A 115,343-nucleotide genomic window follows, 5' to 3' on the forward strand; every position below is an offset into this window, starting at 1 on the left:
GGGTGACTTATTTTAGGAACAGCACGGGTCTGAGTCGTATAATTACATCCCAGTTTGTCTTCACAAAAGTTTCATCTCCATTTACAAAATCATAACAGTATGAAAGGAAAAAATATGGTAAAATAAAGGAAATATAAAGATGATGGAGAGTTGTTGAGCCATGCAAAGAAACGGATATTATTGGAGAAATCGTGAGATTAGACAACATGTACGGATTATTGATGGAAATGCTGCACCTACTCTAGTACTAAAAAATGGTACGTATTTAAACACGTATACCAAACAATGGCTGCAAGCAAACATTTGGATAGACGAGGATCGTATCGTATATGTTGGTGATAACATGCCATTGAATATGAGTGGCACGGAAGTAATTGATTATCAAGGGAAATATGCAGTACCTGGCTATATTGAACCGCATGCCCATCCTTTTCAATTATATAATCCGGAACAATTAGCAAACCATGCTGCAAAAACGGGAACAACAACATTAATAAATGATAACTTGCCTTGGTTATTTTTGTTGCGCAAAAAGAAAGCGTTTTCTATATTGGATGATTTTAGCAAGCATCCTGTGTCCATGTATTGGTGGGCAAGGTTTGATGGACAAACAGAATTACAAGAAGGGGATCAACTATTTCATACAGAAGATGTATTGGCATGGATTAAGCACCCAGCAGTAGTTCAAGGTGGTGAATTAACTGCTTGGCCCGAATTATTAGCTGGAGACGATCGTTTGCTTTATTGGATTCAAGAAACGAAGCGAAAGGGTAAACCGGTAGAAGGTCATTTCCCAGGTGCTTCAGAACGAACATTAACTAAGATGAAACTGCTTGGGGTAAATGCGGACCATGAATCGATAACGGGAGAAGAAGTTATTCGACGTCTGAGGTTGGGATTTCAAGTGGGTCTGCGGCATTCATCGATTCGACCAGACTTACCAAAGCTACTGGATGATATTATTGCTGCCGATCTTAAAACATATGAGAATATAACGTTGACTACCGACGGGGCTACTCCTGGATTTTATAAGGATGGGTTAATCAATATATGTATTGATATTGCAATAAAAAGGGGAATACCGCTTGAAGAAGCTTATTTGATGGGTAGCTACAATGCAGCGAAGCATTTCCGAATGGAGGAACAGCTTGGTAGTATTGCGCCAGGAAGGTTTGCTCATATAAATATATTAGATGAAAAAGATAACCCACATCCCAGCAGTGTACTTGCTAAGGGAAAGTGGATTGTAAAAAATGGAATAGAACAACCAATAGAACAAACTATTAATTGGAAGGAATATGGGCTTGAACCATTGGATTTAGATTGGGAAATTGGAAGTAGAGAATTACAATTCTCCGTTCCAATTGGGCTTGAAATGGTAAGTGATGTCATTATGAAGCCATATCCAATTGAGATTGATATTACTGTTGAAAAGCTGCCGGATAATACAAGCGATGCTTTTTTATTAATGATTGATCGTAATGGCAAATGGCGAGTCAATACTACAGTTCGTGGGTTTACAAAAGATCTTGGGGCAGTAGCAAGCTCTTATTCAACAACCGGAGACCTTGTGTTTATCGGAAAAGATAAACGCGATATTAAATTAGCAGGGAAACGTCTAAGAGAATTAGGTGGAGGAATCGTCTTAGCTCACAATGGGGAAATTATTTTTGAACTGCCGCTCGCTTTAAGCGGAATGATGTTTCATGGCGAAATGAAAGAGCTCATTCGTAAAGAAACTGAGTTGAAAGAGCAGTTAACGAAATTTGGCTATCCCTTTAGCGATCCAGTCTATTCCATATTTTTCTTGTCTTCCACCCACTTACCTTATGTACGAATTACGCCACAGGGTATTATTGATGTAAAGAAAAAAGAGGTACTATTTCCAGCAACAATGTGTTAGCGTATAATATAACAGAAAACTTTATCTCAAAAGGTGCTGGTGAAATATGAAAAACGTATTTATTGTACTGTCGCAAATGACAAGTCGTATGGTAAATAGTATAAGCAAGAGGAAGGATTCCGCCATTAAGAACAAGGCGACAAGCCAACTATTTTTAATAATGCTTGTATTATTACTTCTTCTTTCAGCCTGTAGCGATGAAAAGCAAGCCCGAGATAATGAATCGAAGGATAACCAGCTTGAAGATAAGTCCGATTCTTCAGCTGTAGCTGAAGATATTTATCCTTTGACTGGAATAGAATCCAATGATGCTGTTGATAACAGAATCATTGGCGTGATGATCAATAATCATTCAAAGGCAAGACCGCAGACGGGATTATCCCAGGCGGATATTGTCTTTGAGATTCTTGCTGAAGGAAGAATAACCCGATTCCTAGCCCTTTATCAGAGTGAAATGCCAGAGGTAGCCGGTCCGGTCAGGAGTGCGAGGGAATACTATTTCGAGTTAGCTAATGCTTATAATGCGCTGTACCTATATCATGGTGCTGCTACTTTTGTTGATCAAATGATACAAGATAGAGAAATTGACCATCTCAATGGTTCACTTTATGATAATGATGGGGTATTATTTAATAGAGAATCTTTTAGAGATGCTCCTCATAATTCATATTTACAGCTGGGAGCGGTTTATGATAAAGCGAAAGAAAAGGGTTATGATGTCACTGCGGATTATGAGGCCTTACCTTTTCTATCAGAAGACGAAGATGTAACAGGCGATACAGCCGAACATGTAGAAATTGTCTATTCCAACAACAGTCCAATGGAAATCGTTGAATATAAATATGATAAGCGTTCCGAAACCTATACGAGATATAATGATCGGAAAAAGACCGTGGAATTAGAGTCTGACAAACCGATTCAACCCAGTAATGTATTTATTATAGAAACTCCACATCAAGTTATTGACGATGCTGGTCGTCGTGCGGTAGATATGGAATCAGGAGGCAATGCATACTTAATTCAAAAAGGTGTAGTCCAAAAGCTGCAATGGAAAAACAAAGATGGAAGAATTGTTCCAGTTAAAGATGGAAAAACAGTAGCATTTGCTCCAGGTAAAACATGGATAAATGTAATTCCAGCTACCCCGGGACTTGAGGAGTCTGTCACGATATCAAACGAGTAATGGAAGCAGGAGGGCTTTGCTGTGCAAATAGATAAACTACGTGGAGAACAATTAGATCAACTATTTGATGCGATTCTGTCTTTAAAGGATAGAGAAGAGTGCTATCGTTTTTTTGATGATATTGCTACTATGTCAGAGGTCCATTCGATATCCCAACGGTTACAAGTGGCTAAAATGCTTATGGATGGAAGTACGTATAATGCAATTGAGGAAGAAACAAATGCCTCGACAGCTACTATTTCCAGAGTTCGAAGATGTATTAACTATGGAAGTGAAGGGTATCAATTAGTTTTGGATCGAATTTTAGATAATAAAAAGGAATAATGATTTATTCGTCATCTATGGATGACGAATTTTTGTTTGTTAACCTCTCTTTTTTTCACCAGTTAATGAGGCAGTAATAAGAAAATGCTTATAAGTAAGCATAGGTGGCCTTGTTTACATCCATACAGTACTAACAATCAGTGAGAAGGAAATCTCCATACTACTGGAGGATTTACTTTACCAAAATAAAGTTAGTTTAATCAACTCAAAAAGAATACCCTTATCTCTAAATTCCCAACATGATTTTTGGTATAATAAATGAATGGATTATGATAATGGGGGATTATAATTTTGGATAACAAGATGAAGGACTGGAAACATATTTTTAAACTGGACCCTGCTAAGGAAATATCGGATGACCATTTGGAGATGATATGTGAATCAGATACAGATGCAATTATTGTTGGCGGGACAGATAACATAACGTTAGATGGCGTGTTGGATTTGCTTTCTCGCATTCGCAGGTATACGGTGCCTTGTATTTTAGAAATATCATCCATGGAAGCTATTACTCCTGGCTTTGATTATTATTATATTCCAATGGTTCTTAATTCGAAGGAGAAAAAATGGATGATGGATATCCAGCATCAAGCAATTAAAGAGTTTGTTGATATGCTTGAGTATAGTGAAATATTATTTGAAGGATATTGTATTTTAAATAAAGACGCAAAAGCTTTCGTACATACGAACAGTTATTTACCGGATGAAGAAGATGTTATTGCCTATGCGTATATGGCAGATAAAGTATTTCATTTACCAGTTTTTTATATGGAATACAGTGGGATGTATGGCGATCCAGCTCTAGTTGAAAAAGTAAAAACACAATTGGATCATTCGCTGTTATTTTATGGTGGTGGAATTGAAACAGCTGGACAAGCCCGTGAGATGAAACAGCATGCCGATGTAGTGATTGTCGGTAATTCCATCTATACAGATATAAAACAGGCATTAAAAACGGTGAAAGCAGTAAAAGATAGTTATTAATGAGGCGGTGAAAAAATGAGTAAGACGAAAGATGACTTAATCAAAGGCTTGAATAAACAGCAGAAAGAGGCTGTTACTCATACCGATGGTCCTTTGCTTATTATGGCGGGTGCTGGGAGTGGCAAGACGCGCGTGTTAACCCATCGGATTGCTTACTTATTAGAGGAGAAAGATGTTGCAGCTCGTAATATTCTAGCGATTACATTTACAAATAAGGCTGCCCGTGAGATGAAAGAACGTGTTCGCAGATTAGTTGGATCAGAGAGTGATCAAATGTGGGTTTCTACTTTTCACTCTATGTGTGTACGGATTTTACGTAGGGATATTGACAGAATAGGTTATAGCGGTAATTTTACAATTTTGGATAGTGGTGACCAGTTGTCTGCTATCAAGCAGATCCTAAAAGATTTAAATATTGATCCGAAGAAATTTGAACCAAGAGCAATGCTTGGGCAAATTAGTGCGGCAAAAAATGAACTGATAACAGCAGAAGAATACAACAAAAATGTAGGTAACTTCTATGAACGTCAAGTTGGTCAAATATATGAAAAGTATCAAAAGGTACTCCAGAAAAATCAATCATTAGATTTTGATGATTTAATTATGCAGACCATTCATCTATTTAAACGTGTACCTGAGGTGTTGGAATATTATCAGCGAAGATTTCAATATATTCATGTTGATGAATACCAGGATACAAACCATGCACAATACCAATTAGTGAAGCAACTTGCTAGTCGGTATCAGAATTTATGCGTTGTAGGTGATTCAGATCAGTCTATTTATCGTTGGCGAGGTGCGGATATTACCAATATCCTCACTTTTGAAAAGGATTATCCGGCATCGCGTACGATTTTACTTGAGCAGAATTATCGTTCTACGAAGTCCATTCTTACTGCTGCTAATAAAGTAATTGAACATAATAGTGGTAGAAAACCAAAGAATCTTTGGACGGAAAATCCAGATGGAAAACATATTCATTACTTCCAAGGATCTACCGAACAAGAAGAGGCTTTATTTGTTACAGATAAAATACAAGAGCTTACTCACAGTAGTGGATATTCACCAAATGATGTGGCGATACTGTACAGAACAAATGCTCAATCACGGGCCATTGAGGATACTTTGGTAAAGTCTAATATCGCTTATCAAATGGTTGGTGGAACAAAATTCTATGAGCGTAAAGAGATCAAAGACATGGTGGCTTATTTGCGACTGATAATGAATCCGGATGACGATTTAAGTTTTGAACGCGTCGTAAATGTTCCAAAAAGAGGGGTAGGCAAGACATCCATTGAACGTTTACGAGAATATGCTGCACTTCATGATATTTCCTTTAATGAAGCCGTTAAAGAAGTTGATTTTACCGGAGTATCCAAAAAGGCTGCAAATGCTTTAGCTGAATTTGGCAAGCTGATTCAATCGTTATCCCAACAACAAGAATTTTTAACAGCAACGGATATGGTAGAAGCTGTATTAGAGCGAACAGGCTATGAAACCATGTTGAAAAATGAACGGACCTTAGAAGCACAAAGTCGGCTAGAGAACTTGGAAGAATTTATGACAGTTACAAAAGATTTTGAAAAAGTCAGTGAAGATAAAACGCTTGTTGCCTTTCTAACAGATCTTGCTTTAATTGCAGATATTGATCAAGTTGACGAAGAGGAGGCGGAAGGAGAAGAAAAAATCACATTAATGACGCTGCATGCTGCCAAAGGGCTGGAATTCCCGATCGTTTTCTTAATAGGGTTGGAGGAGAATGTTTTTCCACATAGTCGATCGATGTTTGATGAGGAAGAAATGGAAGAAGAACGTCGTCTTGCTTATGTAGGTATTACTCGGGCAGAAAAAGAGCTCTATATAACACATGCGAAAATGAGAACATTATTTGGTCGAACCAATATGAATCCAATTAGCCGTTTTGTCAATGAAATTCCTGAAGAATTAATGGAGGGAATACAAGATGCGAAAACAACTATGTTTGGCGGTGGTTTTGGACAGCCGGCCAAGTCAACAACTAAACCAACTCCTGCACCGATGAAACGAAAAGCAGAACGAATGCAAAAAACAACTGGTGCGGAGAATCAAACATGGGGACCTGGGGACAAAGCCAGTCATAAAAAATGGGGCATTGGAACGGTCGTAAAAGTTCAAGGAGAAGGAGAGGCAATGGAATTGGATATTGCCTTTCCAGCACCAATTGGTATAAAACGAGTGTTGGCTAAATTTGCGCCAATTACGAAGGAATAAGGGAGGTGCTTGCATGGATCGCCAACAAGCACAAGAAGATATAAAACAATTAACCGAAGTTTTAAATCAATATAATTATGAGTACCATGTTTTGGATAAACCTTCTGTTCCTGATGCGATATATGATCAAAAAATGCAGGAGCTTAGAAAGCTAGAAGAGGCGTATCCTGAATTGATAAGTCCAGACTCACCTACCCAACGGGTAGGAGGCGAGCCATTAGATGCATTCCAAAAAGTCCAACATAATGTACCTATGCTTAGTCTGGGAAACGCATTTAATGAACAGGACTTACGAGATTTTGCTCGTCGCGCTAGTCAAGGAACAGATGAATCCATAGCGTTTGTTTGTGAGCTCAAAATTGATGGCTTAGCTGTATCGCTGACTTATGAAAATGGAAAATTCGTTCGTGGTGCTACTCGTGGTGATGGTACGACTGGAGAGGATATAACTAGTAATCTGCGTACGATTCGGAGCATCCCTTTGTCGATTACAGAAAAAGAAACCTTAGAAATCCGTGGAGAGGCATTTATGCCACATCGATCGTTCCTTGCCTTAAACGAAGCAAAAGAGGCTAACGACGAAGAACCGTTTGCTAACCCACGTAATGCTGCTGCAGGATCGCTACGTCAATTGGACCCTAAGATTGCAGCAAAACGAAATCTAGATATTTTTCTTTATGGTGTTGGCGAATGGAATAATAGCAATTTAACAAAACATAGTGAACGGTTGGAGCGTTTAAAGGAATTAGGGTTGAAGACCAACCCAGAGTGGAAAAAATGTAAATCAATTGAAGAAGTATTGGAATATGTAGATTATTGGACAACCGAACGTCCCAATTTAAACTATGAGATTGACGGCATCGTTATTAAAGTAGATGATTTAGCACAACAAGAGGAACTTGGTTTTACTGCAAAGAGTCCACGTTGGGCAATTGCTTATAAATTTCCGGCAGAAGAAGCAGTGACGAAACTCACTGACATTGAACTAAATGTAGGAAGAACTGGCGTTGTGACCCCTACTGCTATTTTGAACCCTGTGAAAGTTGCTGGTACGACTGTACAACGTGCATCCTTGCATAATGAGGATCTAATTCGTGAACAGGATATTCGTATTGGAGATACAGTGGTTATCAAGAAAGCTGGTGACATCATTCCAAAGGTTGTTCGAGCAATGACGGAAGAACGAACAGGGAATGAAAAAGAATTTCATATGCCGGAGGAATGTCCAGCTTGTCATAGCGAATTAGTACGATTAGAAGAAGAAGTGGCCCTGCGTTGCATTAACCCCAATTGTCCAGCTCAGTTAAAAGAAGGGCTTATCCACTTCGTATCTCGGAATGCCATGAATATTGACGGACTTGGTGAGAAAGTAATTATTCAGTTATTCCAAGCAAACTTGGTAAAAACTATTGCAGATATTTATCGCTTGGATAGAGAGGAATTATTAAAATTAGAACGGATGGGTGAGAAATCCGTAGATAATTTACTTCATGCAATTGAAGTTTCCAAAGATAATTCATTAGAGCGTTTATTATTTGGGTTAGGAATTCGATTTGTTGGCTCCAAAGCGGCTAAGACATTAGCGATGGAATTTGAAACAATGGAGAAACTTCAACAAGCAACCTATGAAGACTTACTTGAAATTAATGAAATCGGTGATAAAATGGCAGATTCCATTGCTCAATATTTTCAAGAACAACAAGTAGTTGATCTTTTAAATGAATTAAGAGAACTTGGAATTAACATGACTTACTTGGGCATTAAACCAACGGCTCAGTCGGAAGAAAGTATGTTTAACGATAAGACAATCGTGTTAACTGGAAAGATGGAAATATATACACGATCAGAAGCCAAGGAATTAATTGAGGGGTTAGGTGGAACTGTCACTGGAAGTGTAAGTAAGAAGACCGATATTTTAATTGCTGGGGAAGATGCAGGTTCAAAGCTAGCAAAAGCTGAAAAACTAGACGTAGAAGTTTGGAACGAGCGGCAATTCCAGCAAGCCATTGAAAACGGGAGCGTGTAATCGTGAAAAAAACAACAATATGGCTCATCGGCACACTATTATTGCTTACGAGTTGTGCACCTGACGTAAATGAAGAAGAAGTTGTTCAGAATGATGAAGAGTCATCTAATTCAAAGGAAGAGAAAGCGATTGTACCTAGCTACCAGCTCTCAGATGAAAATTATAAAATGATTCTGCCATTTGAACCAGGTAAAGCAAGAGGTGTTATCGTTGGCCAAGTAGCTAACCGATTAGATATTGATGAGATGGAAGAAGGTCTTCGCCGTCATTCCAAGGAAGTATATGATCCAGAGAAGTATTTATTTCAAGAGGGGCAATATATAACGGAGGAGACTGTCCTGCAATGGATTGATGAATTAAACCCACCTAAGAAAGAGGGAGCAGAGAAAGAATACTATGAGGAAAACCCACGTTATCTTTCTCATGTCTTAGAACAAAATTATCTCGTTAAACAGGAAGATAATTCGGTTAAATTAGCTGGTATTTCCATAGGAATTGCTATGAAATCAGTATATCGTTACCAAACAGAAGTTGGCGGACCATATTATTACCGTTCTATATCGAAATCTGAAATGATGGAGCAAGCAAATAAAATCGCACAGAAAATCGTTAAAAGTGCTCGAGAAATTGAAGGATTGGAAGATGTACCAATTATGTTGGGAGTCTACCGTGAGGAAGATCAATCGTCACCAATCCCAGGCAATTTTGTAGCAAAAACAAATGTTGCTGGAGACAGTGCTTCTATCGGAGAATGGGATTCAATAGATGAGGAATTTATATTGTTTCCGTCTGATGAAGGAAAAGAAAAATACTACGAGGATCAGGAGATCGTCAATAGTTTTGGGAAAGAAATTGCAAACTATTTCCCTAATTACGTTGGTGTAATTGGAGAAGGCTTCTATGTAAATGAAGAGCTCCAAAAAATGACCATAGAAATTCCAATTGAATTCTATGGGAAAGGTGAAGTGGTAGGGTTCACTCAATATGCCTATGGGTTGGTTCAAGATATGTTCGCTGATTATTATGATCTAGAAATAAAGATCACCTCTAGCGATAAATTGGAAAGCATTATCTATCGTGAAGCTGGTTCAGATAAACCAACCGTTCATGTTTTTCATTAGAGGGTTAAAGGATAAAAAAGGATGGAACAGAATGGTCCATCCTTTTTTCATGGATCTTTTTTGCAGTTCAGAATACCTAATCTATTATCTTCAAGTCAAGTTAATTACCGTAAAAGTTGTAATTTTATAAAACCTTAGTCACATGTAAAAACGGTGCTTTTTTCACTGATTTTCAAGGTTGAAATGAAAATTTTCCTGTCTGAGGAAAATTAGGAACTTTTTTAACCGTTTTTCATAAAAAAATTGCCTGAATGAGTGATAATTTTCCCAATATGAATTATCTGAATTTATGTTATAATAGCACTATACAAGAAATAAAATCTAAATATAGTAGATGGTGGGTGGGAAGTTTGATAGAAATTGGCCCGTTTATCAAATTACAACGAACGAAGCAAGAAATGACACAAGGAGACCTAGCAGAAGGCATCGTTTCACTATCCTATTTATCTAAGATTGAAAATAAGAAAACCGAGGCTAGTCCAGAAATCATTCAATTGTTATGCAATCGTTTAGGAATTGAACTGAGTGACGGTGTAGATAGTAATCTTGAAGAAAAATGTAAGCAATGGTATGAAATGCTTTATGATGTCTATGATAAAACTAAAATAATAGCTACATACAAAGAACTACAAGGCATGATGGATAAAAGTCTAAATGATAGCCTATTAATGTTTGAAATTCACAAAATTAGATATTATTTAGTACTACGTCAAATAGATAAAGCTCTATCAAAGATAAATGAATTAAATGAAATGGCTAGTTCATTTAATATAACTCAGCACTATTATTGGTGTAAGTTTAAAGGGAATTATTATTCTCATACAGGTGAGTTTAACCAGGCAATGCACTTATATAAAATCGCTGAGGACAAAATCAACCAAATTGATATTGATGAAACAGAGATAGCCGATTTGCACTACACCATTTCCGTTACGAATAGTAAATTAAGAAACACTTTAGAAGTAATTGATTATGCGAATAAAGCAATGGATATTTTTCAGAAGAACTATAATTTTATTCGTTGCGCTCAATGTCATATACTACTTGGAATTTCGTATCATCGGATTAAAATGTATGATAAAGCGATTAAGAATTATAATTTAGCAAAACATCTTGGCGAACTAGAAAAAAATAATCAAGTTATACAATTAACCAATCACAATCTAGGTTATTTGTATTCAACAGTTGGAAATGCAAAAGAGGCCATTAAATATTATTTATTTGTAGTTGAGGATGAGGAAGAATCTATAAATATAAATGGTAGGCTTACAGCAATTACTTCATTAATACAGGAGTATTATAATCTTAAAAATTATGAACGTGCGAGTGAAATGGCAGAAAAGGCAAAGATCATATTAAATAAAGCATATGATAAAGATAATCACTATTATCAACTTTATTCATACTTAATACAAACATATACGTATGCATTAAATAATGAAGAAGAGAAATTTAAATCGTTTGTAACAGATGAATTTATACCTTACCTAAAACATCATGAAGATTATGGAAATCTAGTACTTTATGCTAAGATGCTGGGCAACTATTTTGAGGAAAACGGTAAGTATAAAGAATCTGTTAAATATTATAAACTTGCAAACTCCACTTATAACGAGTTAATTAACCTGTAAAGGGGGGATAAACATGAAAAAATTATTTGCTACTTTATCTTTTAGTGCAGTACTAGTTGCAGGTTTTGTGTTTGTAAGTGACCAATCAACTGATTCAGCAATGAACATGGAACCAGAAGTTTATTCTGTTGAGCTTCCAACTAGTCAGCTTTAATTAATTTCTTTAAACTGGTTTTAATTTTTTACCCTATTACTATATGATGGAATTTCCTGGAATGGCGTGGAACCTGTTCCAGGTTTTTTTTGCTTAAAAGCATTTTTTAGAAAAAATTTTTTGCATTTATAAATTTGGAGTTTAAGCGAGGTATTCAGAAGGAATAGGACAATATTGTCTTAAATGTGAGACAAATCTGTTTCATGTATGAAAATCATAATTCATCATAACATATGACTATATATGATTGATTTTTGAAGCGAAATGTTGATGCACCGCTGTTTTGAGCTGTCTCCTGAGCTTGAAAAAAAGACGAATATATGATTTCATAGTCGATGTGCTTCTTTTAATTGTTAGAATTTCTAACAAAAACGGACCTTATCAGAGAGGGGTTATTTAACTTTATGGATTATGCGATTCAAGGTGCCACCTGGTTTTGGCTATTTGTGCCAATGCCAATTGTACTTTTATTATCGTTTATTACTTTATTTACCGAGAGGAGAAAATAGTACGTGGATCTTACGACATTAATAACTTTTATAGTATATCTACTAGGGATGTTGGCGATTGGCCTCATCATGTATTATCGAACCAATAATTTATCAGATTATGTTCTTGGTGGACGTGATCTTGGTCCAGGCGTAGCTGCATTGAGTGCTGGTGCATCGGATATGAGTGGTTGGCTGTTATTAGGTTTGCCTGGAGCGATTTATGCATCTGGTATGTCTGAAGCTTGGATGGGGATCGGGTTAGCTGTAGGTGCTTATTTAAATTGGCAATTTGTAGCTAAGCGATTACGCGTTTATACCGAGGTATCAAATAATTCCATTACGATCCCAGATTATTTTGAAAATCGGTTTAAAGATAACTCACATATTCTTCGTGTTATATCTGCTATCGTAATTTTGTTATTCTTCACTTTTTATACATCTTCAGGAATGGTTGCAGGAGCAAAATTATTTGAGGCTTCATTCGGTCTCCAATACGAAACTGCTCTGTGGATTGGTGCGGTTGTAGTTGTATCTTATACGTTACTTGGAGGATTTCTAGCGGTTGCATGGACAGACTTTATTCAAGGTATTCTTATGTTCCTTGCACTAATTGTTGTTCCAATCGTCGCATTAGATCAAATGGGTGGCTGGAATCAAGCGGTACAAGCTGTTGGTGAAATTAATCCTTCCCACCTCAATATGGTTGAAGGTGTTGGAATAATGGCAATTATTTCATCACTTGCTTGGGGCTTAGGTTATTTTGGACAGCCACATATTATTGTTCGTTTTATGGCATTACGTTCGGCGAAAGATGTTCCGAAAGCGAAATTTATTGGAACAGCTTGGATGATTTTAGGACTTTATGGAGCAATCTTTACTGGTTTTGTAGGACTAGCATTTATCAGTACACAAGAAGTACCGATTCTGTCTGAATTCGGGATTCAAGTAGTTAATGAGAATGGTTTACAAATGTTAGCCGATCCTGAAAAGATATTTATTGCTTTCTCCCAAATACTATTCCATCCAGTAGTTGCCGGTATCTTACTAGCGGCAATCTTGTCTGCAATTATGAGTACCGTTGATTCACAGTTACTTGTATCATCTTCAGCGGTTGCAGAAGATTTCTATAAAGCTATTTTCCGTAAAAAAGCTACTGGTAAAGAGCTTGTTTGGGTTGGACGTATTGCTACAGTGATAATTGCGATTGTTGCTTTAATTATTGCAATGAACCCAGATAGCTCTGTATTGGATCTAGTTAGTTATGCATGGGCTGGATTTGGTGCAGCATTTGGACCAATTATCATCTTGTCATTATTCTGGAAGAGAATCACAAGAAATGGTGCACTAGCGGGTATCATTGTAGGTGCCATTACGGTAATTGTATGGGGAGACTTTCTATCTGGAGGTATCTTTGACCTCTACGAAATTGTTCCAGGCTTTATCTTAAATATGATTGTCACCGTTATTGTGAGTCTTATCGATAAACCGAATCCAGATTTAGAAGCTGACTTTGATGAAACCGTAGAAAAAATGAAAGAATAAAAGCTACAATAGCCATGACCCACCTCGTAAACGGGGTGGGTTTTATAATGAGATGGATAAATAATACGAAGCTGCTTGTGGAGAGTTACTCTCGCTTTTCTTTCTTAGTTGATTATTGTTGGGTTAGTCTGCTATTATCAATAGTGTTACCAAAGTTTATGGACAGGCGATAAATGTATATAATATAGATGAAATACGTTTGGAGGGAAAGATAGTGGCCGATATTTCAAAAGATCAAGTAAAGCACGTTGCTCATTTGGCTCGCTTAGATATAACAGAAGAAGAAGCGGAAATGTTCACGGATCAATTAAGCTCTATCATTACATATGCGGAACAGCTTAATGAATTAGATACGACGGATGTAGAACCAACAACGCATGTATTGGATATTAAAAATGTGCTACGTAAAGATGAGCCAAAAAAATGGATTACACAAGAGGAAGCAATGAAAAATGCTCCTGATCAAAAAGATGGGCAGTACCGTGTGCCATCTATATTGGAGTAGGAGGGAAAAGTATGTCGTTATTTGATTATACGATTAAAGAATTAGAAGCGAAACTACATATTAATGAAATAACCGTTCAAGAATTAGTAGAAACTTCATATCAACGAATTAAAGAAGTCGATGGAGATGTTCATGCATTTCTTACATTAAATGAAGAACAAGCTATCGCATATGCAAAACAATTAGACGAGTCATCGGAACGAAATAAATCCTTGTTCGGAATGCCTGCAGGGGTCAAAGATAATATTGTTACGAAGGCACTACGTACTACATGTGCTAGCCAATTCCTCGATAATTTTAATGATCCATTGTATAACGCAACCGTCGTGGAAAAATTAAACAACGAGCAAGTCGTTACCATCGGAAAATTGAATATGGATGAATTCGCTATGGGTTCTTCGAATGAAAACTCAAGCTATGAACCAACTCGAAATCCATGGAATACCGATTATGTACCTGGTGGGTCTAGTGGTGGTTCAGCTGCTTCGGTAGCTGCTGGGGAAGTATTATTTTCATTAGGTTCTGATACTGGTGGTTCGATCCGTCAGCCAGCTGCATTTTGTGGTGTTGTAGGATTAAAACCAACATATGGCCGAGTATCACGATTTGGTCTAGTTGCCTTTGCGTCATCCTTAGATCAAATTGGCCCAATTACCCGTAATGTTGAAGATAATGCACGTGTATTAGAAGTAATTGCTGGCCACGATCCAATGGATTCAACCAGTGCGGATGTTGAAGTTCCAGCCTATACGGAAGCTCTAACAGGTGACGTAAGAGGACTTAAAATTGCCGTACCAAAAGAATATTTGGCTGAAGGTGTAGACCCTGAAGTTAAACAATCCGTGTTAGAAGCGTTAAAAGTTTATGAATCGTTAGGCGCGACATGGGAAGAAGTTTCCTTACCACATTCAAAATATGCTGTTGCTGCTTATTACCTACTATCTTCATCTGAAGCTTCAGCAAACCTTGCCCGATTTGACGGTGTTCGTTATGGTGTTCGTTCCGAGAATGCAGATAATATGATCGATATGTTTAAGAAATCACGAAGCGAAGGATTTGGCGAAGAGGTAAAGCGTCGTATTATGCTAGGAACATTCGCGCTTAGCTCTGGTTACTATGATGCATATTATAAAAAAGCTCAAAAAGTACGGACGCTAATTAAAAATGACTTTGATAGCATTTTTGAAACATATGATGTTGTTATTGGACCAACCACACCAACACCAGCGTTTAAAATAGGGGAAAAAGTAGATGATCCATTAACCATGTATGCGAACGATATTATCACCATCCCAGTTAACTTGGCGGGCGTGCCAGGTATTTCTGTTCCTTGTGGTTTTTCTGAAAAAGGACTGCCAATCGGCTTACAAATTATTGGGAAGCATTTTGATGAGAATACGGTTTTTCGTGCAGCACATGCTTATGAACAAGCAACAGATCATCATAAACAACGCCCTCAATTAGGAGGTGCCAACGCATGAATTTTGAAACAATCATTGGTTTAGAGGTACACGTTGAATTAAAAACAAACTCGAAGATTTTTAGCCCGAGTACAAATGCATTTGGTACAGAGCCGAATACGAATGTAAATCCAATTGATCTAGGATATCCTGGTGTATTACCTGTATTAAATGAAGAAGCAGTTAATTTTGCAATGAAGGCTGCAATGGCCTTAAATTGTGATATTGCTACAAATACCAAATTTGATCGTAAGAACTATTTCTATCCAGATAATCCAAAGGCTTACCAAATTTCGCAATTTGATCAACCAATTGGAGAGAATGGCTGGATTGAAATTGAGGTAAATGGTGAAAAGAAACGAATTGGCATCACTCGTCTACACTTAGAAGAAGATGCTGGGAAGTTAACACACGGAGATGACGGTTATTCTTATGTTGACTTTAACCGTCAAGGTACACCATTAATTGAAATTGTATCTGAGCCAGATATGCGTTCTCCAGAAGAAGCATATGCGTATTTAGAGAAACTAAAAAATATTATTCAATATACTGGTGTTTCGGATGTGAAAATGGAAGAAGGTTCGCTTCGCTGTGATGCGAATATTTCCCTTCGTCCAATTGGGCAAGAAGCATTCGGAACAAAAACGGAATTGAAAAATCTAAATTCGTTTAGTTTTGTTCAAAAAGGGTTAGAATTTGAAGAGAAACGTCAAGAAAAAGAATTGCTAGCAGGTGGAGAGATTCTGCAAGAAACCCGTCGCTATGATGAAAAAACAAAAGAAACCATTTTAATGCGTGTCAAAGAAGGTTCGGACGATTATCGTTATTTCCCTGAACCAGATTTAGTTCCGCTTTATATTGACGAAGCATGGAAGGAACGGATTCGTCAAGATATTCCTGAACTTCCTGATGCCCGTAAAGAACGGTATATTGAAGAATTAGGTTTACCAGAATACGATGCTTCTGTTTTAACCAATTCCAAGCAAATGGCAGATTTCTTTGAAGATGCTATTGCTAAGGAAGCAGACATTAAACAAGTATCTAACTGGTTAATGGGTGAAATTTCAGCATATATGAATAAGCATTATAAAGAATTAAATGAGTTAGCTATTACTCCAGAAGGTTTAGCAAAGATGATTAAGCTAATTGATGATGGGACCATTTCTTCAAAGATTGCTAAAAAAGTCTTTGCTGAGTTAGTGGAAAAAGGCGGAGATCCAGAGCAGATCGTTAAAGATAAAGGACTTGTTCAAATCTCTGATGAAGGTCAGTTAAGAGAGATTATCACAGGTGTACTAGATCAAAATGAACAATCGATTATCGACTATAAAAATGGGAAGAATAAAGCAGTTGGCTTCCTAGTCGGTCAAGTGATGAAAGCCACGAAAGGTCAGGCAAATCCGCCGATGGTAAATAAAATCCTGTTAGAAGAAATAGACAAGCGATAAGTAAACTGAAACCAAAGGCTACCAATCTTATGCGGATTTGGTAGTCTACGTTTTGAAAAAAGCGATGTGTTTTTCGATGCATACCTCTTTTCAAAATGATCAAAAAGGTCTATGATAGATGTTGGACTGACTTCAATAAACGACCTAGTAACATTAATTATATGGTAATACCCTGCATAATTGATGCAATGCGGAGGGAATAAAATGAACAAAGCACGTATTATCTATAACCCTACATCTGGCAGAGAAGCATTTAAAAAAGAGCTACCAACTGTCTTAGAACGATTAGAAATAGCCGGTTATGAAACATCTACCCATGCAACGACTTGTGAAGGAGATGCAATAACGGCCGCAAGAGCTGCTGTTGATCGAGGATATGATCTAGTTATTGCAGCTGGTGGTGATGGCACAATTAATGAAGTTATTAATGGAGTTGCTGAACAAGAACATCGCCCCAAGCTAGGAATAATTCCAGTGGGTACAACAAATGATTTCGCTAGAGCCTTGCATATTCCACGAGATATAAACAGAGCGCTCGATGTTATCATTGATGGTCGATCGATCTCTTTAGATATTGGAAAAGTAAACGATCATTACTTTATTAATATTGCAGGTGGAGGGAAATTAACAGAGCTAACCTATGAGGTGCCTAGTAAGCTAAAGACAATGCTGGGACAATTAGCATATTATATAAAGGGCATTGAAATGCTGCCATCTTTAAAACCAACTAGAGCAAAGATTGAGTATGATGATCATGTGATCGATGAGGATATCATGTTATTCCTTATTTCAAATACAAACTCAGTTGCTGGATTTGAAAAATTAGCCCCAGAAGCCAATTTGCAGGACGGTTATTTTGATCTGTTAATTTTGAAGAAAACAAACTTAGCTGAATTCATACGAATTGCCACGCTTGCATTGCGGGGAGCACATTTAGAAGATAAACATGTGATTTACCACAAAGCGAAACATATTAAAATAACAACAGATGAAAAAATGCAATTAAATATAGACGGGGAATTTGGCGGTCTACTGCCAGGAGAATTCCGAAACCTGCAGCAGCATATCGAATTTTTTGTGCCAAATGAATTTCCTGATAAGGGTGGAGAAGATTACTGAGTACAGTAGTCTTCTTTTTGTAATGTATCGATTATAAGCAAGGTAGTTAGGGAAAGAATAGAAGATAATACGTCATATCTTAATTATTTTTAAGCGAGGAAATATAACAATGAAAATACTAGTTACAGGAGCCACTGGAAATGTCGGCAAGTTTGTGGTGAAGGAACTCTTACATATGGGAGAGGATGTTGTAGCGGCCGGAACAAATAAGAGCAAATTACAAGCGATGTTTGGAAATACGATAGATAAGGTAATTCTCGATTTAACGGATAACCAGACGTTTTCCAAAGCATTAGAAAATATAGACAGAGTCTTTCTTATGCGACCTCCTCATCTCGGTAAGCCAGATGATTTATACCCATTTATTCAAGCTATGAAGGATAAGGATATTCGACTTGTCTCTTTTCTTTCATTAATGGGAGTGGAGAAGAATCCATTTCCACCTCACCATAAGATTGAAAAACAAATAGAAGAAGCAGGAATCCCTTATGCGCATGTTCGCCCAGGTTTCTTCATGCAAAATATATCTGGGATTCATTCAGTAGAAATAAGAGATAGAGATGAGATTTTTATTCCTGCAGGAAAAAGTAAGACAAGCTTTATCGATACAGCAGATATCGGTTTGGCAGCTGCGACATTACTTCATAACCCAATTAAATTTAAACATACTGCACATACAATTACAGGTAAAGAAGCCTTGAATTATTCCCAAATCGCAGCAATATTATCTGAAGTGACAGGGAGAACCATAACCTATGTATCACCAAGTCTTTTTCATTACCGTCACTATTATATAAAGCGTCGAGGATTACCTAAAGATTATGTAAATGTGACAGTAGCACTTTATCTGATGAATAGACTAGGGACAGCAAAGGCAGTAACAAATGATTTCTATCATTTAACCAAGAAATATCCACGTACGTTTAAGGAATTCGCAATAGAAAATATCAACTGTTTTAGGTAACTGTATCATGCTGCTTATTCTTTATAAGATATGTTAAGATTAAAGCAGAAACTAGCACGTAAAGGAAGATAGACATGGCTAAACAAGCAGCACCAGTAAAAAAGAATCAGACGATCACACTCACTTTCGAAGATCTTACCCATGAAGGAAATGGGGTTGGGAAAGTAAATGGCTATCCTCTTTTTGTACCACATGGTTTACCAGGTGAAGAGGCGGTTGTAAAAGTTGTCAAAGTAAACAAGAATTTTGGTTTTGGCAAATTATTAGAGGTAAATCAGGCGAGTGATGATCGCGTAGAACCACCATGTGATGTTTATTATAAATGTGGTGGATGTCAGCTTCAGCACATGAGTTATGATATGCAATTAGAAATGAAACGAAATCAAGTGAAAAATGTGATGCGAAAAATTGCTCATATGGAAGAAGTTCCTGTACATTCTACGTTAGGAATGAATGATCCTTGGAGATATCGAAATAAGATCCAAATTCCCGTCGGTAAAAAGAATGGTGAATTAATTACTGGATTTTACCAAAAACGAAGTCACCATATTATAGACGATATGGATACGTGTGTAATACAAGATGACAGCAATGATCGACTTGTAGAAGCGGTTCGCCGAATTGCAGATCGATTAGATATCGAAGCATATGATGAGCAGCATAATCGAGGGGTATTGCGCCATATCATGGTTCGTACTGGAAGAGAAACCAATGACGCGATGATTGTTATTGTTACCCGTACACAAAAAATACCGTATCAAGACAAATTAATAAATGAATTAACGGAAACGTATCCGCATGTGAAATCAATTATTCATAATGTCAACAACGAACGTACCAATGTCATAATGGGTAAGAAAACAAAGGTTATTTGGGGAGACGAGTACATATACGATACAATTGGCGAGGTACGTTTCGCTATTTCGGCCAAATCCTTTTATCAAGTAAATCCACCTCAAACAAAGGTTCTATATGACAAAGCATTAGAATATGCAAACATCGGAGCGAATGATATTGTTGTTGATGCCTATTGTGGAATTGGAACCATTTCATTATTCTTAGCACAACAAGCGAAAAAGGTTTACGGTATCGAAGTTGTTCCAGAGGCCATTAGCGACGCCAAGAAGAATGCTAAATTAAATGGAATAACGAATGCAGAATTCGTTGTGGGTGAAGCAGAAAAAGTCATGCCATGGTGGAAAGCCCAGGGCCTGCGTCCAGATGTAATTGTTGTTGATCCACCTCGAAAAGGCTGTGAGGTAGATTTCTTAAACGCCATGATTGAAATGGAACCAAAGCGAATTGTATATGTTTCCTGTAACCCGTCAACCCTAGCACGTGATTTGAAAATATTAGATGAAGGTGGCTATGAAACGAAAGAAGTCCAACCTGTTGATATGTTCCCACAGACAAACCACGTCGAGTGCGTAGCGTGGTTGGAAAGGAATTTGTCTAATTAAAATATAAATCACCGAACCAAAATAAACATTTCCGATTAAGACCTCGATTTCGTGAAAATAAACATTTCCGATTTCAGGGTCTTTTTCATGCCCATCCCTTGTCTTGTCTCGGTTTTCTCGTGTGTTTCCATTACGCAACATTCACGGAAAATTTCTTTGTTAACTCAGAAAAGGCGAAAAAAAGCGGAATAACGGCATGTTTTTATCTGGACATGATAGAGTAGGGGGGTTCATTGCAAAGGGTTTATTTTAACTTGAACGGAAGAAGATGAGGTTGCATTTTCAACCCCTGCCGAAAAGTCAGCAACTCCTTCATTAACATTGCCATCAACGGTTAATCCTCCCATTGGACTTTGATAGATATCATCGATCTTAACGGATTCGATCCCCTCAAAATTATTTTTTAAATACTACTTGACGTCTTCTGTAGCTTTTTCTTTTGTTGCATCATCATAGGTTCCGTTATTTGAACTCACATTACATCCAGTAAGCACTATGGTGATAACGATAAAAACTATAAGATATTTCCACATACTGAATACCGTCCTATTTAATAATCACAAACCTCTTCTTTGCATTCTTCTTTTACTTTAGGAAATCCTTCTTTTTCCCCCATGCTATTTACTTTAAATTCTCTTGGGTCAATACTAGCAGAGAAATCAGCTTTACCATTGATTGTACCACGAATCATCAAACCACTCATAGGGTCACTCATATTATCATTAAACTCCACTGTATTTATATCCTCATAGTTAAGACGTAAATAGCTTTCTACTTTTTCCTTAGCTTTACTGATCGTCTTGTCATCATAATTATTATTGGATGAGTTCACATTACATCCAACAAGCATTATGCTGATAACTATAAAAAACATAAGATGTTTCCACATGGCGAATACCGTCCTATTTAGTCGCACGCTTTCTCTTTACACTCTTCTTTCATTTTAGGGAATCCTTCATCTACACTAATGCCATCTACCGAATAATTTTCATTTATGGTTATTGTAAATTCAAACTCTCGATTTACTTTTCCTTTTGACTTCATAGCCCCCATTGGACTACGATATGGCTCTTCCACCTCGATAGACTTAACGCCTTCAAAATTATTCTTAATAAAATTCTGAGTCGCTTCCTTGGCTTTAGCGATTGTTTGATCATCATAAATATGCTCTTCTTGGTTCACATTGCAACCCCCTAATAGTATAATAATAGCAGTAATAAAACATAGTAATATTTTAATATTTTTCAATAAAATCACCTCTTCTATCAATTACAGAAAGGAATACCTGTCATGAGTTCTACCTCAAAAATTACAGACTTTGAAGCTAGTTTTATATCAGATGAAACGTATGAAGACATTCAAAATAAAATATACATAAAAACCAAAAATGAGTTTATAACATGGGAAAAGATCGAAACCATCAAAGATAAAGATACCGGCCTTCATGGCTATGTTCTACAGAACCCCAATACAGAGGAAGTTGTTATCAGTTTTCGTGGGACGGAAACCCCAAAAACGTCGACGAAACAAGTAGAACAAAAGTATGTTGGTTCACCCTCCCAAGATGCTCGCTTAGCCGGAGCTGGAGGAGGAGCAATACTAAAAGATGGTAATCTGATTTATGAAACGAAAGACACGGACTTTTCCGAATTCGTAAAAGATGTTCAGGAAGATGTAGAGGGAATCGTCCTTGGTGATTCCAATTATAGCAAAAAAGAATATGGAAAAACAGATTATTTGGCCACTCCATCTCAAGATGCAGCTCTCGCTACTGGTAAGGCTAAGTTAAACCCCAACGATCAAACCATCACGTATACCAATAAAAATCAATTTACCGAAGCGGATCATGTTGTAAATAAATATGTGCAGAAATATGGAGCCAATAATATTACCTTTGTTGGTCACTCATTAGGCGGTGGCCTTGCTCAATATTATGCAGTTGAGTATGATTCGAATGCCGTTACCTTTGCTGCAGCGGATGTCTTTGATTTATTATCTGAAGAAAATCAAAAGCGAGCATTAAGTGGTGAGTTTAAGGATAATGTCATTTCTTACACCTATCCGGATGATGCTGTAGGAACTTTCTATAAAGATTCGATTGGTTCTGTTTACTATATGGGTAATCCGGCAGAAGGAGGCTGGGGATTAAGTAGCCACGGCATTAAGAATTATATGGCTAATAGCATGTATGGTGAGGAAGGCTATTTCTTGCCGGGGCTATTATACGATGAAAAGATACAAGATCAATTAACGATGTCTCCTCTAGTTTTGAAAAATAGTGGTGTTTCTGACTTTCATATTCGTATCCAGTCCAGTTTAATGGATGGTTACGTTACCGAGATGAAGGAAAGTGAGGAACAAATTGCAGCCACAAGAAAGGCATTGACGCATTTTCTCGATGACTACATAACCACGATGACCGAATTGAAAAATAAATACATGAGTGCTGTCGGTGTTGGCAAGTATGATAAGTTACATGCTTCTCATGTAGAGGAAATTTTCCATGATCTAACAGATATTGGGCCAGAAGGGTTGCCCATGCTATTGGATATCGGTGAATTGGAAGACCTATTGGCCAAACTCCAAAAATCTCATTTAGATACAGGAGACATTGCTTACAATATGGATAAGATGAGCAAGGACTTTGCCCATATGGATCAATTACTTGCTCAATGGTTACAACTTAAATAATGCAGTTTTGAAGTAGAAAAGTGGTGGGTTGAATGGAGGATAAGGATATTACTGACTGGTGGCAAAACTATTTAGAAACGAATAGGCAAGAAAAAGAGTTGAAAAAACAAATAAGAACTGATTTAGAATCAAATGTGGAATACTTCAAGCAATACCTTACCCATTGTTATGCGGTTCAACCGCTTTCGGAAAAGCATCGAGATATCATAAATAAATTAGAACATAACTTTGATGGGAAGGCAAACCAAGCACTATTACAACGATTCGAAAAGAACCAGTTTAACCTTATGGAAATTAATCTCATGTACAGAGATATCTATGAAAATATAAAGCTGAAATCTTGGTTTGGGTAGTGTGGACCAAGGAGTGTAATATTAACTGTATAAGTAAGCATACTTACTTTTGGGGCAACATTCATTAGATTCATGCTATTTTATTTATGGACGACATTGTAAAAGTTGACGGGATAGTTCTTTTTAAAATTAAAATGATTATTAACATGACTGTATTATAAATGTAAAGAATAGAAATTAGTTATTAGTAGGTAATAAAAATTAGTATTGACAGGAAGTTAAAAGATGGAGGGATAAATATCATATACCAAGCCATTAATCTAAGGGAAAAATTATCAAAATTCAGTGATCACTGGTCTCCCAAAATTATTAGTGAAATAAATGACTATCAATTTAAGTTAGTCAAAATACAAGGTGATTTTGTGTGGCATGATCACAAGCATACGGATGAAGTATTTATTGTGTTACAAGGTGAAATGTCGATCCTATTTCGAGATGGGAAAGTTAAACTCTCTCAAGGAGAGATGTTTGTGGTACCAAAAGGGATAGAGCATAAGACTTTTTCCGAAACGGAATGTCATGCCATGATAGTTGAACCTAAAGGTGTAGTCAACACTGGTGAGGTTGAATCTGGATTAACTGCCGAAAATGATGTTTGGATTTAAGGAATATTATTCTATTACTTATATTGAATAGAAAAACGATAGGTATATATTTTTCATTGGTACATTTGAAAAAGACAAGTTTTAAACGCATCAGCTTAATATTACTAATTTAACTAGTGATAGATTAGAGGCAAATGATTCAACAAGATTTCCGAGGTCGAAATGAACTATCGAACGCTTTTCTGGTCCAAGAAAAGCGTTCGATCATGGAATCATTCACACGCTTAACGAGCCACGGAATCCTCTGGCACCATAGTAAGAGGATGCGCCGTTGTGATAGACGAAGACATGCCCGAAGCGGTAATCGCAAAAAAGGGCACCGCCGAGTTCTCTGATATCAGAGGGGGTTTGTACCCAACTTGATGTTTTTAAATCGAAATCTTCAAGTTGCTGCAATGCTCGATATTGTTCTTCCGTTAAAATTTCAATGCCCATGTCAGTTGCCATATCAAAAGCATTATTTTCCGGTTTGTGTTTTTTCCTTGACTCCAGCGCTTCTCGGTCATAACAAACACTTCTACGACCTTTTGGGCTTTCTTTTGAACAATCATAAAAAATAAATTCGTTCTTCTTTTTATCATAAATAACGACATCTGGTTCGCCGCCAGTTCGTTCCATTTCGTTGAGTGACCATAGTTTTTCAGTGTTATTAGCCAACTTTGCTTGAACGTTATCCCATTCCAGTCCTTTATGGCGGTGCATGTTTTTTTCAAAACGATCTCTCAATGCATGTAATAACGCTTCACGCTGTTCCTTTGATAATTCCTGTTTATTCGTCACGATCGTTTCCTCCTTATTGTTTTTATTCCGTAATAGTTTAAGTATATATAAATGTAGCTTGATAATAAAATCGTTTCAATAAGTGGTTGAATTCAGTTTACAATAAATCTTAGGATAAAGTAAATGCCTTCTTCACCCTTATCAACCATTCAACCCATTCATAATAAGTAATAGAGTAGAAGAATGAAGAAGTAAAACGGAGGTATGTAGTGAGGTTCGTTTTGGAATTACATGTTGTCAGTATGCTATATGCTGTCATTCTATTTATTCCTATTGAACGGATGTTAAATAGCCGCAATTTTCATTCGAAATCGCGGCTTATGTACAGTTTTTTCTGAATGAATGCTACCAGTCACATCGTTCCTCATGTGTTAAGATTCGGATACACGTTGCCTGGTTAATACCCATTTCGATAATTGAATACTAATCTCGTATAGCAGGATGAGAGGTAATGCTACAATTAATGGCATGACAAGATCCGGTGGAGTTAACATGGTACATATAATAATTAATACAAAATAGGCATACTTCCTGATTTTCTTCATAAAATCTGGAGTTAGAATTCCAAGTGTTGTTAGGAACATGACAATGATTGGAAGTTCAAATAAAAAGGCAAATGGTATCGTCATTCCAAATAAAAATTTAAAGTAGCGGTCCACGGTTAACATAACTTCAAACATACCTTCAGATAAGGAAAGAATAAAAGGGAATATCAGCTTTACAAAAACTGCATAACCAAATACAAGACCACCAATAAATAATAAAAATAAGAAAGGGATGTATGATAAAGAAACCTTTCTTTCTTTTGCAGTTAACCCTGGCTTCACAAACGCCCAAATCTCATATGCGATGACAGGAATGATGCCCGTCAGTCCCACTAATCCGGCCATGCGGAAGTAAATCCAGATGATTTCCGAAGGGCTGATTACCATTAAATCGATATCAATATCATTGATAAAAAATGTGTAAATATAATCCACAAAAAGAAAACCTGTTAAAAAAAATAAAACAAACCAGCCAACGGTTACAAAGATTCGATTTCTTAATTCCGACAGATGACCAACGATATCCATTTCATTTTTGACCTTCCATTGGATTTCATTCTCCAAATTGGTAACTCCTTTCTTATAACATACAGGAAGATGCAGGGGTTCCCACATCTTCACCTGTCCAATAATTATTCAACATTTTTATTAACACTGGTTTTTTCTTCATTATCTGTGTCTCTTGTTAAATCATTCGTAGCTTTCTTAAATTCTTTCAACGTTTGCCCAGTTGCTTTTCCGATTTCTGGTAGCTTTTTTGGTCCAAAAATTACCAAAGCAATGATTAAGATCAAGATTAACCCTGGTATACCGATTGAGGATAACATTGATACACCTTCCTTCATCCATTTATACAAGTTGTATGTCTAAAGACCCCTATCCACTCCTACTGATACGTTAGCAAAAAGGTCCTCATCTAAGGGACCTTTTCACAAATCAATTTCCCGTTCCATTGCCTTGTTTCTGTACTTGTTTGTCATGTGCTTTATCTTGCGCTTTAATGCGGTCTTCTTCCACCTCACTCGATTGCTTCTTATGTGTAGACAATGGCTTGTCCTGTTTGGAAACTAAACCAGGCTGGTCGTGTTTTATCTCAAACGATGCCCTTGTATGGATTGGTGCGCCAGGTTGGCTTACATAGGATACGACACGGTAATCTGCCGTCCATTTCTCAGGTGTTACCTGACACCGCACATATCCTCGGAAGTCATTGAAAAATTTGATATGTGGATTTTCTTCTAAAATCGCATCGGTATCCTGACGCTTTTCACTTCCATCCCCACCTGAAGTGATTGAAGTTCCGACAAATTCTGACCCAAGCGTTGCTGAATCCGGGTCGTCAAAGTCGGTCTTAATATCTCCAGCCCAGTTTGCATGGACATCTCCTGTCAAAACAACTAAGTTCTTGACATCATTTTCTTGTACGTATTCGAGTATACGATCACGATTGGCAGAATAACCATCCCAAGCATCCATATTGTAAAGAACTTCACCATCAATATCATTATTAAGTTGATTAAAGAAGATTTGTTGAGCTAACACATTCCAACGGGCATTCGAGCGTCCAAGACCTTCTAACAACCAGTTCTCCTGTTCATTTCCAAGTAAGGTACGATTCGGGTCAGTAGATTCCTCGTTTGGAGGTTTGATGCCATCTCCGTTTGCTTGATTATCGCGGTATTGACGGGTATCTAGAACATTAAATTCAATTAAATCCCCATAAGTAAAACGGCGATATAAATTCATATCTGCTCCTTGCGGAAGGCTGGACTCTCGTAAAGGCATGTGTTCGTAGTAAGCTTGATAGGCGTGGATTCGTCTTCGGATGAATTCTTCAACAGATTGATCTCTTTCCGGAATATCATCGGCATAATTATTTTCTACTTCATGGTCATCCCAGGTAACGATCCATGGAAATGCTGCATGAGCTGACTGAAGGTATTTGTCTGTTTTATATTGCGCATGTCTGTTTCGATAATCGTCTAATGACATAATTTCCGGGCTGCTATGTGTGCGAACGTTCCCTGTAGTTGCAACATATTCGTTTGGCCCATATTCATAAATATAGTCTCCAAGATGTATGACGAAATCTAGCTTTTCTTCGGCCATATGCTTATAAGCAGTATAGAATCCATGTTCGAATTGTTGGCAAGAGGCAAAAGCAAAGCTTAATTTTCCTAGGTTTTTACCAGGTGCAGGCAATGTTTTTGTTTTTCCAATTGGGCTTACTTCATACCCTGCTTTGAAACGGTAATAATAATCACGGTTCGGCTCAAGGTCAAAAACTTCCACATGTACGGAGTGAGCCAGTTCGGGACGGGCAAGTTCTGTACCATGATTAATGATATGTTTAAAATGCTTGTCTTCCGAAATTTCCCATTCCACAGGGACATTATAGCTTGGCATTCCTCCATTGTTTAAAGGCTCAGGAGCCAGTCTTGTCCACAGTACAACACTATCAGATAGCGGATCTCCGGAAGCAACACCTAATTTAAATGGATAGCCAGTAAATTGTGGAGAAGCCTCTACTTTTAATCCATTAAATTGACTTGCTAAAGTCATTCCTAGAGCAATACCAGCTACCTTTGTAGTCTGGGATAAAAAATTCCTCCGATCCATCGAATGATTGAGCAGACGTTCGGACTCCGATTTGAGCATTTTCTCCAAATTTCGTTCTTTACTCATTTCAATTTCTCCTTTCTTACATGATTTGCATGAAAAATATAAAATATTTGAAATCACCTTCAGTATAAAAAAGGAATATAAACTGTATTTAAATGGAAATAAAAGATTCTGTAAAAGAAATTAGGAATATATAAGCATGAGCAAGGTGCTGGTTCCATGTGCCCTCCTAGTCGAAATCTAGTTGTGTGCTTAAGATGTTCTTGCAATGGAAGCTATATTTCATTCTTTTTCTAGGTAACAATATCTAACAAAATCTACCTAAAAATTTGATAGTTATTCATAATCTAATTTTTGATTAATGTTAATTATTCATATTATCTACATCATTTCTTAATATTAGTGTTCCAACTATAAAAAATATTGAAGCTTGCCTAATCATCAAAAAAACATGGGAGGCTTTGAATATAATTAAAACGTTGTTCTTTTTCATTACAATTAACAAAATATTCTTGCTTAAATAATTATTTTATTCTATACTGTATCAAACTGGACCACCCAATTTACCAGTATGTGAAAAGAGGAATGGTGATATGGATTTTTCGCCGGTAAAGAAGCAGCGGGTCTATCGGGAGATTGTTCGCCAGCTAAGAAAAAAGATAGAGGAGGGAGAGATTGCTTTAGGAGAACAATTACCATCCGAACGTAATCTAGCAGAAAGTCTTTCGGTGTCGAGAAGTTCTGTTAAGGAAGCCTTTAGCGTATTGGAATCTGTAGGTGTAGTGGAGATTAAACAAGGCAGTGGAGTTTACCTGCGTAATAACAACCATAACGATGTGATTGCAAAAATCAATGCGATTATTCATGGGGTTTCTGTTGATATTGTAGAGTTAATGGAGTTTAGACTAGCTTTAGAGCGAGATACTGCGTATTATGCGGCAATTCGTGGGAACAGGGAAGAAATCAGCAATATTGCAAGCGCATATCGTAATTTAGAAATGGCCGCAGAACAGAATGAGAATGGAGCGGAAGAAGATTTAGCCTTCCATATGGCAATAGCAAGAGCCGCGGGCAATTCAATTGTTGAGAGAGTCATGTATATGTTATCTAGTGAAGTTCGAGAAGGATTGAAGGAAAGCAGGGAAAGCACATTACATGTACCAGCAAGATCCAGTATGGTGCTTAAGGAACATAAAGCAATATATGATGCGATCAAAAATGGAAGCGCTAACATAGCGAGGGAAGCAATGGCTGTTCATCTAGAAGGCGTTCGAAAACGTTATTTATAGCAAAGGGGGAAAATAAATGCGTGCTGAAACAGTGGAAGAAAGAGCGGTAGATTATACGGATGAATCATTAGCACCGCCGACAACATGGAAAGGCAAGCTGAAGATGGTAGGGCCTGGTTTTGTTACAGCGGCAACCGGTGTTGGAACTGGCGACTTGATTGCTGCGTTAGTTGCAGGTGCAGGGTTTGGCATGACGTTGATATGGGCAATTGTAGTTGGAGCTATTTTTAAGTATTTTTTCACAGAAGGAATGGGGCGATGGCATTTAGCAACAGGTAGAACAATTCTTGAGGGATTCCACTCGCTGGGGAAATGGGCCACCGGTTATTTCGGCGTCTATGCTATACTGTGGGGTTTAAGCTATGGAGCAGCTGCTATGTCTACGAGTGCAATAATGATGGTAACGATGTTTCCGATTATGCCGTTATGGGCTTGGGCGATCATACATGGACTTGCTGGTATGGCCCTTGTATTAACAGGAAAATATAAGCTGTTCGAACGTATTATGACAGTCATGATAGGTATTATGTTCATCACTGTTGTTGGTTCAGCAGTTATTCTTTTACCCAATATTGGCGATATTCTAAGTGGGTTTGTACCTCGCACTGGAGACGGATCATTGTTACTGGTTATGGGTCTCCTTGGAGGTGTTGGTGGTACTATTACAATGGCTTCATATGGTTACTGGATTCGAGAAAACAAATGGCAAGGTAGTAAGTGGATTCCAATGATGAAACTTGATTCAGCGATTGGTTACGTGATCACAGGGATTTTTACCGTGTCATTGCTCGTAATAGGGGCAGAGTTTTTATATGGAAGTGGAATTGAAATTAACGGGGAAGAGGGTCTTGTCACACTTTCTTCCATGTTCAGTAATGAGTTTGGTGAAGTGGCGCGTTGGATGTTCTTAATTGGTGCTTGGAGTGCGGCATTTTCTTCCTTACTGGGTGTTTGGAATGGTGTACCTTATTTGTTTGCAGATTTTGTAAGGATGCTGCGCGGAAAAGCGGAAAAAACAGTAAAACCAATATCTGAAAAAGATCCAGCATACCGAGCTTATCTACTTTGGTTGACTTTTCCTCCAATGCTGCTGCTGTTCTTTGACAAGCCAGTATTTCTTGTTATTTTATACGGTGCCCTTGGCGCATTATTCATGCCATTTTTGGCAATTACGCTTTTGTGGTTATTAAATTCTAATCGAGTAGAAAGCGCCTATAAGAATGGATGGCTCGCAAACATTGTATTGATATGCTGTGTTTTAATGTTTGGATATCTTAGTATCGTTGAACTAATCAACATGTTTTAAAGGGAGTGGACAACATGGTTTATGACTATGCAATAATTGGTGGCGGAATAATTGGTCTTTCTGTAGGAATGGAACTTTGTAAAAAACATCCGGATGCGTCCATTATTATTTTGGAGAAGGAAGAAGCATTGTCCCAGCATCAAACTGGTAATAATAGTGGTGTCATTCATTCTGGGATTTATTATCCACCAGGCAGTTTGAAGTCCAAACTTGCACGGCAAGGAAATAGACAGATGACAGCATTTTGCAAAAAGCATGGGATCACATTTGAACAATGCGGGAAAGTGATTGTAGCAACAAAGGAATCAGAATTGCCACTGTTGGAAGATCTTTATCATCGAGGGCTTCAAAATCAACTGAAGGTTGAGAAAATATCATTGGAAGAGCTCTATGAAGTGGAGCCGCATGTGAATGCAATTGCTGCGATTCGCGTTCCTAGTACTGGCATTGTCGATTTCAGTGAAGTATCGGCAGTATTTGCAGATTATATTGTACAAGGAAATGGTAATATAGCGCTGGGAACAGAAGTGATGGATATTGATGATCAAGAGGATTATGTGAACTTGGTGACCAATAAGGGGAAGGTTCGTAGTCGTTTCTTAATTAACTGTTCTGGGCTATTTTCAGACAAAGTTACGGAACTGGCTGGCATTAAAACAGATATGAAGATAATTCCATTCCGAGGAGAATATTATGAGTTGAATCCGGATAAACGACACTTAGTCCATAACCTCATTTACCCAGTCCCAAATCCAGACTTCCCGTTTCTTGGCGTTCATTTTACAAGAATGGCCGATGGAAGGGTATTGATCGGGCCAAATGCTGTCTATAGTTTTAAGCGAGAAGGCTATCGAAAATGGGATTTTAATTGGCGTGATTTTATAGAGGGAGCAACCTATCCAGGCTTTTTAAAACTAGCTAGAAGCAATATGAAAGAAGGATTAAAAGAAATGTACCGTTCGTACAGTAAGAGAGCGTTTATCAAAGAAGTTCAGCGGTTTATTCCTGAAATTAACGAAGATGATATTACATCAGCTACATCTGGAGTCCGTGCACAGGCACTAGACAGTGAAGGCAAATTGCTTGATGACTTTGTTATTATTCGTCAAGAAAAGGCTGTGCATGTCTGTAATGCACCTTCGCCGGCTGCAACAGCCTCAATTGAGATCGGTAAAGAAATAGTGGGAGCGCTGTAAGGGACGTACTTTATGGTGAAATCATGGCAGCGCAGGAAAGGTGGCAGAACGATCTCATACGGAGGAAAATTGTTTTGTATTGTAGAGAATGGGAGATTTCCCATTCTCTTTACTGATGGTAGTTTTGACCTTATTTATATATCGTTTGCATTTTGTCCTATTTTAAATAAAGGATTTGTATATTCGTTTATAATTTAAGAAAAATCTTACTTACTTTCTACCTTTTTAAAGGATAATCCATTCTCTTCTAATGATTGTTTCAATTTAGGTATGGAGGATGGTCCTATTCCATGAAACTGTAAGATTTCAGCTTCACTATACTGAGATAACTGTTGCAAAGAAGTAATATTATTGTTTTCCAACGCACGTCTGGCTGGTGCGGATAATAGGGAAAGGAATCCGTTTTTAGGTTTGTGTTCTTGCTCACAAATCGGACAAACTGGACAGTCGCTGCTTTTATAGTAGCTATGTCCTTGCTCACATGTTCTAAGTGTCTTCCTTGAATTGATCATTAGCAAGGCCTCCTTTATTCTGACAAGATTAGTGTAAATACCCGCGAAATAGCATATACCTACAATACCAATATAATCCGAAAGTTAACAGTAAAATAGACAGATCAAAGAGAGATTGTGTAAAACCAAAAATCGTTAAACGGTTCATAAAAATGAAGGTAATGGCATTCAATAAGAAAAGTGCTACGGTAGATAGGAGGGCTAATATAATCGATCGTTTCATACGTAATAAGAGGAAAATGGGAGCAATCATTCCACTGATAAGATTTAGTGTCCAGCATATAAGTAATTAGAAAAGTAATGATATTGATCATTTCCATCATCCTGTGAATCAAAATAGGCTGTGTTTAAACTAAGCGACATGATGTAATCATATATTCCAATCATGTAAAGAAAGATAAAAAATAGTGCAATTACCCATAGATGTAATGGCATCTTCTTCGTTTTTGACAGAACCATTTATCCAACGCTTTTCTTTCGTATAAGTAATGAGAAATGTTTATGTACGGAAAGCATCACTTACTTTATGATTAGGGTAACACATTATTGTTCATTTTATAAAAGATGCTAAAAGAAAAGCTTCTTTTATTTGGGAGGAATTTGGTTGTTATGATGAACGATGGCTTAGGGGCTATATTTTTGGGAAAACTAATTTTAATTATCGTTATTTTCCTTTTAAGTTTATTTCTTTTCAATTATGGAATTCGTAAATGGCTTAAAGTAAAGAGGAAGAAATTCTTTTCTTATAGTCATGTTAATGAGAAGCATGAACGAATAGATTGGATCATAAGGATTTCATTTATTTTCATCTTTTTGTTTCTTCCTATCATTAATCTAAGTTTGCCAGATAGTCAATGGTATCTTGAGCCAAGCTTTTTAATGATTATTTTTATTAATACCGTTGAAATAACCCGGTCGATAATGGAATGGAGATATGATTCGGACGAAAATTCCTATCTTTTTACCATTAGTCAGTTGCTATTCATCAATTTTTTCATTTTTTTCTTGTTTATTACTAATTTTTTCGATTGGTTTATATAAGTCTAATTCTATTAAAAGATGAAGAGCTAGGTAAGTAGAGTAAATTAATCTACGTAACAGTTATTAATTCCATTTAAAGCAATACGGTTAATAATTTGAGCAATTTGATGTGGAGTTTTATCCATATTACGAGCAAGCCAAAGTTTAATAACATGAATGCTGCCACTTATAATAAATGTACTGAGGTATTCAGAGTTAGCTTGATCTATTTCATCATCATTCATCCAGTTATTAATTAGGAAGTTGCTAGCTACCTCCATTACTCTTCGCTCAAAAGATGTATCCTCATTTTCATTTAAAAGTGTGTAAAATATATCGTACTTTGAAACGATATATTCTAATAACCTCTCTGTTGTTTGTAAAGCCTGTTCTTTTTCTTCAAAGTTATGCTGATTTAAATACGTATTCATGTCCGCGATAATTTCTTCTTCTATTTGTCTAAGTAAATCAAATTGATCTTTGTAATGCGTATAAAAAGTGGATCGATTAATGTCAGCATGTTCACAGAGTTCTTTGACAGTAATTCCAGATAGGGCTTTTGATTTTAATAATGTCATTAAACTATCCTTTAATACCATTCGCGTATATCTTTTTCGTCGATCTAATTTTTCGTTCATAAAAAATTCACACTTTCTTCCTAGTATTATCCGACACGATTGTTAAATATGTTGGATTTTGTACGTGACTTAACAAACTGTTTGTTGTTAATCCAACACTGTGTATATTATAATAATAAATGATTTCAATTAAGGGTGCAAGAGAGGATGAGCTCCGATTGGTTGGACAACAAAGATTTTAAAACATAAAAAGTCAGTCGTAATTACATTTATCACACTGGCAATTATTAGTGTTTTTGCTCAATTTGCCGTATCTATTAATTATAATATGGTAGATTATCTTCCAGAAGATTCACCATCGACAACGGCGATGGATACAATGAATGAGGAATTTGATGGTGCCATTGCTAATACGCGCGTGATGATGAGAGATATTAGCATTCAAGAGGCATTAGCCTTTAAAAAAGAATTAGAAGCTACCGACGGCGTTTCAGAAGTGACCTGGCTTGATGATGCAATTGATATGAAAACACCAATCGAAATGGCCGATACGGATACCGTGGAATCTTATTATAAAGATGGGAATGCATTATTCTCCTTCCACATTGAAGAAGGAAAAGAAGTTGAAACGACAGAGGCGATTTATCAATTAATTGGTGAAGACAATGCGATGTCTGGAGAAGCACTTGATACAGCAACATCTCAAAAAATGACAGGGACAGAAACAATGTATGCTGCTGCCCTGCTGATACCAATTATTATTCTAATTTTGATTTTATCTACTCGATCTTGGGCCGAACCGGTATTTTTCCTTACGGCAATTGGTGTTTCTGTACTTATCAACTTGGGCACGAATATTTTTATCGGAGAAATATCATTTATAACGCAATCCGTTGCTCCGATATTGCAACTTGCGGTCTCGCTTGATTATGCCATCTTCTTATTGCATAGCTTTTCGGATTATCGTAAGCAAACAGAGACGCCAGAAGAAGCGATGAAAATGGCGATGAAGCGATCATTTCCAGCAATTGCTGCTAGTGCGTCAACGACTTTCTTCGGTTTTATCGCATTGACATTTATGGATTTCGAAATTGGTGCAGATTTAGGACTTAATCTGGTTAAAGGGATCGTACTTAGCTTTATAAGTGTTATGGTATTTCTTCCAGCGTTAACATTAATGTTCTATCATTGGATTGATAAGACACAACATAAACAATTATTACCAAGTATACGCAATGTCGGCAAAACATTGTTGAAATTCCGGATACCAGCGCTAATTATTCTGTTCATCTTGATTGTACCTGCATTCTTGGGTCAAAGTCAGACTAACTTTATGTATGGGATTGGCGATCAACCAGATGACACAAGAGCGGGTAGTGATGCAACAGCCATTGAAGACGTATTTGAAAAGCATACGCCAATGGTATTATTAGTTCCAAAAGGAGATATCGCGAAAGAAGAGAACTTAGTTCAAGAATTAAAAGGGATATCTCAAGTGAAAAGTACCGTTTCTTACGTTGATGCAGTTAGTCCTGCTATACCACCTGAATACCTGGAAGAATCGGCAACAGAACAATTTTTCTCAGAGAATTATAGTCGAATTATCGTAAATTCAACTGTAGATAAAGAAGGAGAAGCAACGTTTGCGTTCATTGATCAACTAAGGTCACTAACGGCTGATTACTATGGTGATAACTATCATTTATTAGGGGAAAGTGTCACCTTATATGATATGAAGAATGTAGTGGAGAAAGATAACACGGTTGTTAATCTGTTAACGGTGATTACTATTGCCATCGTACTACTCGTTACGTTCCGTTCCATTTCCTTCCCAGTCGTATTATTAATTACTATCCAATCTGCCGTTTGGATTAATTTATCCATTCCATATTTCACGAATACGACATTGGTATATGTAGGTTATTTAATTATTAGTACGGTACAGTTAGCAGCAACGGTTGATTACGCAATTTTATTAACCGAAGCGTATAAAGAAAATCGTAAAGAAATGCCTGCCTTAAAGGCAGTTAAGAAAACAATCGATGAAAAAATCTTTTCCATTGGTGTCTCTGCATCTATCTTATCAAGTGTCGGGTTTATCTTATGGATGACATCTTCCAATCAGGTAGTTTCATCTATTGGATTGCTCTTAGGTAGAGGGGCATTATTAGCATTCATTATGGTAGTGTTGGTGCTGCCTGCCCTTCTGATTGTACTAGATCGAATAATTAAGAAAACCACGTGGAAACCAAATTTTTATAAGGGGAAGTGATGAGTTGCGAACCAAAAAAATAGGCCTGTTGATATTGAGTACTATGTTGGTGTTTTCGTCCTTTCCTTCTATTACCTTAGCTAATGAAGATAAGGAAGCCAAAAGCTCTGAAAATCAAGAAAAGACAGGAGACTATACCACGAAAGATGAGGTTGTATATGGGAATTTGGATGCAGCTGGAAAAATAGAAGATATGTATGTAGTCAATACTTTCCGTATGACAGAACCTGGAAAAGTTGTGGATTATGGTAATTATGCTTCTGTACGAAATCTTACTAATCTAGCAAACTTGGAAAATAAGGAAGGCAAAGTCCAATTCCAAGCTGAAGAAGAAGCGTTTTATTACCAGGGAAATATGAAGAATAAATCCTTACCCTGGGATGTTTCCATTACGTATTTACTAGATGGTAAGGAGATGGAGCCGCAAGAATTAGCTGGTAAGAGTGGATCTTTAGAAATACAAATATCTACAGCCGCGAATGATGAGGTTGATCCAGAATTCTTTGAGAATTTCTTGTTACAGATTGCCGTTACATTGGATCCAACGAAGTTTGATAATATTCAGGCACCTGAAGGGACAAAAGCAAACGCAGGTCAAAATAAACAAATAAACTTCTCGGTTATGCCTGAACAGGAAGAAGAATATATTATCTCGGCAGACGTTTCTAACTTTGAAATGGATCCGATTGAAATAAGTGCAGCACCTTATTCAATGTCGATTGAAAGTCCTGATACCAGTGGAGTAACTGGGGAAATGCAGGAACTTTCAAATGCAATTAGTGACGTTCATTCTGGTGTTGGAGAATTAAACGATGGAGTTAGTGAACTGAACCAAGGTGCGCAAGAGTTAAGTGATGGTTCGACTGATTATCGAAATGGAATGAATGAATTAAATCAATCTTCTAGTGAATTAATTAATGGTTCTGCATCCATACGAGATGCATTAACAACGATTAATCAAACCGTTCAGGAGAGCACTGGAAATGTAGATTTGAATAAGTTAAAGGAATTTCCAAATCGCCTGCGTGAAGTGGCAAGTGGTTTAGAAGATTCCGCGCAGGCAATTGATGGTATGAAGCAGGAATACAACACCGCTAACCAACAATTGAATGAAACAATAAATGGTATTCCGTCTCATCAAATAAGTGAAGCACAATTCAATGAATTGAAGGAAAGTAATGCAGACCAACAGGTTATTGACCAATTGATTGAAACGTACCAAGCGGCAACTACAGCTAAAGAAACGTATAATGCTGTCAAAGGAGCATTTGACAGTGTGACAGGGGCATTGGATCAATCTTCCAGTGTAACTCGAGAGATGGCATCTAATCTAAATGAAATGGCTACTGAAATAGAGAAGACAATGAGAACAATGGAAGAAGTGGATGTGATTTCACAAATACAGGAAGGACTTTCTTCCTTCTCTTCGAACTATCAATCGTTCCATAATGGTTTAGTAAGTTACACGGATGGTGTCGATGAGTTAGCTTCATCGTATCAAGAATTGGATGCTGGGATACAAGAGTTGGCTAAAGGAACTGCTTCTACCAGTGACGGAGTGAATGAATTATATTCAGGTACAGAAGAATTGCAAGAAGCAACTAGCAACTTACCGGGTCAAGTCCAACAGCAAACCGATGAAATGATGGAGGAATACGATAACTCTGACTACAAACCTAGTTCCTTTGTGTCCGATCAAAATAAACATGTGGAAGTTGTACAGTTTGTTTTGCAAACAGAAAGTATTGAAATTCCCGAACCAGAATCATCCGAAAAAACAGAAGAAGAAGAAAAAGGTATTTGGGAACGATTCTTAGATCTCTTTCGGTAAGTGATCTTAGAAGCTGGGAAAAAATCAGCCCAATTAGCTAAAGCGGGTTCAATCATCGGTTTTGATGGTCGAACCCGTTTTTGTTTGGGTTTCTTAAGACATGCAATAAGTCATCTGACTGAAACGAAAGGTGACTGACTCCAGCGGGAAAAGCAAGCGTCTGAAGACCCCGTAGGAATGTGCTCTGATGAGGGAGGGCCAATTATCAGATGGTCTGCCTGACTTCTACCAGGGTTTTTTCTCTCCTCTATTTGCTATTTTTTTATAGTAAATATTGACAGGAATACTTGATAATAGTTAACTATTAGGAGAAAAGATTTACATGTTATTCACGTTTATATGAAGAGAAGTAATTTGATTCGTTTGAAGGAGGGGAAGAAAGGTGGAGAGAAGAACGTTCGGTCTTATTTCAACTGGATTATTTTTGGTTGGCTTAATAACGTATTTCGTTTTTTTGTTAGGAAATGATCGTTTTTATGTTGCTGGAGGAATAATTACGTTCGTAGGATTTATCTTGGCATTTATATCCGATAAGGGAAGACATAAATGGATTGGTGTGATCGGGAACGGAATTATGGTGTTTATGATTTTTATTTTTCCTTTTCTTGTAACCACTTTCTTTTGGAATACACCTTAACCTGCCTAAAATCAAAAGGGGGAGGAAATGGAAGCGTGTAGTTATCTATCTCTTTCATTGTATTATGTTGAGTGTCATTATTGGGTGCGGATAACCAAGAAGATTTACCTACCATCGCAGCTGCAGAAGGTTTAAACTATGAAACTACATTTGAAGACCTGAACTTAGGACACCTATTTCACTTTGATTTTACACTTCCGCAAGCAGATCAGCGAGAGGTTTCCCTTTGAGTAGAGAAATATGTTAATGGCGAGAAGGCAGCACTTCCGATCAAGCAATTAACCTATGCAAATAGCCCCAATGAAAAGAATGAAGGAGAATTGGGTTTTGGTATCATCAATAATCAACAAGGCGTATCAATCTTTTTATATTCTCCCTATAGTTATCAAACACCGACGAATGTAGACTTAGCAACGGATCAATACTCAATAAATTGGGCTGATTATATTATTGATCAAAGAGAAAAATTATCTCTACAACTTGGAGAAGTCAAAACATTAGCTGCTTCTATTAAATCAAACGAAGATAGTATTCGAACAATCGATACAAGTTCGATTCAACAACTAATTCACTCCCATGACATGGTACTGTTATTAAAAATCAAAGTAGTACAGAGAAAAAAGACGAATGAGTTAGGGGGATTTTGTGGAAGTAAAAACGATCGCAGAAAGAAAATTAACTACTTCTTTCGTTACATCCGTATTTATTTCTAGTTTGTTTGCTAGTACCTTTATTTTGAATTCTAGTGAAGACGCCCATTTCTTAGAAGTTTTTTTTGGGATGTTTATCTTATATGGCATATATATTGGAGCAATTGTTTTTATTTATGGAAATCTAGTATCGGTAGGACTTGAGTACCTGAAAAAAAGAGGATTTATCAAATTTACATGGCTATACATACTTCTCCATGGCCTATTTGGGTTAGCAAATGGATTATTATTTCAACTTTGGATCCTTGGTTTACTTGGTATGATCGTTGCTATTCTTTATGGCAGTATCGATAGATGGCTTCATGCAAGGACACGGAAGCGAAAAAAGATTTGGATGTTCAATGTAGTTTCGGTTGCACTTGTACTATTGCTCTCCACTCATTCACAGCTTCAAAGACAACCTTCAGAAACATTCGCGCCTTTTACGGAGAAAGACGCTGTCGCAACTGTTACCAAAAACTTTACTGTCCAAAACAATGTTTTTCCCACTGAAGTTGGCGTATGGGAAGGTGACATTCGAGATTATCATGTAGAGCGTGAAACCGCCGTAGAGCCGTTAGGAAATGAGAAGTACATTGTCTCTTTTACAGAACGATGGAAAAAGGCTGATGAAGCAGGCTCTTTTGCACGTTATTATGAAGTAGATCGGAATGGGCAAAAATCTAAAGGCTTTGAAGGAGAAGATCCGCCTTATTATAAATAGGATTACATCGATAAATTTTAATGCTGCATGAGGATAGGTTTGACTCGATCTAACATTTTATATAGCAAGACAACGTAAAAGAGTATTTTATATAGTTATTATTGTAATCAGGAGGTAAAAATGGCATACCAACTTAGACCATATCGTTTCCATTTTTTCAGTTTAGTTTTGACAATTATATGCTACAACTATATAACCGATCATTATGGATGGTTAATCAGCATTCCTATCTCTTTTATTTTAATTTTGATACTAACTTCTATAAAGATTACATTAACGATTAACGAAGCTTCTATAAGTTATGAGATGTCATTTCTCCATTTGTCTATATATCGAAAAGAATTATCTCCTGTTGAAATCAGTCAGATTAAATTTTTCCGGATTCGTTGGAAAACGAAAGCAGCGGAGATAAAAAGAGTGAAAGGATGGAATTGGAGAGTTGCTGATTTTGGCAAAGAAGAGGTGGAGGAGAAGGGGAATGGTTAAATCGATAAAAGGACAGTTTATTTTATCCATGTTTGTGGCTATCGCTTTTATTTATAACACATCTAATTTTACTGATTTCATAAAAGAAGATGCGTTCCATCTTCCTTATGTGATGTTTTATGTTGCCATGATAGCATCCGTTTTTAATGCAGGTATCTGTACACAAAAGTATGTGGAATTTAGAAAGAATGCAAAAGGTAAAAATTAAGGAAAACGACATCGTTATACAGTAAAGCGCAAATTGTCGAACTTATGCTGGTATCAACTGAAGTAATTTTTGCTATTTTCGTAACCAGAAGCTGGTAGTGCTAGTCTGGATGATTATAATGATGAAGGTTCTTTAACAACCCAATAAACAGTAAATATAGAAAGTAAGCTCCTAAATAAAGGCCGCTGATTTGAAAAAAAGGATTTAATAAGATGGCATGAATATCTGTCATTAACACGGTATTGTTTTTAATGACCTGATAAATGGATGTAGCAACGATATTACCGAAAACAAGTGCTGCAAATAGTGCAGCAAAGGTAAACATAATATGTGTTTTTCTATAACGCCGTTGAATATAATACATCCATGCAGGAATGAAGATACTTCCTAGGATCAATAGGAGTTTCATACACATCACCTCAGAGCAGTTGGTCTCATTAGTTATGTGTAATTGATGGGAAAACCATTCCTTAAATATTTACCTTTGGATCTTAGGAAGAATTGTCCCTAAGAACGCCTGTCTATCAATATTCATAAGTAACATACTGTTCTGCTGAACCAATAAATTCCCTAACAGCAAATGATAAGTATTTATTTCTTTTCCATATCATGCCTAACTCTAAATGTACGGTTGGATTTGTAAATGGAACTGTTTTAATTGCCTTCGTATGAATCTGTTTACAGATTTTACTCGGCAATAAAGCTATTCCTAATTTTGCCTCTACCATTTCAATCATGAAGTCTTTTTGTGAGCTTTCACAGACGATCGTTGGTTGGAAACCGTGCAGTTGACATGCTTCCATAATGCGGTCATGAAGGGAAAAGTCATGTCGATATAAGATGAACGATTCCTGCCTTATATCGAAAAAATCGATTGATTCTCTTTTCGCTAATGGATGATTGGCATGTACAATTAACATAAGGGGATCTTTAAGTAATTTAATGATTTCGAAGCTTTCGTTCTTAATTGGTATATTACATATCAATCCAATATCAAGCTCTCCCTCATTAACACCTTGTTTAATTTTATTACTCCCCACCTCATGTAGTGTCATATCAAAGGAGGGGTGGGCTTCCTTATAATTACTAATGAGTTTAGAAAAAAAGGCGGCACCAATAATCGGTGGAATTCCGATTTTAATTTCTCCTTTTTTGAGATGGATGACATCGTTTAATTCCGAGGTTAAATTATTAAAAGCATCAAGCACATTCATAGCATTGATTAGAAAAGCTTGACCAGCATCCGTGAGCTCCAGCTGCTTTGAACCACGAAAGAATAGAGTTGCCCCGAGTTCGTTTTCCAAGTTTTTAATCGTTTTACTTAAGGAAGGCTGAGATATATGAAGAACGGAAGCGGCTTTGGTAAAGTTTCTTTGCTTCGCAACTTCTGCAAAATATTCTACTTGCCTAATATCCATCATATCCCTCTTTTATAAAACAGAATGTGTAATTGTACCTTATTATACTGCAAGGTATAGCTAAAAGGAATAGTGTCCATGCAAAACATATATTTTAGTTTCTATTCTCTACAGATTAAAATAAGAATTAGATAGCTGAAAAAGGAGGAATAGCATGACGGAATATGTAACAGTAGGGAATTTACAAGTTGCCAACGAACTTTATCAATTTGTTCATGCAGAAGCATTACCGGAAACTGGCCTAAATGAATCAAAGTTTTGGGCAGATGTTGAAGGGCTCATTTCTGATTTAACTCCAAAAAATCATGCTTTGATAGAAGAGCGTAAGATGTTCCAAAAAAAGGTCGATGCGTGGCATAAGGATCATGATGGATATGATTTTCAAGCATATCAATTATTTTTAGAAGAAATCGGATATATCGAGCCTAAAGTTGAAGATTTTGCCATTATGACAGAGAATGTCGATGATGTGATAACTATGCAATCAGGGCCACAATTGGTTGTACCGATTGATAATGCTCGCTATGCAATTAATGCAGCAAATGCTCGCTGGGGTTCACTTTATGATGCATTATATGGAACCGATGTCATTACTGAAGCAGAGGGAGCAGAAAAGACAGCAGCTTATAATCCAATACGAGGAGAGAAGGTAATTTCATTTGCCAAAGCGTTTTTAGATCAACACATACCTCTGTCGGCTTCTTTCCACAAATCAGTTACGAAATACGTTGTCATAAACGGGAAGTTGGAAGTATCACTTGAGAATGGTGAGACTGCTAGACTGCTGGATGAATCCAAGTTTATTGGTTATCGAGGAGTACCTGGAAACCTGGAAGCAGTATTATTCAAGAACAATGGTCTCCATATAGAAATTCAAATTGATGAAAATGACTCCATTGGTCAATCAGATAAGGCAGGAGTTAAAGACGTACTTATCGAATCTGCAACGTCATGTATTATGGATTGTGAAGATTCGGTGGCAGCCGTTGATGCAGAGGACAAAACACGTGTATATAGAAATTGGTTGGGTTTAAACCGTGGTAATTTAACTTCGGCTTTCACCAAAAATGGGAAGGAAATCAATCGAACTTTAAATCCCGATCGAAGTTACACTGGAACAAATGGAGAGAACATAACACTACCTGGTCGCGTACTTATGTTTATCCGTAACGTTGGCCATTTAATGACAACCAATGCTATTCTCAATCAGCATGGTGAAGAAATTCCTGAAGGGATAATGGATGGTGTGTTTACGAGCTTGATGGCCAAACATGATGTATTAGGGAATAGCCCATTTCAAAATTCACAAAAAGCATCCATTTATATTGTGAAACCGAAAATGCATGGGTCGAAGGAAGTAGCTTTTGCGAATGAATTATTTAATCGGGTTGAAGATATACTGGAACTGCCTCGTCACACGATTAAAATTGGTGTCATGGATGAAGAACGCCGGACAACGTTAAACTTGAAAAATTGCATTCATGAAGTAAAAGATCGAATTGTATTTATTAACACTGGCTTTTTAGATCGTACTGGTGATGAAATCCATACGTCGATGGAAGCAGGTCCGATGATTCGTAAAGGTGAGATGAAATCATCTAAATGGCTGAATGGGTATGAAAAAAACAATGTACTAACTGGATTAGGAACGGGAATGAAAGGAAAAGCACAAATTGGTAAAGGAATGTGGGCGATGCCAGACTTAATGTCAGAGATGCTAGCCCAAAAAGGTGGTCATCTACAGGCTGGTGGAAATACGGCTTGGGTGCCTTCACCGACAGCTGCTACGCTCCATGCCCTTCATTATCATGAAATAGACGTAAAGAAAGTGCAATCGGAGTTAGAGAAAGAGACAGTGAATTACCAAACGGATATATTACAATTGCCTGTAGCCCACAATAGAAATTGGTCAACTGAAGAAATACAAGAGGAGCTGGATAATAGCGCACAAACATTACTAGGTTACGTTGTTCGTTGGGTAGATCAAGGGGTTGGCTGTTCGAAGGTTCCTGATATCAAAGATGTAGCATTAATGGAGGATCGTGCAACATTACGTATTTCCAGTCAAATGTTAGCGAATTGGCTTCATCATGGAATTTGTACCAAGCAACAAATCATGGATACATTGAAGCGGATGGCGAAAATCGTAGATAAGCAAAATGAAAAAGACTCAGCATATCGTGCGATGGTACCAAACTATCATGAATCGATTGCTTTTCAAGCTGCTTGCGATCTTGTGTTGAAAGGTAAAGAACAACCAAGTGGTTATACAGAACCAATTCTTCATAAACGTCGGTTGGAAGCAAAAGAAAAACACCAAGTAAAGAGCTAAATAGATAATATATATTGGAAGAGGGGGAATAGCGGTCCCCCTTTTCCTTACTGAATTTTCTATATTATAAAGTCTAAATAGAACCTAAAAATTTTCATTATTTTGAATTTATAATTGACTTTAATATCTACCAGTGGTTTACTTAGTAACAAATCATTCATCAGATATCTGATGATAATGGAACAGTTATCTTTGAAAGCGGTTACTTATAAACAGGCGAATGGCTGCTCTCAAGTATGATTTCCAGTAAAGGAGGAAGATTCATGGTTTCTTCTCATCAGGATACTGACTTGTGCACGGAACCTGAAGTGCTTAGAACAAATAATGAACTAGGACATCCGCTTGGTAATGGCGGTGAGGAATTCGTTGACTGTTACAGTGAAGCTGATATTTCAAAAACCTTAGCATATGCCTATGAAACTAATCGAACGGTAAACATTATTTCAGGTGGAACAAAACGGGGATATGGAGGACAAATTGAACAAGCAGATATCTTATTATCACTAAAACATTACAAGGGGATTGTCGAACATTCCGTTGGAGATTTAACGATGACAGTTCGACCTGGTACCACAATAAAAGAAATTACGGACGAATTAAGTCCATTTGGGCAATGCCTCGCACTGGATCCACCATGGCCGGAACAAGCAACTATCGGTGGTGTGATAGCTGCGAATGATAGCGGGCCCAAGAGATTGCTTTATGGGTCTGCCAGAGATTTTGTTATTGGAACTCGGATTGTTTATGCAGACGGCAGGATTATTCGTACAGGTGGGAAAGTGGTTAAGAATGTAGCTGGATACGATATGAATAAGTTATTTATTGGTTCAATGGGGACACTTGGTGTTATTAGTGAAATAACATTGAAATTACGACCAATACCTAAATATGAGGGAGTCTCCATTTTACACTTTCAGAATGGTCAGGAGATGGCTATTCGGAAGTTTGCCGTTCACCTGCTAGATTCTATGCTGGAACCGGTTTGCTTGGAGGTCCTAACACCATCTGTTGCTAAAAAAATGACTGGAAAAAATCAATATGCCCTTGTAATTGCATTTGAAGACCGTGAACGTGCAGTCCGTGAACAAGAAAAATGGATACAGGAGCATATTCCCAAGGAAGCTGTGCTTACAATATTCCATCAGCATGAGGCAAGCGAATGGTGGGGGCAGTTTTACCATTTAGGCGCGAGTCGATGTAACACCACAGACGATGTGAAAATCCAAGCAGCGTTGAAAATAGGAAGCAATAATTTAGATGTACTTGATAATTTACAAATAGCTTGTCAGCTTGCAGATGATATTGGTGTATATGTAGAAGGACATGGGGGAGTGGGGCATGGGATTACAAAAATTTTTATGGAAGGGTTTCCAGAAGCATTCATCTCCTTTGTTGAATTACTACGGAAAAAAGTGGAAGAGCGACATGGATATGTCTTATGTACCCATCTACCATTCGTCTTAAGACAGAAAATTTCTGTTTGGGGGGATAAACCAGAACATTTCTTCCTATTAGATGGTATTAAGCAAGTCAATGACCCAAAGCGCATCCTCAATCGCAAACGCTATGTAGGAGGGTTATAAATGGCTGATAACAAAGGCAGACTAGTTGATTTATTAAGCAAAGACAATGTTGAGTCGGGAGCACCTTGTGAAACAAAAAGACTAGGTAATTACTTATGGGATGATCCCCCTGACGAAAATAAATGGGCAGATTGTGTACATTGTGGGATGTGTTTGGAAGCTTGTCCAACCTATCAAGAAACAGGAGAAGAACAACAATCACCTCGAGGAAGAGTCTATTTAATTAAAGCAGTTGCAGAAGGAAAAATTGATGTAAATGATGCCTTTGCAAAACCTGTCTTTGACTGCCTTGATTGTCGAGCTTGTGAAACCGCATGTCCTGCTGATGTGCAAGTGGGAGGTTTAATTGAAGAAGCTAGGGGACAAATTCGTCAGGCACTGCCATTAACGGGGTTCGCTGGTGTTTTTAGTAGAACGGTTTTAAGAGGTATTTTTCCACATCAAAATCGTATCAACACACTTGGGGGATTGATGCGGTTTTATCAGAAAAGCGGTATGCAACAATTGGCAAGAAAATCGGGTGTTCTTCGAATAATGCCAACCCATTTGAAAGACATGGAAGCGATTCTTCCTGAGGTAGGCAAACCTGTACAAGGGAGATTCCCTGATGTAGTTCCGGCAGAAGGGATACCTAAGCAGCGTGTAGCTATTCTAACAGGTTGTATTATGGATGTAATGTTTAGTGATGTGAATGAAGCGACGATTCGCGTACTAACCCATAACGGATTTGAGGTTGGTCTTCCTAAACGGCAGGGATGTTGTGGGGCACTTCATGTACATGCTGGTGAACGGGAAACTGGGAAGAAACTTGCAAAACAAAACATCGAAGCATTTAAGGAGTATGATAAGGTACTTGTTAATGCTGCAGGGTGTGGTTGCGCATTACAGGAGTATCCAGAATTATTTAAAGATGACCCAGATATGTTGCCTTTAGCAGAGGCTTTTTCAAGTAAGGTGGAAGATGTATCGAAATTTTTATATGACAATGATTTTAAACGGCCTACAGCCGAGCTTAAAACAAAAATAACTTATCATGATGCTTGTCATTTAGCACATGGTCAAGGTGTACGCTTTGAACCACGCCATATTTTAAGCGAAATACCAGGAGTGGAAATGGTAGATTTACCAGATGCAGATAGATGTTGTGGCAGTGCTGGAATTTATAATTTAACGCATCCAGAAATGGCTGGCAAATTGCTTGATCGCAAGATAGATGACATTCCAGAGCAAGTAGAGATGGTATCGATGGGGAATCCGGGGTGTATGCTTCAGATTGCAATGGGTGTAACGAAATACGGAAGAAGTGAAAAAGTTGTTCACACCGTTCAATTGCTTGATTGGGCATATGAGAAAGAAAAATCAGCGACTACTTCATAAAGGATGTGAATCATGTTGTTTGGAAAGGATCGAAAAGCAACAAAGCCAGATGCAATTATACAACAATTAATGCGTATCGTTGGTCAAAAAGAAGTGCTTTATTTACAAGAAGATCTTATTTCCTATGAGTGTGATGGATATACCATGTCCAAAGGAATGCCAAAAGCAGTCGTATTTGTAAACAATACCAAACAGGTTTCTGATGTTGTGAAGTATTTGAATAAGCAAGGAATTCCATATATTGCACGCGGTGCTGGGACAGGGCTTAGTGGAGGAGCAACACCACTTGGTGGGGAGGTATTAATCAGTTTAGTTCGTATGAAAAAAATGCTGCACCTTGATTTAGAAAATAGGAAAGCGGTTGTGGAACCAGGCTATATTAATCTGAAACTGACGCAGTCCATTTCAGATAAAGGGTATTATTATGCACCAGATCCCTCCAGTCAATATGCCTGTACGATTGGCGGTAATGTAGCTGAAAATTCAGGAGGTGCGCATTGTTTAAAGTATGGCGTAACGACCAATCATATTTTGGGACTTGAAGTTGTACTGCCTACTGGTGAAATTATTGAACTTGGGGAGGATGGTGTGCCAGACCGTCCCGGATATGACTTGTTAGGTCTATTGACTGGGTCAGAAGGGACTCTAGGGATTGTAACAAAGATAACCGTTAAAGTGTTAAAGAATCCAGAGGCAAAAAAAACGGTTCTAGCATATTTCGACGACATAGCAGATGCAAGTCAGGCAGTTTCTGAGATTATTGCTGCTGGCATTATTCCTGCAGCACTTGAAATGATGGATCAGATAGCCATCGAAGGGGTTGAATCTGCTGCTTATCCAGTTGGGCACCCAAGAGATATTGCTGCTTTTTTACTTATTGAGGTAGATGGAGTCGCTGCTGGAATCGAAGATCAGATAGATGAAATCCTTACTGTTTGTAAAGATAATCAAGTTCGGGAAGTGAAGGTAGCAAGAGATGAGGCGGAACGTGGACTTTGGTGGGCGAACCGTAAAATGGGATTTGGTGCTATGGGAGCGATTTCTCCTGATTACCTCGTACAGGATGGTGTTATTCCAAGAACTCGTTTACCTGAAGTACTAACAAAGATCGCCGAAATTAGTAAGAAATATGACCTTAGAATCGCTAATATATTTCATGCAGGAGATGGAAATTTACATCCACTGATTTTGTTTGATGCCCGTATTCCTGGACAAAGTGAACGTGCATCAAGCGCGGGCTCAGCGTGTTTAAAAGTTTGTGCAGATGTTGGTGGTTCCATTACAGGAGAGCATGGGGTTGGTATTGAAAAATCAGATGAAATGCGGTTTATTTTTCATGATGATGAAATAGAGGCTCAAACAAAGATACGTGCTGTATTTAATCCAGATGATCGATTGAACCCTGGTAAACTATTTCCACAGCCTGGTCGTTGTGTGGAAGTAAAGCAAGAAATGAGCAAAGAAGGATTGTAATTTTAGTAGGGAGAGTGAAGATAGATGAAATTTGCAAGGTTTAAAACAAATGATCGTAGAATTCTTCAAGGGATAGTGGACAAGGATTATGTCCAACAGATCAGTGGTGATTTATTTACCGAATGGAGTTATACCGGAGAAAGCTATGAAATGGAAGAGATTGAACTATTAGCACCGCTTACTCCAAAGCATATTATTGGAATTGGCGCAAATTATGTTAGCCAGACAACTGACTTGCCAGATCAGCTGCCCGATATGCCTGTTTTTTTCTATAAACCTATCTCCTCGGTAATTGGTAGTAATCGGTCTATTATTATTCCAAAAAACTGTGGAGAAGTGAAATTCGAAGCAGAACTTGCCGTTGTCATAGGAAAACAAGCGAGTAATATTAATGAAAATGAAGTGACAGATTATATTTTTGGTTATACGGTTGCAAATGATGTAACTGCCCCGCAATTTTTTCACGAAGCTGGTCACTGGACGATTGGAAAGTCGTTCGACTCGTTTACCCCCCTTGGGCCATACATTGAGACGGAGTTAGATCCAGATGAAATAAAGGTGGAAGCATATTTAAACGGACAAAAAAAGCAGGATAGTTCTACGAAATTGATGATTTTTTCGATGAGACAAATGGTTGCTTATTTATCAAACGTGATGACACTCCAACCTGGAGATATCATTCTAACCGGAAGCCCTGTCGGAGCAGAGATGATGAAGGATGGCGATGAAATTAGTTGTGAGATAGCAGAAATTGGAATACTTAGAAACGCTGTGAAACAATATCAAGCTATTGAAATGAATAGTAAAGCTTAATAAAAATATCCGTTAACAACAATGTTGCTTTCTTGGTTATAGGAGGTGATATTGTTGTTTTCTATAAAAAATTTTATTAAGGGGGATATGATCATGAGTAATGGGTTGTTAGCAATTTTAGCATTTCTGCCGATAATTGTTGTTGCTGTATTCCTAGTAGGACTAAAGTGGCCAGCAAGCAAGGCAATGCCACTTTCTTATCTTTGTGCTGTGTTATTAGCTTTGTTTGTTTGGGATGTAGCTTTTCCGAAGGTCGCAGCTGCTTCCGTGCATGGACTGATTGTTGCCATTACGCTCTTATTTATTATCTTTGGTGCTATTTTACTTTTGAATACATTACAAGAAAGCGGCGGTCTTCACACCATTCGTAGAGGTTTTACCGACATTACCCCGGATCGACGTATTCAGGTGATTATCATTGCTTGGTTATTTGGTTCATTTATTGAGGGCTCTGCAGGATTTGGTACACCAGCAGCAGTAGCCGTTCCATTATTGGTAGGGCTTGGGTTTCCAGCAATGGCAGCCGTTGTATCAGGGATGATTATCCAAAGCACACCAGTTTCTTTTGGTGCTGTCGGAACTCCTATGATTGTAGGCGTGGGCAGCGGTATTGAACCACTTACACAAATCACAGACGTTTCTACTTTCGTATTTGGTGTCGCAGGGAAGGTAGCCCTCCTGCATGCTATAGCGGGACTATTTATTCCTTTATTTTTAGTAAGTATTCTAACTAGATTCTTCGGGAAGAACAGATCATTTAGCGAAGGTTTAAAGGTGTGGAAGTTTGCACTCTTTGCATCTTTAGCAATGACCATTCCGTATGTGATTGTTGCAAACGTCTTAGGTCCAGAATTTCCAGCAATGATTGGCGGGCTTATCGGATTATTAATTGTTATTCCAGCAGCTAAAAAAGGTTTTCTCATGCCTAAAAATGATGAAATTTGGGAGTTTGAGGCAAAAGATCGTTGGGATCCTACCTGGACAGGGAAAATTGAACTCAAACAAAGTGATATTTATGCTGGTAAAATAAGTATGTGGCGTGCATGGACACCTTACGTACTGATTGCAATTTTATTGCTAATTTCCAGACTGACAGAAGTCGGAGACTGGCTAAAATCCGTTACATTTACACTTCCAAATATATTTGGTACAGAAATATCGTCAAGTTGGGAAATTTTATTCTCCCCGGGTTTTATCTTTATCGTTGTTGCCGTTATTACCTATTATATCCATGGAATGAAAGGACAAGATTTTGCCAGAGCATGGAAGGATTCAGCCCGAACGATGATTCTCGCGGGATCTGCGCTTGTCTTTACAGTGCCGATGGTGCAAGTATTCCTCAATTCTGATGGTGGTGCAGCGGGGTATCAGGAGATGCCGCTTGTACTTGCAGAAGGAGTTGCAAATCTTGCTGGTTCGGTTTACCCAATATTTGCAACGTTCATTGGAGGACTTGGTGCGTTTGTAGCTGGAAGTAATACAGTTAGTAATATGATGTTCTCTCTATTCCAATATGGAGTTGGAGACCAAATCGGTGGAAATCCGACTTGGATGGTTGCTTTGCAAGCAGTTGGTGGTGCTGCCGGAAATATGATATGTGTGCATAATGTCGTTGCAGCATCTGCCGTAGTTGGTTTAGTTGGAAAGGAAGGGCATGTCATACGTAAAACATTACTGCCATTTTGCTATTACGCATTATTATTAGGGTCCGTAGGTTATTCGATTATGTGGACAGCTGAAAAAGGCATATTTAATATTGGCTCAATTCTAGCTATGATTATTTGGGGAATTATCATTTACATCATTGCAACAAACAACAGGCGGCTGAACGCACTCGAAAAAAATCGTCATATTGCTTAGAGACATACGCGTAATATCTTTCAAGAAGCTTTCGTCTTTCGGACTGACGAAAGCTTCTTTTTTAATATCGCAAAAATTATCAAAACATACCTGTTCCTATTTGATATGCTTTATATATGGGAAGGGAGCGGGGCCATGAGATATGAGGAAATAATTAATGAAGTTATTCAGTATATAGAAGGAAATTTGCATCAATCAATAGGGACTGAAAAAATTGCTCAGCTAGCAGGACTCTCTGAATTTCATTTCCATCGAATTTTTAAACAAACAATCGGTTTGTCTGTATCAGAATATACCCGTATAAGGCGTCTCGCAAATGCAGCGATTAGGTTGCTATATACAAAGGATCGAATTATTGATATTGCTTATGATTATTGCTTTGAGTCTCAGGAAGCTTTTACAAGAGCGTTTAAAAGATATTATCAAATCCCGCCTGGTCAATATAGAAAGGTGATGTCATGGGTGACAAAACAAAAGGAGGAAAATAATATGAACAATGGTTTAAAGGGATGGTTTTTAAGCGGAGTAGACCCATTTAATTATGAAATAGGAAAGGACCATAAGGTGGTCCATCAAGGGAAAGCGTCAGGTTATATTAAATCAACAAAGGTATTGGATGCTACTCATTTTGCGACAATGATGCAGCAATTTAAAGCAGATAAATTTATAGGAAAAAGAATGAGATTATCCTGTTTTCTTAGAACAGCATGTGTTCAATCCTTTTCTGGTATGTGGATGAGAGTTGATGATGCTGCTGAGGATGTCTTACAATTTGATAATATGAGTAATCGGCCAATAAAAGGAGATACAGGTTGGAATCGATACACTATCGTATTAGATATACCGAAGGAAAGTAAAATGATTGCATTTGGAATAATCTTATCGGGTCAAGGGCAGGTTTGGGTTGATCACGTTTGTTTTGATGAAGTAGGTAAAGACGTTCCAACAACTAATTTAGAAATCGAACCACAATTACTTAATGAGCCAATCAACTTAACATTTGAAGATGAAATATAATGTTCTCTTTTTATAAGCTGCAATTTATCGCAGCTTTCTTTTTTATATTAAGAAATAAACAGATATAGTAAAAAGGATAATCCTTTTTTTCTATAATATAAATATCCGAACTTTTTAGTATGCTTCTACTAGGTTGGTATCCGATAGTAAAATGGAAGAGATGATTTATAACTTTATAAAAACGAGGAATAATTAAAATAGCTTCAATTATTCTAGAATAGAATATGGAAAATACCTTTTTAATAGGGGGAAGTAGATGAAGTTAGAATTCATGAAGATGGCAGTTGAATTGGCAGTCAATAATGTGAAAACAAACAATGGTGGTCCATTTGGAGCAGTCGTTGTAAGGGATGGGAAGGTTATCGGAGAGGGATGTAATCAAGTAACGGTGATAAACGATCCTACAGCACATGCCGAAGTACAAGCTATTCGCAATGCATGTAAGCATGTAAATGATTTTCAATTAGCAGACTGTGAAATCTATACGAGTTGTGAACCATGTCCCATGTGTATGGGAGCAATTTATTGGGCACGGCCGAAAGCTGTTTATTTTGCTGCAACTAAAAAAGAAGCAGCTGATGCAGGTTTTGATGATGCATTTATTTATCAGGAATTAGATAAGCCCATTGAAAAAAGGAAACTGACAATCAAACAAATGCAATTTGAAAAGTACAATCTTCCGTTTGAAAGTTGGTTGGAAACGGATAAGAAAGTGGAATACTAGGGGTAACCACCTTTTTTATTAGAAAGCATATGCTTTGGTGAATGGTTTGATATTTCGCTATCATAATAGTTAATGATAGAGGTGAAAAGGGGAAATCGATCATGAGGTTTGGCATATTGGATCAAATGGCACAGCCAAAACAAAGTAGTGCAGAGGAAGTAGCTGCAGAAACGATTAAAGTTGCTCAATATGTTGAACAATTGGGATATCATAGTTATTGGTTCGCAGAGCACCATGGAACGAAGGGGCTTGTATCCAGTTCACCAGAGATTATGATGGCCGCTATAGCAAGCAATACAAAGCAATTATCGGTCGGGAGTGGTGGGATTCTTCTTCCTCAATATAGTGCATATAAAGTGGCTTCTCAATTATTACAGTTACAAGCACTGTTTCCAGATAGAATAGAGGCAGGTGTCGGCCGCTCTCCAGGTGGTAGTGAGCGCATTAGGGCCCTATTGGCTGATGGAAAGCCAAATCAACAGGAGGAATATCCTGATAAATTAGCGGCCTTAGCACGTTATCTCAATAGAGAAGGGAGTGTCCGAGCAGCACCACGTACAAAAGAATCCCCGAAACTTTTTTCATTAGGTCTGGGAGAAAATAGTGCAGAACTTGCGGCTAAGTTAGGAATTGGCTATGTTTATGGACATTTCATTAATCCGTACAGAGGAGAAGCTGCCCTTCAAACGTATCAAGAAACATTTACTACTGGTTATCTAAACAATCCACTTGCACGTTCAGCAATATTTATTGTTTGCGGTGAGTCCGATGATCATGCAGAAGAATTAGCAATAAGCCAAGACGCTTGGTTACTTCAAGTAGAAAAAGGATTGGATAGTCGTGTGCCTAGTGTAGAAGAAGTAAAAGCAAGAAGCTGGAATGAGAAAGACAGACAACGGATACAAAACAACCGGAAACGGATGATTATTGGCGGCCCATCCAAAGTAAAAGAGGAACTACAAGTCTTATCTGAACGGTATCAATGTGATGATTGGCTTATCCTTACCAATATATACGATAACCATGAAAAGTGTATGTCCTATCAACGAATCATTGAGATGTTTCCATAATTAATTCGAATGGAATCTATTTATTGGTATATGTATAAAAAAACAATTACTGGGCAATTTAAACCTAATTGTTATATTATACGGAGGTATGAATAATGGGATTTATTTGGTCTTTAATTATTGGAGGAATTCTTGGATGGTTGGCGAGCCTAATTGTTGGTCGTGACGTCCCTGGGGGAATAATAGGAAATATTGTTGCTGGTTTTGTAGGAGCATGGTTAGGTTCTCTTATTTTAGGAGAATGGGGACCAGAAACTGGTGGTTTTTATATCGTTCCAGCCTTAATCGGAGCGATTGTATTAATTTTCATAGCGAGTTTAATTATGAAAGGTATGCGTAATAATTAGATATTATCAAACAAAGGCAGCTCTTTTCTCTATAAGGGAAAGGTAGTTGCTTTTTTTCATGTTATAATACAGACAAGCAATATTTATGAGGGGAGAGTAAAAGATGAACCATCTGTTACAAAAGTGGAAATGGCCTCTGTTTATTCTTCTTATCGTATTCGCTTTAGTAGGATGTAGCGATATGACGGAAGAAGGGAAAGCAGGAAAGAAAGAAAACAATCAAAACTATCCAGAAGATGTAAGCGAAAATCCGATTGCAACCATAACCATGGAGAATGACCAACAAATTTCGATTGAGCTCTATCCAGAAATAGCACCGAATACGGTAGCAAATTTTATTAGCTTAGCGAATGATACGTTTTATGACGGGCTCACTTTTCATCGAATAATCCCTGATTTTATGATTCAGGGCGGTGACCCGCAAGGAAACGGAACTGGCGGACCAGGATATTCAATAGAAGGAGAATTTAGCTCGAATGATTTTACAAATGATCTAAAGCATGAGCGTGGTATTATTTCCATGGCAAGATCAAATGCTCCTAACTCAGCAGGTTCTCAATTTTTTATCATGGTTGCAGATGCGCCTCACTTAGATGGAGATTATGCTGCATTTGGAAAAGTCATTGATGGAATGGATGCGGTAGATAAAATTGTGGAGATGAGTATAGATGCTGCTGAATCCCCAACGATGAAATCTGTTACTATCGATACCATGGGTTACGATTACCCAAGCCCAGAAAGAGTAGAATAAGGTACGATGAGATATCATCCTAGGAAGGATTATTAAACTTGTATGCACTAATTAAAACATACGTACGTTTGGATGGGGCACCTCAACCTAAAACAACACTTGCGGAAAAAATGAAAAATTAGTTTAGCGAGAGTGCTTGGATACTCCCTCAAAAGCCCCATACAAATATAGCGAAGATGATTCACCAACTTATTATTAATCACCACCGTAAAAAATAATGCGTCCACTCGAGTATTTAGCACAAAAGCAATTTGAAATGCTAATTTTAGTGTAGGGTTATATTTACTGTTTTCAATTGCATTTATGGTATGTCGAGAAACGCTACATTGCTTCGCTTTACGTAAACGTTTCATTTGATTCTTCATTTAGTCTCCAAACCTTATTTTAAAAAAAACGTAAGCTAAGTAAATAAATAATAGAAATACAGCAATGTAGAAACGAAGACCATTCCTTCGTTGATTGATTCAATAGCTTACTTTACCAATCTTAATAGTAAACAAAATAAATATAACCGAAAACGTGTAAGATTACGCCTTCATAAATTATCGAATGTGCTTTTTTTATAGGTATTTCTCATTTCTACCCATTCCTCGTTATATATATCCGTAATGAGTTTACTCACATCTATATCGTCCGTTTTTGCTTGAAATACTAATTCGCAATCTTGGCATTGCACTAAATGGAATGTTGGATACGAATAATATTCGCAAATAGTTTCTGAATCACAGAGATAGCATTTATTGGTTCCATTCTCATATACGACATTTACATCAAATATCGTACTCTATGAGAGTGAAAAAGGTGTATTCGGCAATAAAGGAAATTCCAAAAGAAGGTGAAATGAAATGAACCGTCTAACTTCTATGTTAAAAACATACTATAATTTAGAATTACCAACGATACAAGAACAAAAAGGAGGTTGGGCTTCGCTTGCTTATAAAGTGTCGATCGGAACTGAGGCCTACTTTCTAAAGGTCTATGAAAAGCAACGGGCTTCCACGCCAAAGTATACAGAGTTAATCAACGATTATGCACCAGTCCTTAAATGGTTAGAAGAAAATACGGAATTAAATGGCCATCTTCCAGTCCCTATTTTAACAAAGAATGACAGTTATACCTGTGAAGATGATCAAGCCGTATATATGGTATACAACTATATTGAGGGGGATACGATTGGTGATACAAAATTATCGCAATCCCAAATCATCCATCTTGCGAAATTACTATCCAAATTGCATACGTTTGGTGAAAAAGAAATACCCATGAACTTATATGCACTCAAGGAATCGTATGATCTTCCGTTTTTAAGTCAGCTAACCAAAAGTTTGAAAGCAATAGAAAAGCTTCCAACTGACATTAGAGAACTGCTATGGTTTTATCAGGATCCTTTGGAGCAGTTACTATCTGAAATGAAAAGGTTAGCTTCGTCATTAAAAAATGCCAAATTAACGATGAGATTGTGTCATACAGATCTCCATTATTGGAATTTAATGCAGACATCTAATCAACTTATTCTAATTGATTGGGAGGGGTTAAAACTAGCACCTGTCGAAGCAGATTTAATGTTCTTTGTTGATAAGCCTTACTTTAAACAGTTTCTAGATGTTTATCGACAGAGGCATAACCAGTTTAAAATCAATGAATCCGCTCTTCAATTTTATCAACTTCGCAGAAAACTAGAAGACATCTGGGAGTTTCTCGAACAGTTGATGATTGATAGACTGGAAGGAAGAGCAAGGCAACACACGATAAACATATTAAAAAAAGAATTAAGTACCTTAATTTAATACAAGGATATTTCGCGGTATAAAAATCACCTCCCTTCGAAATACTTGTACTAGATGGAGGTTGAGCGAATGAGTGTCTTTGAATTACTATTAAAGATCGTGGTATCTTTTCTCGTATTGCTATGCTTAGCTAGATTGATGGGAAGAAAAGAAATTAGTCAAATGACATTTTTTAATTTTGTTTCCGCGATGACGATTGGTTCCATAGCTGCAGATACAATTATGAATCAACAAACTCATTTACATATCGGAATGATAGCTCTTATTGCATGGGCTTTATTTACAATACTGATGGGATATTTGGATATTAAATCAAAGAAGGTAAGAAAAGTGGTGAATGGCCAGCCTATCACAGTCATAAAAAATGGGGTACTGCTGGAAAAGTCCTTGCGCAAGACAAGATTAACGATTGACTCTCTGCAATCTTTATTGCGAGAGAAAAATATCTTTTCGATAAATGATGTGGACCAGGCGATTTTTGAAACAAGTGGAAAGTTATCGGTATTGCAAAAACATTCGAAGCAGCAGCTCTCAAAAACGAAAGATAGCCCTGAACCAGTAGAAGTTATTTCAAGTGGAAAAATAAATGTAACTAATTTAGCTAAATTAAATTTGGATATCCCTTGGTTAGACCGGCAGATTCAGGAAATTGGCATTGCTACCATATCGGAAATCACTCATGCAGAAGTAGAACCAAAGGGCTCTCTTTATATTCAGATAAAGAATAAGCCAAAAAATGAAAGGAAGCAAAGCTAATTGTATTGTTGATGTATTTATGTTATGCTTACGACAACTCTATATGAAGAGGAGATAATTTCATGTTAACAGGTGTTTTCAACTAATTCAGTAACTAAATAAGGTTAAAATTCACTTCATTTTATTTGAGTAAATATAAATGTTTTTTCGTGATGAATTTTTAACCTTCTGAATTAGCAAGAACAACGGTTAATTTGTCTTTATTTCTATCGTGAAACCCAAATCCGTGCTGTTCGAGTACGGATTTTTCTGCTTTTTAGGGGTTCTCTAAGTCAAAGACGGCGAATGGCGTATGTTCATTTGCTGTCTTTTTTACATTCGAGTGGAAGCGATAATTATAGAGGGAGCAAGGGATGGTAGAAAGTTACATCCAGTACAACAGTTACGCCTTTTACAATTTAAAGGAGGAATGAATGATGAATGTAGAAAAGCAAGTTAGCCGATGGAAGGAAAATAACGAGATTATATGGAGGTATCATGATGATAAAGGTGATAGAACAGGTAAATGGAAACCTTGATTTAGAAGAAGGTTCTCTTGTAATTGAGCACTTGATGATTGAATGTTTTTTAACTCCTGGAATTTCCACGAAAATATTGGCCAGAAAGGTTTTATTACCAGTGCCTGTTACAGTTGCAATAAAAAAAGAGTTAATTGAAAATGGATTATTAAAGCAGGACAGAGGAGTACGGTGTACACAAAAAGGAAAAGCCCTTGTTGAACAATCGTTGGACTATAAAGGATTAGATAAACAGCTCCATGAACGGTTATTATCAAGACCAGATAACTTGGAAGCTGATTTGGACAGTATTCTTATCATTCTTCATGATTTGTTTTCCAAACGTCCCCAAGTAAATGTGCAATTAGATCAGTCTTTGTGTACTCCTGAAACAAGCTTACGGAGAGCTATTCTATGTTTAAGTGAACGTTCTCTTATTGGAAAGCGAATATTATGTGTGGGCGATGATGATCTTGTAAGTGTAGCTATAGGTTTACTTCTACAAAAATTATTTCCTAGGAAATCGGAGTTTCATACATGGATTGATGTAATGGATATTGATACTCGTTTTCTTGCATTTATTAATAAAATTGCAAAGGAAAAAAACTTACCAATTACATGTATAGAGCATGATATGCGAAAACCAGTCGCTAGTGCGTATGTCAGCAGATATGATTGCTTTCTTACTGATCCGCCCTATACTTTACAAGGGATGGAACTATTTGTTTCACGGGGAGTTCATGCCTTAAAGAGGCAGAGTGGCATGCCTATTTTCTTATCATTTGCACACAAATCACCAGCATTTATGCTGAAAATGCAGCAAATATTCATTCGTTTAGGATTGAGTGTAACAGCTACATTACCTCAATTTAATCATTATCTTGGTGCTCAGATGATTGCTAACCAAAGTCAGATGTTGATTATGAAAACAACGACTTCAACCGAGATACCAATTGATTTATTACAAGAATACCAAGACCCAATATATACTGGAGAAATGAAGCAGTCGTTTCGTATTTACCGATGTAAAAGTTGCGGGATAGAAAGGAAGGTAGGGGCCAACTTTCCGTTTAAAACAATCGAGCAGTTAAAAGAAAGTACCTGTCCAGTTTGTTGTAACAATACGTTTCTTTTAATCAAAAAAAGAACAGGAAATAAATAATCAAGCGGATAGATACTTGCTTACAAAGCGGTATCTATCCTGTCTTATTAGTATAAATAAGCTATGTTATTGAACCGACTGTTCCTTATTGTCTGTTTTGATACATTTCCATACCAAAAGGAGAAGGAAAACCCCAATTATTCCCATGACCATATAAGTCAGGTTTAAGAAATGATTCATCGTCATCGATATAACCGGAGGACCTAAGGCAACTCCGATGAATCTACAAGAGCTGTAAAATGAAGTAATGGTGCCACGTTCCTCTTTCTCAATTCCTTCAGTTATCATTGCGTCGAGTGTGGGGAGTATTGCTCCAATGGCAGTACCTAGTAACGAGGTAATGATAAGCAATAGGATTAAGTTATTACTTGTGTAGCCTACAAAAATAACGCTTACAGAGGAAATGATTAAGCTTAGCATGATTACGTTTTTCATAATCTTTAAATTACCTTTAATTGTTCTACCTGTAATATAAGAAGCAACACAAAGGCAAAAGAGAGGGATAGCTAAGACAAACCCTTTTTTTACATCGTACAAGCTATGTTGTTTTTCAAAAATATCCGATAAGAAAAATAATACCCCAAATAAAACAAGCATTAAATGAATCCCAATGAAAAAGACGGTATAAAGCCATTTACCATCATTTTTAAAGATTGTTTTTGTCTTTTCATAAAACGTTCTAAATCGCGGTGGTTCTTCCTTCTGTTTTGGAACCTTTATAAAGAAAAAAACAAGAACAATTGAAATTAGGCTGAAAAAAGAAATGGAGAAAAACGGTAAAAACCACAAAAATGAAGCAAACAGTGCTCCGAGAATAGGACTTAGTACTTTTCCAAAAGTATTTGATGTTTCAACGATTCCTAAACAAGAGCTTGTCTTTTCATCATCATCTTTATAGAGATCACCAACTAATGGTAAAATGATCGGTGCTGCTCCAGCAGCGCCAATGCCCTGCAAAATACGACCAACGATGATCCATGAAAACGGATCAGCCATTCTCCATGATGCCATACCAGCAATAATGCCGCCAATCATGGCTAGTATTAAACTAGGTAAAATCACGATTTTTCTTCCATAACGGTCAGATAAGTAACCAGCTACCGGAATAAGAAAGATGGCTGCAATCGAATAACTGGTAATGACCATGCTGGATTGAAAAGAAGTGATTCCGACCTTGTCTTCAAATATAGGTAAAACAGGAATTAGCATCGAATTACCTAACGTCATTACTAGCGGAATGGATGCCATGCTTACAATGCACCATTTGCTTACTTGTTGGTTGTTTTCTTCGTTTATCACAATAGACACCTCATTCTTTCCTACTTCATATAATTCCAATTGATTTGAATTCCTATACGAATGAAAATGTATGGTAAATCATGCTAAAGCTATCATTACAAATTCCTAGCCTAGTCAGTCATTACTAAATTCTTGTAGTTATATAGCCCATGAGCATAGAAAAATCCAGCTTTTCATAAGAAAATCCTAAAAATAAGTTGTATTCTGAAGGGAGATTATAACATGATGTTTGTAAGCGTTATCAATAATGGAAGGGGGAGAGATTTTGAGTAACCATACTATTTAAACCTGGGAGGGAATGAATCATTGAAGTTTTATCAATTTAAGAAGTATGGTAGGTATGCGTTTTTTGCAATCCTCTTAACTTTGCTTCTTACATCAGCAAGTAATATGGTGACTCATGGACAAGAGATGGATTTTTTTACTTCATTTGAAGAAAATGACAGAACCCCTACGTGGGAAAATACAGTTGAGGTGGATAGAGAGGGGGACGAAAAAGCATCAGGTATTGATGGCAATATTGATGAAGATAGAATCCAAGGGGATATAACAGATAAAGTGCAAAGCATTACAGCAAGTGCGAATAATCCCCCAAACGAAATCGAAGAAAAGTTAATCGATAATGATCAAAATACGAAATGGTTGGCATTTGAATCCGATGGTTGGATAGAGATGGAATTATCTGAGAAGGAGAAACTTGTAAAATATGCGTTTACTTCGGCAAATGACTCTCCAGAAAGAGATCCGAAGCAATGGAGCGTCTTTGGTTCCTCGAACGGTGAAGATTGGGTCGAAATTGATTCGCGAGAAAATCAATCTTTCGAGAACCGATTTGAACGGAAAATTTATACCTTTGAAAATAATCGGGCGTACAAGTATTATCGTTTTGAATTACGAGAAAATCATAGTGGTGATATTATACAATTGGCCGATATTGCCCTTTCCAATGGGGAGGATACTCCGGAAGAGCCACCAACCGATATGAAATCGTATCAAAGTGATGGACCACCAAGGTCTTATACAGCAAAAACGAATGTCGGTTGGGAAGGATTAAAGGCATTTACGTATGAGGGTACACATCTTTCTAAAGGAAGGGCGTATTCCTATAATAAGGTGTATGATGTTGATATTCCTGTAACTGCTGAGACAAAGCTTTCGTACTTTATTAGTCCATTATTTATGGATACGAAGGAAAATGATTATTCAAGTACGTATGCTTCCATCGATCTTGCCTTTAGTGATGGTTCTTATTTAAGTGAACTAGGAGTGAAAGATCAGCATGGAGTTGTACTCCATCCGACCAAGCAAGGGAATTCCAACACACTCTACCCAAATCAATGGAATTATAAAGAAGCAATGATTGGGGAGGTAGCTAAAGGGAAGACAATCAAAAGAATTTTAGTTGCTTACGATAACCCAAATGGACCGACAACCTTTAAAGGATCTGTTGATAATATAAAAATCGGCGATGCAATTGATGAGGAAGCAGATAACTTTACGGATTATGTTAATATTTTAAGAGGCACTCAATCAAATGGTACATTTTCTCGGGGGAATAATATACCGGCAGTAGCTGTACCGCATGGATTTAATTTTTGGACACCAGTTACAGATGCTGGCTCTACCAGTTGGCTGTATAGTTATCATCAAGATAATAATGAGGAAAATCTTCCAGAACTAGAGGCATTCTCCGTCAGTCATGAACCAAGCCCATGGATGGGAGACAGGCAGACCTTTCAAGTGATGCCTTCAAGTACGGAAGGAGAACCGACAGCTGATCGATCAGAACGTGCATTAGCTTTTCAGCATAAAAATGAGATCGCCAAACCACATTATTATAAAGTAAGCTTTGAAAATGGCATTGTCACAGAAATGGCCCCAACGAACCATGCAGCGATGTTTCGTTTTACGTTCCCAGATAATCAATCGAAGCTAATTTTCGATAATGTAAATAATAATGGTGGATTAAGCTTACATCCCGAATCACAGAGTCTTTCTGGTTACTCTGATGTTAAAAGTGGCCTCTCAGCAGGAGCGACAAGAATGTTTATCTATGCAACCTTTGATAAACCGATAGCGGAGTCGAGCAAGCTTCCAGGAAATGATCGAGATAATGTGGCGGGTTATTATAAATTTGATATTGGAAATAGCAAGGAAGTTAATATGAAAATAGCTACGTCACTAATTAGTGTGGAGCAAGCAAAGAAGAATCTACAGCAGGAAATATCGCAAGAGGATAGCTTGGAAGATGTAAAAGAAAAAGCAAATCAACAATGGAACGACAAGTTACGTCGAATTGAAGTAGAAGGAGCAAATTATGATCAACTAACTACCCTGTATTCGAATATGTATCGCTTATTCCTATATCCCAATATAGCATATGAAAATGTTGGCTCGGTGGCAGAACCAGTATATCAATATGCAAGTCCTTTCTCTGAACCAGTTGGTGAAGATACACCTACAGAGACTGGTGCAAAGGTGAATTATGGTAAACCATATGTGAATAATGGGTTCTGGGATACTTATCGAACAGCTTGGCCTGCTTATACATTATTAACTCCACAGAAAACCGGAGAAATGATCGACGGATTTGTTCAGCATTACAAAGATGGTGGATGGATTTCTAGATGGTCTTCTCCTGGCTATGCAAATCTGATGGTAGGTACAAGTTCGGATATTGCATTTGCAGATGCCTATACAAAAGGGGTTAAGAATTTTGATGTGACGTCATTTTATGAATCGGCATTAAAAAATGCCGCGGTGGTTAGTCCGAGTCAGGCTACTGGAAGAAAGGGATTAGAAACGTCTATCTTTAATGGTTATACCAGTACGGCTATAAGTGAAGGAATGTCTTGGTCCATGGACGGTTATATCAATGATTTTGGCATTGCAAACTTCGCGCGAGCGATGAAGAAACAAGAAAATGGTACGAATCCATATTATGATCAGCTGGATGATGACTATCTGTATTTCTTAAATCGTTCCAGACAGTATCGGTACCTCTTTAATGAACAAGTTCAATTTTTCATGGGAAGAGCTGAAGATGGAAAATGGCGTGAAACAAAAGAAACCTTCGATCCACGAAGTTGGGGAGGGGATTATACAGAAACAAATGCTTGGAATATGGCATTTCATGCTCCGCATGATGGACAAGGTTTAGCGAATCTTTATGGAGGCAGGGAAGGACTTGCTAATAAACTAGACGCATTCTTTTCCACCAAGGAGACAGCTACGTATCCAGGTCATTATGGTGGTGTTATTCATGAAATGCGTGAAGCAAGAGATGTAAGGATGGGCATGTATGGCCATAGTAATCAACCTGCTCATCATATTGTATATATGTATAATTATGCTGGAGAGCCTTGGAAGACCCAAAGCAAAGTAAGGGAAATCTTATCTAGACAGTATATCGGTAGTGAGATAGGTCAAGGTTATGCAGGTGATGAAGACAATGGTGAAATGTCTGCCTGGTATTTATTAAGTGCTGCAGGAATTTATCCTTTAACGATGGGAACAGGGGAGTATGCCATAGGAGCGCCTTTCTTTGAAAAAATGACGATTCATTTAGAGAATGGGAAAGATTTGGAAATTCTTGCTCCTGAGGTTAGTGATACGAATAAATATATTCAAAATGTCACTATAAATGGGGAAGATCATAATAAATTAGCCATTTCCCATCAAAGAATTTTGGAAGGTGGCACCATCGAATATGAAATGGGAAGTGAACCTTCCGATTGGGGTACATCAGATGAAGCCTTGCCTAATTCTATTGTAGATACGAAAACAGATGGTACGACTATTCCACTTCCCCCAATGCATGATTTAACCGATAACAATAAATATAGTGGTATTACTAACGAACAGAAACGTTTATTTGATAATGCATCCACAACGGAATGGCATATAGATGATCAAGTAGCTCGTATTCGAACAGAATTTACGAATGCCCCTTTGCAAGCTGAGATGTATACCATCACTTCTGGAGAAGATAAAAAATATGATCCAATAAGCTGGGTGTTAAAGGGATCTAATAATGGGCAGGATTGGAAGATAATTGATTCTAGAGAAAATGAGTCATTTAAATGGCGTAACTATACACGTTCATTTAAAATAGAAAGTCCAAATAAATACAGTCACTACCAGTTGGAAATCACCAAAAACAATGGCGCTGACCGTACAACCATTTCAGAAATCGAATTGCTTGGCTACGATAATCTGAATCAGATCTTCGAGCAAATAACCGAACAGTTAATAAAATTCCAGAAAGCTGAAGATTTGAACAAGGGGATGGCCGACCAAATTATCCATCAATTAGGCAATGTGGAAAAGCATGTTCAAAAAGGGAAAATGGAACAAGCAATTAAACAAACTCGCAATTTAATACAGCATATAGAAAAAAGGAAGAAGCAAAAGAAAATAGATGAATCAGTCTGCAAGCAGATAGAGGCAGATTTATACAGCCTGATTCAGCTAATACAACAAAAGAAATAAGGTCAAACCCGGCGTGTACTTCACGTCGGGTTTATTATCTTATCTAGTTCTGTTTTATAAACGTAATAGTCATCTTTAGAAGATAGTGTCATCGTTGCCTCTCCGAATCGATGGCTTTGTAGATACTGACCAATGGAACGGATCGCTATTTGTGCAGCTCTATCTAGCGGATAACGATAAATACCAGTCGAAATAGAGGGGAATGATATACTTGATAAATCGTAGTTACTTGCTAATTGCAATGAATTTATGTAACAATTCATTAATTTTTGATCTAATGTCGAGGCATTAGACTCATTCCACACGGGACCTACGGTATGGATTACATAGGCTGCTGGAAGTTGAAATCCATTTGTTATAACTGCTTCTCCAGTAGATAATCTTTCCCCATGAAGTTTTTGTTCACGGATGGTTTTGCAAGCTTGTACTAATTTACTCCCAGCAGCTTGGTGAATAGCCCCATCAACACCTCCGCCCCCCATTAATGTTCCATTTGCAGCATTAACAATGGCATCGGTGTTTTGCTTTGTAATATCAGCGACGGTTAGCTCCAATGTATTACCGTTGATTTCAACTTTCAATCTCTTCACCTCTTGGTTCACTGTTGTACTCATGGAAGAAAACGGATCTTATGTCCAGTATAAGAAAATATATGGATGAAGCAGGTATAGGCTAAAGAGATATAGAAACGTATAAAATATAAAATTGGGCTTGGTCGAATACGTAGTGATGAATTCTAGAATACTGAATGGGGGGTGATTTGCCATGAGTTATAAAAATACGTTTATTACTGTTTCGGAGGATTCCACAGCTACTTCAGGGATGGAACCAACTCCAAGAAACAATAAACCAACGATTGCATCAATTGAGTACGAACTAATGAGGGAAAATCCATATACCTATACTCAAGTGGATGTACAATTTCAAACGTAGCTTATTAAGAACAACATTGTCCAGAGGAAAATAGAAGGTATAAGAGAAGCATTCTTTTCTAAATCAAGAGCTTGTTTTCGAGCTTCCCCATTAGTAAAGAAATTTGGTTGGGGTATACATTATGATGAAGATGGAAGAATTGCCATTTACGAAGTTAACAGTAGTTCGTATAACCAATTTCTTCAACAAGAAGGGACGAATATATTAAAAGGAATGCGATCAAAAAATAGAGTGGTTACCTTCATTTTATTAAAAGACCGAGAACCTGGATTCTCGGTCTTTTATAATGCAATTAAACAAATGCGCTGATCAATAGTATGAACACAAGACCACTTACCGATATAATCGTTTCAAGCATGGTCCATGTCAAAAAGGTTTCTTTAACTGTTAAACCAAAGGACTCTTTTATGATCCAGAATCCGGTATCGTTAACATGTGAAGCGATTAAGCTTCCTGCTCCAGTGGCTAGTACCATTAATGCTAAGTTTACGTCTGTACCTGCCATTAATGGAATTACTAATCCTGCGGTCGTCAAGGCAGCGACTGTTGCAGAACCTTGAGCAATTCTTAAAACAGCAGCAATTAACCAAGCAAGAATGATAGGAGAAATCGCACTTCCTTCAAAAATCTGAGCAACATAGTCACCTACACCGCCGTCAATTAATACTTGTTTTAGAGCACCACCTGCACCAATGATTAATAACATCATGGCAATTGATCTTACTGAACTTTCGGCTGAAGCCATTACATCTTTCATTGGGATGTGTCTTGCCACCCCCATTGTATAGATTGCTAATAGAACAGAAAGTAACATTACCGTAGAGGGTGAACCTAGGATTTCAATAAAATCGAAAAACCAGCCTGTTGCCCCAATTCCTTCTTGGATTAACGAAACGATCGTTGATAGCATCATCAACAAGACAGGAAATAGTGCAGTAAATGCACTTATTCCGAAGCTAGGTGTTTCTTCTAATTTATATTGTTTTGCATCACCAATTTCAGTAAGGCTTCCACCTTCTATTTTTTCAAAAGCAGAAGGGACGAGCCTCTTAGCGATTTTTGCATATAATGGCCCAGCTATTAATGTTGTTGGAATAGCAACAATAATCCCGTAAATGAGTACCATACCTATGTTAGCGTCATACTCTTGAGCAATAACGGTTGGTCCAGGATGTGGAGGCAAAAACCCATGGGTAACCGATAATGCGGCAGCCATTGGAAGACCAAGTGATAAGAATGAAACATTGGTTTGTTTTGCAATTTGATAAATAATTGGAATTAACAATACTAATCCTACTTCAAAGAATAAGGCAATACCAAGAATAAAGGAGGCGATAACTACTGCCCATTGAATATTCTTTTCACCAAATTTATTAATTAGCGTCATGGCAATACGTTGTGCACCACCAGCGTCAGCAATTAGCTTACCAAGAATGGCTCCAAGTCCAAATACTAAAGCAATACTTCCTAATGTTCCACCCATTCCTGATTCAATTGAAGCGACAATTTCATTTAATGGCATACCTAATGCTAGAGCAATTAAGAATGCTACAACTACTAATGAAATAAATGTGTTTATATTTAATTTCATAATTAAAAATAGTAATACAAGCACACCTAGTGCGACGATAAGTAACGGCATATTTATCTTCCTTTCTCTGTGCAAGATAAGCAATACGTAACCCTTTTCACGAATGCTTATGTTTATCTAGTTGAGTTTATTTTGTCTCTCTTTCTTTTTCTAGCATATGCTGTGTATGGAAGTTTTGATAGATTGCTTTAGTTAGTAATTCTCTATCCTTGTTTTGAATAGCTTCAATGATCGAAATATGATTACTAACAATACGTTCTGCGTCTTCTGGTTTATCAATAAACCGTCTTCTCATTGATAGCAGAATAAAGCATTCCATCACTGGTCGTAATTTAGACCATAGAAGCATAATTTGGTTATGATGTATCGTTCTAATTATGGTTTCATGAAAGTCCAAATCTTGTATAGTAAGCCCTTCGGCATCTTGATACTTTACCGAAATACGCATCATTTCAATAATTTGTCTTAACTTCTTTATTAAATCATCATTTTCCGATTCGATTACACGTTCAAGGACAAATGACTCGATCATTTTTCGGATGTCATACATTTCTTCGATGTCGTTTTCTGAGAATCCTATTACAACAGCTCCCATCCTCTCTAGTTGAATTAATCCATCAGAAGAAAGAACTTTAAGTGCTTCCCGGACAGGTGAACGGCTAGTACCGAATTGTGAAGCTATTTTGTTTTCAGAAATAACGGAACCGCTTTCAATACGGTCAGAAATAATCTGCATACGTAATTCAGCAGCTACTCTTTCTCCAATTGATGATTTATCTAACCATTCTTTTGGGTAAAGCGTATTCATTTTAGCATTTCTCCCTAAGACTAATATACTTGTTTATCTTGTATACAAGTATATTACCAGATAATCTAAGAATTTGTAAACCCTTTATTCTTCTCTAAAATAAATTTATAGAATAGCATGTGAAGTTCCAGCTAATTAGTAGTTTTACAAGGAAAATAGCATTGAATTACTAGAAAGACTTTGGAAAGTTGTGAGAGGTTACTGACTAAAGAAGTGCTTTAACATTACGTAGGCTAGATCAGGGCACTTCATGCATAGAAGGCCCTATTATAATGCTTTAACATCTAAGGTTTGGATAAACCGAACAAATGCATGAACAATATTTAGTTGTAAGGTATCCTCATGATAGTACATCCAAGTCTTGCGTGTAATAGCCTTCCCGGATGCTAGGTGAAGTGGCTTGATAATTAGTTCTCGATATGGACGGACAACAAGATTTGCAATAATTGCATATCCTAGGCCATTAATAACCATTTCTTTACATGTTTCTACTTGATTGACCTGAATATTTATATTTGGACCTTGCTTATAATTACTGTACCACCATTGATCTACGATACTTCGCATTTTTTCATCCGTATGGTAGTCGATACGCGGTAAATCAGGAAGGTTTTCCCATTCGAATTCCCACGGTGAAGCAAGACATATTTCCTCTTCATAAAGTAAATCCTTGTTTTCATTCCATAGATAATCCCCTTTGATAAAACCAATATGAACATCATGATTTAAGATAAGCCGATGCATTTCACTGCTCCATCCAGTAACAACTTGAAACTCAACATTTGGATAGTTTTGTTTAAATAGGCGCAGTAACTTTGGCATTTTATTTAATGCAAAGAAATTAGATACACCAACCCTTATCGTACCAGCAACTTCTTCCTTCATATTATGAAGCTGTTCTTCTATTTTCCGTTGTTCGTGAATCATTCTCTGCGCATGTTGGGCTAACTGTTCACCTTCAGGTGTAAATGTAATCCCTCGTTGCTTTCGAATAATTAGTTGGACACCGTAGTAATTTTCCAGCTTTTTTAATCGGGAGGTTAATGTGGGTTGTGATAAAAACAACTGCTTTGCTGTCTTTGTAATATTTTCGGTTTCATAAAGCACGGACAGCATTTCCCAATCTTGCATTCGCATAGACAATGACACCTCGTTTAGCAATTTGATATTGAAAAAATTTATGGCTGATAATTAAAATTATATATTTTCCTAATTTTCATTTCAATTCTATAATAGAGATAGAAAATAAAGAAATTACAGAAATATAGTGAATCAATAATTCTAAAAGGAGGATATATATGAGTACGAAAGAACAGTATGTCCCAGGATTAGATGGAGTGATAGCTTCAGAGACAGCCATTTCATTTCTTGATACGGAACAAGAGAAAATTATTATACGAGGGCATGAATTAATCGATCTTTCAAAACAGAATGATTATATTGATATTGTGCATCTCTTATTAGATAAAAAACTACCGAATCAAGAAGAAAAAGCTGACTTAGAGAAAAAACTAACTTCAAATTATCATATTCCCTCAAATATAATGGATCTTTTAGCGTTATTACCAGAGAATACGCACCCAATGGATGGTTTACGCACAGGATTGTCAGCGCTTTCTGGTTATGATGAGGATATCGATAATCGTTCCTTGGAAGCGAATAAAAGCCGTGCTTATGCATTATTAGGCAAACTTCCCGCTATTACAGTTAATAGCTATAGACTGATTCAGGGGCAAAAGGCTGTGCAACCAAACCAAGACTTAGCGTATAGTGCTAACTTTTTGTATATGATTACTGGAAAGAAGCCAGAAAATGTAGAGGCCGAAATTTTTGACCGCTCGTTACTTTTGTATAGTGAACATGAAATGCCTAATTCAACATTTACTGCAAGAGTAATTGCTTCTACTAATTCGGATATGTATGGAGCGCTTACAGGTGGAGTAGCTTCACTAAAAGGAAATTTACATGGTGGTGCGAATGAAGCGGTTATGTACATGTTAAATGAAGCAAAATCTGAAGCTGAATTTGAAGAATTGCTTCATAAAAAACTGGTAAAAAAAGAAAAGATCATGGGATTTGGTCATCGTGTTTATATGAAGAAAATGGATCCTCGTGCATTAGTAATGAAGGAATCATTAAAGCAATTATGTGATGAAAAGGGGGACCATCTTTTACTCGAAATGTGTGAAGCTGGAGAGAAAATAATGAAAGAGGAAAAAGGCCTTTATCCTAATCTTGATTATTACGCGGCGCCTGTTTATTGGATGTTAGGTATCCCAATTGGTTTATATACTCCTATTTTCTTTAGTGCGCGAACGGCTGGTTTAGCTGCGCATGTAATAGAGCAACACGAGCATAACCGTCTTTTCAGACCACGTGTTAACTATGTTGGCAAGAGTTATTAAGATCAAACGAATGAAGAACTTTTTTGTTAGAAAGGAAGAAAAACATGTTAAAAGTAGAGGAACAGAAAAAAACAGACACGCTGTTAGAGGAAATTACCGATTATGTTTTGAATAAAGAAATTACAAGTGAAGAAGCATATTCAACTGCGCATTATGTGCTTATTGATACAATTGGTTGTGGGGTATTGGCATTAAACTATCCGGAATGTACGAAGCATCTAGGCCCTATCGTGCCTGGAACAGTAGTACCAAATGGTACAAGAGTACCAGGAACTTCCCATGTTCTTGATCCAGTACAAGGCGCATTTAATATTGGAGCCATTATTCGATGGTTAGATTATAATGATACATGGCTTGCTGCCGAATGGGGTCACCCATCGGATAATTTAGGTGGCATTCTTGCAGTAGCTGATTTTGTAAGCCAAGAACGTTTGGCAAAGGGGAAAGCGCCTTTAACAGTAAAAAATGTTTTGGAAGCAATGATTAAAGCACATGAGATACAAGGTGTGCTTGCCTTAGAAAACAGCTTAAATCGTGTAGGTTTAGACCATGTTCTTTATGTAAAAGTTGCCACTACGGCGGTAGTTACCGAAATGTTGGGTGGGGGGCGTGAAGAAATAATTAATGCCTTATCCAATGCATGGATTGATAATTCGAGCTTGCGTACTTACCGGCATGCACCTAATACTGGCTCACGTAAGTCTTGGGCTGCTGGAGACGCGACAAGTCGTGCTGTTCGTTTAGCAATGATGGCTATTAAAGGTGAGATGGGGTATCAAACAGCTTTAAGCGCTCCAGGATGGGGGTTTCAAGATGTGTTATTTAACAAGCAGGAATTAACAGTAAATCAACCTTTTAATAGTTATGTTATGGAGAATGTACTATTTAAAGTATCTTACCCTGCAGAATTTCATGCACAAACGGCAGCAGAAGCAGCTGTGAAATTATATCCAGAAGTCAAGGATCGTATCGATGATATTGATGAGATTAGGATAACAACCCACGAGTCTGCGATTCGTATTATCGATAAAAAAGGACCGTTATATAATCCAGCCGATCGAGATCATTGTATTCAGTATATAACAGCAATTGGTCTGTTAAAAGGGAACATTGTAGCTGAAGATTACGAAGATGAAGTGGCTGCAGATCCTCGTGTTGATACATTGCGAGATAAGATGGTGGTCACGGAAAACAAGGATTATACAAAAGATTATTTAGATCCAAATAAGCGATCGATCGCAAATGCTGTTCAAGTTCATTTTAAGGATGGAACATCGACGGAAAAGGTAGATTGTGAATATCCACTAGGCCATCGTTTCCGTAGAGATGAGGCTGTACCAAAAATCTTGGAGAAATATGCTGCAAACCTAGCAACACAGTATTCAAGAAAACAGCTACAACAAATTGAAGAAGTAAGTTATGATTATGATAAGCTTACAGCAATGAATGTGAATGAATTCATGGATTTATTAGTGAAGTAACAAGGAGGGGCCGATTGGTATGGCATGGATCGTTGACCGACCAAAAACACAAGAAGAACTAGCCACTGCATTTAAAGAATTAATACACGAAGAATCGATCTTACAAATTCCAGGTGCACATGATGCAATGGCAGCACTTGTAGCTAAAGAAGCTGGATTCTCGGCGCTTTATTTATCCGGGGGAGCATATACAGCGAGCAAGGGTTTACCTGATTTAGGTATTGTGACATCTACTGAAGTAGCAGAGCGTGCGAAAGAGCTTGTTCGTGCAACAAATATACCATTGCTTGTAGACATTGATACCGGCTTTGGAGGAGTGTTAAATGTAGCGCGAACTGCACAGGAAATGTTCGAAGCAAATGTTGCAGCTGTTCAAATTGAAGATCAACAGTTACCGAAGAAATGTGGCCATTTGAATGGAAAGCAGCTTGTGACAGTTGAGGAAATGGAACAAAAGATTCAAGCGATTAAAAAGGTTGCTCCATCCATCGTAGTTGTTGCTAGAACAGATGCACGTGCAAACGAAGGATTAGATGCTGCAATTAAACGTGCAACAAATTATGTGGCAGCTGGGGCAGATGCCATTTTTCCGGAGGCACTTCAAACCGATGAAGAATTTCGTTTATTTGCTGAAAAAGTACATGTGCCTTTATTAGCTAATATGACAGAGTTTGGAAAAACACCTTATATAACAGCAGAAGAATTTCAAAGCATGGGCTTTAGTATGGTTATATATCCAGTTACTTCCTTACGAGTTGCAGCGAAAGCTTATGAGCGCATTTTTAACTTAATTAAAGAAGAAGGAACACAAAAAAACGGGGTCTCTGATATGCAGTCGAGAAAAGAATTATATGAAACGATTTCGTATCATGATTTTGAAGAATTAGATAAGAAAATAGCTAAAACCGTATTAGGGGAATAGTTGAATCACTCCATTACATGATTAACAGGTTGTCATAATCTGACAACCTGTTTTTGTTTTAAAAGAATAGGATTTATTAAAAAAGCTGAGACATAATGATAACTCCTATGGTACAGGACGGAGAATCCAAACGATGGTTTCATTTTTCGCGAGCACGGTCTCAGCTAAGTGGATCTCTGCCAATGCTGTTCTCGCAGAAGTCTCACTATTTAAGTTGGCTCATGTTCTGAAGCTATACGTTCGGTACTGGAAGGACCGGAGGCTGTACGGAATCTGGGATACCAGCAGTGTACCCTTTTCCGTTTGTGTCTTTTTCAAATTCATTTCTAGCTTTATCAATAACGGATTCGTTCGTTATCAGGTCGTATAAAGTGAGAGCTATTGATTTAGCGGCTAGATGCATCCCTTTTAACCCAATAGAAGATCCATAGGAAGCAGTAGCTTGCCAAGAATGTGGCTGCACGCCGATAGGGGCACAAGTTGTCATAATCTGTCCCACAGGTGTAATCCAGCTCACATCTCCAACATCGGTTGAGCCACCAATGGAAGTACCTTTCAAATGTTGAAGATTGTAGAAGTCTTCAGGCAAGTGTTCTTTGAAGGTAACTCCCATACTTTGCTTAGCGGATTGGACAATTTCTTGATCTACCGTAGCTACCAAATCATTAGCAAAGGAATCTTCTTCTAGTGAGAACTTCTGTGATCCGGCAGTTATCATATTCTCATACATCAAATCGTTCAATGTATTGTTCGGCAGGGTATCATAAGCATTAGCCAACATTTCCTCGCTGACTTCTGTTTCTGTCATTAGTGCGGCTCCTTGAGCAATTTTTCTTATTCTCCTTAGCATCTGTTCTACCTGTGCTTTGCTAGCAGCTCGTAAATAATACCAAACACTCGCGTTATCTGGTACAACATTTGGCGCAAGTCCACCATTCGAGATAACATAATGAATACGTGAACCGTCTAATGTATGTTCTCGCATATAGTTTGCTCCAACGTTCATTAGTTCAACTGCATCCAAAGCACTTCGACCAGCATGGGGAGCACCAGCAGCATGTGCAGTTATTCCTTTGAAATGAAATTTGATGGATACCATTGCTTGCATACTGAAACTTGCTGTAATATTCGAGGTTCCAGGATGCCAAGTTAAAGCACAATCTAAATCATCAAATACTCCTTCTTTAGCCATAAATGTTTTACCTGATAGAACTTCTTCGGCTGGGCATCCATAATATCGTATGGTCCCTGATAATTGATTATTCTCCATTTCTGTTTTTAATGCAATAACAGCTTCGACTCCTGCTGTACCTAGCAGGTTATGCCCACAACCATGACCAGGGCCATTTGGATTAATCTCCTGTCGAGTTGTTGATTTTTTTTGAGACAGGCCTGGTAATGCATCATATTCACCCAATACGCCAATGATCGGCTGTGAGTTACCGAATTCTGCGACAAATGCCGTAGGTATTCCTGCAATATCAGATTTAATGGTAAATCCTGCTTGCCGTAATGTATCCATTTGTAAAGTTGCTGCATAGGTTTCTTCATAAGCAAGCTGTGGGTGATCCCATATGTCATTAGCTATTTCCGAAAAAAAAGATTGCTTTTCATCTAACCAGTCTAAAATGGAATTTTTTGCCATGTAAATTCTCCTTTATTATGCGTGTGATTGTTGATGTTTTCTCTTTTCTATAAAGATGCATAAGCTTATAGTAATAACAATACAACATAAGCCTTTAAAAAAACTTGGAATAGGTAACAGATATATGAGTAAACCACTTGTTAATGCAATGCACCCATATAAAGGTTTTTTTATTGCAAATTGAGCAAAAATACCGCCAAAAATAGCAGGAACAATATATGGGAAAATAGCACGAACAGAATCAGGAAGCATCGAAACGATAAAGGAACCGGAGATGATAATTACGGTTAATATCGCTAGATTAACTAAAGAAGCGGCTCCAATAGCAAGAGTGGCTACGATTTCTCCCTTTTTCGTACCTGGATCTGTACCAACTGCTAATTGAGCAGCTCCAGCAGAGGGTAAACACATGTTAGAGATATTACCGGTCAAAAAAGCAAGGTAAGTCCCAGATACGCCAAGTGTTGGAAAATAAGAAATTGGTTCTACTACCCAAACAAGTCCAATAACAGCTATATAAGCAGTTAAACCAGATAGAATAGGGGGCCAACCTGGATGGTAGCCAAGTACAAATGAAAGACAAATTGGTAAAGACAAAGTTAGTCCGATAATTGTCCAAATGGTGATTCTACCCCAGAAGTGAGATTTCGCATGAAACTCACTCATTTTTATCGTTTCAGATTGTTTTATCCGTTCAGTATGAAGAAACTTTTCGCTCACTTCCATTAAAACAACTCCCATTCGTTAGATGATGAAGTAAATAACAGATAGGCTTGTAAGTATAGCCAGACCTAGTGACCATTCGTGTAACCATTTTAATTTTCTAAACTTGTTAGCAACAAGCGTAACAACGATCATGGTAATTGCTGCAGCAATAATAACGATAACTGATTCGTATCCTTTAAATAATTCCTGTGTTAATAAATTACCGAATATGCCAAGCATTGCAGCTGTAGATATAATAATCATGATTGGAAAGCCTTTATCTTTTGTTTTGTTCGTTATAGAGGATTGGAATTTCCCTAAATGTTTTGTAAATAAGGCTACAAACAATAACCAACCACATCCCCCTAAACTTAATACCCATGCTACAGTGGTAAATGCTTGAGACGTAAACGAAGATGAACCTAATTCTGTTCCAAAAGAAGTAGCAGCGATAGAAGCTCCCATTGATTCCGTTGCAGCTGATCCGATAATTCCAATTCTAATTAAAGTAAGTGGGTTGCCCAACAAGGTAATAAGTGAAATAGCGATAATCATAATGCCTAAGGAAGGTCCAATAGAGTTAATGGCCCCAACTTTAAGAGATGTTTTTACTTCGTGTTGAGATAACCCTACGCTAGCACTTGTCTTTGAGGCGATTCGGATAAATATAATCCCTTGAAAAGCGATGACGGCTATAATCAAACAAGCGATTACCCAAATGAACGGGTTATTAGCTACTAACATTGCCTTTTCCATTCTAACCTTCCCTTCTTTTTTAATAGTTTGAAAAATTAAATAATTATTTCTAGTTAAACATAGAATAATAGATGTCACTACTATAATGGAAGGAAATCTTACAAAAATTCGGAAAAATGAGTGAAAATGCCTAGAATAAGAGAAGGGACGATCCATTTTTATCATAGATGTTAGTAATTCGAACAAATTGAATACGGATTATAATCTAGTGAAAAGTTGCGGTATAATAAATCTTAAACTGATAGATGAAGGAGGAATAGGATATGTTTCAGATGAGGATCGAACCACGTGTTTCTGAAACGGATGGAGTTGGACATATTAATAACACGACCATACCAATCTGGCTAGAGGCAGCAAGAAATCCCATCTTTAAATTATTTACCCCAGATGATTCCTTTGCAAATTGGAAAATGATACTACTATCTATTCAAGTAGACTATCTTAGTCAAATTTATTTTGGGACTCCGGTAGAAATACATACGTGGGTAAAGAGAATTGGTAATACCAGCCTTGAATTATATGAGGAAGTCTATCAAAGAGGTCACCACTGCGCGAAAGGTAAAGCTGTATATGTAAATTACAATCAAGAGAAACAAGTATCTGAGTTAATTCCTGACAACATTCGACAGGAATTAGAAAAGCATCTTTATTCATAAAATGGAAGTGGAGAAGATAGTCTACTAGTTATTTAGAGTTAATTGTACGATTTATACGTATTTTCAAATTATTAAGGTGAGAAATTCAAGGAATCACGTTCATTCGACAATTTCCGCTCGTTTAGAATTTTTTAAATAATCATATCTTTGTTATTATTAAAGGGTATTCATTTTTTTATTACCAAGGGGGTTTTTACATGAATAAACACAAATGGAAATTACTGAGTATTCTGATTTTAATTGGTCTTGTTTTAGCGGGATGTGGTTCTTCTGAAGGGGATGCGGAAAATGGTGATAATAGTGAAGGTGAGTTGAAAGATACGTACACAGTAGCTAGTGATACATCCTTCGTGCCGTTTGAATTCAAAGAAGATGGCGAATACGTTGGCTTCGATATCGATCTTATTCATGCCATTGCGGATGAAGCTGGGTTTGAAATCGAATTAGAAACAACGAACTTTGATGGAATTATTCCTGGCTTGCAGACTGGTTCGTTTGATATTGCGATTGCTGGTATAAGTATTACTGAAGAAAGAAAACAGAAGATTGATTATAGTGAGCCATATTATGAATCTGGATTAGCAATTGGTGTCCGTAGTGATAACGATTCTGTTAAAGGGATTGAAGATTTAGAGGGGAAAACAATTGCCACTAGACTAGGATCTACCAGTGCTTCATATATCGATGAGAACATTGAAAATGCGGAGGCGAGTCAATTTGAACAGCTTGATCAAGCGTATTTAGCTGTTGAAAATGGCAGTGCTGATGCTATTTTATATGATGCTCCGAATGTAAATTATTACATTCAAACAAATGGAGACAACCTAAAAGTTGTTGGTGACCTTTACCAAGCTGAGGATTACGGTATTGCAATCTCGAAAGGGCAAGAAGAATTAGTTACTGCTATTAATGATGCATTAGCAACTTTAAAGGAAAACGGTAAATACGATGAAATCTATGAAAAATGGTTTGGAAAAAAACCAGAATAACAGAATTCGAACGATTACAAGTCGTTAAGGAGCACAGCCTCATGAAGAATAAGCAATAATGAATAGGGAATCTCCTGTTTTGATTGGACAGTTTGAATACGTAGTAACAAAATTGATGCTCATATGGAAACTGGGTCGTTACGAGTAAAAGAGGAGAATCTTCTTGTTTGGATGGGCTGACTTTTAGGGCAGCTCCTTTTTCTCTGACTAGCGAGGTGAAGCAAATGGTGAATTTTAATTGGCTGCAAGTGATTGATTTCTTACCTGAATTATTTACAGGACTTTATTATACCTTACTCATTTCTGTTATTGGCTTAATTATTGGATTTGTTCTTGGTGGAATCTTTGGACTAGGGAGAATAGCTAATAATAAACTTATTAAGAGCATTTCTGCAATATATGTAGAAGTTATTCGGGGTACACCTGTATTGGTACAAGCAATTTGGATATATTTCGCCCTACCACTAATCATTGGCTTTGAAATCGAGTCCATAATTGCCGGGGTTATCGTCATTGCGTTGAACTCAGGTGCTTATATTGCTGAAATTGTTCGTGGGGCAGTACAATCAATTGATAAAGGGCAGATGGAAGCAGGTCGCTCATTAGGGCTGAACCATGGACAAACAATGCGATATATCATTTGGCCACAGGCATTTAAACGAATGATTCCTCCATTAGGGAATCAGTTTATTATTAGTATTAAGGACACCTCACTCTTATCCGTAATATTAGTGCCGGAGTTGATTTTTCAAGGTCGATTAATCGCTGCCAACCATTTTAACGCGGTGGAAATTTATACAACGGTAGCAGTTTTTTATCTGGCTATTACGCTGACATTATCATTTGTATTACGGATTATTGAGAGGAGGCTGGATATTTAATGATTCAAGTAAAAGGTTTATACAAAAACTTTGGAAAAACAGAGGTTCTTAAAGGAATAAATTGTGAGATTCAGCCCTCGGAAGTAGTTTGTGTAATTGGTCCAAGCGGTTCTGGAAAAAGTACTTTTTTACGTTGCTTAAATATGCTGGAATCAATTACTAGTGGTGAAGTGATTGTGGATGGGAATAACTTAAATGATTCTAATACAGATATAAATATGGTGCGTACAGAAGTAGGAATGGTCTTCCAACAGTTTAATTTATTTCCTCACAAGAAAGTCATTGAAAACTTAATGCTTGCACCTCAAAAAGTAAGAAATATTAGTCGTCAGGATGCAAGAGAAAGAGCAGAGAAATTGCTAGCAAAAGTTGGATTAGGAGATAAAGCTGAACAATATCCTCAGCAATTGTCTGGTGGCCAGCAACAGCGTGTTGCTATCGCACGAGCACTGGCCATGGAACCGAAAATGATGTTGTTTGATGAACCCACTTCTGCGTTAGACCCTGAATTAGTCGGAGAAGTATTAGAAGTGATGAAACAACTGGCTAAAGAGGGAATGACCATGTTTGTCGTGACACATGAAATGGGTTTTGCTAGAGAAGTGGGTGATCGAGTGTTGTTTATGGATAATGGTGTTATTGTTGAAGAAGGGAAACCCGATCAACTATTTTCTAACCCCCAATCTGATCGAACAAAAGAATTTTTAAATAAAATATTGTAACAAAACTAGCGTATTGGGTCGTTCGCCCAATACGTTTTTTATGTAATAACTTGATACAACAAGGACATAACTAATACTATTCGAAAATGTTTGGAGTGTGGTTCATATGTATTTAAATGGTAAGCTTATATCAGGTGAACTTGATTTAAACACAAATGATTTTATAGTAAAGCAATTTAAACAGCTCGCTACCGAATCTAATCTCTCTGAGAATCAGTTAACCAAAATCATGAGGTACTTAGACAGTCATCCTAATGTTGATGGTCAAGTATTAACTTTATATGATCAAATGCCAATCTTCTTAAATCAGGAAGAAGTGGCAAACGTTCTTGATGATTTAAGGTATATTCAATCGATGTACCAATCAAATAATGAATGATAACTCATTCAGTTCATACCCAAAACATGACAATAAATCCAGTTAAATATACTGGTTTTAAATTGTTTTGCAAATTTAATAGCGTATCAAGCTGTTGACTACATTTAACCGTTCGCTTATCAGTCAGTCCATATTTTAGACCCAATTCTATCATCTCTTTTTTTTTCTTACTAATCGCCTTGCTTAATCTTGTAACTTTTGGTTCAACGATCTTCATTTTCCTTCTTCCTTTCTTGATTATAAAAATGTTAGGGCATAAGTCTCAGAACACACAAGTGTAAGTATGATTATTTCTATATGAAAATGCAATAGTTTCAACAAAGAAAGTCAAAATGATATAAATTACGACATATTACTACTAATTTGTTTGTTATTTTATAGTAATCACTTCATAAATGTAGGGTATTTGTCTCATTTATTGTATATTTTGGTTTCAAAGTAAATAATTGGATTACTTTGAATGTATGTTGACTTTTACACTTCATACTGCTGGGAAATTTTTATTTGGTCCTCATAAAAAAGGTGATTAGAGACAGATCATTTGGCAATCAGAGGAAGATAATGTTCAAAATAACAAAACGAATTAATATTATAACACAGTACTTCGTGAGGCAATGAAGGAGGAATAAGCTGCATTTTGGCTAACCGATTGTTTTGAACTAGTAGAATTGGCCGTGGAACCTAGCTTTCAAGGAAGTGGATATGGACAACAATTTTTAGAGGAGATCTTGAAAAGAATCCCTAATCAGACAGTAGTATTAACCACACAGTAAATAATATCATTGGTCAATCATTATATAAAAAGTAAGAGTGGCGGGTATTAGCAACTCCTTCTTTCCAGATCATACAATTCCCTTTACGATTATGGGAAGAAAGATTAACGATTTTGTAAAATGATTAAGATAACGGGAAGTAACGTGGTGATTGAAGATAAGGGAAATACGCGAAGCACCTTGTGTAACTGTTTTATGACATGTTTATCTTTCCTGCTGTAACTCATTAATGGAATGTATCACATGTTACGTAAGGGCTTAACCAATTTGGGTGTTACATTGGCTATTATCAATGGATGTAAAAAAGGCTAATCATTCCATGACGAATATGATAATATGGATTTGTGTGGATTATTCAAATAATTACTAAATTAAAGTGTTCCATTACTGATAGTTTACTATTATTCTATTTTTTTGTGTGAAGAAATGATAAATAGAGGATGTTTTATGAATGATCGTGAAGACAGACTTTAAAGTTAAGCAAAAACTGTATCCCTTATTTAAAGGTCTCAAAGATACACAGATTTTAAGTTGTCTACAAGGCCATATGGGAGAAGCTTGGGTTGATGATCCAGTGCATCCGACTGTAGCTCAGATTACAGTTGGTGACTTTACCTTCTTTGCTGGAGATGCTTATTCCAATACAGCAACTGAATTATTAGGCAATATTCCTGATCGAATACTAGCTATTGTTCATACCAAAGAATGGGCAGACCAGCTAGAGGCAAGGTATCAGGGGGCCTTTGAAAAAATCAAACGATATCGCTTTCGAAAACAGGCTACCGACTTAAAGATAAAGCCACTAGAAGATTATGTCGCTAAACTACCAGAGAACTATGAATTAAAACGTATCGATCGAAGCAATATTCTAAATCCATCGTTACATGCTATTTCAGAAGATTTCACGGGAAATTTTCATTCTATAGAGGATTTTTTAGAAAGAGGGATAGGATATTGTGTTTTATATAATGGAAAGGTCGTATGTGGAGCATCGTCTTATAGTGTATATAATGATGGGATTGAAATCGAAATCGGTACAAATCCTGATTATAGAAGAAAAGGTTTGGCTAAAATTACAGCATCTGCATTAATACTAGAGTGTCTTGAAAAAGGGTGGTATCCAAGTTGGGATGCTGCTAATTTAGCATCTGCTAGATTAGCAGAACAATTAGGTTATGTGATGGAGGGAGCATATGATAGTTATTTTATAGTCAAGGAGGAATAAGAAAGGTGTTAAAAAAACCTAAACATTTATTGTCAGGAGATAAAGTAGCAACTGTTAGCCCAAGCTGGGGTGGAGCGGGAGACCCTGAATTGAGAACGCGATATGAGATAGGAGTAAAGCGTTTAAAAGACGTGTTTGGTCTACATGCTGTACCGATGCCGAATAGCTTGAAAGGGACCTCCTACTTATATGAAAATCCACAAGCACGTGCGGAAGATTTAATGATCGCATTTAAAGATCCTTCCATTAAAGCAATCATTGCTAACATAGGAGGTGATGATAGTATCCGGTTATTGCCATATTTAGATTTAGAAGTGATTCATGATAACCCCAAAATTTTTATGGGGTATTCGGATAGTACCATTCAACATCTAATCAACTTGAAAGCTGGCATATCATCATTCTATGGACCAGCAATTCTAACGGATTTTGCTGAAAATGTAGAAATGCATGCTTATACCATTCATTCCATTAAGCAAACGCTGTTTACAAGCACACCTATTGGTGAAATAGAACAGGCGACGGCTTGGACAAGTGAATTTCTAGATTGGACAGTCGAAACTAATAATCAGATTAAACGGAAGATGCAACCAAACAAAGGGTACGAGCTGCTTCAAGGTTCTGGTACTGTATCTGGACGATTAATTGGAGGGTGTATGGAGGTATTAGAATTTACAAAAGGGACCGAGCTTTGGCCGACTAGTAATCACTGGGAAAATAGTATCCTTTTTTTTGAGACTTCTGAAGTAAAATCATCACCTGTTCTACTGACCTATTGGCTGCGTAATTATGCTGCACAGGGGCTATTACAAAACACCAATGGAATTGTATTTGCAAAGCCTAAAGATGAAGCCTTTTATGAAGAATATAAAAGAGCGATACGCATGGTAATGCGTGAGTATAAGCTAGAGGATTTGCCAATATTATATAATTTGAACTTTGGTCATACCGAACCTAAAATTGTTATCCCGTATGGAGCGATGGCCGAGATCGATTGTGAACATCAAACGTTCTCCATTTTGGAAAGTGGTGTGGAACCGTTTAAATAATTATAGAGAGTTTGTAAATTTCGATATGGAGAATATGAATATTATAAAATTATTATTTTTACTAATTGCATATAGGCTACTTTTATTAGGATTATTCTATGTCTTTCGTAGGTTTCCACAACCATGCAAAAATGGATGATCCATTTAGATTTGGGCTGGACTCCTTATGATACCGATAATGCTATCTCAAACTTGGTTATCAAAACAAGAACTAGAAGAGCCTATCATGAACAAAGAGGATCAGTAAAATTTGATCCTCTTTGTTTTCCTTCTAAATTATTGTGCTGTATAGCCACCATCAACTAATAAAGTAGTTCCAGCAATAAATGACGCATCTTCACTTGCGAGGAATAGCACTGCTTTTGCCACTTCATCCGCTCGACCGAGTCTACCCATAGGGTGTAAATTGACAAGATGTTCTTTTACTTCCTTCGGCGAATCAGCAATTAACGGAGTGTCGATATACCCTGGACAAACTGCATTAACACGGATGCCTTCCTTTGAATACGTAATTCCTAATGTTTGGGTGAGTAATTTAACTCCACCTTTGGCGGCAGCGTATGCTGTCACCCCATCTTTCCCGACAAAACTATGAATGGAACCACTATTAACGATAGCTCCTCCGGTTCCTTGTTTCCGCATTTGTTCAATCGCATATTTATCGGAAAGATAAACACCTGATAAGTTAATATCCATGGTTTTTTTCCATTGCTCGTATGACATTTCATGAATATTAGCTTCATTGGCAATTCCAGCATTCGCAAACATGATATCAAGCTGTCCAAATTGACGAACCGTCTGTTCGATCATATTCTTTGTATGTTCTTCATTGGTTACATCAGCTTTAACAAATAGGGATTCATATCCTTGTTGAATTAAATCATGTGAAATCTCCTGACCACGATCGGCTAAATCAGCAATAACTACTTTAGCGCCTTCCTGTGCGAATAAACGAGCTGTAGCCTCGCCAATTCCACTAGCTCCACCTGTAATAATTGCTACTTTGTTCTCTAGTCTCATTTGCAAAAACTCCTTAAATTAATTTACTGTCGATCCATCATCAATTAGAAACTGCTCCAGTTGAAAAAGATGAATCGTCGCAAGCTAAGAATAATACCATTTTGGCAGGCTTTCCCATTCGTCCTAAGAGATAGGTTTTGTCCAATTCTTCCTTAGAACGGCCAATTTGTTCAGAAGCATAATCTGCCATTGCAGTTTCTATATACCCTGGATGGATAGAAATTACACGTACATCTGCTTGAGCGTATTCCATCGCACCATCCTTGGTCATAATCCGAACTGCACCTTTACTAGCGCCATATAAAACATGGCCAGGTGTACCGATGATTCCTGCTTCGCTGGAGGCATTAATTATGGAACCATTTTTTTGTTCGGCCATGATTGGAACATCATGTTTCATTCCTAAAAACACACCAGTTACATTAATGGACATTAGTTTATTCCAATCTTCTAATTCTGTCTCTATTAATAGTTTATTAATTGAGATTCCAGCATTATTAAATAAAATGTCGATCTGTTTATGGCTAAATAGCGTTTTTTCAACTGTTTATTTCCAACCTGCATCTTTACTAACATCATGCTTTATAAAAGTAGCTTCAGCCCCTATTGCCTTTATTTCATCTACCGATCGTTTTCCGGAGTCTTCATTAATGTCAGTGAAGACAACTTTCGCTCCTTCTTTAGCAAATATCAGAGCAGTTTCTTTTCCAATCCCTGCTCCTCCACCAGTAATAATAGCGACTTTATCTTTTAATTTCATGTTATCATCTCATTTCTAGTATGATTAAAAGTGAATCAATCATGTATCTATTCTTATTTATTTCTAAGATAAAGCGATAGAGGTATACGGAAACGAAAGCTCTAAATTTAATTATTTATTTTATGTTTTCCATTCCGATTTGACCGGCCATGCTCTCAGCTACTTTCACATCACTGGTTGCCTTAATTCATTTGATAAACGGTACCTCATTACATTCGGTGGCAATAATGTTACTTCTTAGAAAAATTCCGAACTACTTTCCGGATATAATTTTGTATCCTTGGATGGTAGTTCGGAATTAAATTTATTCTTGTTTCTTTTGCCTTTAGGCGCTAATATCTGCAGATGGTCCAAATGTTTCATAGTGAATAGCGCCGTCTTTCACCTCCATTTTTCTTAAAATACGAAGGATGGTTTGCATAAATCCATTTGGACCACAAACATAAAAAGATGCATTCGTGGTAGGAATTACACGATGGAGCCATTCATAATCAATATGACCATGTTTATCACAATCATCATGATCGTTACCATAGACAACATAATTTGTTATATTTGCATATTCCTTTGTAAGGTTTTTCACTCTGTCTTTCATTGCATGATGTTTGGCTGACCTTGCCGCATGGATAAAGATAACCTGTCGATGGGGCTGCTTTTCAATAACGGTTTCTAACATACTCATTAACGGAGTGAATCCCACGCCCCCACTAATTAGAACTAAAGGTGTTTGGCATTCTGAATCTAAGGTAAAGTCTCCAGCAGGAGCACTTATTGGCAGAATAGATCCCTCATGTATCGTTGTATGAAGAAAATTCGAAACGATCCCTTTGGGATATGCATTTCCCGGTTCACGTTTTACACTAATTCTATAAAATTCGGCATTCGGAGCAGTTGATAAACTATATTGTCGTAGGTGATCAAAGGGCTCATCTTCTATTTGTGCCTTAATGGTTATATATTGTCCTGGTCTGTATTTAGGTATTGGTAAACCATCCGTTGGTTTTAGGTAAAAAGAGGTAATTACTTCGCTTTCTACAACTTTTTTAATCACCGTGAAATCACGGTATCCTACCCAACCACCTATTTTTTGTTGTGTTTGTTCATACATTTCTGTTTCTATGGTTATAAACATTTCTGCGATGACGTTATATGCCATTTCCCAAGCTTTTAATATTTCCTCATTTGCTGTATCCCCTAAGACTTCTTTAATCGCTAATAGCAGATATTTTCCAACAATTGGATATTGTTCAGCTTTTATATTTATGCTCGTATGCTTATGTGCGATTTGTTTTATATGAGGAACTATTTCTTCTAAGTGTTCAATATTTGCTGCAGCTGCATAAATAGTATTTGCTAATGCTTTTGATTGTGCACCTTTTTGTTGATTCGTTTGATTAAAGATATTGTTTAATTCCGGATGATTCGCAAGCATCAGACGATAAAATTGTTTTGTTATTTTTTCTCCGTGTTCTTGTAATACTGGTACAGTCGCTTTAATAACGTCTATTGTTCTCTTGTCTAAGCTTTCCGTGGCATTTGTCATAAAAACTACTCCTTTAAAAGATGTATTTTTAATACACCTTTATTGTATGGAACTATTTTTCCTATTACAATGGGGATGAAGTCAATATGTGTTACAATAATGTGAAGTTATTAACAAGTGAGTGTGATGAGGGTGAATTTAAAGAAATATACAGACTATGCATTACGTGTGTTAATATTTACAGGATTAAAATCAAAGCAAGAACTGGCAACCATTAAGCAAATTTCTGACGTATATAATATTTCTCAGGAGCATTTAAAAAAAGTAGTTCATGAACTTTCAAAAAGAGAATTAATCGTGTCTGTAAGAGGTAGAAACGGTGGTATCAAGTTAGCTAAACCTGCAAATGAAATTAATGTCGGAATATTAATTCGCCAGCTTGAAAATGATTTTATAATGCTAGAGTGTTTTGATAAAGGAACAAATCACTGTGTGATTTCTCCGGGTTGTACGTTAAAACATGTAATTAATAAGGCGCTAGTTGCTTTTTTTAAAGTTCTTGAAGCGTATACTTTAGATGACTTAATAAAAAATGAAGAAGAACTTCAAAAACTAATGGGAATTACCATTCAAAAAGGGGAATAATTTAAGGGGATAACTTGGAAATAATTGATTGGATTACTGTATATTGCATAGATTCCTCGTTTTGTTTAAGACTAGTATATAAAACATTTCGAAGAAGGAGTAGTATCGCATGAACATTCAAAAAGGTGACCAAAAATTTTTTCTTGGGGAAGATGAACAGTACCCAAAAGCTGTCATAACGTATGGTTTTTCTGACGATGGGGATGTTGTTATCAATCATACAGAAGTCTCGGATGACTTACGTGGTCAAGGAGTGGCGGGGAAGTTGGTAGAGGAAGTCGTGAATTATGCTAGAGAAGAAGGGAAAAAAGTAAATCCTGTTTGTCCCTATGCCAAAAATAAAATGGAAAGAACGCCGGAATATAGGGATATCCTGGTACAATAATGAGTTGAAATTGACTAGGGATTCTCTTGTTTTTAGACTAGGTATTGGAATAGTATAATGAAGGACATAAGCAAGGTAGTGGTACAATTTCTTAGGTAAGTTACATTTCCAAAATGTATAGAAAGGGATGGAGGACAATGTATCTAACCATATCGGAGACAGCGGATTATTTATCTATGGAGGAACAAAAGATTAATGCGCTTGTTTTACAGGGAAGAATTCGAGCGGTTCACGATGGAGATCAATATTTAATTAATAAAGAACAATTCACTACTCATCTTGAACAAATGGAGAAATATCGAAAAATGATACAAGATTATTTAAATGAGCCTATTCCTGAGGATATAGATGTGAAGGATGAAGATTAACGAATATGTAAAGAGGTTCTTCCAATATGGAAGAACCTCTCCTTTGTGTTTGCTTAAGAAGGTAACCCGAGCACTGCTTTTTCTTCTAGATATTCTTCAATTCCAAAGTCGCCCCATTCGCGGCCAATGCCAGATTGCTTATATCCGCCAAATGGTGCAAAGAAGTCAGTTGGTGCATTATTTATTTGGATTTGGCCAGCCTTAATATGATTAGCTACAAAGGTTAATGTTTCTTTATCCTTTCCAACTACATAACCCGCAAGTCCGTAAATGGTGTCATTAGCAATTTCGATTGCTTGATCTAAATCATCATATGTGATGATTGTTTGAACTGGACCAAAAATCTCTTCTTGAGCAATTGCCATATCATTGGATACATCCGTAAATACGGTGGGTTTAGCGAAGTATCCTGTTTCTAGACCTTCTGGTTTTCCTTTACCGCCAACTAGCAATGTTGCACCTTCATCTATCCCTTTTTGGATATAGGATTGAACAGTATCCCATTGATCTTTGGAGACAAGTGGGCCTGTTGTATTTTCTTTTTGTTGAGGATCTCCATACTTAAAGGAAGGTAATACTTTCTTAATCGCTTCTTCAAAATCCGATTTCATAGAGCTTGGAATAATGGCACGTGTTGCCGCTGAACAAACTTGTCCTGTATTCATCATAATATTGGAAACTGCTGTTTTTGCAGCTTCTTCAACATCGGCATCTTCTAGAACAACAAGTGGTGATTTACCACCAAGTTCTAGAGCTACTTTTTTAATTGTTTTTGCTCCATTTTGCATAATTTTCTCCCCAACTTTTCCTGATCCTGTAAAGGATACAAAGTCAATATCTGGATGTGCACTAATCCCATTGCCAATGGTAGAACCAGTGCCATTTACAAGGTTGAATGCACCTTTTGGAACACCAGCTTTATCAATAATTTCAGCTAGCATAATTGCCGCAAACGGGGTCATGGATGCAGGTTTTAGAACAACTGGGCTCCCTGCTGCTATCGCTCCTGCAATCTTCGTAGATGTTTGATTGGTAGGGAAGTTCCATGGCGTAATTAAACCACTAACACCAATGGATTCTTTACGGATCGTATGTCCACCTCGCTCCTCTTCAAATGTAATGGATTTTAATGCTTCTGCTGCATGAGTAAAATGATTATATCCCATTTGATAATGCACATCTTCAGATATTGACAGGGGAGCACCTAATTCAGCAGTCATGACCTCAATAAATTCATCTTTTCTTTTTTCATATTCCGCAGCAATGCTTTCAAGCATTTGAATACGTTCTTCTTTCGTTGTTTTTGAAAATGCTGGAAGTACAGCTTTAGCTGCATCTACTGCTTTATCTAAATCTTCGCTTGTACCTGAACTAATTTGACCGATTATTTCTTCTGTTGCTGGATTAATAACATCAATGGTTTCGGAACCAGTCGATTCCACCCATTCGCCATTAATAAAATGTTTTAAATTTGTGCGTTTCATATGAGAACTCTTCCTTTCCATCAGAGTTTTTCTTATAACGTTGTACTCTGTGTATTCCCAGTGCATTAAATTTAAAACATTCGTACCAAGTGATTATACTAAAGGTGCTCTTTCAATAATTCTTCCTTTTCTCCCAACCGTAGTTACGGCTGTTTTTAATGACCGCACGACTGCTTCTTCAATTATTTCTGTAACTGCTTGAAATAACTGATTCATAATTGGATGCTCATCACGCAAGTAGGTCAAGGATGCTTTCATAGATTGCTTATTCTGGTGATAGGTATGTGCGGTAGAAAACGCAATAGCGATATCTCCACTACCATTATCTAAGTGACTTCCAGTTCGTCCAAGACCAGCTGCACAACGTTTGGCTATTCGATTCAATTGACGATCATACAGAGGAGCATCCGTTGCAATTATCATCATAATCGATCCATCAGGGGTATCTAATTCTATAGTTGGCCAGGAAGCAAATTGTGCATCCTCGCGTTTACCATAGTTACTGACAATTAAACAGCCAATGTGATACTGTTCATTTTGATCTTCTACTATTCGTGATGCAGTACCTACTCCTCCTTTATAACCAAAACAGACCATCCCTTTTCCGGCACCAATTGCACCTTCTTCTACAGGGGAAGTACTTGCTGTCTGAATGGCTTCTATAGCATGAACTGGAGAAATGGCTGGATACCTTGCTGAATTTAAATAACTGTCATTACATTCACCAACGACAATATTAATTGAACTAGCGGTATCACCAATTTCTTCTGTTGTTTTAAGCATGTATTCCATGGTTCCTTGCCATACATAACCAACACTAAAAGTGTTCGTCAACATAATTGGTGATTCAATGAGACCTAGCTCATTTACTTGGATCAGCCCTGTTGTTTTTCCATATCCATTTAGTATAGCACTACCAGCATGCACTTTATCTCGAAAAACATTTCGATTATGTGGGAGGATGGCTGTCACTCCAGTACAAACTGTTGTTTCCTTATCGATTTGATGATGTAAAGTAACATGCCCAACGGATATCCCAGAAATATCAGTAATGCAATTGGATTTTCCTTTTCTCAACATCCCATTTAGTCCCCCTTTTTTAGTATTATATCAAAGTAGTATGTTGACGTAATTGATGTGGAATAATAAAGCCAAATAATATATGAAGGAATTCAAGGAGGACATGTATGAAACATAGTAAACGAATATTGGTTTCCATTATTGCTGTTGCTGGAATTATCTATTTCCTTTCTGTTAGTGATTTTTCAGCTCGCCAAGAAGAAAAAAACACACAGCCAGTGAATAATACAATAAAGCCAACTAACCTGGATACAGGTATTCATGTCGGGAAGCTTGCTCCTGATTTCACACTGAAGGGACTGGATGGAAAGGAATATCGATTAGAAGATTTTAAAGGGAAGAAAGTAATGGTAAACTTTTGGGCATCTTGGTGCCCTCCTTGTAGAAATGAAATGCCGGATATGCAACGTTTTTATGAGGATAAAGATATCGTTATCCTAGCAGTTAATTTAACCGATACGGAAAGAAAGGCAGAAGATGTTCAGCAATTTGCCAAGGAATATAAGTTATCTTTTCCTATACTTTTAGATAAAGACGGAAAAGTCAGTGAGAATTATCAAATAAAACCAATTCCCACAACGTATTTAATTGATTCAAAAGGTTATATTCATTATAAAGCGTTTGGGGCAATGTCTTATGAGTTAATGATTCAAGAATTTGAAAAGATGAAGTAGGGTGAAAACAGTTGGAAGGAAATTTACTTCTGGCTGTTTTATTTTTTAGTCTATTTTATACTAAGAATAGTATATAAAAGGAATTGGGTGAATGGAAATGGACAGTCTATTTCAAACCGATCGATTATACCAATCGATTGTACTGGAAATTAATCGTTTAATAAAGGAACAAGTAATATTAACAAACGAACAAGGAGTTATTGTGGCAAGCACGAACACAGAAAGGCTTGGCATCTTTCATGAAGGTGCTTTTCTTGCAATGCAAAAAAAAGAAAAGATGATTATGACGGATCAATTGGTTCATCAGTTGCAAGGTGTAAGGCACGGCATTGTTATCCCCATCATTATTAACGATGCTCCCTTAGGTGTGCTGGGTATTACTGGTGATCCACAAATTGTTGAACCATATGCAATGCTTGTCCAGAAAGTAACCGAATTATTTATCCATGATTCCCTAACAAGAATCAATCAGGAAAGTAAGATGCGTGATATTGAATTTTTTATATTTGATTGGCTAAATCATACCATTGATCTAACAAGTTTAGATGAGAGAAGTAATTTTTTACAAATTAATATGTACCAATACCATCAAGTTATCGTGCTTAAAAGCAAGGAGACCCATTTTAATCTTTCTTATCACCAATTAGAAATGGTCAAGAATATTTGGGATTATACAATAGAGGTGCTATTTATTCGATGGGGACAAGATAGAATTGTTATGCTTATTGAAGATATCGATCAATACAGACTATCAAAAAAAATCAATTACTTCTTAGAACGAGTGGAGCAAATAAATGGGTTCCGATTATATGCTGGAATTGGGAGACAGACAAGTACGGAGCGGCTATCTGATTCATTTTCACAGGCAATAAAGGCATGTGAACATGCGAATCAGCAATCACCTGTTGTATTTGAATCTGATTTACGATTCGAGATGCTTCAACATGAATTATCTTCTGAAACGAAACATCAATTTGTTAAGCGGACATTAGGGAAGTTAATCACCGATAAGGTCTTGATGCATACACTAAACAGTTGGTTTGAACATGATATGCAGATGCAGGTTACTGCTGATCATTTACATATTCATAAGAATACCTTAACCTACCGTTTAAATCGAATTGCTTCATGGACGCAGCTTGATCTAAAAAGTATTGATGATTTAATGCTCCTATATATAGGATTCCGATTTTCTCTGGAAGAATAGTAACTGTGCATATGTACAAATGTATCCGTTATCTAATGAAAATATTTGTGTTTATAGACATATTTTTTTTCGTTAATATTTTATAAAATAAAAATAGTATGAAATAGGAGAATGCATATGTTACATAGTGAAGTGAAAGGGAAATTGCTAGCCATTGTTGGAGCTGAGAATGTAGAGGATAATAATGCGAGCTTATTAGCTTATTCTTATGATTCTACAGCAAGATTCCAAGCATTACCTGATGCCATGGTTGCCCCTCGCAACACAGAAGAGGTAGCTGGTGTGGTGAAGGTTTGTAATGAACATAAGATTCCAATTGTCCCGCGTGGTTCTGGGACAAATTTATGCGCTGGTACGACACCAACAAAAGGTGGAATTGTTCTTATATTTAAACACATGAATCACATATTGGAAATAGATCAAGAAAATCTAACCATGACTGTAGAACCAGGCGTTTATACGAAAGATATTTTAAATGCTGCTATCGATGTTGGTTTGTTTTACCCTCCCGATCCCGGATCCATGCATATTTCACAAATTGGCGGCAATATTAGTGAAAATTCTGGAGGTCTTCGTGGATTGAAGTACGGTGTTACTAGAGATTATGTGCTTGGTCTCGAGATTGTTTTACCTAACGGTGAAGTCATCCAAACAGGTGGGAAATTGGCGAAAGATGTTGCAGGTTATGATTTAACTAGGTTATATATAGGAGCGGAAGGGACACTTGGAGTCATTACGAAAGCTATCTTGAAGTTAATCCCTCAGCCAGAAACAAAAAAGACAATGCTAGCACTTTATGAGGATTTAGAAGCAGCTGCTGAAACCGTTTCTGCAATTATTGCGAATCGAATTATTCCTGCAACATTAGAATTTCTTGATCAAGCAACTGTTCAAGTAGTTGAAGATTTTGCTGAAATCGGTTTGCCAGTTGAGGCGAAGGCGGTATTATTAATTGAACAAGATGGTCCACCTGAAGTAGTAGACCGTGATATGGATAAGATTGAAGAACTATGTAAGGATAATCGCGCATTTGACGTCCAAGTAGCGAAAACAGTGGAGGAAGCAGAGCAATTAACCGCTGCAAGGAGATCCGCATTATCTGCGTTATCCCGTTTAAAGCCGACTACGATTTTGGAGGATGCTACCGTACCACGGTCTGAAATTGCAAAAATGGTAAAAGCAATTGGTGAAATTGCAGAAAAATATCAATTAAACATTTGTACATTTGGTCATGCTGGGGATGGTAATTTACACCCTACTTGTCTAACAGATGCTAGGGATGAAGCAGAAATTGAATTAGTAGAAAAAGCGTTTGAAGAGATTTTTCAACAGGCAGTAGCATTAGGTGGCACAATTACCGGAGAACATGGAGTAGGCATGATGAAGCTGCCTTATTTACACCTGAAAGCTGGAGAACATGGGATTGAGGCAATGCGAAGTATTAAACAGGCGATTGATCCAAATGGAATTATGAATCCTGGGAAAATGATTGAACCAAAAGGGAGACAGAGAATGGTGGTGGAACACCAGTGAATATACAAGAAAAACAACAAATTCAGCAAGCTTTTCAAGAGACGATGGATTATGATGAATTAATGAATTGTACACGATGCGGCTTCTGTTTACCAAGCTGTCCGACATATATCGAAACCGGAAGAAACGAAGTGCATTCCCCCAGGGGGCGGATTGCTTTAATGAAAGGGCTTGTAGATGGAGTGATTGAGCCTAGCCAAGAAGTAAAGGATTCGATTGATATGTGCCTAGGCTGTAGAGCATGTGAACCAGTTTGTCCATCTGGCGTAAAGTTTGGTAGGTTATTAGAACAGGCAAGAGATGCCATATATCAACATAAGAAACAAACTTTACCTGAAAAACTAATCAAAGGCATCTTCTTTAAAAATATATTTCCATATCAAAATCGAATGATGGGGGTAACAGGGCTGTTAAGTTTTTATCAACGGTCTGGTGCGCAGAAGCTTGCCCAAGCAACAGGGGTTATGAACTTGTTTCCTGAAAGTATGCGTTCAATGGAAAAGGTGTTGCCAAGCGTCCCAAAGAAAAGTCAAATGAAAGATCGTCCTCGGCATTTACAACCTCTAAAATTAGAGAAAAAAAAGAAAGTAGCTTTTTTCTCTGGCTGTCTCATGGACACGATGTTTATGCATACCAATGACGCTACTGTAAAATTGCTGCAGTATGCAGGTTGCGAAATTGTCGTACCTTCTTTACAAGCATGCTGTGGTGCTCTACATGGGCATAGTGGAGAAATGGAGCAGGCAAGAGAAATGGCCAAACGCAATATTCAGGCATTTGAAGAAGTGGAAGTGGATTATATAATTTCGAATGCTGGAGGGTGCGGTGCCTTTTTAGTAGAATACGATCATTTATTAAAGAATGATTCAGAATGGAGTACTCGTGCAAAGCGTTTTTGTAATAAGGTTAAAGACATAACAAGTATATTAATTGAATTGGATTTTCATAAACAGCCACTATCTTTGGATAATCAAATCGTTACTTATCAAGATTCCTGTCATTTGAAAAATGGTCAAAGAACATTTATGGAACCTAGACAGCTGCTTGAATCCATCGATGGTGTACATTATGTAGAAATGAAGGATGCCGGTCGATGCTGTGGATCAGCAGGAATTTACAATATTGTGCAATCAGAAATGTCGATGCAGATATTGGATTACAAGATGGAGCAAGCACAGAATACGAAGGCGAAAACAATCGTTACAGCTAATCCCGGCTGTTTGTTACAAATGAAACTAGGAATTGAACGTGAAGGACGATCTAATGAAATGGAAGCTGTTCATATTGTTGATCTCTTACTTCAGGCATATGAAAATGTAAATGTTCGAAGCAATCTACATGATGAAGCAGCAACTTATATAAGAGCATAAACCAATTTTGATCAGTTAAAAGTATAAATGAGTTGCGGTTTTTCATATTTTATTATATAACTGTATTACAAGTTCATAGTTAATTAGTTTCCTTCGGGGTCGGGTGAAATTCCCAATCGGCGGTGATGAAGCAATAGGCTTCTTAGTCCGTGACCCGTGCGGCAATATGCCAAGCGGTGGATCTGGTGCAACTCCAGAGCCGACAGTTAAAGTCTGGATGGGAGAAGGAATTTTAATCGTTCAACATGCATCGTAACTTAGTAATATTTGATTACGTTTATTGGTCATTTTAAAAATTGGATGACTTCTATACGTGTTTTAGCATGTGTTGATCAAAATTCTGTACGTAAAGCCTCTGAAGTGAATTCAGAGGCTTTTTTTATACTGAATAAAGGAAGGTATCCTCAGTATAAACTCTCGCTATTTTTCTTGGTGAAGTCCGTTCTGCCAAGTATACTAATGTCCCGAGTACTACAAAGAGATAAAGGGAGTGAATTATTTGTTTACTGGAATTATTGAGGAAAAAGGTATCATTCGATCAATGGAACAATTATCCAAATATGCGATGTCATTAACCGTGAATGCTGAAAAGATACTAATGGATATGGAAGTTGGTGATAGTATCGCTGTCAATGGTACTTGTCTAACCGTTACGTCCTTTGATAACAAGAGCTTTTCAGCGGAAGTGATGCCTGAAACCGTAACGTCCACATCTTTACGTACACTTAAGACAGGTTCTGCAGTTAACCTAGAAAGAGCAATGGCTGCTAATCGTAGATTTGGAGGTCATTTTGTTACTGGGCATGTAGATGGAACCGGAAAGATTGTTGGAAAATATTACAAGGAAAATGCGATCTATTATGACATTGAGTTGAATAAAGCTCTAGAGAGATATGTATTAAAAAAAGGGTCCATTGCAGTTGATGGAGTGAGCCTGACCATCTTTCATGTTCAGGGGAATGTGTTCACAATATCACTTATACCTCACACAGCTTCTGCTACGATATTGGGGAAAAAAGATAAAGGCGATCTCGTCAATATTGAATGTGACGTGCTTGCAAGACAAGTGGACCGACTTATTTCGTATTCTACCAAGTCGCAGGAGCTTGATGAAGATTTCCTGAAAAATACTGGTTTTTAAGGGGGAACAGTAATGAACACAATCCAAGAAGCGATCGATCAATTAAAAGCTGGTCAAGCAATTATTGTTGTGGACGATGAAAATAGAGAGAATGAAGGAGATCTTGTAGCCCTTTCTGATAGGATAACACCTACTATGATAAATTTTATGATCACCCATGGGAAAGGGCTCGTCTGTACTAGCATTGAAGCCGATGTAGCAGAAAGAGTAGGGCTTTCTTTAATGACTTCGAATTCAAACGATCCATTGTCAACAGCTTTTACTGTCAGTATAGATTATAAAGAAACGACTACAGGAATTAGTGCATATGAACGCGCTACAACCATTCGAGCACTGGTCAATAAGTTTGCTATGAAAGAAGATTTTAAACAGCCGGGACATGTATTTCCTTTAATTGCAAAAGAAGGCGGCGTTCTAACACGTCCAGGGCATACCGAAGCATCTGTAGATTTGGCAAAACTTTGTGGAGCTTCTCCTTCTGGGGTTATTTGTGAAATTCTTAATGAGGATGGAACGATGGCAAGAGTGCCAGATTTGGAGAAAATGGCAGACAAATTTCAATTATGCATGATCTCAATTGAAGATTTAATAAGTTATTTAACAAAAAGAGTAGAGGAGTGTAAATAAGATGGCAAAAGTTGTAGCAGGAAACTTAGTAGGGACCGATTTACGAATAGGGATTGTAGTAAGTAGATTTAACGATTTTATAACAAGCAAACTATTAGAAGGGGCTAAGGATGCCTTAACTCGACATGGAATAGCAGAACAGGACATTACTGTTGCATGGGTTCCTGGCGCATATGAAATTCCATTAGTTGCTAAGAAAATGGCCTTACAAACAGAATATGATGCAATTATTACCTTAGGAACAGTGATCCGAGGTTCAACTCCTCATTTTGATTATGTTTGTAATGAAGCAGCAAAAGGTGTATCGCAGGCTTCACTACAATCAGAAAAGCCTGTTATTTTTGGTATTCTAACGACCGAAACGATTGAACAAGCGATTGAGCGAGCTGGGACAAAAGCTGGAAATAAAGGAGCAGAAGCAGCACTCTCAGCTATTGAGATGGCAAACTTATTACGTTCCTTATAGGTTGATAATCAAATGCAACAGAAACCATATTCTCCCCTTCGTGTAGACAGGATCATCGAATGCTGTTTACGTTGGGGTTTTTATGTTAGAAGATCTGAGCTCTTTTTGAGATAATTATTGTAAGTACGTATCTGCTATCCAGCTTATGTTGGAAAAATAAATAGCGATAGGATAAACTGAATAAATGGGGCATTTTTGACTGAAATCATAGAGCATGTTGCAATATACGTGTTTCGGTGTTAATTCGGGGGAGATGAATATGAAACTATTAATTGGTCAATTAGTACTAATTGCTGTGGTCTGGACGTCGATGGCTGTTTTTTTTTCTGAGATGACAGAAGCGAGTAAAATTATATTTTACCTTGTGACATCTTGGATGCTATTGTTGATTGTACTGATTATTAAAACATGGATAAAAGGAAGAACCAATAGAGATTGAAGGATGAGCGTGTATGTTAACCGTTGAAAATATAACTAAAACATTCGGAGAGAAGACATTATTTGATCAAATATCTTGTACCATTACGGAACGGGAAAGAATAGGTTTAATTGGTGTTAATGGTACGGGGAAGTCAACTTTCTTAAAGACACTTGCTGGTATAGAAGTTCCTGAAGAAGGTGTTATTCAACATGCCAAAAATTATCAAATTGAATATTTGCCTCAAGAACCAAAGTTAGATCTTGCTTTAAAGGTAATTGATCAAATCTATTATGGGGATTCGCAAATGATGAACGTAATGCGAGGGTATGAACAAGCTTTAATAGATTTACAGCATGATGCAATGAGTGAGTCAGCACAAGCCAATCTGTTTCATATGCAACAAAAAATGGACGAAATGGGTGCGTGGGAGGCAAATACAAAAGCAAAGACAGTACTAACCAAGCTGGGGATTACCGATTTTAATAAACCAGTAAGAGCCCTTTCAGGAGGTCAAAAAAAACGCGTTGCAATTGCAAAAGCACTTATCCAGCCTGCAGACTTGTTAATCTTAGATGAACCGACAAACCATTTAGATAATGAATCCATTGAATGGTTGGAAAAGTACTTACTCACCTATCCAGGGTCATTGTTATTAGTTACGCATGACCGCTATTTCTTAAACCGTGTAACCAATCGTATTTTTGAGTTAGACAAAGGAAAGTTGTATACGTATATGGGGAATTACGAGATCTTTCTTGAAAAAAAGGCGGAACGGGAAGCGTTAGAAAAAAGTAATGAGTTGAAGCATGCGAATACATTACGAAGAGAACTTGCCTGGCTAAAACGAGGGGCAAAAGCTCGTTCTACAAAACAAAAGGCGAGAGTTCAACGCGTGCATGACATGAAGGAACAGACTTTTGATACCAAGAAAGAGACACTTCATGTACCTGTTGGTTCTGTTCGACTTGGCAAACAGGTTATAGAATTGAAACATGTGGAAAAGTCGTATGAAGGCAATCAGGTACTAACCGATTTTAATCAATTAATTGTACCGGGAGACCGCTTGGGCATCGTAGGAGCAAATGGAACTGGGAAAACGACATTGCTAAATATAATGGCAAACCGCTTTGCACCAGATAGTGGAGAAGTTACTATTGGTGAAACAGTTAAAATTGGCTACTATACCCAAGGAGACGAAGAGCTCGACGGTAATTTACGAATCATTGATTATATTAAAGAAGTAGCAGAAGTCATTCATACGATAGATGGAACAGTTATTACAGCAGAACAAATGCTAGAGCATTTCCTATTTTCTCGATCAGAACAATGGACCTATATTCGCAAATTATCTGGTGGAGAAAAACGGCGTTTATATTTATTGAAAGTGCTAATGAAAGAACCCAATGTTTTATTCTTGGATGAACCAACCAATGATTTAGATACACAAACGCTAAGTGTATTGGAAGAATATCTGGATTATTTCCCTGGTGTTGTCATTACCGTATCGCATGATCGCTATTTTTTAGATCGAGTGGTCGATCGTTTACTTATTTTTCATGGCAATGGAAGCACAAGTTCGTATCATGGAAATTATACGGATTATATGGAGAAGCAAGGAGTTGAAACAGCTGCTGCGAAATCTGAAGATCTTCATAAGTCTAAAAACAACAAACCGAAAAAACAAAAGAAAAAATTGTCGTATCAAGATCAAAAAGAGTGGAATGAAATTGAAGATGTCATCACGCAATTAGAAGAAAAGCTTGAAGCAGTCCAGTCTGATATTGCAGGTGCTGGCAGTGATGCTGAAACTGTACAGCAGCTATATAAAGATCAACAAGAAATAGAAGCGGAACTAGAAGCGAAAATAGCAAGATGGGAAGAGCTTTCCTTATTAATCGAAGAGTAAAGGTATTACCTGTTTGTCAGCTGTCGATCGCATCGACAGCTTTTTTATAATTCTTAAAGCAAATTCCAAAAATTTGATAAGTTACTGCTTGATGAAGGAATAATTAGGGGAACTACAGCAACAGTATTGGGAAATGACATCGAATATAGGTACATGGTATTTTTGGTTCAATATCGTGTGTTTTATACTTCCATTAATTATCCTTATTATTGTTATTGATCGGAAAAGAATATTTGAAATTTGTTTCTATGGTTATTCTGTTCATATTTTAGCATCAAGAGTAGATAGCTTTCTTGAAAGTAATAATTATCTTGTTCATCCCCATAGTTTAACTTATTTGCTTCCTAGCGATGTGACAGTGACTTCAGTAGTTTTGCCTGTTAGTTTTATATTTATTTATCAATACTGCACAAATCAAAAGAAGAACTTTTATTTCCATGCTTTATTATTGTCTCTCGTCATTATCTTATGGTCTTGACTCTATGTTCCTTGCAGTAGGCTTCCTGAAACTACATCAGGGGATGAATTTAACTTACTTATGTATCATTAATTTTGCAGTAGCATGTTTGGCATTCTGGTTAACGAATTTGTTCCGGTTGTTAAAGAATCGGGGTATATAAGCTCAAATAATTGCTGTGTTTTCTGTATAAGGAAGAAAATAATAGCTTAAACTAACCACAATAATGCGTAATTAGGTGGTTATTCAGATGAATGTTGATGCGTTATATCATCAAATATACGAACTTAAGGAGCAACTTTCATTCCTTCGAACAGAATACTGGTACCAAACCTCTGGTGTTGATACGTGGTATTTTTGGTTTAATATTGCCAGTTATATTGTACCGCTAGTTATTTTATACTTATTTATCGATCGAAGACGTGTCTTTGAAATCGGGTTTTTTGGCTATTCGATTCATATGCTTTGGGGCTATACAAATAACTTTTTAAGTATAAATAATTTATTGGTCCATCCCCATAGCTTTTCCTTCTTAATACCTGTTGGTTTGTCTGTAACAGCAGTAATACTGCCTGTTGGATTTATGTTCATTTACCAATACTGTACGAATCATAAAAAGAACTACTATCTCTATGCTATTTTACTTTCTGTTCTTTTTGCTTATGGGTTCGGTGCATTTAGTATTGCTGTAAACTTATTAGAATTGCATAAATGGATGACATTAACCTATGTTTTCCTAATTGATGTTATGGTAGCCTTTTTAGCTTATTGGCTAACAAAATTTTTCCTCTGGATAGGAAGGCAATCCACAAAACAACAGGCAAAGGATTAAGTACGTCCTTTGCCTGTTGTTAACATTATTGTGAAAGAGCATCGATGGTTATTGTCTCAACAATTGCTGTTTGATTGTCCCGCATATTTGCTTCCAGTTCAACCTTGTCTCCTGTTTGTAGGAAAATTGATTTAGGAGCTTTTCCAGAGTTTACCGTATAAATCGTCGGGTCATCCTCAAGTAAAAATTGCACAATTTGTTTTGTATCTTGTGTCGTAACAATAACTCTCTCGATCGTACCAGCTCTTTTTTCCAATGCTGCTTCTTCCGTAGATTCCACATTACTTGGATCCTGTGCTAGTGCTAAACGATAGGCATCTAATGTACTTCTTGCCGTGTCTCCAAATACAACGAAGTCTGAATCAGCAGCTTTGATATAAGCATAATGCTTAAATAGCCCATTGGGATCTAGCACGTTCACAACCCATGTTGGATTGCCATCAATATTATAGAGAATTGGCATGGACCCCGTCCAATTCTTCTCAGGAAATTCTTTATTTACAATTTCCTTTGCACCTTTACTGTCCATAATTCCATTATTTTTATCCCCGTTAAAATAGGTTAACTCACCGGTTCTTGCGTTAATTAATGTATAACCAAGTGCAGAGTCAATATTTTCTTTTGGAGATGACATATCTGTGAAATAATGCATTTCTCCATTTTCATCAAAAATTGGCGTTACATTGCTTTCTGTTCCAGATTCATTAGGAATTTTTACATCCTTTTTACCAAAGATAGAATTGAGCCATCCATGCACATACTTCCCAAAGTAATCATTTTCATCTGAAGCCATTTCTGAACTAATTGGCCCATCGACGAAACGTGGCGCTTCCTTAGCTCGATATAATTTTACATTGCCGGTTACTGGATCAACCATAGCAACATGTATTTTTTCTAGATTTGGTTTATTTGTCATCCCAATTGGTTTATAGAGAGTTTGAACATACCAAGGTTTTCCTTCTCCATCCACTTCAATTTGGGCTTCACCACTTTGAATATAATCCGGATAAGCATTATAAACCGTTCTTGTTACATTATGATGAAAGTAACTAGAGTTGGTATAGCGCATATTACTATTATGGAACTCAGGTTGTGCATTGACATCCGTGGCCGAAATTGTGAAATAACCTTCTGTCTCTTTGCCTCGGAAATATCTCCAGAAACCAGTAAATTCTACAGGTGCTACAAAAACGATATCTTCACCTATTTTTTGAACTTGTAATTTACCTAAATCATAGAATTGTGTATTTGGTACAACACTCATTGCCTTTTGTACTTTATTACGAGCAGATTCTGGTGATACCACGATCGGTGTTGCATCTTTATCCAATGGCTTTGCCTCATCTATTTCTTCTGTTGTGATTGAATCATGTGTGTCATCTAAGGTGAAAATACCCATTACGAAGAATCCAGGAATAGCTATGATGGCGAATAAAATAATTGCCCCAGTAATCGCATCAAATTGCTTACTGGATTTTGTAAAAGGCTGACTAGAAGTCAATACATATAATCCGACCATCCCAACAAATCCGATAATGATGTTAGCAATGGTTATTGTTGGAATTGTAATTGCCGGCATGAAAATATAAACGATAATAATGCCGATAATAAAAAGGGTAGCAAATACGATGCCAACTGCTTTTAGTGTGGTCATGCGAAATTTTTTGTTTTTAAGCACAAAAAATCCAGCAATGACAAAATACAAAATAAATGAGAGAATGGTTGTCGTTAAAATTCCTGTCATAATTTCATCTCCTATTCTTAACTCTACTATTATATACGTAGGATTGTTATAAAAAGTTTCAAGAAAGGCAATTTGATTTTCAACTGGAATAAAAATCATTAAAATAGGGAGAGATGCAGAAAAAGGGGGGATCGGTTTGAAGCAAATTTATAGTGATGTCATCCAATTTAGGGGGAATCATTATCAATATGGCTGTATGCAGGGTAAAGCTTTAAAGGATTCTTATATATTAGAGAATCGAAAGAAGCAGTGGAAAATTAGGCAGCCGCGATTTGCCATTCATGAACAAGAAGTAAAAGCAGCTATTACTCCCATTGCCCCAGGTATTTGGGACGAATTGTGCGGATTAAGGGATGCATTGGATTGGACAATGGAGGATGTATTGCTGGAATTTGGCGGGTTCCGCTTGGAATATAAAAAAAGTGGATGCTCTATATTCACAGGTAGTGAATATATGATTCGTAATTATGACTATCATCCGAAAACGTATGAGGGTCGCTATACTGTATTTCAACCAAGTGATCAGGGATATGCGACGATTGCTCCTTCCCAACGTATAACAGGGAGAATGGATGGTATGAATGAACATGGGTTGGCGATGGGCTATAATTTTATTCATCGTCGCAAACCTGGAGACGGATTTATATGTAATATGATTGGAAGAATGATTCTTGAAAACTGTAAGAACACGGATGAAGCCGTTCAATTACTAAAAGAAATACCGCATCGCCACTCATTTAGCTATGTTTTATTAGATAAAAATGGGGAAACCTTTATTGTAGAAGCTTCACCTCGATCGGTTCAGGTACGTCAATCGAATGTTTGTACGAATCATTTTGAACAATTAACTAAGGAAAATCGGTATCATTTGGATGATTCATATCGCAGGCAGCAAGCTATACAAGCACAAGAAAAGGAGACAATGACTGCATACCAGGCATTTACAATGATGAATGATTCCACCAGAGGGGTATTCTCAAAAAAATATAAACATTGGGCTGGTACCATTCATACATCCGCGTACTTTCCAAAAGAATTAAAGGTTTGGTTTGCTCTAGGAGGAGATCGAGAACCATTTGTTTTTCACTTTAAAAACTGGTTAAATGGCGATGACTTTAACACTAGTCGGATAATCGGAGAGGTAGATACAGAGCTGCCATTTGTTCATATGGAAGAAAATGTGCGGTGATTAGTAATTTTGTGAAAAGCATGTTTAAATTTGAGAAGTTTATGGGAAAATAAATTTATACTTTCTTTTTTTATAACAGCAGTTATAATATACTCAGGTGAAATATCAAAGTAGGAGGTAACCTAATGAAGCTCTTTCAGGTACGGAAAGGTCAATTCGTTTTCTATCGAAATGAATTGCATAAGGTGTATTCGGTTAAACCGATGTTTAAAAAATCAGTTCACTTATATCGTTTAAAAGATATGCAGCAGATTCTAACGAAAGCAAGTGAAATCGAATTGTATCGTCCGCAACATAATGATACATTTATTTTTTATGGAAAACGATATACGATTGATAAAGATAAACGACCAGAGCCAGGTGATTATATTTTAATTATTAAGCCTGCTCCCGATTTTCTCGATCATTATTCGCTTAATTCCATAGAAAAAGTCGATAGCGTGGAAGATGGGAATGTTGTAACGACAAGAGATAATGGTGTGAAACACAGTGAATATGTGGTAATGGTACCAGGAAAATCAGATGCAAGTCGTGAGATTGCTTATTACGATAAAAGCCTTGTTCCAGAAGAACAACAAATTCAAGATGAATCAATTAGTTATTTAGCTGAAAGTGATGGCAATATCAAACCGGTTGTCGGTGATATTTATATCGATGTAAATAATGAAACGAAAGCAATGATTGTTGCGATGACGGAAGATGAAGTAGTCTTTGGTCATGGTGTACGTATTCATGTAGCCGATCTATTAAATGAAGAAAATTATAAATTAGTATATCGTTTTGAAGAGGATCTATAAGGTATATCAACTTCAAATCACAAGATTTTAATTTAAGAATCAACTGAAGATGAACAAAAAAACTGTGCGATTGAAAGAATGAATCGCACAGTTTTTCTTATTATTTTTCTTCTAATTTCGAACTTGCTTTATAACCAAGTACATTAATGGGATCTTTAGGGCTAGAATATGGCGGGGCATAGGCCAATTCTAATTCAGGTAAATCAGTCACCGTGAGATTTCCCTTTATTGCAGTTGCTAAAACGGCTAACCGTTTGTCGACCCCAGCAAATCCAACCACCTGTGCGCCATAGATCTTTCCGTCCTGTTTACTAAATAATACTTTTAACCATATTTCTCCAGATCCGGGATAATAGCTGGCGTTAGACATGGTTTTAAGGGTCGCGGTTTCATAGTCTCGGTTTAGAGACTTTAAACGATCTGTATTCAGTCCAGTGGAGCCAATCGTTAAGTCAAATAGTTTTAGAATATTAGAACCTAGTGTGCCCTTATAGGGGATTTGTTGCCCTTTGATATGACTAGCTATAATAAATGCTTGTCGATGGGCAGGTCCTGCCAAAGCAATATTTCTTGGAATATCTATGATGGCATCTTTCGTTTCCACAACATCACCTAGTGCATATATATTTGGGTCATTAGTTTGCATAAACGCATTAACTTTTATTGCACCGGTATCCCCAATTGCAAGTGATGCATCTTCAGCAAGCTTTGTATTTGGTTTAACCCCTATTGCTAGAATAGTCATATCAGCTTGAATAGAGGTACCACCATTTAAGTGGAGCGTTTGCCCTTGGTTAGAAAAATAATAGAGAGCGTCATTAAGTACAACGGTGACATTGTTTTTCTTAAGATGATCTTCAATCATCTGTGCCATGTCTGAATCGACTATATTCATTACTTGTGACGATTGATCGATTAACGTACAATCTATGCCTTTGCTATACAGGTTTTCCGCCATTTCCAATCCAATAAACCCAGCTCCGATAATTGCTGCTGAGGTTGGCTTTTCCTGCTCAATAAAGGAATGAATCGCATCCATATCTGGAATAGAATGTAAGCAAAACGTGCGCTTCATGTCCATTCCGTTAAATGAAGGAGCAACGGCTGAAGCTCCAGGTGATAAGATGAGTGTATCATAGGATTCGGTATGAATTTGTGAATCCTGTCTATACTCAATTTCTTTCGTTGTACGTTGAATCGCTGTTACTTCTGCATGGACTCGTACATCTACCTGATATTTCGCTTGGAAGTCTCCTGTTGCATATAAAATATCTTCTCTGTTTGGTACCTTATTCCCGATGTAGTAAGGCATACCGCAATTAGAAAAGGAGATATATTCCCCTTTCTCAAAGATAATAATTTCTGCATCTTGGTTATCTCTACGAATTTGAGCGGCTACAGTAGCGCCGCCACCTACTCCGCCAATAATAAGAATTTTTTGCGCCAATGCAATCACCTCCAGGCATAGTTTACCCTATATAATGCCGATTGAACCTAAGAAGACAATAATAATAGTAATCGGAACAAGCCAACGCATATTCTGCAACCATACATTATATATCCCATTAGATAGCTGGTTTCCATAAGAAAATTCTTGTTTAATTAACGCCTTATCCATTTTATACCCAATAAATAGAGCGATAAATAAACACCCACCAGGAAGCATAATATTACTTACTAAAAAGTCAGTAGCATCAAATACGGTTTTTCCAAAAATGGTAAAGTCAGCTAAACTGCTTGAAGATAAAGCAGCTGGAATACCAGCGATAAAAACAAGTATACCTGATATAAATGCTGTTTTCTTCCTAGAACGCTGTTTCTTTTCAGTGAACGCAGCTGTGATAATCTCTAACATACTAAAGGAGGATGTTAGAACCGCAAATAAGAATAATAAGAGGAATAAACTCAAGAATATTTCACCAAATGGCATTTGTGCAAATGCCTCCGGTAGTACAATGAATAATAGTCCTGGACCTTCTGCTGGCTCTAAACCAAATGCGAAAACAACAGGGAAGATAGCAAGCCCGGCTAACAATGAAACGAAAATATTCATAATTGAAACAGATCCGGCAGACATTGGGAGACTGACATCCTTCTTTAAGTAGGAACTATATGTAACCATAACAGAGATACCTACAGCAAGTGAGAAGAATGATTGCCCAAGTGCATAGAGTACATTTTCGGCATTTAACTTAGAAAAGTCCGGTTGAAGGAAAAAGCGGAGTCCTTCCATAGCACCTTCAAAAGTTAGTGAACGAATGACAAGTATGATAAAAAAGATAAATAATAATGGCATCAGTACTTTACTTGTTTTTTCAATCCCATCTTTAATTCCAAAAGAGACTACCATAATATTAATTAGAATAAATAATAGATGACCAATCAATGTAATTAACGGATTTCCCGTAATGGTAGCGAATAAATCTGCATAATTCGCCGTGTCGCTAATGATCAGACCTGGAATCGAAATAGCACTATAGATTAATACCCATCCACCAACAACACTGTAAAAGGACATAAGTAGAAAAGCGCCAACGACTCCCCAATGTCCAATGAATGACCAGCCAGTTTTAGGGGCTAGCTTTTGATAAGCTGTTACTGCTTCTTTCTGCGCTCCTCTACCAATAATAAACTCTGCTATTAATATAGGAAGACCAATGATTACTGTAAATGCGATGAATAACAAGAAAAAGGCCCCTCCGCCGTTCATTCCTGTCATATAAGGGAATTTCCAAATTGCTCCTAGGCCGATAGCTGCTCCAGCAGAAGATAAGATGAACCCTATCTTTGTCGACCATTGTTCTTTTTTAGGTTGCATACAAAACGTCTTCCTTTCTTTCTTTTTCTTCCATTTTTAGTACAAATGATATGTACAGGGAGGCGCAAACCTCCCCTTATGAATTAAGTTTCACTTTATTTACATTGATCGTAAAAGTCAAGTGATTTTATCTTGGTTTTATCTTAGTTCCACGCTTTTTATTAATATGGTCCTCATTTTCGGATTATAACTTGCTTCTTATTTCCCATAATTCTGGAAAGAAGGGGTGATCTAGCACTTTCTTTAAGTATCCAACACCAGATGATCCTCCTGTTCCCATTTTGTGGCCAATAATTCGTTCCACTGTTTTCATATGTCGAAAACGCCATTGTTGAAACCAATCTTCGATATCGACGAGTTTTTCTGCAAGCTGGTATAAATCCCAGTATTGATTTACATTCTTATATATAGTCATCCATGCTTGTTCGACAGTTTCATCCTTTTCATACGTTTTCGAAAAATCACGCGTCACTATGTCTGGGTTTATAGGAAAACCATTATCTGCCAAAGCTTGAATAGCAACATCATATAAACCGGGAGCATGATAAGCATGATAGAGCATTTGATGAACTTCTGGATCCTTTTCGTATATTTTTAAGATGAATGGCGTTTTATAGCCGAGTACAAATTCAACTAATCGATATTGGTAAGATTGGAAACCAGAGGCGTTTCCTAACTTATCGCGAAACTCCATGTATTCCGCTGGTGTTAAGGTTGATAGCACATCCCAAGCTTGAATAATTTGCGACTGTATCTTAGACACACGGGATAGCATTTTAAATGACGCTTGCAGATCGCCACGCTTAATCGCAGCGACAGCCGCCTGGGTTTCATGAATGATTAATTTTAACCACAATTCACTAACATGATGAATAATAATAAATAACATTTCATCATGATGATCCGATAGCCGCTTTTGGCTGGAGAGTAATGTATCTAGCTGCAAATAATCTCCATATGTCATTTTTTCCTTGAAATTTGTATGAATTCCTTGTTCCGAATCAAAGGTACGATCCATATGTTTGTTAGTCATCCTGTTGGCCCCTTTCCTTTGGACGTAAGACTGCCCGTACTGGGCTACCATCGGCACCCTGAATAGGTAATGGAAGAGCTATAAGCTCGTAGATACCTGGCGAAACCTGATCAAGCGTAATATTTTCTAGAATATGGATGCCATGCTTATGAAGCGTATGATGTGTTCGTAAGTCCTTGCTTTCAGGTGGGTCCACAGATGGGATATCAACCCCAAGCAAGGTAACTTCTTTTTCTTGTAAAAAGGCTGCAATAGATGGATCTAACCTGGGGATGTTTTCTGGAAAACGTGTTGGAATATTAGGTAGTGATGTACGTAATAGGACACGTTTTATATTTGCTGGCCAGGTCAATTGATTCAATACATTGTCGGTTATTTTATCTACATGACTTACATCAAAAACGACAGCATCACCAACATAATGATTGATGTCAAGTTGTTCAACAGTACTACCATTTGCATCAAAATGGTATGGTGCGTCGATATGCGTTCCGATATGAAGACTGGTAGTTATTTGGCCAATATTTACAGATGTTGTTTCTTTTATTGATGCCGTTAATGAGTATGAAAATGGTGTATCGCCAGGCCAGTTAGCTATGTTATTTGTTAGTGGTTGAGAGATATCGATCCAGTCTGTCATTATGCAATGACACCTCGCTTATTTTCAAAGTTTTTATAGGCCTTGTTTTCCATAATCGTTTTTAAGATTTGTACCATCTTCCATATTTCTTCAAACGTATTATAGAGAGCAACAGGAGCTAAACGGATTCCGTTTGGATTTCGGAAGTCTGGAATGACACCTTCTGCCTTTAATGCTTTACAAATTCGAGCTGCTTCAGGATGTTCCAAATAGATATGTCCACCCCGTAATTCATCTGCTTTAGGATTTGCGATAAAGAATCCTTGTTCCTGAAGTTCAACTTCAATAAGTTTCATTAAGTAGTTGGTTAATTCAAGCGACTTTTTTCGAATTCTGGCTATTCCAATTTCTTCAAACATTTCTAAGGAGCCGATTAATGGTGCTGCACTTAACACATGTGGGGTGCCAATTTGATAGGCACCTGCACTTTCTGCTGGTGTTAACGTATGGTCCATATCAAATTGTTTTTCCTTATTCGAGCTGAACCATCCTGCTAGTCCAGGGTTGTTACCAAAATGCTTTTGGTTAACGTATAAACCGCCGACACTACCAGGTCCTCCATTTAAATGCTTATATGTACACCAGAAGGCGAAATCAACTCCCCATTCAGATAATTGATGTGGAATGGAGCCAATTGAATGGCAAAGATCGAACCCGACAATAATCCCCCGTTTATGAGCTTCTACGGTAATGGTTTCCATATCTAAAATTTGACCACTACGATATAGTACACCAGGAAGCACAAGCATAGCTACTTCTTCTGACATTGCTTCAATAATCGTATTTGTATTTAAGGTGTTTCCGTCTTTACTTTTAACCTGAATCAAATGATCTTCTGGTTGTAGTCCTTTTAACCGTAACTGGCTCTTTAATGCATAAATATCTGACGGGAAGTTTAATTCATCCGCTAAAATTTTCGTCTTTTTTCCCCTTGGCTGAAAAAAGCTTGCTGTCAGCTGATGAAGGTTGGTTGTAGTTGACCCAGTAATGATTACTTCTTCTGGCCTTGCACCAATTAGGTGGGCGGACATCTTTCCTAATTTTTCTGATAAATAGAACCAAGGATATGCCCCTTCTGACCAACCATCAATTCCATATTCTTTCCAGGATTCCATGAGCATTTCTACGGTTTTTTTTGCCCGTTTGGATAATATGCCTAACGAATTTCCATCAAAGTAGATTTTATCAGGAGAAAGGTAAAACTCCTCTCGGTATGTCGATAATTCATCTTCACTATCTAAATGGCGTGCATAGGAAATGTCCGTCTTCATTTTTAAGGTACCTCATTTCTTCGAATTATGATCTTAAACACTATTATTATTCTAACAAAATTACAGAAGGATGTTAGTGTTAATTACTAGAAGATTTTTAGTACTAAAAAAAGTTCATCTAATAAAATACTCAAAATTAGGAGTGTGCAGGTATTTTATTCGTAATATAAATCCCACTACACACATATTGTTTTCTGATAGGCCAATTGCATTTTTGATAAAAATTATTAGACCTTTATTCCTGGTCAGTAGCTTTGTTCAGCAATTAAAAAGTTGCTGTTTGTCATGTTAAGAAGGGGAATGAGGGAACAAATATGTATTTACCATAGCAATAAATAGTACTTTGGAATGATTTGTTTTCAGTATATTGTAAATTTTATGATGCTGATTTATACTATTGGTAAATAAATGAAACAGCATTTCATTATATGAAATATAGGGAGGATTAGGATGGCTTTTATTTCTGATAAAGTAGAAAGCTTACCACCATATTTGTTTTCGGAATTTCAGAAAAAGAAAAAGCAGCTTATCAGTAATGGCGTCGATTGTATAGATTTAGGAATCGGTGCACCTGATTTACCGACGCCTGATTTTGTATGTCAGATATTAATGGAGGAAGTGAAACATTCAGCAAATCATCGCTATTCTACTTATAGTGGTTTACTGGAATTTAAACAAGCAGTCGCTCATTTTTATAAACAACAATACGGCGTAATTCTTAATCCTGAAACAGAAGTATTGGCACTTATCGGCTCAAAAGAAGGAATTGCTAATTTAATCCAGGCCGTAATTAATCCAGATGACAAGGTAATTGTACCAGATCCAGGTTATCCGGTTTATCGTACTGGAGTTCATTTGGCTGGTGGTGAGAGTATTTCTTTGCCTCTCGATCATGACAATAATTACACTCCCATGTTTCACCGTCTTTCTGCTGCAGATGCCCATCAAGCGAAATTAATGTTCTTAAATTATCCGAGCAATCCAACAGCTGCAGTAGCGGATATGTCTACTTATTTGGAAGCGATTACATTTTGTCGGGATCATGGAATCATTTTAGCCAATGATGCAGCGTATGACCTTGTAACGTTTGAAGATTATCAGTCACCAAGTGTTTTACAAATTCCTGATGCCAAAGATTATGCTGTTGAATTAGGTTCTCTTTCCAAAAGTTTTAATATGACTGGATGGCGAATTGGTTACATTGTTGGAAATCAAGAAATAATTCAATCGCTGGCTACCTTAAAAAGTAATATTGATACTTGCCAGTTTATCCCAATTCAAAAAGCTGCAGCCGCAGCTTTAACGAGTGATCTATCCTGTGTTCAGGCAAATAATGCTGTTTACAAACAGCGTATGGAAAAATTGTACGCTGCATTGACCAAGGTTGGACTGAAGGTGAGAAAACCAAGAGGAACAATATTTATTTGGGCAGAAGTACCAAAGGGCTATAATTCCATGTCATTTGCCAATCAACTATTAGATGAGGCAGGACTTATTGTAACCCCAGGAATTGCTTTTGGAGCAAATGGTGAAGGATTTATCCGCATCTCATTATCTGTTAGCTCGGAAAGGTTGGATGAAGTCATTTATCGGTTACACCAGTTTGAATGGAAGGAGTGATTAAAAATACAGATGACAAAAACAAAAGAATCAGCGGCAAAGGCGATCATAACTTGTTTAAAAAAAGAAAATATAGAACGCGTTTTTTGTGTACCAGGGGAAAGTTATCTACCTGTATTGGATGCGCTTTATGATGAAAGCACTATTCAAGTAATATCAGCAAGGCATGAGGGAGGGGCGTCCTTCATGGCTGAAGGCTATGCCAAATCTGCATTAAAACCAGGTGTTTTGCTTGCTACAAGAGGAGTAGGTGCAGCGAATTTATCAATTGGTGTTCATACAGCATATCAAGACTCTACGCCAATGGTTGTATTCTTAGGTCAGGTACACAGTAAATTTAGAGGAAGAGAAGGGTTTCAAGAGGTTGATTTAGATCAGTATTTTCAATCCATTGCTAAGTGGACTGTTGAATTAAAAGATGCAGAACGAACACCAGAAATCGTACAACGTGCTTTTCGAATTGCCAAATCAGGCAGACCAGGTCCAGTAATTATTTCATTGCCAGAGGATGTTTTAAAGGAAGAAGCGTATATGCAATATGGTCCTGTGATACCTCGTCCAGCACCAGCACCTTCTCCTGCTGAATTGAAGCAGGTAGAGATGCTTTTATCAAAAGCTAAGCAGCCAATCATCATTGCTGGCGGCGGGGTAAAGAATGCAAATGCAGAACCCTGCTTAAAAAAATTCGCAGAAACCTTTAATATACCAGTTCTAACAGCGTTTCGCCGTCATGATGTATTTCCAAATGATCATTTGTTATATGCAGGACATTTGGGCTTAGGAACTTCAAAAGAAGTACTTGATACAGTGAAATTAGCGGATGTGGTATTGGCATTAGGAACACGATTGTCTGAAGTAACTACCCAGGATTACGCACTCCTATCGTCCAACCAGCGGCTTATTCATATCGATATTGACTACAATAGCATTGGCAAAAGCTTTGCTCCAGACATAGGCATTGTAGCTGATATGAAGGAAGCCTTTGATCAGTTGCAAACAGTAAATGTAATGCATGCTTGGTCGGATTGGGCTTTTGATCGAAATGCAGCTTATGCTAGATCCTGTCGGTTAGATGTGAAAGAAACAGATCCCATTAATACGCAAATTATTGAATACCTAATTAAAATATTACCAGAGAATACTGTGATCACGAATGATGCCGGGAATTTTGCTGGTTGGGTTCATCATTTTTATCCATTTAAGGTTGCACATACGTATGTTGGGCCTACTTCTGGAGCGATGGGGTATGGATTACCGGGGGCAATTGGAGCAAAACTTGCTCTTCCAGATCGCTTAGTCGTTGGTTTTTCCGGTGATGGAGGGTTTATGATGACTTGTCAAGAACTGGAGACCGCTGTGAGATATGATATTCCAGTCATATGTCTCGTTTTTAATAATAAGATGTATGGTACGATTCGCATGCACCAAGAAATGCACTTTCCAGAAAAAGTGATCGCTACGGATTTAGGAGATGTGTCTTTTAAGGATATGGCAATAAGTGTTGGGGCAATTGGTTATCGTGTAGCTTCATCGCAGGAATTTAAAGTTGCTTTTGCGGAAGCATGTCAATTAAGAAAACCGGTTGTGATTGAAATATTGACAGATCCAGAGCAGATTTCTGTTTCATCAACCATTACTCAACTTCGAGAAAGGTCCATGAAACAGTAATATATTAAATAAAGGAGGTTTTATTATGACAGCAACGTTACAAACAAAAAAACTACGAAATTTTATTGATGGAGATTGGGTAGAGGTAGAAGCTTCAACAGCCGTTATTAATCCTGCAACAGGGGAAGAAATTGTTCAAGTTCCATTATCCAGCAGCGAAAATGTTCATCAAGCAGTATATGCTGCTAAACAGGCTCAAAAAGAATGGGCTCTCGTTCCAGCCCCTCAACGAGCGGAAGTACTATATCGCGTTGGTTATTTAATGAAAGAACGTAAGGAAAGACTATCGCAGTTATTAACAATGGAAAATGGAAAAGTGATTGAAGAAGCCCGTGGGGAAGTGCAAGAAGGTATCGATATGGCATTTTATATGGCTGGTGAAGGACGGAGGTTATTTGGGCAAACGACGCCGGCAGAATTAAAAGATAAATTCGCTATGAGCCAGCGTTGTCCAGTAGGAGTTGTGGGAATCATCACTCCTTGGAATTTTCCAATAGCTATAGCAACATGGAAGTCCTTCCCAGCAATTGTAGCTGGAAATGCAGTTATCTGGAAACCAGCTACTGAAACACCAATTATGGCTTATGAATTAGCGTCCATTTTTGAAGAAGCTGGGTTACCAAAAGGAATCATGAATGTTGTATTTGGCACTGGTTCAACAGTTGGAGATGCAATGGTTCATCATGAAGATATTCGCATTATTTCATTTACTGGTTCCAATGATACAGGTAGAAATATTGCAGCGGAATGTGGAAAGCAATTAAAGAAAGTATCCCTTGAAATGGGTGGAAAAAACGCGGTTATTGTTATGGAAGATGCTGATGTGGACCTCGCAGTGGAAGGAATTTTATGGAGTGCATTCGGTACAAGCGGCCAACGTTGCACAGCATGTAGTAGAGTGATTGTTCATGAAGATGTAAAGTCTACCTTAGAGGAGCGTCTCCTTGCAGAAATGGAAAAATTAACAATTGGAAATGGATTGGATGAAAGGAATAAAATTGGCCCAATCATTAATCAAAAAGGAGTAGAAAAGATAAAATCATATATTCAGATTGGAAAAGATGAAGGGGCAAAGCTTCTTGCTGGAGGTTATGAATGGAAAGACGATTCGCATCAAG

Annotated in this window: 105 protein-coding genes, 5 pseudogenes and 1 riboswitch (1 of these 111 running past the window's edge); of the genes and pseudogenes, 77 read left to right on the top strand and 33 right to left on the bottom strand. The window is 37.3% G+C overall.

Features of this window, described 5'->3' with window-relative positions; all coding sequences use genetic code 11:
• Window positions 1–160: 160 nt before the first annotated feature.
• The 16 genes from JKP73_RS14860 (at window position 161) to rlmD (ending at window position 20,565) form a co-directional block, all read left to right on the top strand.
• The gene (locus tag JKP73_RS14860; RefSeq protein ID WP_200411517.1) at window positions 161–1,903 is read left to right on the top strand and encodes an adenine deaminase C-terminal domain-containing protein; all 1,743 of its coding nucleotides are present in this window, start codon (window positions 161–163) and stop codon (window positions 1,901–1,903) included.
• A 46-nt stretch (window positions 1,904–1,949) separates the two neighbouring features.
• Complete coding sequence (locus tag JKP73_RS14865) at window positions 1,950–3,086, top strand: DUF3048 domain-containing protein (RefSeq protein WP_021290751.1); 1,137 nt, start codon at window positions 1,950–1,952, stop codon at window positions 3,084–3,086.
• A gap of 21 nt (window positions 3,087–3,107) precedes the next feature.
• Window positions 3,108–3,410: a YerC/YecD family TrpR-related protein gene (locus JKP73_RS14870; RefSeq protein ID WP_021290750.1), complete on the top strand. Its 303-nt coding sequence runs from the start codon at window positions 3,108–3,110 to the stop codon at window positions 3,408–3,410.
• A gap of 303 nt (window positions 3,411–3,713) precedes the next feature.
• Entirely contained in the window at window positions 3,714–4,394 is a 681-nt protein-coding gene (gene pcrB, locus JKP73_RS14875) for a heptaprenylglyceryl phosphate synthase (RefSeq protein WP_031335426.1), read from the top strand.
• A 15-nt stretch (window positions 4,395–4,409) separates the two neighbouring features.
• On the top strand, window positions 4,410–6,644 hold the full coding sequence (gene pcrA, locus JKP73_RS14880; RefSeq protein ID WP_038246458.1) for a DNA helicase PcrA: 2,235 nt from the start codon (window positions 4,410–4,412) through the stop codon (window positions 6,642–6,644).
• 13 nt (window positions 6,645–6,657) lie between these two features.
• Entirely contained in the window at window positions 6,658–8,670 is a 2,013-nt protein-coding gene (gene ligA / locus JKP73_RS14885) for an NAD-dependent DNA ligase LigA (RefSeq protein WP_021290747.1), read from the top strand.
• A 2-nt stretch (window positions 8,671–8,672) separates the two neighbouring features.
• Window positions 8,673–9,791: a CamS family sex pheromone protein gene (locus JKP73_RS14890; protein ID WP_160807450.1), complete on the top strand. Its 1,119-nt coding sequence runs from the start codon at window positions 8,673–8,675 to the stop codon at window positions 9,789–9,791.
• Between the two features lie 251 nt (window positions 9,792–10,042).
• Window positions 10,043–11,422 carry a helix-turn-helix domain-containing protein gene (locus tag JKP73_RS14895; RefSeq protein ID WP_234447122.1) on the top strand — a complete coding sequence of 460 codons (1,380 nt, stop codon included), beginning with the start codon at window positions 10,043–10,045 and terminating at the stop codon, window positions 11,420–11,422.
• Window positions 11,423–11,435: 13 nt separating this feature from the next.
• Window positions 11,436–11,576, top strand: a complete 141-nt coding sequence (locus tag JKP73_RS14900) for a hypothetical protein (RefSeq protein ID WP_021290744.1) — start codon at window positions 11,436–11,438, stop codon at window positions 11,574–11,576.
• 512 nt (window positions 11,577–12,088) lie between these two features.
• A complete protein-coding gene (putP, locus tag JKP73_RS14905; RefSeq protein ID WP_021290742.1) occupies window positions 12,089–13,609 on the top strand; it encodes a sodium/proline symporter PutP in 1,521 nt (506 codons plus the stop codon).
• A 214-nt stretch (window positions 13,610–13,823) separates the two neighbouring features.
• The gene (gatC, locus tag JKP73_RS14910) at window positions 13,824–14,114 is read left to right on the top strand and encodes an Asp-tRNA(Asn)/Glu-tRNA(Gln) amidotransferase subunit GatC (protein ID WP_021290741.1); all 291 of its coding nucleotides are present in this window, start codon (window positions 13,824–13,826) and stop codon (window positions 14,112–14,114) included.
• Window positions 14,115–14,125: 11 nt separating this feature from the next.
• Complete coding sequence (gene gatA, locus JKP73_RS14915; RefSeq protein ID WP_021290740.1) at window positions 14,126–15,595, top strand: Asp-tRNA(Asn)/Glu-tRNA(Gln) amidotransferase subunit GatA; 1,470 nt, start codon at window positions 14,126–14,128, stop codon at window positions 15,593–15,595.
• On the top strand, window positions 15,592–17,022 hold the full coding sequence (gene gatB, locus JKP73_RS14920; RefSeq protein WP_038246465.1) for an Asp-tRNA(Asn)/Glu-tRNA(Gln) amidotransferase subunit GatB: 1,431 nt from the start codon (window positions 15,592–15,594) through the stop codon (window positions 17,020–17,022). The genes gatA and gatB overlap by 4 nt, the downstream gene beginning before the upstream one ends.
• A 204-nt stretch (window positions 17,023–17,226) precedes the next feature.
• Complete coding sequence (locus JKP73_RS14925; protein WP_038246468.1) at window positions 17,227–18,141, top strand: diacylglycerol kinase; 915 nt, start codon at window positions 17,227–17,229, stop codon at window positions 18,139–18,141.
• Window positions 18,142–18,250: 109 nt separating this feature from the next.
• Window positions 18,251–19,105, top strand: a complete 855-nt coding sequence (locus JKP73_RS14930) for an SDR family oxidoreductase (protein ID WP_200411518.1) — start codon at window positions 18,251–18,253, stop codon at window positions 19,103–19,105.
• Between the two features lie 74 nt (window positions 19,106–19,179).
• Entirely contained in the window at window positions 19,180–20,565 is a 1,386-nt protein-coding gene (gene rlmD / locus JKP73_RS14935) for a 23S rRNA (uracil(1939)-C(5))-methyltransferase RlmD (RefSeq protein WP_200411519.1), read from the top strand.
• A gap of 410 nt (window positions 20,566–20,975) precedes the next feature.
• Here rlmD and JKP73_RS23725 read toward each other — a convergent pair whose 3' ends face one another.
• The 3 genes from JKP73_RS23725 to JKP73_RS14945 are packed head-to-tail and all read right to left on the bottom strand — an operon-like array spanning window position 20,976 to window position 21,747.
• Entirely contained in the window at window positions 20,976–21,098 is a 123-nt protein-coding gene (locus JKP73_RS23725) for a lipoprotein (RefSeq protein WP_373308324.1), read from the bottom strand.
• Between the two features lie 17 nt (window positions 21,099–21,115).
• Complete coding sequence (locus JKP73_RS14940; RefSeq protein WP_200411520.1) at window positions 21,116–21,454, bottom strand: DUF1433 domain-containing protein; 339 nt, start codon at window positions 21,452–21,454, stop codon at window positions 21,116–21,118.
• A gap of 17 nt (window positions 21,455–21,471) precedes the next feature.
• Window positions 21,472–21,747, bottom strand: a complete 276-nt coding sequence (locus JKP73_RS14945; protein WP_200411521.1) for a hypothetical protein — start codon at window positions 21,745–21,747, stop codon at window positions 21,472–21,474.
• A 108-nt stretch (window positions 21,748–21,855) separates the two neighbouring features.
• Between JKP73_RS14945 and JKP73_RS14950 the strand changes: the two genes are divergently transcribed.
• From JKP73_RS14950 to JKP73_RS14960, 3 genes are all read left to right on the top strand, one after another.
• Window positions 21,856–23,256 (top strand): alpha/beta fold hydrolase, encoded by a 1,401-nt coding sequence (locus JKP73_RS14950; protein WP_200411522.1) that lies wholly within the window; start codon window positions 21,856–21,858, stop codon window positions 23,254–23,256.
• 32 nt (window positions 23,257–23,288) lie between these two features.
• Window positions 23,289–23,609: a hypothetical protein gene (locus tag JKP73_RS14955; protein ID WP_021290726.1), complete on the top strand. Its 321-nt coding sequence runs from the start codon at window positions 23,289–23,291 to the stop codon at window positions 23,607–23,609.
• Window positions 23,610–23,848: 239 nt separating this feature from the next.
• Window positions 23,849–24,214, top strand: coding sequence for a cupin domain-containing protein (locus JKP73_RS14960; RefSeq protein WP_031335422.1), 366 nt, complete (start codon window positions 23,849–23,851; stop codon window positions 24,212–24,214).
• Between the two features lie 216 nt (window positions 24,215–24,430).
• Here the strand turns inward: JKP73_RS14960 and JKP73_RS14965 are convergent, their stop codons facing one another.
• The 4 genes from JKP73_RS14965 to phoD form a co-directional block, all read right to left on the bottom strand.
• Window positions 24,431–24,997 carry a DUF4256 domain-containing protein gene (locus JKP73_RS14965; protein WP_031335421.1) on the bottom strand — a complete coding sequence of 189 codons (567 nt, stop codon included), beginning with the start codon at window positions 24,995–24,997 and terminating at the stop codon, window positions 24,431–24,433.
• Between the two features lie 368 nt (window positions 24,998–25,365).
• On the bottom strand, window positions 25,366–26,067 hold the full coding sequence (gene tatC, locus JKP73_RS14970; protein WP_369759874.1) for a twin-arginine translocase subunit TatC: 702 nt from the start codon (window positions 26,065–26,067) through the stop codon (window positions 25,366–25,368).
• A 104-nt stretch (window positions 26,068–26,171) separates the two neighbouring features.
• Entirely contained in the window at window positions 26,172–26,366 is a 195-nt protein-coding gene (gene tatA / locus JKP73_RS14975) for a twin-arginine translocase TatA/TatE family subunit (protein ID WP_021290722.1), read from the bottom strand.
• Window positions 26,367–26,475: 109 nt separating this feature from the next.
• The gene (gene phoD / locus JKP73_RS14980) at window positions 26,476–28,224 is read right to left on the bottom strand and encodes an alkaline phosphatase PhoD (protein WP_200411523.1); all 1,749 of its coding nucleotides are present in this window, start codon (window positions 28,222–28,224) and stop codon (window positions 26,476–26,478) included.
• 530 nt (window positions 28,225–28,754) lie between these two features.
• Between phoD and JKP73_RS14985 the strand changes: the two genes are divergently transcribed.
• The 3 genes from JKP73_RS14985 to lhgD are packed head-to-tail and all read left to right on the top strand — an operon-like array spanning window position 28,755 to window position 31,952.
• The gene (locus JKP73_RS14985) at window positions 28,755–29,450 is read left to right on the top strand and encodes a FadR/GntR family transcriptional regulator (protein WP_021290720.1); all 696 of its coding nucleotides are present in this window, start codon (window positions 28,755–28,757) and stop codon (window positions 29,448–29,450) included.
• Window positions 29,451–29,466: 16 nt separating this feature from the next.
• On the top strand, window positions 29,467–30,756 hold the full coding sequence (locus JKP73_RS14990) for an Nramp family divalent metal transporter (protein WP_081856206.1): 1,290 nt from the start codon (window positions 29,467–29,469) through the stop codon (window positions 30,754–30,756).
• 14 nt (window positions 30,757–30,770) lie between these two features.
• Window positions 30,771–31,952 (top strand): L-2-hydroxyglutarate dehydrogenase, encoded by a 1,182-nt coding sequence (gene lhgD / locus JKP73_RS14995; RefSeq protein ID WP_021290718.1) that lies wholly within the window; start codon window positions 30,771–30,773, stop codon window positions 31,950–31,952.
• 206 nt (window positions 31,953–32,158) lie between these two features.
• Here the strand turns inward: lhgD and JKP73_RS15000 are convergent, their stop codons facing one another.
• Together JKP73_RS15000 and JKP73_RS15005 are read right to left on the bottom strand one after the other, a co-directional pair.
• The gene (locus JKP73_RS15000; protein WP_021290717.1) at window positions 32,159–32,464 is read right to left on the bottom strand and encodes an RNA polymerase alpha subunit C-terminal domain-containing protein; all 306 of its coding nucleotides are present in this window, start codon (window positions 32,462–32,464) and stop codon (window positions 32,159–32,161) included.
• Window positions 32,465–32,731: 267 nt separating this feature from the next.
• Complete coding sequence (locus JKP73_RS15005) at window positions 32,732–32,899, bottom strand: hypothetical protein (protein ID WP_200411524.1); 168 nt, start codon at window positions 32,897–32,899, stop codon at window positions 32,732–32,734.
• Window positions 32,900–33,076: 177 nt separating this feature from the next.
• Here JKP73_RS15005 and JKP73_RS15010 point away from each other — a divergent pair, with 177 nt between their 5' ends.
• Complete coding sequence (locus JKP73_RS15010) at window positions 33,077–33,505, top strand: DUF4181 domain-containing protein (protein ID WP_081674739.1); 429 nt, start codon at window positions 33,077–33,079, stop codon at window positions 33,503–33,505.
• Between the two features lie 44 nt (window positions 33,506–33,549).
• On the opposite strand, the gene JKP73_RS15015 is transcribed toward JKP73_RS15010, so the two are convergent.
• Window positions 33,550–34,122 carry a TetR/AcrR family transcriptional regulator gene (locus tag JKP73_RS15015; RefSeq protein WP_021290715.1) on the bottom strand — a complete coding sequence of 191 codons (573 nt, stop codon included), beginning with the start codon at window positions 34,120–34,122 and terminating at the stop codon, window positions 33,550–33,552.
• 268 nt (window positions 34,123–34,390) lie between these two features.
• Between JKP73_RS15015 and JKP73_RS15020 the strand changes: the two genes are divergently transcribed.
• The 8 genes from JKP73_RS15020 to JKP73_RS15055 all read left to right on the top strand — a co-directional run bounded on the left by JKP73_RS15020 (window position 34,391) and on the right by JKP73_RS15055 (window position 40,909).
• Window positions 34,391–36,334 carry an efflux RND transporter permease subunit gene (locus tag JKP73_RS15020; protein ID WP_021290714.1) on the top strand — a complete coding sequence of 648 codons (1,944 nt, stop codon included), beginning with the start codon at window positions 34,391–34,393 and terminating at the stop codon, window positions 36,332–36,334.
• A 43-nt stretch (window positions 36,335–36,377) separates the two neighbouring features.
• The gene (locus JKP73_RS15025) at window positions 36,378–38,165 is read left to right on the top strand and encodes a methyl-accepting chemotaxis protein (protein ID WP_234447127.1); all 1,788 of its coding nucleotides are present in this window, start codon (window positions 36,378–36,380) and stop codon (window positions 38,163–38,165) included.
• Window positions 38,166–38,547: 382 nt separating this feature from the next.
• Window positions 38,548–38,802, top strand: coding sequence for a hypothetical protein (locus JKP73_RS15030; RefSeq protein WP_021290712.1), 255 nt, complete (start codon window positions 38,548–38,550; stop codon window positions 38,800–38,802).
• Window positions 38,803–38,873: 71 nt separating this feature from the next.
• Window positions 38,874–39,032, top strand: coding sequence for a hypothetical protein (locus tag JKP73_RS15035; protein WP_021290711.1), 159 nt, complete (start codon window positions 38,874–38,876; stop codon window positions 39,030–39,032).
• Between the two features lie 90 nt (window positions 39,033–39,122).
• On the top strand, window positions 39,123–39,515 hold the full coding sequence (locus JKP73_RS15040; protein ID WP_021290710.1) for a hypothetical protein: 393 nt from the start codon (window positions 39,123–39,125) through the stop codon (window positions 39,513–39,515).
• Window positions 39,448–40,215, top strand: coding sequence for a voltage-gated chloride channel family protein (locus tag JKP73_RS15045; protein ID WP_200411526.1), 768 nt, complete (start codon window positions 39,448–39,450; stop codon window positions 40,213–40,215). The genes JKP73_RS15040 and JKP73_RS15045 overlap by 68 nt, the downstream gene beginning before the upstream one ends.
• A 120-nt stretch (window positions 40,216–40,335) precedes the next feature.
• On the top strand, window positions 40,336–40,701 hold the full coding sequence (locus JKP73_RS15050; protein WP_200411527.1) for a hypothetical protein: 366 nt from the start codon (window positions 40,336–40,338) through the stop codon (window positions 40,699–40,701).
• Window positions 40,694–40,909, top strand: a complete 216-nt coding sequence (locus tag JKP73_RS15055; RefSeq protein WP_021290707.1) for a hypothetical protein — start codon at window positions 40,694–40,696, stop codon at window positions 40,907–40,909. The genes JKP73_RS15050 and JKP73_RS15055 overlap by 8 nt, the downstream gene beginning before the upstream one ends.
• Window positions 40,910–41,009: 100 nt before the next feature.
• On the opposite strand, the gene JKP73_RS15060 is transcribed toward JKP73_RS15055, so the two are convergent.
• Window positions 41,010–41,318 (bottom strand): hypothetical protein, encoded by a 309-nt coding sequence (locus JKP73_RS15060; protein ID WP_021290706.1) that lies wholly within the window; start codon window positions 41,316–41,318, stop codon window positions 41,010–41,012.
• Window positions 41,319–41,433: 115 nt separating this feature from the next.
• Window positions 41,434–42,327: a LysR family transcriptional regulator gene (locus tag JKP73_RS15065; RefSeq protein WP_021290705.1), complete on the bottom strand. Its 894-nt coding sequence runs from the start codon at window positions 42,325–42,327 to the stop codon at window positions 41,434–41,436.
• A gap of 154 nt (window positions 42,328–42,481) precedes the next feature.
• Between JKP73_RS15065 and JKP73_RS15070 the strand changes: the two genes are divergently transcribed.
• The 11 genes from JKP73_RS15070 to JKP73_RS15120 all read left to right on the top strand — a co-directional run bounded on the left by JKP73_RS15070 (window position 42,482) and on the right by JKP73_RS15120 (window position 55,674).
• Window positions 42,482–44,659 (top strand): malate synthase G, encoded by a 2,178-nt coding sequence (locus JKP73_RS15070; protein WP_160807439.1) that lies wholly within the window; start codon window positions 42,482–42,484, stop codon window positions 44,657–44,659.
• Window positions 44,660–44,922: 263 nt separating this feature from the next.
• Complete coding sequence (locus JKP73_RS15075; RefSeq protein ID WP_021290703.1) at window positions 44,923–46,242, top strand: FAD-binding oxidoreductase; 1,320 nt, start codon at window positions 44,923–44,925, stop codon at window positions 46,240–46,242.
• Window positions 46,243–47,619 (top strand): (Fe-S)-binding protein, encoded by a 1,377-nt coding sequence (locus tag JKP73_RS15080; protein ID WP_021290702.1) that lies wholly within the window; start codon window positions 46,243–46,245, stop codon window positions 47,617–47,619.
• 12 nt (window positions 47,620–47,631) lie between these two features.
• A complete protein-coding gene (locus JKP73_RS15085) occupies window positions 47,632–49,092 on the top strand; it encodes an FAD-linked oxidase C-terminal domain-containing protein (protein ID WP_021290701.1) in 1,461 nt (486 codons plus the stop codon).
• Between the two features lie 24 nt (window positions 49,093–49,116).
• A complete protein-coding gene (locus tag JKP73_RS15090) occupies window positions 49,117–49,905 on the top strand; it encodes a fumarylacetoacetate hydrolase family protein (RefSeq protein WP_021290700.1) in 789 nt (262 codons plus the stop codon).
• 93 nt (window positions 49,906–49,998) lie between these two features.
• Complete coding sequence (locus JKP73_RS15095) at window positions 49,999–51,765, top strand: L-lactate permease (protein WP_031335414.1); 1,767 nt, start codon at window positions 49,999–50,001, stop codon at window positions 51,763–51,765.
• Between the two features lie 135 nt (window positions 51,766–51,900).
• Entirely contained in the window at window positions 51,901–52,782 is an 882-nt protein-coding gene (locus tag JKP73_RS15100) for a helix-turn-helix transcriptional regulator (protein ID WP_038247366.1), read from the top strand.
• A gap of 256 nt (window positions 52,783–53,038) precedes the next feature.
• On the top strand, window positions 53,039–53,506 hold the full coding sequence (locus JKP73_RS15105; RefSeq protein WP_200411528.1) for a nucleoside deaminase: 468 nt from the start codon (window positions 53,039–53,041) through the stop codon (window positions 53,504–53,506).
• Between the two features lie 101 nt (window positions 53,507–53,607).
• The gene (locus JKP73_RS15110) at window positions 53,608–54,576 is read left to right on the top strand and encodes an LLM class flavin-dependent oxidoreductase (RefSeq protein WP_038247367.1); all 969 of its coding nucleotides are present in this window, start codon (window positions 53,608–53,610) and stop codon (window positions 54,574–54,576) included.
• 95 nt (window positions 54,577–54,671) lie between these two features.
• On the top strand, window positions 54,672–54,923 hold the full coding sequence (locus tag JKP73_RS15115) for a GlsB/YeaQ/YmgE family stress response membrane protein (RefSeq protein ID WP_021290695.1): 252 nt from the start codon (window positions 54,672–54,674) through the stop codon (window positions 54,921–54,923).
• 103 nt (window positions 54,924–55,026) lie between these two features.
• Window positions 55,027–55,674: a peptidylprolyl isomerase gene (locus JKP73_RS15120; protein WP_187370483.1), complete on the top strand. Its 648-nt coding sequence runs from the start codon at window positions 55,027–55,029 to the stop codon at window positions 55,672–55,674.
• A gap of 212 nt (window positions 55,675–55,886) precedes the next feature.
• Here JKP73_RS15120 and JKP73_RS23205 read toward each other — a convergent pair.
• Window positions 55,887–56,039 (bottom strand): annotated as a pseudogene (locus JKP73_RS23205) (helix-turn-helix transcriptional regulator); the annotation flags it as partial.
• Window positions 56,040–56,519: 480 nt separating this feature from the next.
• Here JKP73_RS23205 and JKP73_RS15125 point away from each other — a divergent pair.
• From JKP73_RS15125 to JKP73_RS15135, 3 genes are all read left to right on the top strand, one after another.
• The gene (locus JKP73_RS15125) at window positions 56,520–57,461 is read left to right on the top strand and encodes an aminoglycoside phosphotransferase family protein (protein WP_021290693.1); all 942 of its coding nucleotides are present in this window, start codon (window positions 56,520–56,522) and stop codon (window positions 57,459–57,461) included.
• 69 nt (window positions 57,462–57,530) lie between these two features.
• A complete protein-coding gene (locus JKP73_RS15130) occupies window positions 57,531–58,217 on the top strand; it encodes a DUF421 domain-containing protein (protein ID WP_021290692.1) in 687 nt (228 codons plus the stop codon).
• A 477-nt stretch (window positions 58,218–58,694) separates the two neighbouring features.
• Complete coding sequence (locus JKP73_RS15135) at window positions 58,695–59,876, top strand: bis-aminopropyl spermidine synthase family protein (RefSeq protein WP_308436505.1); 1,182 nt, start codon at window positions 58,695–58,697, stop codon at window positions 59,874–59,876.
• A 66-nt stretch (window positions 59,877–59,942) separates the two neighbouring features.
• Here JKP73_RS15135 and JKP73_RS15140 read toward each other — a convergent pair whose 3' ends face one another.
• Complete coding sequence (locus JKP73_RS15140) at window positions 59,943–61,124, bottom strand: MFS transporter (protein WP_200411539.1); 1,182 nt, start codon at window positions 61,122–61,124, stop codon at window positions 59,943–59,945.
• Between the two features lie 357 nt (window positions 61,125–61,481).
• Between JKP73_RS15140 and JKP73_RS15145 the strand changes: the two genes are divergently transcribed.
• The gene (locus JKP73_RS15145) at window positions 61,482–65,666 is read left to right on the top strand and encodes a GH92 family glycosyl hydrolase (RefSeq protein WP_234447123.1); all 4,185 of its coding nucleotides are present in this window, start codon (window positions 61,482–61,484) and stop codon (window positions 65,664–65,666) included.
• Between the two features lie 20 nt (window positions 65,667–65,686).
• Here the strand turns inward: JKP73_RS15145 and JKP73_RS15150 are convergent, their stop codons facing one another.
• Window positions 65,687–66,256, bottom strand: a complete 570-nt coding sequence (locus JKP73_RS15150; RefSeq protein ID WP_373308328.1) for a macro domain-containing protein — start codon at window positions 66,254–66,256, stop codon at window positions 65,687–65,689.
• 175 nt (window positions 66,257–66,431) lie between these two features.
• Here JKP73_RS15150 and JKP73_RS23210 point away from each other — a divergent pair.
• Window positions 66,432–66,908, top strand: a pseudogene (locus JKP73_RS23210) (DUF6157 family protein).
• Here JKP73_RS23210 and JKP73_RS15160 read toward each other — a convergent pair.
• The 3 genes from JKP73_RS15160 to JKP73_RS15170 all read right to left on the bottom strand — a co-directional run bounded on the left by JKP73_RS15160 (window position 66,892) and on the right by JKP73_RS15170 (window position 70,135).
• Window positions 66,892–68,241 (bottom strand): gluconate:H+ symporter, encoded by a 1,350-nt coding sequence (locus JKP73_RS15160; RefSeq protein ID WP_021290685.1) that lies wholly within the window; start codon window positions 68,239–68,241, stop codon window positions 66,892–66,894. The pseudogene JKP73_RS23210 and the gene JKP73_RS15160 overlap by 17 nt on opposite strands.
• A gap of 76 nt (window positions 68,242–68,317) precedes the next feature.
• The gene (locus JKP73_RS15165; protein ID WP_021290684.1) at window positions 68,318–68,998 is read right to left on the bottom strand and encodes a GntR family transcriptional regulator; all 681 of its coding nucleotides are present in this window, start codon (window positions 68,996–68,998) and stop codon (window positions 68,318–68,320) included.
• Between the two features lie 267 nt (window positions 68,999–69,265).
• Window positions 69,266–70,135, bottom strand: coding sequence for a LysR family transcriptional regulator (locus tag JKP73_RS15170; protein ID WP_021290683.1), 870 nt, complete (start codon window positions 70,133–70,135; stop codon window positions 69,266–69,268).
• 161 nt (window positions 70,136–70,296) lie between these two features.
• Here JKP73_RS15170 and mmgD point away from each other — a divergent pair, with 161 nt between their 5' ends.
• Genes mmgD through prpB form a run of 3 tightly spaced genes read left to right on the top strand, consistent with a single transcriptional unit; the run spans window position 70,297 to window position 73,806 of the window.
• Complete coding sequence (mmgD, locus tag JKP73_RS15175) at window positions 70,297–71,403, top strand: citrate synthase (protein ID WP_200411529.1); 1,107 nt, start codon at window positions 70,297–70,299, stop codon at window positions 71,401–71,403.
• A gap of 44 nt (window positions 71,404–71,447) precedes the next feature.
• On the top strand, window positions 71,448–72,884 hold the full coding sequence (gene prpD / locus JKP73_RS15180; RefSeq protein ID WP_038247383.1) for a 2-methylcitrate dehydratase: 1,437 nt from the start codon (window positions 71,448–71,450) through the stop codon (window positions 72,882–72,884).
• Window positions 72,885–72,903: 19 nt separating this feature from the next.
• Window positions 72,904–73,806 carry a methylisocitrate lyase gene (gene prpB, locus JKP73_RS15185; RefSeq protein WP_021290680.1) on the top strand — a complete coding sequence of 301 codons (903 nt, stop codon included), beginning with the start codon at window positions 72,904–72,906 and terminating at the stop codon, window positions 73,804–73,806.
• 232 nt (window positions 73,807–74,038) lie between these two features.
• Here prpB and JKP73_RS15190 read toward each other — a convergent pair whose 3' ends face one another.
• From JKP73_RS15190 to JKP73_RS15200, 3 genes are read right to left on the bottom strand one after another with little or no spacing between them, the layout of a single operon-like run.
• Window positions 74,039–75,451 carry an amidohydrolase gene (locus JKP73_RS15190; RefSeq protein ID WP_021290679.1) on the bottom strand — a complete coding sequence of 471 codons (1,413 nt, stop codon included), beginning with the start codon at window positions 75,449–75,451 and terminating at the stop codon, window positions 74,039–74,041.
• 15 nt (window positions 75,452–75,466) lie between these two features.
• Window positions 75,467–76,177 carry a hypothetical protein gene (locus JKP73_RS15195; RefSeq protein ID WP_021290678.1) on the bottom strand — a complete coding sequence of 237 codons (711 nt, stop codon included), beginning with the start codon at window positions 76,175–76,177 and terminating at the stop codon, window positions 75,467–75,469.
• Window positions 76,178–76,195: 18 nt separating this feature from the next.
• Complete coding sequence (locus JKP73_RS15200) at window positions 76,196–76,912, bottom strand: DUF5058 family protein (RefSeq protein ID WP_200411530.1); 717 nt, start codon at window positions 76,910–76,912, stop codon at window positions 76,196–76,198.
• 263 nt (window positions 76,913–77,175) lie between these two features.
• On the opposite strand from JKP73_RS15200, the gene JKP73_RS15205 reads away from it, so the two are divergent.
• The 5 genes from JKP73_RS15205 to JKP73_RS15225 all read left to right on the top strand — a co-directional run bounded on the left by JKP73_RS15205 (window position 77,176) and on the right by JKP73_RS15225 (window position 80,539).
• The gene (locus JKP73_RS15205; RefSeq protein ID WP_021290676.1) at window positions 77,176–77,568 is read left to right on the top strand and encodes an acyl-CoA thioesterase; all 393 of its coding nucleotides are present in this window, start codon (window positions 77,176–77,178) and stop codon (window positions 77,566–77,568) included.
• Window positions 77,569–77,765: 197 nt separating this feature from the next.
• Window positions 77,766–78,557, top strand: coding sequence for a glutamine ABC transporter substrate-binding protein (locus JKP73_RS15210; RefSeq protein WP_021290675.1), 792 nt, complete (start codon window positions 77,766–77,768; stop codon window positions 78,555–78,557).
• A gap of 224 nt (window positions 78,558–78,781) precedes the next feature.
• Complete coding sequence (locus JKP73_RS15215; protein ID WP_031335408.1) at window positions 78,782–79,438, top strand: amino acid ABC transporter permease; 657 nt, start codon at window positions 78,782–78,784, stop codon at window positions 79,436–79,438.
• Entirely contained in the window at window positions 79,438–80,160 is a 723-nt protein-coding gene (locus tag JKP73_RS15220; protein ID WP_200411531.1) for an amino acid ABC transporter ATP-binding protein, read from the top strand. The genes JKP73_RS15215 and JKP73_RS15220 overlap by 1 nt, the downstream gene beginning before the upstream one ends.
• Before the next feature lie 106 nt (window positions 80,161–80,266).
• A complete protein-coding gene (locus tag JKP73_RS15225; RefSeq protein WP_021290672.1) occupies window positions 80,267–80,539 on the top strand; it encodes a hypothetical protein in 273 nt (90 codons plus the stop codon).
• Window positions 80,540–80,552: 13 nt separating this feature from the next.
• Here JKP73_RS15225 and JKP73_RS15230 read toward each other — a convergent pair whose 3' ends face one another.
• The gene (locus JKP73_RS15230) at window positions 80,553–80,756 is read right to left on the bottom strand and encodes an aspartyl-phosphate phosphatase Spo0E family protein (protein ID WP_021290671.1); all 204 of its coding nucleotides are present in this window, start codon (window positions 80,754–80,756) and stop codon (window positions 80,553–80,555) included.
• A gap of 442 nt (window positions 80,757–81,198) precedes the next feature.
• On the opposite strand from JKP73_RS15230, the pseudogene JKP73_RS23640 reads away from it, so the two are divergent.
• From JKP73_RS23640 to JKP73_RS15245, 3 genes and pseudogenes are all read left to right on the top strand, one after another.
• Window positions 81,199–81,312: pseudogene (locus JKP73_RS23640) on the top strand (N-acetyltransferase); the annotation flags it as partial.
• A 451-nt stretch (window positions 81,313–81,763) separates the two neighbouring features.
• On the top strand, window positions 81,764–82,537 hold the full coding sequence (locus JKP73_RS15240) for a GNAT family N-acetyltransferase (RefSeq protein WP_021290670.1): 774 nt from the start codon (window positions 81,764–81,766) through the stop codon (window positions 82,535–82,537).
• Between the two features lie 5 nt (window positions 82,538–82,542).
• Window positions 82,543–83,586, top strand: a complete 1,044-nt coding sequence (locus JKP73_RS15245) for a S66 family peptidase (protein WP_038247389.1) — start codon at window positions 82,543–82,545, stop codon at window positions 83,584–83,586.
• Window positions 83,587–83,862: 276 nt separating this feature from the next.
• Here JKP73_RS15245 and JKP73_RS15250 read toward each other — a convergent pair whose 3' ends face one another.
• From JKP73_RS15250 to hmpA, 3 genes and pseudogenes are all read right to left on the bottom strand, one after another.
• Window positions 83,863–84,606: an SDR family NAD(P)-dependent oxidoreductase gene (locus JKP73_RS15250; protein ID WP_021290668.1), complete on the bottom strand. Its 744-nt coding sequence runs from the start codon at window positions 84,604–84,606 to the stop codon at window positions 83,863–83,865.
• Between the two features lie 18 nt (window positions 84,607–84,624).
• A pseudogene (locus tag JKP73_RS15255) lies at window positions 84,625–85,366 on the bottom strand (SDR family NAD(P)-dependent oxidoreductase).
• Window positions 85,367–85,691: 325 nt separating this feature from the next.
• Window positions 85,692–86,909, bottom strand: coding sequence for an NO-inducible flavohemoprotein (gene hmpA / locus JKP73_RS15260; RefSeq protein ID WP_038247399.1), 1,218 nt, complete (start codon window positions 86,907–86,909; stop codon window positions 85,692–85,694).
• A 132-nt stretch (window positions 86,910–87,041) separates the two neighbouring features.
• On the opposite strand from hmpA, the gene nsrR reads away from it, so the two are divergent.
• From nsrR to JKP73_RS15275, 3 genes are all read left to right on the top strand, one after another.
• Window positions 87,042–87,494, top strand: coding sequence for a nitric oxide-sensing transcriptional repressor NsrR (gene nsrR / locus JKP73_RS15265; protein WP_031335407.1), 453 nt, complete (start codon window positions 87,042–87,044; stop codon window positions 87,492–87,494).
• Window positions 87,495–87,603: 109 nt separating this feature from the next.
• Window positions 87,604–87,879 carry a GNAT family N-acetyltransferase gene (locus JKP73_RS15270; RefSeq protein ID WP_021290663.1) on the top strand — a complete coding sequence of 92 codons (276 nt, stop codon included), beginning with the start codon at window positions 87,604–87,606 and terminating at the stop codon, window positions 87,877–87,879.
• A 137-nt stretch (window positions 87,880–88,016) separates the two neighbouring features.
• Complete coding sequence (locus tag JKP73_RS15275) at window positions 88,017–88,247, top strand: excisionase family DNA-binding protein (protein WP_021290662.1); 231 nt, start codon at window positions 88,017–88,019, stop codon at window positions 88,245–88,247.
• A 53-nt stretch (window positions 88,248–88,300) separates the two neighbouring features.
• Here JKP73_RS15275 and JKP73_RS15280 read toward each other — a convergent pair whose 3' ends face one another.
• Window positions 88,301–89,731 carry an aldehyde dehydrogenase family protein gene (locus JKP73_RS15280; protein WP_021290661.1) on the bottom strand — a complete coding sequence of 477 codons (1,431 nt, stop codon included), beginning with the start codon at window positions 89,729–89,731 and terminating at the stop codon, window positions 88,301–88,303.
• A gap of 93 nt (window positions 89,732–89,824) precedes the next feature.
• Window positions 89,825–90,811, bottom strand: a complete 987-nt coding sequence (locus JKP73_RS15285) for a DmpA family aminopeptidase (RefSeq protein WP_200411532.1) — start codon at window positions 90,809–90,811, stop codon at window positions 89,825–89,827.
• Between the two features lie 107 nt (window positions 90,812–90,918).
• On the opposite strand from JKP73_RS15285, the gene JKP73_RS15290 reads away from it, so the two are divergent.
• The 11 genes and pseudogenes from JKP73_RS15290 to JKP73_RS15340 all read left to right on the top strand — a co-directional run bounded on the left by JKP73_RS15290 (window position 90,919) and on the right by JKP73_RS15340 (window position 101,445).
• On the top strand, window positions 90,919–91,485 hold the full coding sequence (locus tag JKP73_RS15290; RefSeq protein WP_021290659.1) for a TlpA family protein disulfide reductase: 567 nt from the start codon (window positions 90,919–90,921) through the stop codon (window positions 91,483–91,485).
• A 97-nt stretch (window positions 91,486–91,582) separates the two neighbouring features.
• Complete coding sequence (locus tag JKP73_RS15295; RefSeq protein ID WP_160807432.1) at window positions 91,583–92,692, top strand: CdaR family transcriptional regulator; 1,110 nt, start codon at window positions 91,583–91,585, stop codon at window positions 92,690–92,692.
• 117 nt (window positions 92,693–92,809) lie between these two features.
• Window positions 92,810–94,225, top strand: a complete 1,416-nt coding sequence (glcD, locus tag JKP73_RS15300; RefSeq protein WP_021290657.1) for a glycolate oxidase subunit GlcD — start codon at window positions 92,810–92,812, stop codon at window positions 94,223–94,225.
• A gap of 44 nt (window positions 94,226–94,269) precedes the next feature.
• Window positions 94,270–95,595: a (Fe-S)-binding protein gene (locus JKP73_RS15305; protein WP_051170060.1), complete on the top strand. Its 1,326-nt coding sequence runs from the start codon at window positions 94,270–94,272 to the stop codon at window positions 95,593–95,595.
• Window positions 95,596–95,680: 85 nt separating this feature from the next.
• Window positions 95,681–95,828: riboswitch (FMN riboswitch) on the top strand.
• A 266-nt stretch (window positions 95,829–96,094) separates the two neighbouring features.
• On the top strand, window positions 96,095–96,736 hold the full coding sequence (gene ribE, locus JKP73_RS15310; protein ID WP_160807430.1) for a riboflavin synthase: 642 nt from the start codon (window positions 96,095–96,097) through the stop codon (window positions 96,734–96,736).
• A gap of 12 nt (window positions 96,737–96,748) precedes the next feature.
• Window positions 96,749–97,345: pseudogene (gene ribB, locus JKP73_RS15315) on the top strand (3,4-dihydroxy-2-butanone-4-phosphate synthase); the annotation flags it as partial.
• 19 nt (window positions 97,346–97,364) lie between these two features.
• Window positions 97,365–97,829: a 6,7-dimethyl-8-ribityllumazine synthase gene (ribH, locus tag JKP73_RS15320; RefSeq protein ID WP_021290652.1), complete on the top strand. Its 465-nt coding sequence runs from the start codon at window positions 97,365–97,367 to the stop codon at window positions 97,827–97,829.
• 259 nt (window positions 97,830–98,088) lie between these two features.
• On the top strand, window positions 98,089–98,268 hold the full coding sequence (locus JKP73_RS15325; RefSeq protein ID WP_021290651.1) for a hypothetical protein: 180 nt from the start codon (window positions 98,089–98,091) through the stop codon (window positions 98,266–98,268).
• Between the two features lie 13 nt (window positions 98,269–98,281).
• Window positions 98,282–100,156, top strand: a complete 1,875-nt coding sequence (locus tag JKP73_RS15330) for an ABC-F family ATP-binding cassette domain-containing protein (RefSeq protein WP_160807428.1) — start codon at window positions 98,282–98,284, stop codon at window positions 100,154–100,156.
• A gap of 133 nt (window positions 100,157–100,289) precedes the next feature.
• A complete protein-coding gene (locus JKP73_RS15335) occupies window positions 100,290–100,634 on the top strand; it encodes a hypothetical protein (protein WP_200411533.1) in 345 nt (114 codons plus the stop codon).
• Window positions 100,635–100,863: 229 nt separating this feature from the next.
• A complete protein-coding gene (locus tag JKP73_RS15340) occupies window positions 100,864–101,445 on the top strand; it encodes a hypothetical protein (protein WP_160807427.1) in 582 nt (193 codons plus the stop codon).
• 25 nt (window positions 101,446–101,470) lie between these two features.
• Here JKP73_RS15340 and JKP73_RS15345 read toward each other — a convergent pair whose 3' ends face one another.
• On the bottom strand, window positions 101,471–103,189 hold the full coding sequence (locus JKP73_RS15345) for a DNA-binding protein (RefSeq protein WP_160807426.1): 1,719 nt from the start codon (window positions 103,187–103,189) through the stop codon (window positions 101,471–101,473).
• Between the two features lie 136 nt (window positions 103,190–103,325).
• Between JKP73_RS15345 and JKP73_RS15350 the strand changes: the two genes are divergently transcribed.
• Together JKP73_RS15350 and JKP73_RS15355 are read left to right on the top strand one after the other, a co-directional pair.
• Window positions 103,326–104,378 carry a C45 family autoproteolytic acyltransferase/hydrolase gene (locus JKP73_RS15350; protein WP_160807425.1) on the top strand — a complete coding sequence of 351 codons (1,053 nt, stop codon included), beginning with the start codon at window positions 103,326–103,328 and terminating at the stop codon, window positions 104,376–104,378.
• A 125-nt stretch (window positions 104,379–104,503) separates the two neighbouring features.
• Window positions 104,504–105,175 (top strand): hypothetical protein, encoded by a 672-nt coding sequence (locus tag JKP73_RS15355; protein ID WP_021290646.1) that lies wholly within the window; start codon window positions 104,504–104,506, stop codon window positions 105,173–105,175.
• Between the two features lie 100 nt (window positions 105,176–105,275).
• On the opposite strand, the gene JKP73_RS15360 is transcribed toward JKP73_RS15355, so the two are convergent.
• The 5 genes from JKP73_RS15360 to kynU form a co-directional block, all read right to left on the bottom strand.
• The gene (locus JKP73_RS15360) at window positions 105,276–106,622 is read right to left on the bottom strand and encodes a CoA-disulfide reductase (RefSeq protein WP_160807424.1); all 1,347 of its coding nucleotides are present in this window, start codon (window positions 106,620–106,622) and stop codon (window positions 105,276–105,278) included.
• A 27-nt stretch (window positions 106,623–106,649) separates the two neighbouring features.
• On the bottom strand, window positions 106,650–107,993 hold the full coding sequence (locus JKP73_RS15365; protein WP_160807423.1) for a sodium-dependent transporter: 1,344 nt from the start codon (window positions 107,991–107,993) through the stop codon (window positions 106,650–106,652).
• A gap of 184 nt (window positions 107,994–108,177) precedes the next feature.
• Window positions 108,178–109,026: a tryptophan 2,3-dioxygenase gene (gene kynA / locus JKP73_RS15370; protein WP_021290643.1), complete on the bottom strand. Its 849-nt coding sequence runs from the start codon at window positions 109,024–109,026 to the stop codon at window positions 108,178–108,180.
• On the bottom strand, window positions 109,019–109,666 hold the full coding sequence (kynB, locus tag JKP73_RS15375; protein WP_021290642.1) for an arylformamidase: 648 nt from the start codon (window positions 109,664–109,666) through the stop codon (window positions 109,019–109,021). The genes kynA and kynB overlap by 8 nt, the downstream gene beginning before the upstream one ends.
• Window positions 109,666–110,937 carry a kynureninase gene (gene kynU / locus JKP73_RS15380; protein ID WP_021290641.1) on the bottom strand — a complete coding sequence of 424 codons (1,272 nt, stop codon included), beginning with the start codon at window positions 110,935–110,937 and terminating at the stop codon, window positions 109,666–109,668. The genes kynB and kynU overlap by 1 nt, the downstream gene beginning before the upstream one ends.
• A gap of 450 nt (window positions 110,938–111,387) precedes the next feature.
• Between kynU and JKP73_RS15385 the strand changes: the two genes are divergently transcribed.
• The 3 genes in view from JKP73_RS15385 to JKP73_RS15395 are tightly spaced (at most 25 nt apart) and all read left to right on the top strand, a layout consistent with a single transcriptional unit that may run on beyond the window.
• Window positions 111,388–112,557, top strand: coding sequence for an aminotransferase class I/II-fold pyridoxal phosphate-dependent enzyme (locus JKP73_RS15385; RefSeq protein ID WP_038247409.1), 1,170 nt, complete (start codon window positions 111,388–111,390; stop codon window positions 112,555–112,557).
• A 6-nt stretch (window positions 112,558–112,563) separates the two neighbouring features.
• The gene (locus tag JKP73_RS15390; protein WP_370459223.1) at window positions 112,564–114,225 is read left to right on the top strand and encodes a thiamine pyrophosphate-dependent enzyme; all 1,662 of its coding nucleotides are present in this window, start codon (window positions 112,564–112,566) and stop codon (window positions 114,223–114,225) included.
• A 25-nt stretch (window positions 114,226–114,250) separates the two neighbouring features.
• On the top strand, window positions 114,251–115,343 hold the 5' portion of the coding sequence (locus JKP73_RS15395; protein WP_038247419.1) for an aldehyde dehydrogenase family protein. It continues 401 nt past the right edge of the window; the window shows 1,093 of its 1,494 coding nt (coding positions 1–1,093); it begins with the start codon at window positions 114,251–114,253; the stop codon falls past the right edge of the window.

Origin of the sequence: Virgibacillus salexigens, from assembly GCF_014905415.1 — a bacterium.
In the GTDB taxonomy this organism is placed as follows: domain Bacteria; phylum Bacillota; class Bacilli; order Bacillales; family Amphibacillaceae; genus Virgibacillus; species Virgibacillus salexigens.

Bases quoted from the DNA above. Each gene is read 5' to 3' on its own strand.
- JKP73_RS14860 (WP_200411517.1), top strand. From the start codon at position 161: ATGCAAAGAAACGGATATTATTGGAGAAATCGTGAGATTAGACAACAT.
- JKP73_RS14865 (WP_021290751.1), top strand. From the start codon at position 1,950: ATGAAAAACGTATTTATTGTACTGTCGCAAATGACAAGTCGTATGGTA.
- pcrB (WP_031335426.1), top strand. From the start codon at position 3,714: ATGAAGGACTGGAAACATATTTTTAAACTGGACCCTGCTAAGGAAATA.
- pcrA (WP_038246458.1), top strand. From the start codon at position 4,410: ATGAGTAAGACGAAAGATGACTTAATCAAAGGCTTGAATAAACAGCAG.
- ligA (WP_021290747.1), top strand. From the start codon at position 6,658: ATGGATCGCCAACAAGCACAAGAAGATATAAAACAATTAACCGAAGTT.
- JKP73_RS14895 (WP_234447122.1), top strand. From the start codon at position 10,043: ATGAGTGATAATTTTCCCAATATGAATTATCTGAATTTATGTTATAAT.
- JKP73_RS14900 (WP_021290744.1), top strand. From the start codon at position 11,436: ATGAAAAAATTATTTGCTACTTTATCTTTTAGTGCAGTACTAGTTGCA.
- gatA (WP_021290740.1), top strand. From the start codon at position 14,126: ATGTCGTTATTTGATTATACGATTAAAGAATTAGAAGCGAAACTACAT.
- gatB (WP_038246465.1), top strand. From the start codon at position 15,592: ATGAATTTTGAAACAATCATTGGTTTAGAGGTACACGTTGAATTAAAA.
- JKP73_RS14925 (WP_038246468.1), top strand. From the start codon at position 17,227: ATGAACAAAGCACGTATTATCTATAACCCTACATCTGGCAGAGAAGCA.
- JKP73_RS14930 (WP_200411518.1), top strand. From the start codon at position 18,251: ATGAAAATACTAGTTACAGGAGCCACTGGAAATGTCGGCAAGTTTGTG.
- rlmD (WP_200411519.1), top strand. From the start codon at position 19,180: ATGGCTAAACAAGCAGCACCAGTAAAAAAGAATCAGACGATCACACTC.
- JKP73_RS23725 (WP_373308324.1), bottom strand. From the start codon at position 21,098: ATGTGGAAATATCTTATAGTTTTTATCGTTATCACCATAGTGCTTACT.
- JKP73_RS14940 (WP_200411520.1), bottom strand. From the start codon at position 21,454: ATGTGGAAACATCTTATGTTTTTTATAGTTATCAGCATAATGCTTGTT.
- JKP73_RS14950 (WP_200411522.1), top strand. From the start codon at position 21,856: ATGAGTTCTACCTCAAAAATTACAGACTTTGAAGCTAGTTTTATATCA.
- JKP73_RS14955 (WP_021290726.1), top strand. From the start codon at position 23,289: ATGGAGGATAAGGATATTACTGACTGGTGGCAAAACTATTTAGAAACG.
- tatC (WP_369759874.1), bottom strand. From the start codon at position 26,067: ATGGATATCGTTGGTCATCTGTCGGAATTAAGAAATCGAATCTTTGTA.
- tatA (WP_021290722.1), bottom strand. From the start codon at position 26,366: ATGTTATCCTCAATCGGTATACCAGGGTTAATCTTGATCTTAATCATT.
- phoD (WP_200411523.1), bottom strand. From the start codon at position 28,224: ATGAGTAAAGAACGAAATTTGGAGAAAATGCTCAAATCGGAGTCCGAA.
- JKP73_RS14985 (WP_021290720.1), top strand. From the start codon at position 28,755: ATGGATTTTTCGCCGGTAAAGAAGCAGCGGGTCTATCGGGAGATTGTT.
- JKP73_RS14990 (WP_081856206.1), top strand. From the start codon at position 29,467: ATGCGTGCTGAAACAGTGGAAGAAAGAGCGGTAGATTATACGGATGAA.
- lhgD (WP_021290718.1), top strand. From the start codon at position 30,771: ATGGTTTATGACTATGCAATAATTGGTGGCGGAATAATTGGTCTTTCT.
- JKP73_RS15000 (WP_021290717.1), bottom strand. From the start codon at position 32,464: ATGATCAATTCAAGGAAGACACTTAGAACATGTGAGCAAGGACATAGC.
- JKP73_RS15005 (WP_200411524.1), bottom strand. From the start codon at position 32,899: ATGCCATTACATCTATGGGTAATTGCACTATTTTTTATCTTTCTTTAC.
- JKP73_RS15010 (WP_081674739.1), top strand. From the start codon at position 33,077: ATGAACGATGGCTTAGGGGCTATATTTTTGGGAAAACTAATTTTAATT.
- JKP73_RS15015 (WP_021290715.1), bottom strand. From the start codon at position 34,122: ATGAACGAAAAATTAGATCGACGAAAAAGATATACGCGAATGGTATTA.
- JKP73_RS15020 (WP_021290714.1), top strand. From the start codon at position 34,391: ATGGTAGATTATCTTCCAGAAGATTCACCATCGACAACGGCGATGGAT.
- JKP73_RS15025 (WP_234447127.1), top strand. From the start codon at position 36,378: ATGTTGGTGTTTTCGTCCTTTCCTTCTATTACCTTAGCTAATGAAGAT.
- JKP73_RS15050 (WP_200411527.1), top strand. From the start codon at position 40,336: ATGGCATACCAACTTAGACCATATCGTTTCCATTTTTTCAGTTTAGTT.
- JKP73_RS15055 (WP_021290707.1), top strand. From the start codon at position 40,694: ATGGTTAAATCGATAAAAGGACAGTTTATTTTATCCATGTTTGTGGCT.
- JKP73_RS15060 (WP_021290706.1), bottom strand. From the start codon at position 41,318: ATGAAACTCCTATTGATCCTAGGAAGTATCTTCATTCCTGCATGGATG.
- JKP73_RS15065 (WP_021290705.1), bottom strand. From the start codon at position 42,327: ATGGATATTAGGCAAGTAGAATATTTTGCAGAAGTTGCGAAGCAAAGA.
- JKP73_RS15070 (WP_160807439.1), top strand. From the start codon at position 42,482: ATGACGGAATATGTAACAGTAGGGAATTTACAAGTTGCCAACGAACTT.
- JKP73_RS15075 (WP_021290703.1), top strand. From the start codon at position 44,923: ATGGTTTCTTCTCATCAGGATACTGACTTGTGCACGGAACCTGAAGTG.
- JKP73_RS15080 (WP_021290702.1), top strand. From the start codon at position 46,243: ATGGCTGATAACAAAGGCAGACTAGTTGATTTATTAAGCAAAGACAAT.
- JKP73_RS15085 (WP_021290701.1), top strand. From the start codon at position 47,632: ATGTTGTTTGGAAAGGATCGAAAAGCAACAAAGCCAGATGCAATTATA.
- JKP73_RS15090 (WP_021290700.1), top strand. From the start codon at position 49,117: ATGAAATTTGCAAGGTTTAAAACAAATGATCGTAGAATTCTTCAAGGG.
- JKP73_RS15095 (WP_031335414.1), top strand. From the start codon at position 49,999: ATGAGTAATGGGTTGTTAGCAATTTTAGCATTTCTGCCGATAATTGTT.
- JKP73_RS15100 (WP_038247366.1), top strand. From the start codon at position 51,901: ATGAGATATGAGGAAATAATTAATGAAGTTATTCAGTATATAGAAGGA.
- JKP73_RS15105 (WP_200411528.1), top strand. From the start codon at position 53,039: ATGAAGTTAGAATTCATGAAGATGGCAGTTGAATTGGCAGTCAATAAT.
- JKP73_RS15110 (WP_038247367.1), top strand. From the start codon at position 53,608: ATGAGGTTTGGCATATTGGATCAAATGGCACAGCCAAAACAAAGTAGT.
- JKP73_RS15115 (WP_021290695.1), top strand. From the start codon at position 54,672: ATGGGATTTATTTGGTCTTTAATTATTGGAGGAATTCTTGGATGGTTG.
- JKP73_RS15120 (WP_187370483.1), top strand. From the start codon at position 55,027: ATGAACCATCTGTTACAAAAGTGGAAATGGCCTCTGTTTATTCTTCTT.
- JKP73_RS15125 (WP_021290693.1), top strand. From the start codon at position 56,520: ATGAACCGTCTAACTTCTATGTTAAAAACATACTATAATTTAGAATTA.
- JKP73_RS15130 (WP_021290692.1), top strand. From the start codon at position 57,531: ATGAGTGTCTTTGAATTACTATTAAAGATCGTGGTATCTTTTCTCGTA.
- JKP73_RS15135 (WP_308436505.1), top strand. From the start codon at position 58,695: ATGATGATAAAGGTGATAGAACAGGTAAATGGAAACCTTGATTTAGAA.
- JKP73_RS15140 (WP_200411539.1), bottom strand. From the start codon at position 61,124: ATGGCATCCATTCCGCTAGTAATGACGTTAGGTAATTCGATGCTAATT.
- JKP73_RS15160 (WP_021290685.1), bottom strand. From the start codon at position 68,241: ATGCCGTTACTTATCGTCGCACTAGGTGTGCTTGTATTACTATTTTTA.
- JKP73_RS15165 (WP_021290684.1), bottom strand. From the start codon at position 68,998: ATGAATACGCTTTACCCAAAAGAATGGTTAGATAAATCATCAATTGGA.
- JKP73_RS15170 (WP_021290683.1), bottom strand. From the start codon at position 70,135: ATGCGAATGCAAGATTGGGAAATGCTGTCCGTGCTTTATGAAACCGAA.
- mmgD (WP_200411529.1), top strand. From the start codon at position 70,297: ATGAGTACGAAAGAACAGTATGTCCCAGGATTAGATGGAGTGATAGCT.
- prpD (WP_038247383.1), top strand. From the start codon at position 71,448: ATGTTAAAAGTAGAGGAACAGAAAAAAACAGACACGCTGTTAGAGGAA.
- prpB (WP_021290680.1), top strand. From the start codon at position 72,904: ATGGCATGGATCGTTGACCGACCAAAAACACAAGAAGAACTAGCCACT.
- JKP73_RS15190 (WP_021290679.1), bottom strand. From the start codon at position 75,451: ATGGCAAAAAATTCCATTTTAGACTGGTTAGATGAAAAGCAATCTTTT.
- JKP73_RS15195 (WP_021290678.1), bottom strand. From the start codon at position 76,177: ATGGAAGTGAGCGAAAAGTTTCTTCATACTGAACGGATAAAACAATCT.
- JKP73_RS15200 (WP_200411530.1), bottom strand. From the start codon at position 76,912: ATGGAAAAGGCAATGTTAGTAGCTAATAACCCGTTCATTTGGGTAATC.
- JKP73_RS15205 (WP_021290676.1), top strand. From the start codon at position 77,176: ATGTTTCAGATGAGGATCGAACCACGTGTTTCTGAAACGGATGGAGTT.
- JKP73_RS15210 (WP_021290675.1), top strand. From the start codon at position 77,766: ATGAATAAACACAAATGGAAATTACTGAGTATTCTGATTTTAATTGGT.
- JKP73_RS15215 (WP_031335408.1), top strand. From the start codon at position 78,782: ATGGTGAATTTTAATTGGCTGCAAGTGATTGATTTCTTACCTGAATTA.
- JKP73_RS15220 (WP_200411531.1), top strand. From the start codon at position 79,438: ATGATTCAAGTAAAAGGTTTATACAAAAACTTTGGAAAAACAGAGGTT.
- JKP73_RS15225 (WP_021290672.1), top strand. From the start codon at position 80,267: ATGTATTTAAATGGTAAGCTTATATCAGGTGAACTTGATTTAAACACA.
- JKP73_RS15230 (WP_021290671.1), bottom strand. From the start codon at position 80,756: ATGAAGATCGTTGAACCAAAAGTTACAAGATTAAGCAAGGCGATTAGT.
- JKP73_RS15240 (WP_021290670.1), top strand. From the start codon at position 81,764: ATGATCGTGAAGACAGACTTTAAAGTTAAGCAAAAACTGTATCCCTTA.
- JKP73_RS15250 (WP_021290668.1), bottom strand. From the start codon at position 84,606: ATGAGACTAGAGAACAAAGTAGCAATTATTACAGGTGGAGCTAGTGGA.
- hmpA (WP_038247399.1), bottom strand. From the start codon at position 86,909: ATGACAAATGCCACGGAAAGCTTAGACAAGAGAACAATAGACGTTATT.
- JKP73_RS15270 (WP_021290663.1), top strand. From the start codon at position 87,604: ATGAACATTCAAAAAGGTGACCAAAAATTTTTTCTTGGGGAAGATGAA.
- JKP73_RS15275 (WP_021290662.1), top strand. From the start codon at position 88,017: ATGTATCTAACCATATCGGAGACAGCGGATTATTTATCTATGGAGGAA.
- JKP73_RS15280 (WP_021290661.1), bottom strand. From the start codon at position 89,731: ATGAAACGCACAAATTTAAAACATTTTATTAATGGCGAATGGGTGGAA.
- JKP73_RS15285 (WP_200411532.1), bottom strand. From the start codon at position 90,811: ATGTTGAGAAAAGGAAAATCCAATTGCATTACTGATATTTCTGGGATA.
- JKP73_RS15290 (WP_021290659.1), top strand. From the start codon at position 90,919: ATGAAACATAGTAAACGAATATTGGTTTCCATTATTGCTGTTGCTGGA.
- JKP73_RS15295 (WP_160807432.1), top strand. From the start codon at position 91,583: ATGGACAGTCTATTTCAAACCGATCGATTATACCAATCGATTGTACTG.
- glcD (WP_021290657.1), top strand. From the start codon at position 92,810: ATGTTACATAGTGAAGTGAAAGGGAAATTGCTAGCCATTGTTGGAGCT.
- JKP73_RS15305 (WP_051170060.1), top strand. From the start codon at position 94,270: ATGGATTATGATGAATTAATGAATTGTACACGATGCGGCTTCTGTTTA.
- ribH (WP_021290652.1), top strand. From the start codon at position 97,365: ATGGCAAAAGTTGTAGCAGGAAACTTAGTAGGGACCGATTTACGAATA.
- JKP73_RS15325 (WP_021290651.1), top strand. From the start codon at position 98,089: ATGAAACTATTAATTGGTCAATTAGTACTAATTGCTGTGGTCTGGACG.
- JKP73_RS15330 (WP_160807428.1), top strand. From the start codon at position 98,282: ATGTTAACCGTTGAAAATATAACTAAAACATTCGGAGAGAAGACATTA.
- JKP73_RS15335 (WP_200411533.1), top strand. From the start codon at position 100,290: ATGACATCGAATATAGGTACATGGTATTTTTGGTTCAATATCGTGTGT.
- JKP73_RS15340 (WP_160807427.1), top strand. From the start codon at position 100,864: ATGAATGTTGATGCGTTATATCATCAAATATACGAACTTAAGGAGCAA.
- JKP73_RS15345 (WP_160807426.1), bottom strand. From the start codon at position 103,189: ATGACAGGAATTTTAACGACAACCATTCTCTCATTTATTTTGTATTTT.
- JKP73_RS15355 (WP_021290646.1), top strand. From the start codon at position 104,504: ATGAAGCTCTTTCAGGTACGGAAAGGTCAATTCGTTTTCTATCGAAAT.
- JKP73_RS15365 (WP_160807423.1), bottom strand. From the start codon at position 107,993: ATGCAACCTAAAAAAGAACAATGGTCGACAAAGATAGGGTTCATCTTA.
- kynA (WP_021290643.1), bottom strand. From the start codon at position 109,026: ATGACTAACAAACATATGGATCGTACCTTTGATTCGGAACAAGGAATT.
- kynB (WP_021290642.1), bottom strand. From the start codon at position 109,666: ATGACAGACTGGATCGATATCTCTCAACCACTAACAAATAACATAGCT.
- kynU (WP_021290641.1), bottom strand. From the start codon at position 110,937: ATGAAGACGGACATTTCCTATGCACGCCATTTAGATAGTGAAGATGAA.
- JKP73_RS15385 (WP_038247409.1), top strand. From the start codon at position 111,388: ATGGCTTTTATTTCTGATAAAGTAGAAAGCTTACCACCATATTTGTTT.